Consider the following 90620-nt stretch of genomic DNA (forward strand, 5'->3'; position numbering starts at 1 on the left):
TCCCCCTCACCCCCCCACCTCTAACCTTCCTTCCCCCCCCGCGGTACTTACCCTCCGCTCTGCCTCACGCGCGGGGGGCGCGGGGGCGCGGGGGCCCGGCGCGCACCGACGGACCGGGCCGCGTGAGCCCGGAAAACGGCCGCGTAGAACCCGTCGGCGGACAACCGACAGATCAAACGGTCGCCAGGCCGGTACAGACGGGGCCGCGGTTCACCCGATTGCGCGAGTCTCCGCACAAGTCACTGGTAAGCCGCCCACACGCCCCGTTCCGCCCGGCGCTACGCGGTCAGGAGGCCAGAACCTCGTCGAGGATCGCCTCGGCCTTGTCTTCGTTGGTGTTCTCCGCGAGTGCCAGCTCGCTCACCAGGATCTGCCGCGCCTTCGCGAGCATCCGCTTCTCACCGGCCGACAGGCCGCGGTCACGCTCACGGCGCCAAAGGTCGCGCACGACCTCGGCAACCTTGATAACGTCACCGGAAGCGAGCTTCTCCAGGTTCGCCTTGTAGCGTCGCGACCAGTTCGTCGGCTCCTCGGTGTGCGGAGCCCGCAGCACCTCGAAGACGCGATCGAGGCCGTCCTGGCCCACCACGTCGCGCACACCGACGAACTCCGCGTTGTCAGCGGGGACTCGTACCGTGAGGTCGCCCTGGGCTACCTTCAGCACCAGGTAGATCTTGTCCTCGCCCTTGATGGTGCGAGTCTCGATCGCCTCGATGAGCGCGGCCCCGTGATGGGGGTAGACCACCGTGTCGCCAACCTTGAACGTCATGTGACAGGTACCCCTTCCGTGGCTTTCTAGGGTAACACGGGTCACGCCCCGCCTGAATGGCGTTTCCGCAGGTCAGGGCCTTAGTCAGGGCTTGACAACGGCCACACGGACATGCTTGTCCCACCCCGCGGCAGCCTCCGGGGTGATCCATAAACCGGACAAAGCAGTCAACTTGTCTCTGCCTCCAGTCGAACACGGAATCGACTATCGGTGTGGGTGGACACACTGGCCCGACCCATCTGTTTTTGGACACCAAGCAGTAGCTCTTCCTGATGACCCTTCAGAGCCGCGTACAAGTCGCCGAGCGGGCCTGGATAGGCTGTCGCCGGTCCCGGAGACCGGGATCAGCGAGCCTGTCAAGGACCCAAGGAGAAACGCCCGCCGTGAGCCGCAGCATTCGACGGGGTGCCGTCGCCGCAACCCTCGCCCTCGCGCTGGCCCCTCTGGCGGCCGCGTGCTCCAGTGGTACGGACGCCGCTACCACGCAGCTGAAGCCGGACAGCGCGTACACCCAGGTCGGCACCATCAAGGTGCAGAACCTGTCGCTGGTCCCCGGAGACAAGGACTCGGGCCTCGTGGCGCTCGGCGGCGCGCTCATCAACGAGAGCGACCAGCCCGAGACGCTCAAGCAGGTCACGCTGGCCGGCTCGACCGCGCCTGGCGCGATGAAGGACAAGGACGGCGCCGCGTCCATCACCATCCCGGCCCGCGGCGCGGTGTACCTGACCGGCGAGAAGGGCGGCCCGTCGGTGACCTTCTCGGGCATCCGCGAGGACATCACCGGCAAGTACGTCGACGTCGCGTTCAGCTTCGGCACGGTCGGCCAGACCAAGCTGGGCGTCGCGGTGCACCCGGCCGAGGGCTACTACGCGCCCCTGAAGCCGTCGTCGCCGCCGAGCACCCCGGTCACCGTACCGACCGTCACCGCGCCGCCGACGAGCACGCCGCCCTCCGCCCCGCCCGTGTCGCCCCCGGCCTCCGGCGCCCCGGCCACCGGCCAGGCGTCCGGTGCCCCCGAGGCGGGCGGTCCGACCGCCACCGGCACGGCGACCGCGCAGGCCACCAACTCCTCGTCGCGGCCCCCGGCTTCGAACGAGCCCGCGAGCAGCTGACGCCGACAGGCACACAAAAGGCCGAGGGCCCGCCCGGAAGTCGGGCGGGCCCTCGGCCTTTGCACGGTGCGGTGTACGCCGCCCCAGCGGGCCCACAGGTCCGTGCACGAGCGGCTTCGTGCACGAGCTTGCGAACGGGCCTGTCAGGGCTCGAACTTGTAGCCCAGCCCGCGTACCGTCACCAGGTAGCGCGGGGCTCCCGGGTCCGGCTCGATCTTGGCGCGCAGCCGCTTGACGTGGACGTCGAGCGTCTTGGTGTCGCCGACGTAGCCGGCCCCCCACACGCGGTCGATCAGCTGCATGCGGGTGAGCACGCGGCCCGCGTTGCGCAGCAGCAGCTCCAGCAAGTCGAACTCCTTGAGCGGCAGTTCGACCTTGACGCCGTCGACGGTCACCCGGTGCCGGTCGACGTCCATGCGCACCGGCCCGGCCTCCAGGGCGGTCGGCTCGACCTCGGTCGGCTCCCCCTGGCGGCGGAGCACCGCACGGATACGGGCGACGAGTTCACGCGACGAGAAGGGCTTGGTTACGTAGTCGTCCGCGCCGATCTCCAGGCCGACGACCTTGTCGACCTCGCTGTCCTTGGCGGTGACCATGATGACGGGCACGTTGGACTTGGCGCGCAGCCGTCGGCACACCTCGGTGCCGGGGAGACCCGGCAGCATCAGGTCGAGCAGCACGAGGTCGGCGCCCCCCTGGTCGAACTGTTCCAGCGCATCGGGGCCGGTGACTGCGACCGCGACTTCGAACCCTTCCTTGCGCAGCAGGAACGCCAGCGGGTCGCTGAAGGACTCCTCGTCCTCGACGACGAGCACTCGGGTCATCCCGAACCCTCCCGGGAGTTGTACGACGGGGCCAGGTCGCTCGGTCCGCCGGACGCGGGCGATGCGCCGGGCCTCGTCATTGTGGACGCCGCGTCGGGGAACTTGCCCCGTTCGTCGGCGGGCAGAAGGGGCAGCACCAGGGTAAACGTGGTTCCCACGCCCTCCAGGCTGCGTACCGTGACCTCGCCCCCGTGTCCGGCCACGATGTGTTTCACGATGGACAGCCCGAGTCCGGTCCCGCCGGTGGCCCGCGACCGTGCGGGGTCCACGCGGTAGAAGCGCTCGAAGATGCGGTCCAGGTCGCGATGCGGGATGCCGATGCCCTGGTCCGAGACGGCGATGACGGCCTTGCGGCCGGTCACCCGGACGTCGATGTCGACGCGGGTGCGCTCGGGGCTGTAGTTGACGGCGTTCTCCACCAGGTTGCCGAGCGCCATCACCAACTGGTTGTGGTCGCCCGGGATGACCAGGCCGGGATCGCCGCCGACCGCGAGGGTGATCTGCTTGTTCTGCGCGACCTGCCGACAGCGGTCGACCGCCTCCGCGACCAGTTCGTCGACCGGTACGGGGGCGATGTCCTGCAGCGGGTGGTCGTTCTGCACGCGCGACAGGTCGATGAGCTCCTGCACCAGGCTGGTCAGGCGCGCGGACTCGACCTGCATGCGGCCGGAGAAGCGGCGTACCGCCTCGGGGTCGTCGCTCGCGTCCAGGACCGCTTCGGCGAGCAGCGACAGCGCGCCGACCGGGGTCTTGAGTTCATGGCTGACGTTGGCGACGAAGTCTCGGCGCACGGCGTCGACGCGCCGGGCCTCGGTGCGGTCCTCGACCAGCAGCAGCACCAGGCGCGAGCCGAGCGGCGCGACCCGCGCCGAGACCTCCAGCTCCTGGCCGTCGCGCCGGGCCAGCAGCAGGTCGCGCTGCCTTATCTCGCCGTCGCGCCGCGTCTCGCGGGCCATGCGCAGGAGTTCCTCGGGAACCAGTTGGTCGCCGCGGACCAGGCCGAAGGTGTACGCGGCCGAGCTGGCCTTGACCACCGCGTCCCGCTCGTCCAGCACGACGGCGGACGAGCGCAGCACGGACAGGACGATGGCCACGCCGGGCGGCAGCACCGGGCCCGCGGGGGCCGTCTGACCTCCGGGGTTGCCGAGGGCGCGCTCGCTCCAGCGGAAGGCCAGCGTTCCGGCCACACCGACGGCCAACCCTGAGAGGGCGGCGACTGTTGCCGCGGCCACGTTCACGTCCACAGAACCCAGGGTAAAGCTGCCCCGAACGGGTGAACCCTCTCCGGGCGGCAGAGACCGGATGACTTCATCGACTGTTCATCGCTCGGCCGTATCGGGTTCAGTTCGGACGGATGTCGCCGGAAGTGCCGTTTGCCGGGTTCTGCCCGTTGACGGGCGGATGCGTTGTGGGTTGACTCGGATACGGACGGTGCGCGGAACGTCGCGGCAAAGCAACAGGCAACGCATTGGTCCACCCAGGTGAACGGAGGTCGTTCATGCCCGATCGGCTCACCAGCGCCATGACCGGTACCCCTGCCGACTCCCTGACCGCATCGATGACCCCGTCGACGTCCACGTCGGCATCCGCATCGACCCCCTGGCCGACGCCCGCACCGCCGGGCCCGCGCACGTACATAGAGGTCACCCCGGTACGCGCCGCCGGGACCCGCAGGCCCGGGTCCGCACCGACACCCGGCTGCAGCTGTCCGTCGACATGCGGCTGCGGGTGCAAATCCGGTTCGGCCTGCAACTGCGGAGGCAGCTGCAACGGCTGAACGGGGGCATGGCCAGGGGCGCCCACCCCTTCCGTGACGGGCGCCCCTGGTCGTGCCGACCCGCTATTTGCGGCCCTGGTTCTTGACCGCCTCGATCGCGGCCGCCGCGGCCTCGGGGTCGAGGTAGCGGCCGCCCGGGGTCAGCGGGCGCAGGTTCGCGTCCAGCTCGTAGAGCAGCGGGATGCCGGTCGGGATGTTGAGGCCGGCGATGTCGTCGTCGGAGATGCCGTCGAGGTGCTTGACCAGCGCGCGCAGCGAGTTGCCGTGCGCGGCGACCAGCGTGGTGCGGCCAGCCTCCAGGTCGGGCACGATCGCGTCGTACCAGTACGGGAGCATGCGCTCGACGACGTCCTTGAGGCACTCGGTGCGCGGCCGGATCTCGTCCGGGAGCCCGGCGTAGCGCGGGTCGTTCACCTGCGAGAACTCGTCGTTGTCGGCGAGCGGCGGGGGCGGCGTGTCGTACGACCGGCGCCACAGCATGAACTGCTCCTCGCCGAACTCGGCCAGCGTCGCGGCCTTGTCCTTGCCCTGGAGCGCGCCGTAGTGGCGCTCGTTGAGGCGCCACGAGCGGCGGACCGGGATCCAGTGCCGCTCGGCGGAGTCGAGCGCGAGTTGGGCGGTGCGGATCGCCCGGCGCTGGAGCGAGGTGTGCAGGACGTCGGGCAGCACGCCGGCATCGGTCAGCAGCCGGCCGCCGCGCGCGGCCTCCGCCTCGCCGGTTTCGGTCAGGTCGACGTCGACCCACCCGGTGAAGAGTCCCTTGCGGTTCCAGTCGCTCTCACCGTGGCGGAGGAGCACGAGCTTGTATGCGGTGTCGGCCATGCGCCCGAGCGTAATGGAGGCGCCGGGCCCCTTCGGAAAGGGCCCGGCACCGTGCCCGGGCTGTCCGGGTGCGGGCCGCCGCCCGGTGGATGTGCGGCCGAGGTCCGTCGGGTGTCCGGCGGCTATTCGGCGGGCTTCTCGTCCCGCTTGGCGCGTTCTATCAGGTGCGTGAAGGCGTCCAGGTTGCGTGTCGACTCGCCGCGCTCGGTACGCCACTCCCACTCGCGGCGGATCGACGTCGCGAAGCCCAGTTCGAGCAGCGTGTTGAAGCTCTCGTCGGCGGTCTCCAGGACCACCCCGAGCAGCCGGTCCACCTCGTCCTCGGTGACGGCGTGGACCGGCAGGCGGCCGGTCAGGTAGACGTCGCCGAGCTTGTCCAGCGAGAAGGCCACGCCGTACAGCCGCACGTTGCGGGTAAGCAGCCAGCGGTAGAAGGCCTCGTGGTTCTCGTCCGGGCGGCGTACGACGAACGCCGTGACGGTCAGCGTGTGCCGTCCCACCTTCAGCGCGCACGTTGTCTTGAGCTTGCGCGTGCCGGGGAGCGTGACGACGAACGTGTCCTCGTCCGGCCGCTCCCACGTGACCTCGGCGTCGTCCAGGGTCCGCCGGATGGTCTCGGCGGCCTCCGCCCGGGTCTGTTCCACTGTGCACCTCGGGGATCGGCGTTCAGGCATTTCGTCCGGCGGTTTCCAGGACGGTCCCACGCTAGCGCCCATGCCGCTACCGGGCGGCGAGGGACCGCACCACGGCGGCGTCGGCGACGGTCTGGCGGTAGACGTCGGCCATCGACGCCGCGGCGGCGGCCCAGCCGAAGTGGGCCGCGTGGCGCACCGCGCCGTCCGAATACCGCTCGCGCAGGCGCGGTGAGCGGACCAGGCGGCCGATGGCCTCCGCGTAGTCGGCGGGTTCGTGGCCGTCGACGAGGATGCCCGAGACGCCGTCGCGTACCGCGGTCGGCAGGCCGCCCACCGCGGCCGCCACGACGGGAGTGCCGCACGCCTGCGCCTCGATCGCGACGAGGCCGAAGGACTCGTTGTACGACGGCACCACCGCGACGGTCGCCGCCCGGTACCACTCGGCGAGCACGTCCTGCGGCACCGGACGCCGGAAGCGGACGACGTCCTGCACGCCGAGGGAGGCGGCCAGCTTCTGCAGGTGCTCGGGCTCGGCGAGGCCCGTGCCGCTGGGGCCGCCGACCACCGCGACGACCAGGTTCTCGCGCAGCGAGGGCTGCGCGCGCAGCAGGTGCGCGGTGGCGTGCAGCAGGACGTCGGGGGCCTTGAGCGGCTGGATGCGCCCGGCGAACAGGATCACCGCGGCGTCCTCGGGCAGCCCCAGGCGGCGGCGCGCCTCGGCGGCGGCGCCCGGCCGGAAGACGTCCAGGTCGACGCCGGGGTTGACGACGGCCACCTGGTCGCGCGGTGCGGCGTACAGGCCGATGAGCTGGTCCGCCTCCTCGGCGGTGTTCGCGACGAGGCGGTCGGCCGCCTCGACGACCTGGCTCTCGCCGATCACGCGCGCCGAGGGCTCGGGGCAGTCGGTCGCGGCCAGCGAGGCGTTCTTGACCTTCGCCATCGTGTGCATGGAGTGCACGAGAGGTACGCCCCAGCGCTCCTTGGCCAGCCAGCCCACCTGCCCGGACAGCCAGTAGTGCGAGTGCACGAGGTCGTAGTAGCCCGGCTCGCGCATGGCCTCGGTCCGCAGCACGCCGGAGGTGAAGGCGCACAGTTGAGCGGGCAGGTCTTCCTTGGACAGCCCCTCGAAGGGGCCGGCGGTCACGTGCCGGACGAGGACGCCGGGTGCCATCTCGACGACGGGCGGCAGGTCGCGTCCGGTGGCGCGGGTGAATATCTCCACCTCGACGCCCAGCGCGGCGAGGCGCTTGGACATCTCGACGATGTAGACGTTCATGCCCCCGGCGTCGCCTGTGCCGGGCTGGTGCAAGGGCGACGTGTGGACGCTGAGAGTCGCGATCCTGCGCGGCGCCCCCCGACGGCCGGCCAGGGTGTTGCGCGCCCCGGATCCGCCCGCTCGCGGCACGTGATGACTCACGCGATGACCTCCTACCAGGCCGACATGGCCTGCCTCTGCCGTAGTACTGCCGTACGCGCGAGCACGCGTACGGCAGGCACGACGTTCGGCACCCGACCACCCTTCGTGGCGGGCGCGTGCTGGGTTTGCTCAGCCCTCCCCGGACGCTGTCGTTTAATTGGGACGACAACACCCCCGGTCAAGTGATAACCGATCCGTCGGCGCGGGGGATTCCCGACCGGGATGTGAGATCGCCCGGTCACCCCCCGCGTTCAGATTGCCACGGAGGGTGGCACGTGATCGCCCCGGTCATCCGAAAGGGGCGCCGCCCTACACTCGGAGGCATGGTCAGGCACGGGGCTCCGGGGGCGGTCGGGCCACGCGGGAGCGGTGCCAGGCCCGGCCGTCCGGCGGGCGTGATCACCCGCGGCACCACCAATCCGAACCGGCTGAGGCGGGTCGACCGCTGGATCGCCGCGGAGCACGGGCGCCTGCTGAGCGCGTCGGCGGATCCGCTGGTCGTCGACCTCGGGTACGGCGCCTCGCCCGTCACCACCGTGGAGTTCTGGCGCCGGCTGCGCACGGTTCGCGGCGACGTCGAGATGCTGGGCATCGAGATCGACCCGGCGCGCGTCGAGGCGGCGCTGCCCTACGCGGGCGGCGGACTCTCGTTCGTGCGCGGCGGGTTCGAGGTGCCGGTGCCCGACGGTCGGCGGCCGGTGCTGATCCGGGCGTTCAACGTGCTGCGGCAGTATGGCGAGGACGAGGTCGCCGGCGCGTGGTCGGTCATGTGCGGACGCCTGGCGCCCGACGGACTGCTGGTCGAGGGCACGTGCGACGAACCGGGGCGGCTGGCAACGTGGGTGGCGGTCGGTGCGGACGCGCGGCCGCGCACGCTGACTCTCGCGGCGCGGCTCGCGACACTCGACCGTCCGTCCGATCTCGCGGAGCGGCTGCCGAAGGCGCTCATCCACCGCAACGTGCCGGGCGAGCGCGTACACGCGTTCCTGACGGCGTTCGACCGGGCGTGGGATCTGCACGCCCCGCTGGCACCGCTCGGCGCTCGGCAGCGATGGGCGGCGGCGGTGGGCACGCTCGCCGCGGACTGGCCGGTGCGTACGCCGCGTTCGCGCGTCAGGGGCGGCGAGGTGACGGTCTCGTGGGATGCTGTGGGCCCTGGTGACACGTGACGAGCCTGTCGGTGACACGTGCCGAACGGGACGGCCAGATCTGACTGTTCGTCACATCAATGTGCCACCCAATGCGGCGGCGGCGCCCTTTTGGGGCCCGAATGCCATCGAACGCTGCAACAGTTCATCCGGATTTCATAGGCTTCACCCAATTACGTCCCCTGACGATCGGCAAATCTCCTCTGCCCTTCGCCGCCGGAACGTGCGAGGATCCGACGCTGGAACCGGTTCTCAAGAGCCACCTCCGTCCTCTTGAGAGCCGGTTCCCACCGCATTCACGAAGCCGCGAAGGCGACGTGGGGGAAGCGCAGCCGACTGATCGGAAGGGTCAGCGCATGGCGATTTTGGGGGGCGGGACCGCACGCTGGGCCCGCGCTGCGACCTCATGCGGAGCGGCGCTCCTGTGCACCGCGCTGTTCGTCGGCCAGGCCGGCGCCGCACCCGATCCCGCGCCGCCCCAGGCCCCGTTCAGCCTGACGGCCGTGCAGACGCAACTCCAGGACCTGTACCGGCAGGCCGAGCAGGCCACCGAGCGCTACAACGCCACCAACGAGCGGCGTGCCACCCAGCAGGTCAAGGTCAACGACGTACGCGCGGGCATCGCCTGGACGCAGCAGCAGATCGCGTCGCAGAAGGACGAGATCGGCCGCATCGCGCGCCTGCAGTACACGACACGGGGCGTCGACCCACTGCTGAACCTCATCCTGACCGCGAACCCCGAGGAATTCCTCGCGCAGGCACCGACGTTCGCGCGCATCAGCCAGACGCAGGCGGAGACCATCGCCCGCCAGAAGCAGGCCGAGCAGCAGCTCAAGAACATGCAGAAGGCGGAGGACGCGCAACTCGCGGAGAACCGCCGGCTGGAGAACGAGTCGCAAAGGGCCCAGGACGACATCAAGGCCAAGGTCTTCGAGGCCGAGACGCTGCTGTCCACCCTGACGCCCGAACAGCTCGTCCAGCTGGAGGAGTTGGAGGCACAGGTCGCCGAGGCCGGCCAGGTGCAGCTGCACCAGTACGGCATACTGACGCGCCCGGACCAGCTCACCACCACGGCCGCGCAGCAGGCGATCACCTTCGCGCTCAGCAAGATCGGACTGCCGTACATCTGGGGCGGCGTCGGCCCCGAGGGCTACGACTGCTCCGGCCTCACGTCGAAGGCGTGGCAGTTCGCGGGCGTCAGGATCCCGCGCACCTCGCAGGAGCAGTGGGCGCGCCTGCCGCGCGTCCCCACCGGCGACATGCGGCCGGGCGACCTCATCGTCTACTACAGCGACGCCAGCCACATCGCGATGTACCTGGGCAACGGCATGATGGTGCACGCCCCGCGGCCGGGCCGGACGGTCACCGTCGCCCCGGCGGGCTCGATGCCGATACTCGGCGTCGTACGCCCCGACGGCGGCGCCGGCGTCGTCCAGGCCCCCGCGGTCCCGAACGTACCCAAGCCGCCGAAGCCGACGCCGCCGCCTGGTACTCCTCCGCCGCCCGGCACCACACCGCCGGGCACGACGCCGCCGCCGGGCACGACCCCTCCGGGCACCACCCCGCCGCCGGTCACGACGCCCCCGCCCACCACACCGGGCACCGGGACACCCACGAACCCCGGCACGGGTACGCCCACCGACAAGCCGACCACGGGCACCCCGGGCAACACCGGTTCCCCGAACCCGACCCCGACCGGGACACCGGCGACCACGCCGCCCGCGACGCAGCCCAGCACGACGGAACCGGAGAACTCGTCGCCGCAGTCGGCGACATCGTCCGGCGGGACCTGACCCGGACTGACCTGCACCTGGCCGGACTTGCCGGGGCGCGACCGGGCTGCCGCACCGGCACCCACACCGACGCACGAAGGCCGGGACACCCTGAGGTGTCCCGGCCTTCGGCGTGGTCTTCGGATGCGTCGGGGGCCGTCGGTTCGTCGGGCGCTACCGCACCCGCGTCGCGGCGCCGCCGTCACCAGGGGCCGTACGGTCCCTGCTGCCCGCCGCGGCGGCCGCCGACCTCCTTGAGCGCGGGGCGTACGTCGACCATGTAGACGATCGCGGCGATCAGTCCGGCGATCGACAGGATGCCGTCGAGGCGGGCGAAGAAGAAGTCCCAGACCACCGCGATGGCCAGCACGGCCACCCAGAAGACCTTCTTCAGCTTGTTCGCCGCGCGGTACGCGTCCTCGCGCCGCGTCAGCGCGTCCACCAGGCAGAACGCCTTGAAGACCATCAGCGCCATCGCCACCAGGTACGTCACGCTGCCGAAGGTGGCCAGCAACGCACCGGCGGCCAGCGTCTGATCCGGCATCGCTCCTCCTCCTGTGCGCCCAGTCGCGCCCCTCCGGACTGCCGCCGTGACGGAAACGGTTCACCGGCCACGGCACTAGCAGTCTCGCATGCGCGATCGCCGAGCGGGACTCATGACATCCAGGTCGTCCGCACCCCGGCGTCGGGCGCCCGGGTCCGTGCGCAACGGGCCCGTGACGCGACGGACCCCGGGCACCCGCTCTCGGCGGGCACCCGGGGTCCGTGCACGACCCGCGGGACTACTCGGCGGGCGAGACGGCCTTCTTCGCCGCGGGGCGCGGCTTGGCCGGGGCCGGCTTCGGCTTGGCGGCGACCGGCTTGGGCTCCGGCTTCGCCTCGGCCTTGGCGGCCGCGGCCTTCTCCTCGACCTTGCCCGCGACCGCGGCCTTGGCACCCCGGGCCTCGGCCTTGACCTCGGTCTCGACCTCGGACTCCTTCTTGGCGATCTTGTCGACGACCTTGTGGCCGCGCGCGGCCAGGTCCTCGTAGAACTCCTTGAGCTTGTCCGCGTATTCGCCGGCCTTGCCGACCTGGGTCTCGACCTCGGTCCTGGCCTTGCCGTACTGCGACTTCGCGAAGTCCTGGGCCTTGCCCGGCAGGGTGCCGGCGTCCTTGATCGTCGCGCTGACCTTCTCCTGCACGTCCGCGGCGGTCGTCGAGACGCGGGTGCGGATCACCTTCGGGTCGGTCGGCACCTCGAACTTGGGCACCTCGAACTTCGGCGGCTCGAACGTGATGCCGGAGAACTTCTCCGGTACCTCGCGGATCTTCTCCACCGCGAGGTCACCGGCACCCACGAACGCGTAGAACGGCGTGGCGTCGGTGAGGCTCTTCCTGATGTCCGTGGCGTTCGCCATGATTTTTCCTCACTCCCCGGAATCGAGGGTGTCGTGAAGCGCCCGGACCGTCGTGGACGGTGCGTCGGACGCGGCGTCGGATGATGCGGCAGATCGTGCGGCGGATGCGGCGGCGGCTCGGGTCTCCGAGTCCGGGTCGGATATGGAAGACCCCTTGGGCGCCCGGCCGTTCGCGGAGGGCACCGGCACGTCCGCGGCGGCCACCGCCTCGGCGGCGGCCTCGGCGCCGGCGTTCTCCTTACGGAACGCCTCGTAGATCTCCAGCAGCACGCGCTTCTGCCGCTCGTTGATCGTCGTGTCGGAGAGGATCGCGGTCTGCACCTCGCGAGCCCCCTCGGGGCGTTCCTCGAGGATCCCGGCCTGGACGTACAGCGTCTCCGCGGAAATCCGCAACGCCTTGGCGATCTGCTGCAGGATCTCGGCACTCGGCCGGCGCAGCCCGCGCTCGATCTGACTCAAGTACGGGTTCGACACGCCGGCGGCATCCGCCAACTGCCGCAACGAGTACTGCGCGTTGCGGCGCTGCTCCCGGATGTACTCGCCGAGAGACCCCACATTGAGACTGGCCATGCCCTCAACCATGCCGCCTCATGCTAACTATTGCAAGCAAAGCGCTTGCGAAAGTTACTTCACGCCCCCGTCACACAACCGCGGGGCGGGGGGGGCGTTGGGCGAGAGGGTTACCTGGTGAGGTGGGCTGTGGCGGCTAGGCGGGTCAGTTTGTGGGGGTTGCGGACCACGTAGATGTGGGTGACGAGGCCGTCTTCGACCACGAGGCTCACCGCGGACGGTTCGCCGTCGATGTCGATGCGGCCGGCGGGGGCGCCGTTGAGCCACAGGGCCGTCGTCTCGATCAGGGCCAGCCGGCTGGCGCGCGCGAGGATCGTCGCGACGGTTTCGAGGCCGCGGATCGGGGTGAGGGCCGCGTTCACGGCGCCGCCGCCGTCGGTGATCATGACCACGTCAGGCGCCATGACCTCCATGAGTTCCTGCAGCCGGCCGGTCTGCAGTGCGTGGAGGAAGCGGTCCACGACCTTGCGCTGCTCGGTGCGGCTCACCTGGACGCGGGGCTGCCGGGCCGCCACGTGACCGCGGGCGCGGCGGGCGATCTGGCGTACCGCGGCAGAGGACTTGCCAACGGACTCGGCGATCTCGTCGTACGGCAGGTCGAAGACCTCGCGCAGCACGAACACCGCTCGCTCGGTGGGCCCGAGCGTCTCCAGCACGGTGAGCATCGCGATCGAGACGCTCTCCGCGAGCTCGACGTCCTCCGCGACGTCCGGGCTGGTCAGCAGCGGCTCGGGCAGCCACTCGCCGACGTAGTCCTCGCGGCTGCGGGACAGCGTCCGCAGGCGGTTGAGCGACTGGCGGGTGACGATCCGGACGAGGTACGCGCGGGGGTCGCGTACCTCGTCGCGGTCCGCGTCGGCCCACCGCAGCCACGACTCCTGGAGGACGTCCTCGGCGTCGGCGGCCGAGCCGAGCATCTCGTAGGCGACCGTGAAGAGCAGGCTGCGGTGGGTGACGAACGGGTCGTCGGTCATGCGGTCGACGCTACGCCGGGCGTCTCGGCTCGGGTTGCCAGGGGTATCCCGCAGGCGTCGGAGAAGCCCTGCGACCTGATCCCGTGCGCCGTGTTGTTCCTGGTCGCCATGTTGACGAAGGCGATGTACGCGGTGAGTTCCACCATCGCCGCCGCGCCGAGCCGGTCGAGCAGGCTCGCGTGCAGTTCGTCGGTGACGGTCGGCGGCGTGTTGGTCATGGCCTCGGCGTACTCCAGCACGTCCCGCTCCAGGACCGTGAAGTCCGCCGACTCTCGCCAGCGCGGCACCTGGCTCGCCTTCGCCGGGTCCAGGTTCTGGTTCAGCGCCTGGAAGTAGCCGACGTCGAGGCACCAGGCGCAGCCGACCTGGGCGGCGACCGCCATGTGGGCGTACGACTTGAGGCTCTCGTCGGCCGCGTCCCACGCCGCCAACTTGGCCGAGAACTCCAGGTTGGACGTGGCCACGGCCGGGTTGTGCCACACCACTTCGACGGGTTCCGCGACCTGGCCCAGCTGGCCGACCATGTTCTCGCGAAGCTCGGTGGGAAGCTCCGCCTTCGGGACTCGCAGCACCATGGTGTCCTCCTCGGGACTGTCTCTTCGGACCGGGTCTTTCGTCGGCGTCTGCCGATCTGACATGAAGACACCGGCCGGCCCGCGCGTGTGACACCCGTGGAGGAACCTCGCTCATGCGTCGACCGCGCCCGGGGGTCCGGGCGCGGTCGAGAGCGGTGCTTGCGTCGGTCGTGTGCGGGTCAGCGGCGGGCGCTGCGGAGGCCGCCGAAGGTGGTGAGCAGGGCGAGGAAGGCCGCGACGACGGAGACGACGAAGGCGGCCTTGTAGCCGGCGAGGAGATCGGAGGGGGACTCGGACTGGGTGACGGCGACGTTGACGGCCGTGGCGACGGCCAGGCCGAGCGCCGAGCCGAACTGGAAGGACGTGTTGAACAGGCCGCCCGCGAGGCCCTGTTCGGCCTCGTCGATGCCGTCGGTCGCGGCGATGGTGAGCGGACCGTACGCGAGGGCGAAGGCCATGCCGAGCAGCAGCATCGCGGGGAGCATGACGGCGTACGCGGTGTCCGTGCCCACCGTCAGGAAGAACGCGTAGGCGCCGAGGGCCGCGGTGAACCCGGTGGCGATCACCTTCGTGTTGCCGAACCGCGCCACCAGGCGCGGCGTCAGGACCGGCGCCACGATGGCGTCGATGCCGATCGCGATCATCGCGAGACCGGTCTCCAGGGCGCTCCAGCCGCGCAGGTGCTGGAGGTACTGCACCAGCATGAACTGGAATCCGACGAACGAGCCGGAGAACGCGATGGCGCCGATGTTGGCGCGGATGAGCGGTGCCGAGCGCAGGATGCCGAGGCGGACCAGCGGCGACGAGGAGCGGCGCTCGACGGCGACGAAGACGGAGAGGGCGAGGAGTCCGGCGACGCCGGTCAGGACGGTCCACTTGACGTCGACGTCGGGGGCGCGGACCACGGTGGTGACGAGCAGCAGCATGGCACCGGTGATGGTGACGGCGCCGGTGACGTCGAACCCGCTTGTGCGGGCCGGGCGTTCCTCGCGCGGGAGGAGACGGGCGGCGGTGACCAGGATCAGCGCGGCGAGGATGACCGGCGCGAAGAAGACCCAGCGCCAGTGGATCGCGGTCAGGAGTCCGCCGACCACCAGGCCGAGGGAGAAGCCGGCCGCGGCGATGCCGGCGTACACGAGCAGCGCCTTGTTGCGCTGCGGCCCCTCGGCGAAGGAGGTAGTGATGATCGAGAGCCCGGCGGGGGTCATGAAGGCGGCGGCAAGGCCGGTGACGAAGCGCGACAGGATCAGCATCCAGCCGCTGTCCGCGAAACCGCCGAGGCCGGAGAAGAGCAGGAAGACGGTCAGCCAGAAGAGGAACATGCGGCGGCGGCCGAGCAGGTCGGCGGCGCGTCCGCCGAGCAGCATGAAGCCGCCGTAGCCGAGGACGTACGCACTGACCACCCACTGCAGGGACGCGGTGGACATGCCGAGGTCGGACTGGATCGCGGGCAGGGCGACGCCCATCATCGCGACGTCGATGCCCTCCAGGAAGATCGCGCCGGACAGGACGAGGAGGATGCCCCAGGCCCGTGGACTCAGGCCGACGTCGGGTTTTGCGGCCGGCGTGGCGGTGGCGTGGTCCGGAGAGGGCGGTGCGGTGGAGAGCGCGGACATGGCATGGCTCCTCGGGTGCGCGGACGGCAGGGGACGGGCACGCGGCGCCCGGTCCCGGGCGAGCCCGGGTCGGTTACCTCTTGTGCCTGAAGGAATCTTCGGGAACCATGGGCTGACATGGAAGAAGGCACTTACAAGTCACCCGGTCACTGCGAAGGAACCGACCGCGACTACGACGCCCTTCAGTGGGACACGCGGGAGGACTGCGAGGTGCGCCAGATCCTCGACCGCGTCGCCGACAAGTGGTCGCTGCTCGTCATCGCGCTGCTGGACCGGCACACGCTGCGCTTCACGGAGTTGCGCCGCAAGATCGACGGCATCAGCCAGCGCATGCTGACGGTGACGCTGCGGCAGTTGGAGCGCGACGGGCTCGTCGAGCGCACGGTGTACCCGGTCGTGCCGCCGCGCGTCGAGTACGCGCTGACACCGCTGGGCGCGACGCTGCACGACACCATCCAGGCGCTGGTGACGTGGACCGAGGGGCACCAGAACGAGATCGCGGCGGCGCGGGCGGCGTACGACGCGCGCGAGGCGGCGGAGGCGCAGGCCCGGCCTCCGGAACATACGCGGGTCTGAGGAGCGGTCCGACCGACGGTCTCGAGAACGGGGCCGACGTGCGCGGGCCCTGCCATACCCACGCCGCCCTTGCGCGCCCTCAGAACGCCGCGCGGACAGCCCCCACCGGCCGACCGCCACCGGTCAGTTCGACCTCGGCGATCTCGTCGAGCACGGCGGCGTCGACACCCATGCGACGCAGCGCCCGGGCCACGATCGGCCCGAGCGTACGCACCGAGCCGTCCTCGACCTTGAACGCCAGCGCGCGCCCGTCCGCGAGCGCGATGCCCTGCACAGCTTCCGCACCCATCTTCGCGACCAGCCCCGGAACGCCGCGCATGAGCAGCGTGTCCACTCGGCCGGTGCCCGCGACGTACTCGGGGTGCGCCCGCATCGCCGACGCGACGCGCTGCTGAGGCGTCCCGGTGCACGCGACCACCATCGAGCGGAACAGCCGGGCGAGTCCGGTCAGGCTCACCGCCGGCACCGGCGCACCGCAGCCGTCGACGCCCAGGTGCGCGATGCGCTCGTCGGCCAGTTCCTCGATGGTCCGCAGCACGAGCTGTTGCAGCGGGTGCACGGGGTCGAGGTACGTCTCGGTGTCCCAGCCGTTGGCGACGCATGCGGCCAGCCACGCGGCGTGCTTGCCGGAGCAGTTCATCACCAGCGGGTCGGGACGGCCGCCGGAGCGCAGGTAGTCCTCGTACGCCCGTTCGCCCAGCGGCGGTTGCGGCGGCGTGTGCAGCGCGGACGGGTCGAGGCCCGCCCCGGCCAGGATCTTGCGTACCCCGTCCAGGTGGAAAGGTTCACCCGAATGGCTCGCGGCGGCCAGCGCCAGCAGCTCGCCGTCGAGGTCCAGCCCCGCCCGCAGCGCGGCGGCGGCCTGCGCGGGCTTGGTCGACGAGCGCGGGAACACCGGGCGCGTGACGTCCCCCAGGGCGAAGGCGACCGAGCCGTCCGCCTCCAAGGCAACCAGAGCGCCCCGGTGCCGCCCCTCGACGAAGCCCGAGCGGACGACCTCGGCCAGGACCGGCGGGGCCTCCGGCGTCGCCGGCGCTGAGCCCGGTATTGCCCCGGAGGACGACCCGGACACTGCCCCGGGTATCGCGGGCGACGAAGGGTCCTGCGGCTGGACGGACATAGGCGTGTTCCTCGGCATACGACTGGTGAAGGCGCGCACGCAAGGCGGCCGCCCGGGATTCCGGCCGGGGTCGCCGCCACCCGCTCCGCACCGCCCATCAGCGCCCGGAGAGCAGGTCGTCGACCCTGGCCTCCCCTTCACGGTACCTGCGGGCGATCTCCGCGCCGCAATGGTCCATCTCGCGCTGGAGTTCCAGGCGCCGCGCGGAGACCTCCTGCTCGTAGCCCGACAGGTCCTCCAGCGCGGTGCGGAGTTCGGCATCGCTGCGTGCCGCGAGGTCCGACAGTTCGACGTCGGCGAGCATGCGCTCGATCCGGACCCGGTACCGCTCGGTGCGCGGCGGATGGACCGTGACGTGACGTGCCCCGCGGGCGGGGCCGGTGTGCCTGGACAGGATCTCCGACAACTTCTCCATCACCGGCGCCGGACCGGGGCCACCTGCCGGGGCCGCCGCCGGGTCCTGCCGCCGCAGCAATTCGGCACGCACGATGTCGATCCGGCCTTGCAGCAGGCGACGCAGGTACGACAGGTCGCTCTCCTCCCGCTGGGCCTCGCGGCGCCGACCGCGCACGGCGTCGAGACCGAGGGCGCGTACCGGGTCGGGCGCCGAGCCCGGGACGGCGGCAGGGGCGTCGCCGGAGTGTGCCGCCGGCGCTCCGGGATCCGAAGCGGGGTTCGGCGCCGGGTCCGGCGCGGGGGCCGGGGCGGTGGCGTGTTCGGGCGCGAGGGCCGTGGCCGGAGCCGCGGAGGGGGCGGGCGAAACGGCCTTTCGGGCTGCCTCGTCCCGCGCGGACGGCTTCAGCGGATCTGCCATGGCACGCATCGTGCCACGGCAGCCGGGATGGCGCGTGCCGTACAGGGACGAATCGCCCCGGACGGGTCGCACCCGCACCGCGTCCGGGGGAACCGCCCTCAATCGCCCGACGCTCGGGAGAAGAACGGCCCGCGTGCCCGCTGTCTGAGCTGGATGTCGATGACGAGCTAGATGTCGATGACGAGTGTGATCGGCCCGTCGTTGACGAGTGCGACGCGCATGTCCGCACCGAAGACGCCGGTCTCCACGTGTGCGCCCAGCGCCCGGAGTTCGGCGACGACCGCGTTCACCATGGGCTCGGCGACCTCGCCGGGCGCCGCCGCGTTCCAGGTGGGGCGCCGTCCCTTGCGGGCGTCGCCGTACAGCGTGAACTGGCTGATCACCAGCAGCGGGGCGGACAGGTCGGAGCACGACTTCTCGCCGTCCAGGATCCGCAGGCTCCACAGCTTCGCGGCCAGGCGTTTGGCGTGCTCGGCGGTGTCTTCGTGCGTGACGCCGACGAGTACGCACAGGCCGGGGCCGAGGATCGACCCGACGGTCTCCCCGCCCACGGTCACGGACGCTTCCGACACACGCTGGACGACTGCTCGCATGCGGCCATTGTGACGCCCCGGACGCCCGGCCCGGCAAACGCCCCCGGCGGCCGCGGTCAGGGGCCGTCAGGTGGTCAGGGGGCCGTCAGGGCAGCCTGCGGCGGTTGATGTTGCGGATCCGGCGGCGCTGCGAGCGGTCGAGCGTGAGGTACGCGACGACCGGGATCCCGAGGATCGCCGCGAAGACGACCCACGCCAGCCAGCCCGGAATGACCCACAGGGCGATGATCGCGACGACGATTCCGGCGGCGATGTACGGGCCGCGGTTGGACATGTCGTACCCCCTCGAAATGGCCTCGTACCGCCATTGTCCGCCCGCGGCGGCGCAACCGACATGGGGATATCCCCCGGTCGCGCGGGAACCCGGTCAGGCCGGGACGACGACCTCCTGCGAGGCGGGCACGCCGTCGGCGGTCAGCACCGCGTCCACCGCCGTGTTCCGCTTCACCAGGGCCAGCGCGATCGTGCCGAGCTCGTGGTGCCGGGCGGAGCTGGTCACGAAACCGATCTGCCGACCGTCGAGTTCCACCGGGGCGCCGTGGGCCGGGAGCTTCTCCTCGGTGCCGTCCAGGTGCAGGAACACCAGGCGGCGCGGGGGCCGTCCGAGGTTGTGCACGCGCGCGACCGTCTCCTGGCCGCGGTAGCAGCCCTTGTTGAGGTGCACAGCAGTGCCGATCCAGCCCAGCTCGTGGACGATCGTGCGGTGGTCGGTCTCGTTGCCCACCCGCGGGCGGTACGCCGCGACGCGCAGCGCCTCGTACGCCCACATACCCGCCGGATCGGCGTGCGCGGCACCGTACTCGGCGAGGCGCTCACGCGGCAGGAACAGCTCGCGGCCCTCCTCCGTCGCGCGCACGACGACGCCCTCGCCCGCGGACGTGTCGCCGTCCGGTTCGGTGCGCGGCTCGAAGACCACCGCGTACGTCTCGGTCAGGTCCTCGACCTCGACGCGCAGCAGGAAGCGCATGCGGTCGAGGAAGGTGACGAGCGCGGGGGCGGTGCCGGGCTCGACGTGCGCCCAGAGAGCCTCGCCGTCGTCGACGACGTACATCGCGTGCTCGATGTGGCCGTTCGGGCTCAGGACGAGGGTGACGGTCGCGTCGCCCGGCTTGAGGTCGGTGAGGTGCTGCGTGGTCAGCGAGTGCAGCCACGACAGGCGGTCCGGGCCGGAGACGCGGACGACGCCGCGGTTCGACAAGTCGACGAACCCCCGGCCCTCCGCAAGCCTGCGTTGTTCGCGCAGGGGGTCGCCGTAGTGCGCGGCGACGCCTTCGTCCGGCGCCTCGGCGGCGACGGCACCGGGCAGGGACAGCAGAGGGCTGGTGACGGTCATGCCGTCCAGCTTAGGTACCTCGCGCGGAAGTCGACGGGGAGGTGGTCCCGTTGCCGACGCCGTTGCCGGCCCTGCTGCCCGCCCCGGCGCCCGTCCGGTCGCCGTCCGTCGGGCCCGGCTCCTCACCATGACCACGGGCCTCGGGGCCGTCCTCCGCGGCGCTCTCGGCGGCACGGGCCCGCACGCAGTCCCCGCAGCGGCCGAAAATCGCGAAGTGCTGGAGGTCGATGTCGAAGCCGTGGCGCGACTCCACGGTGGCCGCGAGCGGCGCGGCGAGGCCCGGCTCGACCTCGGTGACGCCCCCGCAGTCCCGGCACACCAGGTGCAGGTGATTGCTGTGCCCGGCGGGGTGGTACGTCGGGGCGCCGTGCCCGAGATGCGTGTGCTTCACCAGCTCGAGGTGCTCGAGGAGTTCGAGCGTGCGGTACACGGTCGAGATGTTGATGCCGCTGGCGGTCTTGTGGATCTCCGTCAGGATCTCGTCCGGCGTCGCGTGCCCGAGGTTCGTCACCGCCTCCAGCACGAGCTGGCGCTGTGGCGTCAGCCGGTAGCCCTTGTCCCGTAGCTCGCGCTTCCAGTCGGTGGTCACCGGCCAATTCTAGGTCGCCTCACGACTTGGCGGATTCCCACGTGGCAGTGTCCTCGCCGGGACACAATGCCCCACGTGGACGACGAACAGTCCCGGGTGGGGGCACCATCGGACGGCACGTCCGGCGACGGACGTGCGCAGCCGCACGCCGAGTCGCCGGGCGCGGCGCAGGGCGAAGCTTGGCGCGGGTCGGAGCGCGGTTCGGGGAGCGAGTCGGAGGGCGCGTCGCAGGAGGGGTCGACGCGGGCCGAACGTCGCGCCCAGGCACGTGCCGAACGCGAGCGACAACAGATAGCCGACGGCATCAGCAACGTGCACGGCCTCGGGCTGCGCATCCTGGACGACGGCAGCATCGACGAGCGTACGGCCACCCGCCGCGGTGGCGGCGTCGACGACGGGGTGGACGGCGACGCGGGCTCGGGAGCGGGCTCCGGCGGAGGCAACGGGGACGGGGACGGGGACGACGGAAGCGACGGGAGCGACGTCCCGGCCGTGCCGCCCGATCGGCGCAAGTTCCGGCGGCGCCGACGTACCCGGGCCGTCCTGATCTCGATGCTCGTGATGATGCTGTCGCTGGTCCTGGTGGCGGCGGTCGGCGTGTGGTGGTTCATCGACCACTACGCCGGCAAGGTGGACCGCATCGAGAACGCCTTCCCGAACGTCCCGATCGCCGAGCAACCGCCGCGCGGCAAGGGCCTGAACTTCGTCCTCGTCGGACTCGACTCGCGCTCCGACATGCCGACCACCGGGCGCGACGCCAAGGCCCCACTGTGGCAGGAGGGCGCGCAGCGCAGCGACGCGACGATGCTGCTGCACCTGTCGGCGGACCGGACCCAGGCGTACATCGTCTCGATCCCCCGCGACTCGTGGGTGACGGTCCCGGGGCGCGGCGACGCCAAGATCAACGCGGCCTTCTCGTGGGGCGGTCCGCCGCTGCTCATCGACACCGTGCAGCGACTGACGGATGTGCGCGTCGACCACTTCGCGGCCATCGACTGGGAGGGCTTCAAGAAGCTCACCGACGCACTCGGCGGCGTGGACATCGTGGTGGACGAGGAGATCCCGCCGGGCGAGGACGGCCGCGCCTGGACGGTCGGCAAGCACCACATGAACGGTGCCGAGGCGCTGGCGTACGTACGCGAGCGCAAGGGCCTGCCGCGCGGCGACCTCGACCGGGTCGAGCGGCAGCAGGAGTTCATGCGGGCGGTCATGCAGAAGCTGTTGTCCGGCGGCCTGCTGGACGACCCGCTCGACCTGCCGGACCTGCTCGACGCGCTGACCGGCTCGATCAGCGTCGACGACCGGATGTCCAACAGCGACCTGCGCGACCTGGTGTGGGGAATGCGCAAACTGCGCGGCGACGACGTCAGGTTCATGACCGCGCCGGTCTCGGAGCTGACGAACATCGCCGGACAGGACGCGGTGGTGCTCGCCCCCGAGCAGTCGCGGTTCCTCTGGGAGAACCTGCGCGCCGACACGATGGACGTCTACCTGCGGCGCTATCCGAACGCGGAGACGCCGAAGACGGTCGGGTAGCGCGGTGAGCGCCGTAGGCCGCGATCAGTGGTCGGCGACGCGAGCCTGCCGGCCGCGCACATGCGGTCGGCAGGCCCCGGTACGGCCCGGCTCGGTCGGACTGCCGGGCGTACCCGGTCTGTTCGTCCTACTCGGCGGCGATCTCCGTGTCGACGCGCTTGAGTTGCGCGGACACGTGGGCCTGGAGAGGTTGCCCCATCGCAGCCATGTCGTACGCGTACATCAGCTCGCCCTTGACCAGGCCGTAGAGCCGGTGGCCCGCGGTGTACTCCTTGGCGTCGACCGTGCGCGCCACGACATCCGTGCGGATCTCGACGCGGCCGTTGTCGGTCTCGCCCAACCAGATCTCGACGATGCCGGTCGGATGCGCGAGGGTCACCTCGACGCTGCCGTCGAGCTTCGACTTCCAGTACCCGGTCTCGGTGGCGAGCGGGCGCACCCGGTTGCCGTCGTCGTCCAGCAGCCACGTCCGCGACGTGTAGGCCAGGAACGGCCTGCCGTCCTGCGTGAAGGTCACCTGCTGGCCGTAGCGGAACGCCTCGATCGTCGGGTAGTCGCCGACGCCGGCGCCTTCCCAGGTGCCGAGCAGAAAGGCGAGCGGGACGACGTCGGGGTGCATGTCGTCCGGAATTTCGATCATGTCATCCGGCCTGGTACGGGAACAGTGTCGGCGCCCGAGCCTACCGGGTGGATCAGCTCTGGCCCTTGTAGAGCTTGGAGACGGTGAGCGCCGCGAACCAGGCGACCATGATGCCGACGACGACCAGCATCACGATGAAGAACGTGTGCACCTTGCTGCTCCTTGGGCGAGTGCCGCGCGTCGTGCCGCGAACCAGGCTGAATCCGCGATCAGTGTACGGGCGCGGGGGGTGCCGGAACCGCCCAGGGTGGCGTACGACACGGCCGTGGGACGGGCGCCGGCCGCCGGGCGCACTACCGTGAGCCGGATGAAGCGGAGTCTTGTGGTGAAGGTGACGGCAGGCCTGGACGCGCCCGAGCGGTGCTCGCAGGCGTTCACCGTCGCGGCCGTGGCGGTGGCCGGCGGCGTCGAGGTGTCCCTGTGGCTGACCGGCGAGTCGGCGTGGTTCGCGCTGCCCGGCCGTGCCGCGGAGTTCACCCTCCCGGAGGCCGCGCCGCTGACCGACCTGCTGGAGGCGGTCCTCGCGGGCGGCCGCGTGACGGTGTGCACTCAGTGCGCGGCGCGGCGGGAGATCACCGGCGACGACGTGATCCCGGGCGTGCGGATCGCGGGCGCGCAGGTGTTCGTGCAGGAGGCGATGGCCGACGACGCGCAGGCGCTCGTGTACTGACGTCCACACGTGCTGGCGTGCGCGCGTACTGGCGTGCACGTGTGTACCGACGTCCGCGCGTACCGACGTCCACGCGGACCTACTCGTCGAACCACTTCTCCCCCGGGTCGCGGCGATTGGCGACGATCGCCGCGAACGGCGGGATCACCATGGCCACGACGCTCATCGCCACGGCTGCCGGCACCGAGACAAAACGGATCACCGCCCATGCGAGCACGAACAATGTCAGGCAGGTGCCCATGAGCGCGAAGTAGAGCCTGCGGCGCCGACGCACCCTTCCACCGTACGTCCGGGCCGGCGAAAAGCCCCGTCCCGCCGCGACGGCCGGCGGCCTGCCGTCAGTGGCTGATGCCCGACAGGTTGAGGCCCACGACGCCCGCCAGGATCAGCGCGATCGAGACGAGCTTGAGGACCGACGAGGATTCGCCGTACAGGAAGATGCCCATGATCGCGGTGCCCGCGGCGCCGATGCCGGTCCACACGGCGTACGCCGGCCCGACGTCGAGTGTCTTGAGCGAAAGCGTCAGCAGGCCGAAGCTGCTGATGGCGCACAGCGCGAACCCGATCGTGGGCCACAGCTTGGTGAACCCGTCGCTGGCTTTGAGCAGCAGCGCGAACCCGGTCTCCAGAACCCCCGCGACGATGACGAGCAGCCAAGCCATCAGCGCCTCCCCTCCCCCTCGCGGACGCGGCCGTCCGTCGGTCGGTTGCGTGCGCGATCATGAATCGTTTCTGCGGACGATGGGTTAGTCACAACGGCGATCTTGCCCGAGACCCGGCGTGCTCACACGGACGGGTATGCGCAAGGGCGGTGCCCCTCGCCCTTTCGGGGGAGGGGCACCGCCCTTGCGCGAACGCCCGGATGGGACAGGCACCGTGGGTGTACGTCCGAAGGAGACCCGTGCCACCGTCGTCCGCGCCGCCTTGCGACGGGCGTCGACCGCCGAGCGCCGAGCGTCCGGGACGTCGAAGCGTCCGAACCTCGGAGCGTCGTCGGAGCGTCAGACCGCGATCTCGACCTCGGCGACGCCGCCCTTCTCGGCGACGACCGCACGGTCCACGGTCGCGCCGGGGACCAGCGCACGCACGGTCCAGGTGCCCGGGGCCGCGAAGAACCGGAACTGGCCGCTCGCGGAGGTGGGGACCTCCGCGGTGAAGTCGCCGCCCGCGTCCAGGAGACGCACGTAGCCGTTGATCGGCTGTCCGCCCTTGGTCACGGAACCCTGGATGATCGTCTCGTTCGCCACGTCTACTCCTGCCAGATCCGGCCCGCCGGCCTTAGCGCCGCACATGTCGTAACTCCTTGCCTTATATGCGCTGAGCGCTTACTTGCCGGAACCGAGCTCGATCGGCACGCCGACGAGCGCGCCGTACTCGGTCCAGGAACCGTCGTAGTTGCGGACGTTGGCCTGGTCGAGCAGCTCGTGCAGCACGAACCAGGTGTGCGCCGAGCGCTCGCCGATGCGGCAGTACGCGATGGTGTCCTTGGACAGGTCGACACCCTCGCCCTCGTAGAGGGCCTTGAGCTCCTCGTCGGACTTGAAGGTGCCGTCGTCGTTGGCGGCCTTCGACCACGGGATGTTCTTCGCGGTCGGGACGTGGCCGGCCTTCTGCGACTGCTCCTGCGGCAGGTGCGCGGGGGCGAGCAGCTTGCCGGAGAACTCGTCGGGCGAGCGCACGTCGACCAGGTTGGTGGTGCCGATCGCCGCGAGGACGTCGTCGCGCCAGGCGCGGATCGACTTGTCCTGCTCCTGGGCGACGTAGGTGGTCGCCGGGCGCTCGACGACCTCGACGACCAGCTCGCGGGAGTCGAGCTCCCACTTCTTGCGGCCGCCGTCGAGGAGCTTGACGTCGCCGTGGCCGTAGAGCTTGAAGTACCAGTAGGCGTAGGACGCGAACCAGTTGTTGTTGCCGCCGTAGAGGACCACGGTGTCGTCGTTGGCGATGCCCTTGGCGGACAGGAGCGCGCCGAACGCCTCCTGGTCCACGAAGTCGCGCTTGACCGGGTCCTGGAGGTCCTTGCGCCAGTCGATGCGGACCGCGCCGCGGATGTGGTTCTTCTCGTACGCGGCGGTGTCCTCGTCGACCTCGACCAGGACGACCTTCGGGTTGTCGAGGTTGGCCTCGACCCAGGCGGCGTCTACCAGGACGTCGGAACGGCTCATGGGGTGTCTACCTCCGGTGTGTGGGCACGCCGCACGGAGGCGGCAGGCCACGAGACTGGGCACTGCACGGGCAGAAAAAGTCGGGGGATGCGCTTCGTCGACGCGCGGCGGCGGCCTTCACCGTCCGGCTCCGGGACCCGCCACCCGCGCGGGTCGGGGGTCCTGGTCCGGTGGCGCGGTCGGCCGCTCCGGTGCTCTCCGGGGCTTGCCGCGGCTCCGCGGGTGCGCCGCCGTCTCCTCGGTCGGGCATGCGGATGCATGGCTCGCGAGTCGCGGGCGGGCTTTGCGGGCCGCCGGTCACATGGTCGCGGTCGTACGCGGAAACTCGTCGAGTCCGCCGGTCGCCGACCTGTGTGCCCGGGTGCGCGTCAGCGCAGGCAACACAGGCAGGTTGCGGTGCGGCACAGGTCCACTGCGCGCCGCTTGGTGAGGTCTGCCTGTCGCTTCACGTTCCCGATCGTAGGGACGTATGACCGGCAATGTCATGCCCGTGTCATATATCGAGACGCAAATGCCCGGATGGTGAGATGCGACGTCGGGCCACGGGGGTCTTTGTCATGGTTTCCTGCGGTCTGACGCTCAACAAAGTCTCGTCCTTGCCGACGACCGTGATCCGGAAGCTCACGATCTCGTCGGGCGGGATGCTCGTCGCGCCGGGCACGGTCAGCGTGCCTCCCGGGCCGCCGTAGCCACCCTCCGGCACCACCCACGACGACGCGGTCTCCTGGCGCCCACGGGTGCCGTAGACGTCGAGCTGGCACCGGGTTCCCGCGGGGACGCCGGACAACATGAGGTCGATGCCGGTGCCGTACGTCGCCGGGCGGTAGTCCAGCGTCATCGCGGCCCCCGACGCCGCATCGGAGGCCTTGACCGTGCGCTGGTCGGCCGGCGGCCGGGAAGGCCCGGGCGGTGTCGTCGGGACGGGCGAGGGCGGTATGGCACTGGCCGTTCCGGCGGCGGTCGGCGAGCCGCCGTCCTCGGCCCCGAGCGCCCAGCCGAGCGTGCCGGTCAGGATCGCCAGCGCGGCCGCGGCGGCGAGCAGGACGTGGCGCGTGCGCTTCTCCCGGTGCACGCGTTCCGCGGCCGTGGTGAAGACGCGCGCGGGCGGCAGCTCGTCGGCGGCCCCGCTCGCCTCCGCCTCGGCCGGGGTGAGACGGGCCAGGAAGCCTGGCAGTACGGCGAGTTCCTCGTACACGGCGCGGCACTCGGGACAGACGGCGACATGCGCGCGGACCCACTGCGCCTCGCTGTCGCTGAGCGCGCCGAGGACGTACGCGCCGAGGTCGAGGCGCAGGGCGGCGCAGATCTGCTTCGCGGGGTCGTCGGTGTCCGCGCTGTCGGTGTCCGCGCGGTCGGCATCCATGCTGTCGGCGTCGGTACGTCCAGGGCGCGAACTGCCGGAGTGCGAGCTGCCGGAGTGCGAGCTGCCGGAGTCCGCACTGTGGGACGCGAGTTCGTCTGCCGAGACGGCGGAGGCCTTGGCGAGCACGGGGGCAACCGCGGGCGCCGCGGGTGGCTTGGGGCGTAGCCACGGGTTGTCGGGGCGCTCGGCCTCGCCGGGCTTCTCGGTCGCTTCGGTCGCTTCGGTCGGCGGCGCCGCCTTGGCCGGTTCACGCGTGCCTGGCTCTCCGTCGTCCGTGGCTGCGGGCACCGGGGGCGCGTGGGCGGGGCGGGGTGGGACCGGCGGGGTGGTCGGACGCGGCGGCACGGCAGGGCGTTCGGGGACGGCGCCGGACGTACGGTCGGCGTCGGCCTCGGCGCGACCGGCGGCGCCGGCACCTTCGGACGCCCCCTCGTCCGGAGCCTCAGGCAGCAACGGGGCGGGGAACGCGGGCGGTTCGGCGTCCGCGTCCGACAAGGCGGGCGCGGGCCTGCGCCGGTCGGGCCTGGCCGTTGCCGGGCGAGGTACGTCGGGCACGCCGCGCTCGTCGGGCCCGCCGCGCTCCTCGGGCATACCGGGCTCGTCGACACCCCTCACGGCACCAACCCCCGTTCCTCCAAGGCGACGCGCAGTGCGCGCAGTGCGTAGTACGTCCGCGATTTGACGGTGCCTTCCGGCACCCCGAGCACTTTGGCGGCCTCGGCGACCGACCTGCCTCGGTAGTACGTCTCCAGTAACACCGCCCTGTGCTCCGGAGTGAGCGCCCCCAGTGCCTCGGCCACTTCCCACGACAGCAAGGCCCTGTCGAACTCGTCCTCGGCGCGCTCGTCGGCAACCGACAGCAGCGGAGCGTCGCCGGTTTCCGGCGGCCGCGCGCGTCGCGCCCGGCTGCCGTCTATGACGAGGTTGCGGGCGACCGTGCACAGCCATCCGCGGATGGGCCCGCGCGCGGGATCCAGCGCCTCCGGATGCCGCCAGGCACGCAGCAACGTCTCCTGCACGACGTCTTCGGCCCACAGGCGGTCGCCGTCGGTGAGCCGAAGCGTGTAACCGAGCAGCGGCCCGGCGTGTTCCAGGTAGAGCGCGCGGATGACCGCTTCGTCCGCCGTGGGCAGGGGAGCTGACGTCGTGTCAGGGGTTCGCTCCGGGACGGAAGGGGCCACTATCGGAGCAAGCCCGCGCGCGGCGGCCGACACCCCGTCACCGGCGGAAGACACGTCCGCCGGCCGGGCGACGACATCGCTTTTGCCGGTCACATCCCCTTCACGCGCGGGGGAATGCGCCGGTTCATCGCTTCCCCCCGCCCCGCCCCGGCGGCGTTTCCACGGCATGCGACGAATCCTGCCGTGATCTTTGCCGCACCACCAGAGGGAAGCCCCGCAGAGCGGCCGCCGATCTGATCAAGGCGGAGTGCTGCGGGGAGCCTTGCGTATGCCGCGCATCAGCCCGGCTTCGCGCCACAGGCCCCACAGACCAGAGCCACAGCCGGCACCACGCCTCAGCCCAGCGCCGCGCGTCAGCCCAGCGCCGCCCGGCCTAGGAGGTAGACGGCGGGCGCGGCCAGCGCAAGCGGCAGGGCGACTCCCGCGGTGAAGTGCACGAACTTCGACGGGTGGTCGTACCCCGCGGTGCGGCGGCCCAGCAGGCCCATCACACCCGCTCCCACCCCAAGGGCCACGGCGGTGCCCCCGACGTTCAGGACCGACCCGGCGACCAGGCCGGCGACCGCCGCGGCGGCGAGGCCGAGGGCGGCGCCCAGCGGGCCGGGGAGCGGCATCGCGGCGGGAAGCACGGCTACGGCGACGGCGGCGGCGCCGACCACGACGAGCGCGCCGTCCCGTACGTCCGGGCTCTCCACCCGGGCGGCCAGCACGAACAGCACGTCCAGGACCGTCAGAAGCGCGGCGGACGCGGTGACCGTGAGAGCGGGCAGCAACTCCGGGCGGCCGTCCCGGCGCGCGAGTTGCTGGAGCAGTACGACGCCGAGCACGGCGGCCAGAATGCCCGGCAGTATGCCGAGCGCGTCGTCGCCGGCCTTCAACACAGCCACGTCCGCCGCGAAGCCGGCGAGGATTGCGAGCGCGATGCCCTGACGCGCCGGCCACATGCCGTGCAGTCGGAACCAACCTGCGGCCGTGACGACTTGCAGGACGGCGACACTTACGACAATGGCGGGTCCGCCGACGAGCGCGCCGACGACGAGAGCGCCCGCCAAGCCCGAGGTGAGTAGCGCGGGGAGCAGTCCAGGGGGATGCCAGATCGGCACGCGGCGGGCCGCGCGCTCGGCCGCCTGCCGCCCGGGGGCGGGTACCTCCGCGTAGTCGTCCCGCTTGCCCCGCCTGCCCCGCCCGCCCGTCTCACTCCGCTCGTCCCGAGCGTCGAACGGCGCAGGGGCGTCCAGGACATCCGAATCACCGAAGCCCGCACGCGCGTCGAACTCGGCACCGACTTCGACCATGACGCCGCCGTCGTATCCGTCCGCGCCGTCGAACTCGGCGTCCCTGTCGAACTCGGCGGCCTCGTCGAACGTGTCAAACCCTTCAAGCCGCCGGTTGCCCCCGGCCTGCTCCTCGTAGGGCGCATAGTCGACGGGCGCGGGGTGGCCGTACGCCGACTCCTCCCCGCCACCGGGCGCGTAGGGCACGTACAACTCCGCGGCGAACGCCTCGCCGGCGTACGGCTCCCCCGCATACGGCTCCGCTGCCGCCTCGTACTGCTGCTGCTCATAGGCCGGGGCATATTGCTGCGGGAAACCGCCGCTGTCGTACTGCCGCGTGTCGTATTGCTGCGTGTCGTATTGCTGCGAGTCGGGGCGGGCGTCCGGCAGCGTCGGCACCTGCTGCGGATGTCCCTCGTAGCCATAGCCCGCCGCCGCGTAGCCGTCGCCGGATCCACCGCCCGAATAGCCGTCGAGGTAAGCGTCGGCCGCATATCCGCCCTCGGCAGCGCCGCCGACGTAGCCCTCCGCATAGCCGTCCGCCGCCACGTAGCCGTCGACCGCCGCGTGGCCGTCCGCGTACTGCCCGGGATGCGCCCCGTCCGCCCAGCCGTCGAATTCCTGCCGTGCGTGCTGCCCGTGCTGCCCCTGGGGCGTCCCGCTCATCCGCCGGCGAAGGGCGGCAGGACCTCGACGGTTCCGCCCTCGGTCAGGAGCACCGAGCCGTGGTCGCGCTTGCCGACCGGGTTGCCGTCCACGACGAACGAGCAGTTCCCGACCACCGGGACGAAGCGCGGCGAACCCGCGTGGCGCTCGCGTGCCGCGCGCAGCGCGTCGGCGAGCGTGTCCGCGTCGTACACCTCCTCGGCTGTGCCCGCGGCCTCCTTGGCCGCGGCCCAGTACCGCATCGTGCCGACCGCCATCGCGCCCACTTCCGTTCACAACTCTCCCGCGCCGCGTAGGCCGCGGCGGACACCAGAGTGCCCCATCATCGCGCCCGCGCACGCCTCGTCCGCACGCCGCCGCCTATCCGGGGATCCGCCCGTTCACCCACGCGCCGATGCGTTTGACCAGTTCGGGGCCCACGGCGTTCTCCGCATGGCCGAGTCCGGGCTCGATCCACAATTCCCTCGGTTCACGCGCCGCGGCGTACAGCTGTTCGGCGTGGTCCACCGGAAAGTACGCGTCGCGGTCGCCGTGCACGATCAGGAGCGGCACCGGCGACAGGCGCCCGGCCAGGTCTTTGGGAGCCTGCGGGATCGGATTCCAGCGTCGCGGCGAGACGCGCGTCTTGAGGACCGTTCGGGTGACGAGTCGTCCGACCGGGTGATTGATGGCCAAATGAATCCGGCGCATTGGCGGCGTACCCCGGTAGTACCAGCGCGAGGGGGCGCTCACCGCGACGACCGCGTCCACTCCCCCGTGCAGCGCGGCGTGCCGCACCACGACCGAGCCGCCCATCGAGAAGCCGACCGTGGCCACCCTCCGATAGCCCATTTGGCGGGCCCAGGCGACCGCCGCGTCCAAGTCGAGAACCTCGCGGTCCCCCATGGTCGCGTGACCGCCGGAGGCCCCGTGGCCGCGGAAGTCGAAGCCGATGACGCCGCCGTACGCCCGCAGCACGTCCATCACCGCCGCGACGCGCGGCCTGCGCCACGATCCGGTGAATCCGTGCGCCACCACAAAGGCCAGGTCCCGGGCGCTGTCCGGATGGTGGACGGCGCTGATGCGTACGCCATCGGCGCTGATCAGCACATCGTGACGAACCGAGTGCGCATGCGTGGCGGTATTCGTCCGCGATACGGGACGATCGCCGTCTCCATCGGAAAGCGGTGCCATGTCGGCTATCCTGACTCGCGAGTCCACTGGGGTGGAAACGGCCGGGTTGATTTCCGGCCGGGCTGGAAGGTGACGACCTGATGTCTCCGGACCGGCTGACACCACCCCCGACGACTCGTGAAGAGGATCCGGGCGACGACGCCCCGGGTCCTTTCGTGTTTTCGTGGAGGTGAGAATGCGGCGCACGCCAGGACCCACAACGTCCTTGCCGCGCCCGCACACCCGCCACCGAACAGGTGCGGACCCGATCGTCCGCACCGGGCGAGGGGAGCCCAGTTGAGTGCCCTGCTGCTGCTCACGAACGCGCTCCAGCCGTCGGCCGAAGTGCTTCCCGCGCTCGGCCTTCTGCTGCACCAGGTCCGCGTGGCCCCGGCGGAGGCGTCCGCGCTCGTCGACGCGCCACCCGCGGACGTCATCCTGGTCGACGGCCGCCGGGACCTCCCACAGGTGCGGAGCCTGTGCCGGGTCCTGCGCACGACCGGGGTCGGCTGTCCGCTGATCCTGGTCACCACCGAAGGTGGCCTGGCCGCGCTGACCGCCGACTGGGGCGTGGACGACGTGCTGCTGGACACCGCGGGTCCCGCCGAGGTCGAGGCGCGCCTCAGGCTCGCCATAGGGCGCCTGCAGGCCGCCCAGGGCGCGGAGGACGAGCCGACCGAGATCCGCAACGGCGACCTGACCATCGACGAGGCGACGTACAGCGCGAAGCTGCGCGGCCGGGTGCTCGACCTCACCTTCAAGGAGTTCGAGCTCCTGAAGTACCTCGCCCAGCACCCGGGCCGCGTCTTCACGCGCGCCCAACTGCTGCAGGAGGTGTGGGGGTACGACTACTTCGGCGGCACCCGCACCGTCGACGTCCACGTACGCCGCCTGCGCGCCAAACTCGGGCCCGAGCACGAGTCGCTGATCGGCACGGTGCGCAACGTCGGCTACCGCTTCGTGGTGCCCGACCGGGGCGCCGAGGCGGAGGCGCGCAGCCAAAGTGCGTCGGCAGGGGCCGTTTCGGTGGCAGACGTGGTCCCGGAGCAGGCATCCTGAAGGCCGTTCCGACCGGATTCGAGCGGATCCGGTCACGCATTCCACTACGAGCGGGGACACTGCGGATATGAGTGACGGGCGTCGTCCCTACAATGGTGGCGTGCCCAAGGTGACCCGCGACGACGTTGCCCGCCTCGCGGGGACGTCGACCGCCGTGGTCAGCTACGTGGTCAACAACGGACCGCGACCGGTCGCTCCGGCGACCCGTGAGCGCGTCCTCGCCGCGATAGAACAGCTCGGATACCGGCCCGACAGCGTCGCGCAGGCGATGGCGAGCCGGCGTACGAACCTGATCGGCCTCGTGCTGCCCGACGCTCGGCAGCCGTTCTTCGCCGAGCTCGCGCACACCGTCGAGAAGGCCGCCTTCGACAAGGGCCGCCTGGTGCTGATCGGCAACTCCGACTACGAGGACGACCGCGAGCTGCACTACGTGCGGGCGTTCCTGGGCATGCAGGTGTCCGGTCTGGTGCTGGTCAGCCAGGGCCCGTCGGAGCGCGCGGCGCAGGAGATCGCGGCGCGCGACGTACGCGTGGTCCTGATGCACCGGCAGCCCAACGCGCTCAGCGGCGACGCGGTGGTCCTGGACGACGTCGAGGGCGCCTACCTGGCCACCCGGCACCTCATCGAGGCGCACGGCCTCACCCGCATCCACTGCCTCGGCGGCCCGCCGTCCACGCCCGACCTCGGCGACCCGGTGACGGACCACGTGACGGGCTGGCGGCGCGCGATGCAGGAGTCGGGGCTGCCGACGGACGGGCTGGTGCGGGGCGCGCCGTTCAACCGCTTCGGGGCGTACGGCGTGGCCCGCGAGATGCTGGCCGAGCAGGACCGCCCGGGCGCGCTGTTCTGCTCGACCGACGACCAGGCCATAGGCGTGCTGCGGGCGGCCCGCGAGCTGGGGCTCCGCGTACCGGACGACCTCGTCGTGGTCGGCTTCGACGACATCGCCGAGGCGGCCTTCGCGGACGTACCGCTGACCACGGTGGCCGCCGACCGCGCGGCGATGGCCGAGGCAGCCGTGGACCTCGCCCTGGAGCGCGAGCCGGCGGCCCCCGGCGAGGAGCGCGTACGCAGCTTCCCGGCCCGCCTGGTGGTCCGCCGCAGCTGCGGCTGCTGACCCGGCCTCCCGGCTCGGCGCCAACCATTTGCTCGACCTGACACCTCGTCAGATCACTGTCATCCACCCCGCCGGTCCCGCACGGCAGACAGTGAGGATTGCTACTCTCCCTCCCTGTTCCACTTGTTGGTATTCGGGGAGGGGCTTCACCGATGGCGTACACGCCGTCTCACGCACAGGGCATGCCGCCCGCATACGCCCAGCAGCCACCCCCGGAGCCGCCCCGAAACGCCCGCGGCGAAACCCCAGTAGAAACAGAACGCCGCTGGCTGAGCAACATTTCCTCGGTCCTGTTCCCGGTCCTGCTCGCGGCGAAGCTGCTCAAGCCGAAGTACCTCACGGGACGCCCGGACGCCATGATGGACCGGATCAACCGGATCCGCGCGTGGCTCGGACTCGCGATCGTCTTCGGGCTGTTCCTCCGCGTCTTCTACAGCAAGAAGCGTGCGGTGCCCAATATGCCGGTCTCGACGACGCCCAACGCGGAAGGCCTCCCCGCACCGGCTACCACCCCGGGCGCCAGCTCGCTCGGCGACGCGCTCGCCGCCGGGCCGCCGCCGACGATGCCCAAGGCGACGAGCATCCCGACCGACCTGAGCTCGCTGTTCCCGTCCGGATTCCCGACCAACTTCCCGACGCGAGCCCCGAGCGGCGGAGTGCCCACGGGCGTCGATCCCGGGATCCAGGACCTGCAACAGCAGGCCGACGACATGATGGAGACGGCGGACAAGGCGGTCCAACTTTTCTCCGTCGGCCAAGAGTTCGTCTCCGCAGTCGTCCACCGCATCATCCTCGCCCCGCTGTTCTGCGCACTGGGCCTGGTCGTGGTGGGCCTCTTCCTGGTCCTGCTGGCGCATCCGTCGGTGCGGAGCCTCACCCTGCACCAACTCACCCATCCACTTCGGGCCATGGTGGTCTTCACGGCCGTTCTGGCGGTGGGCATCACCGCGTATGTCCTGCTCCGAAACGCGGCCGGCCTGAAGAACAAGACGTACGTCCTCAACAAGGACGGCACACAGACTCAACTCGTCTTGTCATGGGTGTCAGCCTTCTTGGTCATCTGGTGTGTGCTGTTCGCGGTCGGAGCGCTCTGGCAGATCACCAAGCACCTGTTCGCGGCGGCCGATGGGCACCCGCTGCTGCTCCCGCTCCTGACGATGTGGCTCGCGTGGTCGCTCACCCTCAACGACATCACCCTCGAGCTCGGCAGCGGCATGCTGAACGGCCTGGCCGCCGGCTCCGACACGGTGCCTGACAACGTGAAGGCGGCAGTGGCCATCGCGGGTTCGACTGTCATCTCCTTCTTGTCGTTCTGGGAGATGTCGCGGCTGCAAAAGTGGAACGGCATCACCTTCCGCAGCGGGCCTTTCGCACCGCGCTGAGCAACAGCGGGACCTCGCGGCAGTGAGCAATGAGCAGTGAGGGGTGCCACCGTGGCGGTGGCACCCCTCACTGCTGCTCACAAGGCACACGCATTACTTGAGCATGATGACCCGGTAGTACGACATGTCCGTGTCGACGGCCCGTCCGAGAATGTCGCGGGTGCGGAGATCCCCGGTCTTCTCCGCCCCCTGGGCGACGAACATGACGCGTCCGTCCTTCTCGAAGACCACCGGCGCCATCATGAAGCCCTTGGCGTACGCGGCCCTGCCGGGCAGTTCCTTGAGGTTCGTGATGCTCCCGTCCGCAGCCGAAAACCTCAGCAAGTGCATCGGCTTCGCGGCGCTGGCCTCGAGGACGAGGAGATCCCCGGACTCCTCGACACGGATCGGGTACAGCTGCCCCTGCGACTTGAAGCCCACCGACTTCGTCCCCGCTATCGTCTGCGTCCACAGCCGCTCGCCGGTCGCACGGTCAATCGCATAGATCTGGTTGGGCATAAACGCCCCGACATTGAGCGTCGCGGAACCGTCGCTGCCCGGGACGTAGAGGATCTTGTCGGTCGCCAGTACGGGCGAGGCCCCCATTATCGCGTCGTTGCTGCCGAGCGCATTGATGACCGGGTGGCCGTCCTTGAGCTGGTATGACTCCTCACCCTTGTCGTCCAGCACGACGACCTTGGGCGCTTCCCGGCCGAGCGGACTGCCTTCCTTGATCATCACCGGGTCCACCGCGGCGATCGACACCTCGTTCATGAGCGAGCTGGCGGTCGTCTCGTACGTCCACTTGGGCCGACCGGTGGCGGCGTCCAGTTCACCGAACGAGGTCGGGCCGCGGAAGCCGCAGGTCCACTTGGCGACGAGGCGCGCGCCGCCCACGACCTCTTCGATGGAACATCCTTCAGGCAGGGCATCCGCGGCGCTCCACAGGGGCTTGCCGTCGGTGACCTTGTACGCCTGTCCGTCGAAGACCGCCGTGTCACCCGACACCGCAATACCGGTGCTCAGCCCCATTCCGGCGAGGCTGGGAGGGAGCTGGAGGTCAGGGTCGTCCTGTGCTGCGACCGCGCTCTTCGCCCAGACCTGCTTGCCCGTCTTGAGGTCCACCGCCTCCAGGGAGGAGCAGTTTTGCCCGGTGCCGAAGGCGGCGAGGGCGTACTTCGACGTGCTCTGCGGTGTCACGTCGCAGACGAACTCGCCCTTGGGGGACTTGTACTCCCAGACCGTCTTGCCCGACTCCAAGTCGTAGGACACCAGCCGCTGGGCCTCGGCCACCACGACGGTCGAGTCCGTGAGCCACGCCCCGGTGCGGGCCAGCGGAGCGTCCTTCGGCGTTGCCGGGCCATCCCGGTTCTCGCGGATCGACCACTGGATGTCGCCGGTCGTCAGCGGGTCCGCGAGACCGCCCGACAGATCCTTGTCCGCCTGCTGGAGAACGCCCGGGACGGCCGCGGCGGCAACCAGCAGCGCGACCACCGCAGACGGGAGCAGCACCGACCGGGTGCGCTTGGGCGGGCGAGGCGGGCGCGGGGGCCCAAGATGCAGGTGACGATCGGCACGGGGAGCGTACGCGGCCGCCATCCCCGGCCGCGAGTCGGCTGGGGCGTAATGGCCCGAGCCGGGGCCGGAGCCGGAACCGTAGGGCACTGGACCCGGCGGCGGCGTCCGCCCAGGACCGCTGTCTCCGGATCCGAACGGTGGACCCGGCTGGGGAGGAGCCGACGGAGGGCCCCAGGCAGGTGACGGAGCCCAGGCCGCCGCCCCCGCGGCCGCGGGGGTGTCGACGAAGCCGCCGCCCCCTGACCACTGTGGCTGGCCGCCCTGCGGCGGGACGTGCGGCGCCTGCGGCCCAGCAGGCGGACCGGACGGTGGGGGTCCCCATTGCTGACCTGAGTGCCCCTGCGGGGGCGCGTACTGCTGACCCTGCGGCAGTCCCTGTGGGGGGCCGTACTGCTGTCCTGGCCCGGGCTGAGGAACGTTCCACTGCTGTCCCTGCGGCGGGCCGGGTGGCTGCGCTGGGGACGGCTGCCATTGCTGATGCCCGCCCCCGCCCTGCGGCGCCGGGGGCTGCCACTGCTGCTGTCCCTGTTGCGCCTGGTCGTTCGAGCTCTCGTTGTCGTCGGGCACCTGGAAAGGCGGTGGGTTGCTCACGACCGCCCTCCAACGGCACCAAGCGCCGGCACGACATCGGCGCCGAGCCCTCGCGGGCCCGGCAGTTCGTCCTTGATGAGCGTGGTGTCGGTGTACCCCGACTCCTTGGCGGTGTTGTCCCACCAGAGAACCGTGAGGGCTATCGCCGACGCGGACGCGATGGTCACCAAGAGGCCCACGAGCGCGACCAGGAGCTTCCTCGGGCGCGCGGGTCCCCGGTACGGCTGTGGGGGTGGCGGCTGCGCGGCGCCCCACTGCTGTTGGTGGGGGATACCGCCGTGCGGGCCTGGGGGAGGCGCGTACGACATCGTCGAATCCTGTTCATGGGGGGGAACGCCGGTCAGTCTCGACACGCTATCGGCAGCAACCCCCCTGCCGCCCAAGTCGGACGCCCCAACCAGTAGTTCTCGCCCGAATCGTCGGCTTTGCCACCAAGAAGACCCGCACGGTGCGTCTTCGCGCGTCGGCACAGGTCCGCCCCGCTTCACGGCAGGCGCCGTACGGTTGGGGCATGGTCGACGGTGAGGGTTATGTAGCGGGCACGAACCGGGTGGACGCGGCGGATGTCGCGGTGGTCCTGGGGCTTGCGGAGGAGGCCGCGCGGGTGGACGGGGCCGCGCCGCTGTCCGAGCAGACGCGGCTGGAGCTGCGGCACGGGGCGCCCGGTGCGCGCGAGTTGCTGTTGCGGGTGCGGGACGAGGTCGCCGGGTACGCGCACTTGGACGTGTCGGACCCGCACGACGGGCCTTCCGGCGAGTTGTTCGTGGCACCGGGCGCGCGGGGCAAGGGGTACGGCAGGCTGCTCGTGCAAGCGCTGCTGGACGAGGCCCGGCAGCGCGAGGGGAGCGGGCGGCTGCGGGTGTGGGCGCACGGGAAGCAGGCCGCCGCGGAGCGCTTGGCGGCGGAGCTCGGCTTCAGCGCGTTCCGCGAGCTGTGGCAGATGCGCCGCGCGGTCGACCTGCCGGTGCCGGAGACGCAGCCGCCGCCCGGGGTGACGGTACGCACGTTCGTCCCCGGCCAGGACGACGACGCCTGGCTCGCGCTCAACGCGAAGGCGTTCGCGCATCACCCCGAGCAGGGCTCCTGGACGCATGACGACCTGCGCCGCCGCATCGCGGAGCCGTGGTTCGACCCGACGGGGTTCTTCCTGGCCGAGGACGCCGACGGCCGGCTGGTCGGGTTCCACTGGACAAAAGTGCACCCGGCCACCGCCGCCGAGGGCCCGCTCGGCGAGGTGTACGTGGTGGGTGTGGACCCGTCCGCGCAGGGCAGTGGACTCGGCAAGGCACTCACCGCAGTCGGCCTCACCCATCTGGCCCAGACCGAAGCCGACGGCGCGCCGCTCGCCGAGGTCCTCCTGTACGTCGACGCGGACAACGAGGCGGCGGTCGCCGTCTACACCCGTCTGGGCTTCCGTGTGCATACCGTGGATGTGATGTACCGGCACCAGGACTGAACCCGGGCGCTTTGCGGCGGCACTCCGGTTTCCGGGGCGTCGTTTCGTATTTACCGTGGAGACACCGATCCCCGGGAGGATGATCAGATGACCGCCGATCTGCCCGCATCCGCCCGCACCCGCCACCTCGCGGTGGCCCCCGTACCCGAAGACGGCGACGGCTCGGCGAACCTCGTGGGTCCGGCGGTCGCCGTCGTCGGCGCGCGCGCCGACGAGACCGACCTGCCCGCCGACCGCTTCCTCGACCGCGAGGGCAGTTGGCTGGCGTTCAACGAACGTGTGCTCGAGCTGGCCGAGGACCCCACGACACCGCTGCTGGAGCGCGCCCGGTTCCTGGCGATCTTCGCGTCCAACCTGGACGAGTTCTTCATGGTGCGCGTCGCGGGTCTCAAGCGCCGCATCGCGACCGGCATGGCGGTACGCGCCGCGAGCGGCCTGCAGCCGCGCGAGGTGCTGGAGAGCATCTGGTCGCGCAGCCGCGGCCTGATGGCCCGGCACGCCACGTGCTTCCACCACGACGTCCTGCCCGCGCTCGCGGACGCCGAGATCGAGCTGCTGCGCTGGGACGACCTGACCGAGGGCGAGCACCAGTCCCTCTACACGCTCTTCCGCGAGCGCATCTTCCCGGTGCTGACGCCGCTGGCCGTCGACCCCGCGCATCCGTTCCCGTACATCTCGGGGCTGTCGCTCAACCTCGCGGTCGTCGTCCGCAATCCGCGCTCGGGCAACCAGCACTTCGCCCGCGTCAAGGTGCCCCCGCTGCTGCCCCGGTTCGTCGAGGTCTCCCCCGCGCGCTTCGTGCCGCTGGAGGACGTCATCGCGGCACATCTCGGCGACCTCTTCCCCGGCATGGAGATCCTGGGCCGCCACACCTTCCGGGTCACCCGCAACGAGGACCTGGAGGTCGAGGAGGACGACGCCGAGAACCTCCTCCAGGCCCTCGAACGCGAGCTGATGCGCCGCCGGTTCGGGCCGCCGGTACGCCTGGAGGTCGCCGAGACGATCGACCCGCACGTCCTCGACCTGCTGGTACGCGAGCTCGGCGTGGGCGAGAAGGAGGTCTATCCGCTGCCCGGCCCGCTCGACCTGACCGGGTTGCACGCGATCGCAGACCTGGACCGCCCGGAGCTGAAGTACCGCAAGTTCATCGCCGGGACCCACCGCGACCTCGCCGAGGTGGAGACCGCGCACTCCGCCGACGTGTTCGCCGCGATGCGCAGGCGCGACGTGCTGGTGCACCACCCGTACGACTCGTTCGCCACCTCGGTGCAGGCGTTCCTGGAGCAGGCCGCCGCCGACCCGCACGTGCTGGCCATCAAGCAGACTCTGTACCGCACGTCCGGCGACTCCCCGATAGTCGACGCGCTCATCGACGCCGCCGAGTCGGGTAAGCAGGTCCTGGTCCTGGTCGAGCTGAAGGCCCGGTTCGACGAGAGCAACAACATCGAGTGGGCGCGCAAGCTCGAGCAGGCCGGCTGCCACGTCGTGCACGGCGTCGTCGGCCTCAAGACGCACTGCAAGCTGTCGCTCGTGGTCCGCCAGGAAGGCGACACGCTGCGTCGCTACTGCCACATCGGCACCGGCAACTACAACCCGAAGACCGCGCGGCTGTACGAGGACATGGGCCTGCTGACCGTCGACCCCCAGGTCGGCGAGGACATGTCGAACCTGTTCAACCGGCTGTCCGGCTACTCGCGCGCGCAGACCTTCCGCCGCCTGCTGGTGGCCCCCCACTCGCTGCGCAACGGGCTCGTCGAGCGCATCCAGCGCGAGGTGGCCCACCACGAGCAGGGTCTGCCGGCGTACATCCGCCTCAAGTCCAATTCGATCGTCGACGAGACAGTTGTGGACGCGCTGTACCGCGCGTCGCAAGCAGGCGTACCGGTCGACCTGTGGATCCGCGGCATCTGCGCGCTGCGCCCGGGTGTACGCGGTCTCTCGGAGAACATCCGGGTGCGCAGCGTCCTCGGCCGCTTCCTCGAACACTCGCGCGTATGGGTCTTCGCGAACGGCGGCGAGCCGGAAGTGTGGATCGGCAGCGCGGATCTCATGCACCGAAACCTTGACCGCCGAGTGGAGGCCGCGGTACGTCTGAGCGGCCGACACCGGGACCAGATCGCCGAATTCGTCGACCTCGGCATGTCCGACGAGACCGCTTCATGGCATCTGGGCCCCGATGGGACGTGGACGCGGCACGCCACGGCCCCCGACGGCACCGTGCTGCGCGACGTGCAGGACCACCTCATAGAACTGAGGAGGCGACGGCGTGGGCCGGAGTGAACGGCAGGTCAAGGACGGCACCGACAGCGCGGAGACGACCGGGGGCGCAGGCACCGGAGACACCCGGAGCCCCCGGAAGAGCGACCGGACCGGCAGGTCCGGCGGAACCGACGGGAACGGCAAGACCGACAAGGCCGCCACGGGCGGCAAGGACTCCAAGGGCCCCAAGGGTCCCAAAGGCGCCAAGCCCGGGAAGGCCGACGGGGCGGGCGGCACCGAGAAGCGTCGGCGCACGGCCAAGAGGGCGGCCGAAGCGCTGAGCGTGAGTCCGGATGCGGCGGAGGCACCCGCCGCGCTGCCGAGTCCGGGTACCCCGGAGGCACTGCACACACCGAAGACGCCGGATGATTCGGCCGCGCCGAGCGCTCCGAATCCCGAGGTTGCCGCCCGGCTCCCCCGGCCCAGGTCCGATCCGGACGCCCCACCGCGCGCGGACACAGAGCCCGCGATTGCGGAGCCTGCGGTTACCGAGCCCGTAGTCGCGGGGCCCGCGGTTACCGAGCCCGCAGTCGCGGACCCCGCAGCCCTGGAACCGCCTTTCGCCCCCGTGTCCTTCCCGCCACGCACCGCGGGCGACGTACTCCTCGACCACCTGCGCGCGGAGGCGGCCGAGTTCCTGGCCCAGGCGCCGCGCGTACGCGAAGGCGGCGAGGACGCGGCGCACCGCATGCGGGTCGCCGCGCGCCGCATGCGCAGCGCGCTGCGTACCTGCAAGTCGCTGGTCGAACCGGGGCCCGCGCAGGCGCTGTCACTCGAACTGCGCTGGGCCGCCGACTCACTGGCCGGCGAACGCGACAACGAAGTTCTGCTGGAACGCCTGCTCGCGGCCTTCGAGACGCTGCCGGCGCGTTCCGGTACGCCTCGTGCCCGCGCCGCGGTCGAGCGCCGCCTGCGCGGCGGACTCTCGTCCGGCCACACCACGGCACTGCGCGCCATCGACTCGCCGGACTTCCGCACACTCGGCGAGCAGCTCTCCGAGCCGGGACTCGGTCTGGAGTTCACCCGCCAGGCCGCCCGGCCCGCCGCCAAGACCGTGCCACGGCTTGCGGCCAAGGCGTTCCGCATCCTGGCGACCGGCGCGGAGGCACTGCCTCTCGCGCACGCCGCCGTCGCGTACAACACCCCCGTCCCATTGTCGGGCGAGGACGACGAGGCGTGGCACCGCGTGCGCATCCTGGGCAAACGGGCCAGGTACGCCGCCGACCTGTGCGCACCCGAGTTCGGCGCCTCGGCGAAGAGCCTGGCCAAGCGCATGAAGGCGGTCACCGAGTCGCTCGGAACGCACCAGGACGCCGCACTCGCGGCAGAGGTGGTCCGCGAACTGGCGTTGTCACCGCGTCTCGGCGGGGCGGCGGCGTTCGTCCTGGGCGAGTTGTACACGGTGCAGCGTTTCGCCGTCGCCGAGGCGCGCTTCACCTTCGCCTCGGTGTGGCCGCCCTTGCGCGATCGGCTCGACGAGGTGGAGCTGTGGGGCTCCTGAGCGGACTGGGGCGGTCGGCCGACCCACCCTCGCCCGAGCGGCTGCGCACCCCGGTGCACGCCGCCGGGGCCGTGCTGTGGCGACCCGCGGAACGCGGCGGGCGTGCCGGTGCCGGTGCCGGCATCGAAGTCGCGCTGGTCCACCGCCCCAAGTACGACGACTGGTCCCTTCCCAAGGGCAAGGTCGAGTCCGGCGAACACGCCGCGGCCGCGGCGGTGCGCGAAGTCGGCGAGGAGACCGGCTTCGCGTGCGCGCTCGGCCGCGAGCTGGGAGTGCAGTCCTATGCGGTCGGGGAGCGCCTGAAGCTGGTGCGCTACTGGGCCGCCGAGGCACGCGGCGGGCGGTTCACCGCCAATCGGGAGGTGGACCGCATCGCGTGGCTGTCGCCGGACGACGCGGGCACGCTGATGTCGTACGGCCGCGACGTCCAACTGCTGGTGTCGCTGACCTCCCGGCCGCACGCCACCGCGCCGGTGATCGTGCTGCGGCACTGCGGCGCCGTGGCCCGTACGAGCCACCGCGACGGCGACGCCGACCGGCCGCTGACCGCCGCCGGCCGCCTGCAGGCGGCCGCACTCGGCGACATCCTGGCGGCGTACGGGCCGGCCGCCGTGCTGAGTTCGCCGTCGCTGCGCTGCCTGGAGTCGGTGGACCCGTACTGCCGCCGCGCGGGCGTCGCGGTCGAGGTGGTGCCGGCGCTGTCCGAGGAGGGCCACGCGGACCGGCCGGACGCGGCCGGCGAACTCCTCAAGGTGCTCGTCGCGCAGAGCGCTCCGGTGATCATCTGCACGCACCGCCCGGTGCTGCCGTCGCTGCTGCGCTCGGTGGGGCGGGCGGGGCAGCCCGGGAGGGACCCCAACGAGCTGCTCCTGCCCGGCGAATTCCTGGCCTTGCACACCGCGGCCGGAGTCGTGGTCGCGGCGGATCGTCACGCCCCGTATCCGACGGAGCGGTGAGTGTCGGAATGACCGCCCGGCGGTCAAGAAACGGACACAGCGGGCGGAACGGTGGGCCCGACAACTTTGAACTCCCCGTTAACGCCTTCTGACATTTCCGATAAACCCGCAGGTCAGAGCACTGCCATCAAGTCAGTTGGGGATGAAACGCGCCCGCGGGCTGATCGTCTGATGGCCCGCCTGTGTTCATGCCGGGTTCACTTTCCCCCGCCGTTCGCTTCACACGTGCGACCTAACGTCGGCATCGACGGTGACCGACGTGGTCATCGCAGAGGCTCTTTGAAGCAACCGGAAGGAACAGCCGTGACCACTCGGCCCCGACTCGCCCGGCGCGGCACCGCGTTCGCCGCGATAGCCGTCGCCGGCGCGCTCACGCTCACCGCCTGCGGCTCTGACGACAACGACACGGCGGACAAGCCGAGCGCGAACGGCACGACGGGCGCCGGGTCGTCCTCCGCGCCCGCCGCGAACCTCACCTGCGGCTCGGGCACGCTCGCCGGCGCCGGCTCGAGCGCGCAGAAGAACGCCATCGACGAGTGGGTCAAGCGGTACCAGCAGAAGTGCTCGGGCACCACGGTCGACTACCAGTCGAGCGGTTCGGGCGCCGGCCGCCAGTCGTTCTTCGACAAGCAGATCGCCTTCGCGGGCTCCGACTCGGCGCTCAAGGAGGAGGAGGTCGCCAAGGGCGCGGCCGCGTGCGGCGGCACCCCGGCGATCAACCTGCCGATGGTCACCGGCCCGATCGCCGTCGCGTACAACCTCCCCGGCGTGAAGGACCTGGTCCTCGACGCCAAGACCATCGCCGGCATCTTCTCCGGCAAGATCACCAAGTGGGACGCGGCGGAGATCAAGGCGCTCAACCCGAGCGCGCAGCTGCCGTCCTCGGCGATCCAGACGGTGCACCGCTCCGACAAGTCGGGCACCACCGAGAACTTCACCAAGTACCTCAAGGCCGCTGCGCCCGCCGACTGGACGGCCGAGCCGTCGCAGGACTGGCCCACGCAGGACGGCCAGTCCGCCAAGGGCTCCGAGGGTGTCGCGACCGTCGTCAAGGGCGCCAGCGGCGCCATCGGCTACATGGAGGTCTCGTTCGCCGAGAACAACGGCCTCGGCATCGCGGCCATCAACACCGGCGCCTCCGCCCCGGTGAAGCTGACCCCCGAGGCGGCGGGCAAGGCCGTCTCGGCCGCGAAGGTCGAGGGCCAGGGCAACGACCTGAAGCTCAAGCTGGACTACGCCACCAAGGCCGAGGGCGCGTACCCGATCATCCTGGTGACGTACGAGATCGTCTGCGAGAAGGGCAACGCGGCGGACAAGCTCCCGCTCGTCAAGTCCTTCCTGACCTACACCGCGAGCGAAGAGGGCCAGGCGATCCTCGCCGACAACGGCTACGCGCCGCTCCCGGCGGAGATCGCCACCAAGGTCCGCACCGCGGTCGCAAGCCTGTCCTGATCCGGCACCGCCCTGATCGACAGTCACGGAGAAGAGATGTCCACCTCCACTACGCCGGAGCCGCGCGACACCGACGTGCGCGGCTCCGGTCGGCGCCGGGGCCCGTCCGACAAGGACGCGCACGGCACCGACGTGAAGTCCGCCAAGCCCCGGGTACGCCTGGGCGACCGGGTGTTCAGCGGCTCGTCCCGCGGCGCCGGGATCCTGCTCCTGGTGATCATGGCCGCGATCGCGGTCTTCCTGGTCACCGAGGCGCTGGACGCGCTGGGTGACAACCAAGGCAACTTCCTCACCGACTCCTCGTGGGTCACCGACGGCAGCAAGCCCGCGTTCGGCGTCGCCGGGCTGGTGACGGGCACCGTCATCAGCGCCGCGATCGCGATGCTGCTGGCGGTGCCGGTCGCGGTGGGGGTGGCTCTTTTCATCACGCACTACGCCCCGCGGCGGGTCGCGCAGACGCTCGGCTACATCGTCGACCTGCTCGCCGCGGTGCCCAGTGTGGTCTTCGGCCTCTGGGGGCTGGTGTTCCTGTCGCCGAAGCTGCTCGGCCTGCACACCTGGCTGAGCGACTACCTGGGCTTCATCCCGATCTTCGACAAGGACGGCGCCGGGGCCACCGCCCGCACGCTGTTCACCTGCGGCATCATCCTGGCGATCATGATCCTCCCGATCATCGCCGCGGTCACCCGCGAGGTCTTCCTCCAGGTGCCGCGCGCGCACGAGGAGGCGGCGCTCGCGCTCGGCGCGACGCGCTGGGAGATGATCCGCACCGCGGTCCTCCCGTTCGGCAAGCCGGGCATCATCTCGGCGTCGATGCTGGGCCTCGGCCGGGCGCTCGGCGAGACCATCGCGGTCGCCATGGTGCTGTCCAGCAGCCAGGAACTCGTCTACAAGATCCTGGACCCGGGCGGCAACACCATCGCCGCGAACATCGCCAACCAGTTCGGCGAGTCCAACGAACTCGGCCGCGGCGCGCTCATCGCGTCCGGCCTCGTGCTGTTCCTCCTAACGCTGCTGGTCAACGGTGCGGCGCGGGTCGTCATCAACCGGCACAAGGAGTTCTCGGGGGCCAACGCATGACCATCACCAAGACGGACGTCACCGCGCCCCCCGCGGAATCGGGCCCGCTCAACCTGACGCGGCGCAGCATGCCGAACTGGATCCCGTGGGCCCTCGGCGCCGCGGCGGTCGCGGTCGGCCTGCTCACCAAGGCCGTGCAGGGCAACTGGGCCCTCGCCGGCGGGTACGCCGGGCTGTTCTTCATCGTCGGCGTGACCGTCGCGTCCTGGCGCATGGAGGACCGCCGCCGCGCCAAGGACCGGCTCGCCACGAGCCTCGTCTACGGCGCGTTCGTGGTCGCGATCGTCCCGCTGATCTCGATTCTCGGGTACACGATCCAGGAGGGCTTCCAGGAGCTCTCGCCGTACTTCCTGTCGCACTCGATGCGCGGCGTCGGCCCGCGCGACGACACCGGCGGCATCTACCACGCGATCATCGGCACCCTCGAACAGGTCGGCCTGGCCACCCTGATCGCCGTACCTATCGGCCTCATGACGGCGATCTACCTGGTCGAGTACGGCACCGGCCGGCTCGCCCGGGCGATCACCTTCTTCGTCGACGTCATGACGGGCATCCCGTCGATCGTCGCGGGCCTGTTCGTCTACTCCTTCTGGATCATGGTCCTGGGCTTCAAGGCCTCCGGCTTCGCGGGCTCGCTGGCCCTCATGATTTTGATGCTCCCGACGGTCGTCCGCGCCGCCGAGGAGATGCTCAAACTGGTGCCGAACGAACTGCGCGAGGCCAGCCTCGCGCTGGGAATCCCGAAGTGGCGCACGATCCTCAAGGTCGTCCTGCCCACCGCGCTCGGCGGCATCATCACCGGCATCATGCTGGCGATCGCCCGCGTCATCGGTGAGACGGCCCCGCTGCTGCTCCTGGTGGGCACGGCGCAGTCGATCAACACGAACCCGTTCGACGGCTGGCAGAGCTCGATCCCGCTCTACGTGTTCGAGCAGAACCACGCCGGCAACCAGTTCTCGCCCGCCCGCGCGTGGGCCGGCGCGCTCACGCTCATCATCATCGTCATGGTGCTGAACCTGGTGGCGCGTCTGATCGCCCGCTGGAAGGCCCCGAAGGCAGGACGATGACCGTGGCGAAATCCCCGATACCTTCCCAGGCAGTCCCCGCCCGGAAGACAGCAGCAGTTCCGACCCCGGGCAGCGGCGCCCGTGACGAGGCAGGCATGACCAAGCGCATCGAAATCTCCGGACTCAGCGCCTACTACGGCACCAACAAGGCCGTCGAGGACATCTCGATGACCATCGAGCCCCGGACGGTCACGGCGTTCATCGGCCCCTCCGGCTGCGGCAAGTCGACGTTCATCCGCACGCTCAACCGCATGCACGAGCTGATCCCCGGCGCGCGGGTCGAGGGCTCCGTGCAGTTGGACGGACAGAACCTGTACGGCCCGGACGTCGACCCGGTCGCGGTGCGCCGCACGGTCGGCATGGTCTTCCAGCGGCCGAACCCCTTCCCGACCATGTCCATCTACGACAACGTCGCGGCGGGCCTCCGGCTCAACGGCACCAAGAAGAAGGCCGACCTCGACGTGGTCGTGGAGCGCTCGCTGCGCGGCGCGAACCTGTGGAACGAGGTCAAGGACCGGCTGGGCAAGCCCGGTTCGGGCCTGTCCGGCGGCCAGCAGCAGCGCCTGTGCATCGCGCGCGCGATCGCGGTGGAGCCGCAGGTGCTCCTCATGGACGAGCCCTGCTCGGCGCTCGACCCGATCTCGACGCTGGCGATCGAGGACCTGATCGCGCTCCTGAAGGAGCGGTACACGATCGTCATCGTCACGCACAACATGCAGCAGGCCGCGCGCGTGAGCGACCGTACGGCGTTCTTCAACCTCGCCGGCCCGGGCCAGCCCGGCCGCCTGGTGGAGATCGGCGACACGGAGAAGATCTTCTCGTCGCCCGAGGTCGAGGCGACGGCCGACTATATTGCCGGCCGTTTCGGCTGAGCACGCACCTGGTGACGCTGTCGCCGGCAGTGTGCGGGCGCGGCCGTTTCGGCCGAGCCCGGTATCGAGAAGGACCACGAGGCGAGCGAGTACCGGGCATGACATGCGCGAGGGGCGGTTCCCGTACGGGGACCGCCCCTGTGTGGTGCGTGGTGGTTTTGCGATGCTTCGCGGCTTTGCGTGGCCCGGCGGCTTCGCGGGGTGCCGCGGCGGGCCTACAGGAAGATCACGTCGAGCAGCGCGTACGCACCCGCCGAGACCAAGGCCGCGGCGGGGATGGTGAGCACCCACGCCGTCACGATGTTGCCCGCGACACCCCAGCGCACCGCGGACAGGCGCTTGGTGGCGCCGACGCCGAGGATCGACGAGGTGATCGTGTGCGTCGTCGAGACCGGCGCGTGGAACACGAACGCCGTGCTGTAGAGCACGCTCGCGGCCGTCGCCTCCGCTGCGAAACCACGCGGCGGGTCGAGTTCGATGATGCGGCGGCCGAGGGTGCGCATGATGCGCCAGCCGCCGGCGTACGTACCCGCGCTGATCGCGAGCGCGGCCGAGACCGTGACCCAGAACGGCACGTCGTAGTCGGTCTGGTAGCCGCCGACGACGAGGGCCATGACGATCAGGCCCATGGTCTTCTGCGCGTCCTGGAGCCCGTGGCCGAACGCCATGGCGGCCGCGGAGATGGTCTGCGCGACGCGGAACCCGCGCGTCACCTTGTGCGGGTTGCGGCGCCGGAAGATCCACAGGATCGCCACCATGAGCAGGTACGCGAGGGTGAAGCCGATGAGCGGCGACACGATCATCGGGATGACGACCTTGTCGACGACGCCGTCCCACTTGACGGTCTGCGACGCCGCGAGCGCGGCGCCGACCAGGCCGCCGATGAGCGCGTGCGTGGACGACGACGGCAGGCCGAAGTACCAGGTGACCATGTTCCAGGTGATCGCGCCGACGAGTGCGGCGGCCACGATCACCAGGCCTTGGTTGCCGTCGGGGGCGTCGATGATGCCTTTGCCGACGGTTTTCGCCACTTGCTCGCCGGCGAACGCGCCGGCCAGGTTCATCACGGCCGCCATCGCCAGCGCCGCCCGGGGCGTGAGCGCCCGGGTCGACACCGAGGTGGCGATGGCGTTCGCCGCGTCGTGGAACCCGTTGGTGTAGTCGAACGCCAGAGCGATCACGACGATCGCAATGGTCGCCAGCAGAACGAGGTCCACCGGTCAGGACTCCTTGACCGTGATGGTCTCGATCGTGTTCGCGACGTGCTCGAATCCGTCCGCCGCCTCTTCGAGGGCATCCACGATGCCCTTGAGCTTGAGCACCGTCAGCGCGTCGTACTTGCCGCTGAACAGGTGCGCGAGCAGCTTGCGGTGGATCTGGTCGGCCTGGTTCTCGAGTCGGTTGATCTCGATCCAGTACTCGGTCAGGTCCTTCATGGTGCGCAGCCGCGGCATCGCCTCGGCGGTCAGCTCGGCGGCGCGTACGAGCACCTCGATCTGGTCCGCGATCTGCGGCGGCAGCTCGTCGAGCTGGTAGAGGACGACGAGGTCGACGGCCTCGTCCATGTAGTCCATGACGTCGTCGATCTGGGACGCGAGAGTGTAGATGTCCTCGCGGTCGAACGGCGTGATGAACGACGAGTTCAGCTGGCGCAGGATCGCGTGGGTCGCGTCGTCGCCCGCGTGTTCGGCCGCACGCATCCGCTCGGCAATCTCCGGACGAGCGGAGATCTCGGCGCCGAGCAACTCGGTGAGGAGCTTGGATGCGGTGACCAGGTTGTTCGCCGCTGTGGCGAACATGTCGTAGAAGCTCGTCTCCCTGGGGGTCAGACGCAATCGCACAGAGATCTCCGGAATGAGGAATGCGGTCCCGACGATGCTAGGCGCTTGCCACTACCGGTAGACAATCCGGGTGAGTCGCGCTCGGCATGCCGGTACCCGGGCGTAACAAGCCGCACGCGCACCGCGACGAGCCCGCTCCGCATCGGAGGACCGGGAAAACCGGAAGAAGCCCCTCCGGGGCGGAACACGCCCGTCGCATGAGAAGAGTAGGCCGGATACGACCGTCCGGGTCACGTGGTTCCCCTCGGGGAGATCATGTAGTCCATGTCACATCGGCCGCGCGCCCGGCGGGTGCAGGGTGTGGGATGGGTATCGCGCGCTTGAGGCACGCGTGGCCGCAGTCCGATGGTCAGGGCGAATAGTGCGGTATTGGCACGGGATGCTTGCCGAAAATACCCCCCGGGGGTAAATTTGGCGCATGGACACCACGGTCGAAACCCACGCCACGGGCCCCGGCACCGGTCCCAGCCCTCAGGAGGGAGCGGACCACGGCAAGGGCCACAAGCACGCCGGACACGGCTACAGCCCGCGCAAGGACGAGCACCTCAAGCGCCTGCGCCGCGTCGAGGGCCAAGTGCGCGGTCTCCAGCGCATGGTCTCCGAGGACGAGTACTGCATCGACGTGCTCACCCAGGTCTCCGCGGCCACCAAGGCCCTGCAGGCGTTCGCACTCAGCATGCTCGAGGAGCACCTCGCCCATTGTGTCGCGCACGCCGTCGAGCAGGGCGGGCCGGAGGCGGACGCCAAGGTCAAGGAAGCGTCGCAGGCGATCGCGCGCCTGGTCCGGTCGTAGTCCCGCGGGTAGTGCCGGGGTAGTCCTTGCGTAGTCCCGGGTTGGTCCCGGGCGAGGGCCTTGGCCCGGGCGTGGCGCCGTGCGGTGCGGTGCGGTCGGTGCCGGGGCCGACCGTCAGCCGCGCGTACGACCGCCGCGGGTCTCCCCGCCGGCCGGGCGCTCCTCCACGGGCAGTGCCCACGGCACCGCGCGGGTGGTCGGGTGTGCCGTGCCGCCGATGCCCAGGACCGCGTCGATCTCCGCCTGGGTCAGCGGGCCTTCGCTCTGCGACGCCGCGATGATCAGTTCTCCGTAGAGTTCGATCTCGTCGAACACCACGAGGTCGTGCACGCGCACATCAGAGAACGGTGTCACCCACACCACCTCCTCGTTCGCTCCGGCGGGCGGGAACGTCCGCCCGTCCGGGCGCACCCAGCCTAGGCACCGCCGGGCGGGAGCGCATGACACGCATGGGCCATTTGCGCACCGCCCACGCCCGGGGGCGCGCTGGCTCGCCGGGCGGCGCGCCACCGGCGCGCGCGGGTGGTCCAGGCCTGTGGTCCGGGCGTCGCGTCGGCACCGCGGCATGCCGGACAGGAACCGTGCGCGGCAAGGGTGTTCGCGGCGGAGTGCGGCGAATGACGGCGCGGGCGGACGACGGCAAGGCAGCGACAAGACCGAGCTGACGCGACGTCAGGGCTTGCGTGTCGGGGGGACGACGGGGGCGGCGGGCGTGGCGGGGGCGACGTACAAGTCCTCGGGCCGGGGTGGCTGCACGTCGACGGAGACGCCGAAGTCGAACAGTTCCGCGGCCGAGATCACCTTCGCGGTCTGGCTCTTGTCCTTGCCTTTGCCGCCCTCGGAGGCGAGGTTGAACTCCTCCTGGACCTTGCGCAGCCGGCCCTGGTCGTCGAGGTACACCTCGAAGGGGATCGTCGGGCTCGCGAAGCTCTTGAGCGCGGCGGCAAGCGGCGCACGGAGATTCGGCGGGGTCTCGTCGTGCGCCTTCTTGAGGTCGAGCGTCCCCTTGTAGTGCCGCACTTGGTCGTTGCCGAACTTCTCGGTGCCGACCAGCACCACGTCGTCGTTGACGCCGCGCAGTATCTCGAACGACGTCGTCGGGTCGGCGCTGCCGCCGCTCAGCAGGTTGCCGTCGGCCAGACCCGCCACATCGATCCGCACCCACTTGTCGGGCGGTACGCCGGGGGCGGCGTTCTTCATGTAGAGCGCCTCGGGCGTGAGGATCTCCTGCAGCGGGCCGGTGATCCCGGAGTCCTCGGGGACCTGGAGGCTCACCGTGCCGATGCGGCGGCGGTAGTCGAACAGCCCCTCGCCGGTCAGCACCACGGTGCGGTCGCCGGACTGCATGGTCATGGTGGTCCGCGTACGCGAACTGCCCGCGTTGACGGTCGTCGCGGCGGCGGCGCGCACCGCGGCGACCGCCTCGGCCGAGCCGGCGGCGCCGGCGGGCCGGGCGTTGTCGCCCGTGTCCCCGCCGCACCCGGTCAGCCCCACGGCGCCCACACACGCACCGGTCAGCACGATCCGGAACTTCATCCCACGACTCCCAAAGCGGACGCTTGCACCCGACGTCGGCGCGGGTGCGCGCACGAGAGGCGCGGCACCGCTCAAGGGACGCAACGAGCGGCGGGGCGCGGGGACACGGGTGCGCGACGGGAAATTCCTCCGGACGGACCGATGTCGGCGGATCTCCGAATGCGCGCGTCGACGCCGTGGGGCGGTCGGGCGTCGGGGTGGTCGGGCGTCGGGGTGGTCGGCGCTGGGGCCGGATCGGGCGCTGGAGTGGTCAGGCGCGCGGCATTTGGACGTTGGGCTGCCGGTCAGGAGGCGCCGGGGCTGACGGCCGCGTGCGACTCGGGCAGCCCGGCCAGTTCCTCGGGCTCCATGCGGCGGGTCCAGATGAGGTGACGCTCCATCAACTGCGTGACAGCGTCCGGGTCGCGGGCCTCGATCAGGTCCAGCAACTCGTGGTGTTCGTCCGCGGCCTGGCCGACCTCGCCCCGCTCCAGCAGCGTGCGCAGGCGGTAAAGGCGCGCCTGGGACCGCAGTTCGACCACGATGCGGACCAGGCGCATGTTGCCGGACAGCTGCAACAGGCAGGTGTGGAACCGCTGGTCGGCGGCGACGTACTCGAGCGCGTCCCCGCGCTTCGCGGCGGCGACTATGTCGTCGGCGAGCGCGCGGAGGGTCGGCAGCGCGTCGGGGCAACCGGCGCGGGCGATCTCGGCGACCGTCGGCACCTCGAGGAGGCGGCGCAGGCGGTGGATCTCCTCGGCGTCCTGCGCGGACAGCGCCCGGACCCGGAACCCCTTGTTGCGCACGGGTTCCACGAGGCCGTCCTTGGCGAGGTCGAGCAGGGCCTCGCGTACCGGCGTCGCCGAGACACCAAAGCGGGTGGCGAGGCCGGGCGCCGAGTAGACGACGCCGGGGCGCATGTCGCCGGCGATCAGCGCCGCGCGGATCGCGCGGGCCACCTGCTCGCGCAGGCTCAGGCGTTCGCCCAGGCGTGCGGCGTCTGCTCCCGGATCGGCGCCTGGTTCGGCCCCGGGGTCGACCCTGTCCCCCGTGCCCGCCTCGTCCATGCCGCTTCAAGTCCCTCCGTGACACGGCGTGCGGTTCCCGCCGTGGAGGCGCCGCGCGGCCGGGGCCGGAGCGCCTCCACCAGACCGTACCCAACTGCGTGCGTACGGCGCAGCTTCGCGGGTGGCGGGTCAGCCGGCTCGGCGGCGGCGCGCGGCGACGACGGCGGTCGTACCGCCCGCGGCGAGCAGTCCCGCACCCGAGACGAGGAACGGCCACGTCGGCGATCCGCCGCCGGTACGGGCGAGTTCGGGCTGCGCGGAAGGCTGCGGGCTCGTACTGGGCACGGACGCGGCAGGACGGGTCGCGGGCGGCGCGGAGGTGGGCGCGACGGGCGTCGCGGTCGCCGTCGAAGGCGGTTCCGGGGTGCGCGGCCCGGGAGTTCCGGGGCGCGACGGGCACGCCTTCTCGCCGACCGTCAGATTCACCGGTACGGGTCCGGCGGGGAGCAGGTGGAGTTCGAGGGCGACGGCGCGTCCGGGGTATTGCGAGCCGATGCCGATCCAGCCGAGCGGCCCGAGGTCGATCTTGGGCAGTCCGGTGGACTTGACCTCGACGCCGATCGTGCGCAGCGCCTGGAGGGCGGCGACGGTGAGCGCGCCGCGTTCGCCGCAGGTGGGCTGGAGGAGTTGGAGGTCGACGACCTCGCGGAGCGCGGCTTCCACACGCTCCGCCTGCTCCTGGCCGTCGGCCCGGCCCGTCGGCCCTGCGTCTGCGGCGGCGGCAGGGGGCGGTGTGGTCGGCGCCGGGGTTGTGGTGGCCTGCGCGGGGGCCGCGCCCGCGAGGAGGGCGGCCAGCGCGGCGGCCGGGACGATTGCGGCGGCGGAGATGCGGGTGGCGGCGCGGGTACGGCTACGGGTGGTGGTGGTGGTGGTGCGGGTGCCGGCACGTCCGGCGGCGGGGGTGGGCTTGGCGGTTGCCCGGTGCGTACGGCGGCGTGCGGATGTCGGTGCGGACACGGCTGTGGACCCCTCGTCGTGGAGTGCGCGCGCCACGGGACGGTGGCCGCGCAGGAGCGACTGTCCGGGGAAACGGCGCGGAGGGGTGACGCCTCGGATGATGATCCGATGACCGGACGCGGGTGAGTCTGGCACCGAGGGCGCGCGGTTGGGCCCGGTTTCGGGAATCTTGACCCTTGCGGGCGGTGGCTCGTCGAGGGCGGGGTACGCCACGTCGGGCGCGATGTGCTGCGGGCGGCGGGGCGGCGTGCAGGCGCGCGGAGTGCGGTGCGCGGAGTGCGGTGCGCGGAGTGCGGTGCGCGGCGGGACGGTGCGAGCGGTGGGTCAGCCGGTCGGCTCCGCGACGACCAGCGGGCGCAGCGGTGTGGTCTCGACCCGGCGTACGACCGGCAGCAGGGCACGCAGGGCCAGCGGCGACAGCGCGAGCGCGACGAGGGCGCCGAGCGCGAAGCCACCCAGGATGTCCGTGGGGTAGTGGACCCCTACATAGAGGCGGGCGAACCCCTGAAGGACGGCGACGAGGACGGCAATAGCGCCGAGCCGCCGGTCGACCAGCAGCAGGGCGATCGCCAGGGACATCGTCAGCAGGGCGTGGTCGGAGGCGAAGGACGGGTCGTCCTTGCCCTGCACGAGGACCGTGACGTCGGGGTGGGTCAGGAAGGGGCGGGGCCGGTCGACCCATTCGCGCAGCGGCATGTTGGCCACCTCTGCGAGCAGGGCGGCGATCGGCGCCCAGATGAGCCCGGCGACGGCGACGTCGTGGTCGGGACGTCGGCGGGCCCGGAACCACGCGATGCCGAGGAGTCCGGCGAGGATCGCGAGGAGGCCGTACTCCCCCATGAACTCCATGAAGCCGTGCGCCCATGTGGTGTCCTCGGCGAGGCCGTTGACGCCTTGGAGGACATCGACGTCGATGTTGTCTCCGGCGGCGAGGGGCACCGCGGGCTCGGCCGCGGCGGGCAAGGCGTACACGGACACGGCAGGACCTCCCGAGAAATTCGTCCTTCAAGATCACGCTTGGGAGGTCTGCGCGGTTCCCGAACCGCGGGGATTCCCCTGATTGGGGCCCTGAGAGGGAGCTCGGCCGAGCGGATAATCCGGACGAATGATGGTAGAGCGCCTGTCAGGTCATCCGATCGAAGGAGATGCGCGCCGATGACCTGCCGAACAAAGCCCCATGTCGGACATTTCGGATCTTGCCTTCGGAATGTCGGCCAGGTCACACCAATTTGACGTTCGATCACCGTCCGTGCGCGAAGCGTGGTGGTTTTTTACAAACGGTCAGTGGAGCGGTACCGAAGGTAGGAATTCGGACACCTTCGGCCGTCCAAAAGTGACAAGGAGTGACGTCTTGCCCACCACAAAACGGACGTAAACCTGTTCTTACGATGAGTCGCTTGTGATCTCAGGATCTGTCTGCCTAACGTGCTCCGCGTCGGTCCCCACACCGACCCCTCTCACCGGAACGCCTAGTTCTGCCGCCGGTCGGGACGGGACAGCTGAGAAGCAGCCACGGCAGAAGCGGGGGAACCAGGTGTAACGCGCCGGACTGGTGACAAACCAGGACGGCTAGGGGTGAAGCCGTACCAGTGACCCTTTGACCGGGGTCGCCGCGGGCGGCCGGGCAACTCCAGCCCGAATCCGACAGCTCACCTCGCAGGCGTAGGAGAGGAAACGCTTCATGCTGTCCGGAACCGGGCGTCATCGCCGTACCCGTCTGTCCACGACCTCGCGCATCGCCGTCGCCGCCGGTGTCACCGGTGCCGCGATCGCCGCCCCGATCATCGGGGCGACCACCGCCTCCGCCGCGTCGGTGAGCACCTGGGACAAGGTCGCCCAGTGCGAGAGCACCGGCAACTGGTCCATCAACACCGGCAACGGCTTCTACGGTGGGCTGCAGTTCACCAACTCCACCTGGCGCGAGTTCGGCGGCACGCAGTACGCCGCGCGCGCCGACCTGGCCACCAAGGACCAGCAGATCGCGATCGCCGAGAAGGTGCTCGCGGGCCAGGGCCCCGGCGCCTGGCCGGTCTGCTCCGTCAAGGCGGGCCTGACCAAGAACAGCGGCACCCCCTCGATCGACACCGGCTCCACCGGCAGCTCGACCACCAAGTCCCAGAACGCCGCCCCGAAGAGCCAGTCCGGCTCGCAGCTCTCCGAGGACACCAAGTCCGAGGCGAAGACCGAGAGCAAGGCTCCCGCGTCCGCGTCGACCGGCAGCACCTCGTACACCGTCGTCGTCGGCGACACCCTCTCGAAGATCGCCGACGCCCAGCACGTCGACGGCGGCTGGGAGAAGCTGTACCAGGACAACCGCGGCGTCGTCGGCGGCAACCCGAACATGATCTACGCGGGCCAGAAGCTGGCCCTGGCCGGCGGCCAGGCCGCAGCCCCGCAGACCGGTGCCAAGCTCACCGAGGACACCAAGTCCTCCGCCAACACCGGCAGCACGAAGAACCAGGCCAAGAACCAGTCCGGCGCCAAGCTGAGCACCGACTCCGGCAGCTCGACCGCGAAGTCCGGCAGCACGGCCAAGAACTCGACCGACAACGCCACCGCGTCGTCGTCCTCCGCGTCGGGCTACACCCGTCCGGTCCCGGGCGCGCCGCACGGCTCGTACGGCAACTCGGGCTCGCTGTGGTCGAACGGCCACACCGGTGAGGACTTCTCCGCCGCGTCGGGCACCTCCGTCAAGGCGGTCACCTCCGGCACGGTCGTCAAGTCCGGCTGGGGCGGCGCGTACGGCAACGAGGTCGTCATCAAGCACGCCGACGGCAAGTACAGCCAGTACGGCCACCTGTCGTCCTCGTCCGTGTCGGTCGGCCAGCAGGTCTCGACCGGCCAGCAGATCGGTCTGTCCGGCTCGACCGGCAACTCGACCGGCCCGCACCTGCACTTCGAGATCCGCACCACCCCGAACTACGGCTCGGACATCAACCCGCTGGCTTACCTGCGCGCCCACGGCGTCAGCATCTGAGCCACACCAGACGCCCCGCGCAGTTGTGGGGCTGACGCGGGACAGCAGTAAAACCGACGCCCGGCCGGACTCCTCCGGCCGGGCGTCGCCGCGTCCGCACACCCGGGTCGCTGCGACCGGGTCCGCACATGGCTTGACCGGTCTGCCGAACGGCCTGACCGGTCCGGCAGTTCAGCGTGCATTCAGCTTGCGAGTGCCGCGCCGAAGCGCAGGAATCCGGCGACCTGCGGGGCGAAGGTGACGGCACCCTCGCCGACTCCCTCGCGTATACCGGCCGTCACTTCCGCGTCCGGCTCGCCGTACACCTCGAAGCTCTCGATGCGGCAGTGCTCCATCACCCCTTGAATGTACGGATCCGCGAGCCGCCAGTGCGTGCGGACCGCGTCCGAATCCCGGAACAACTGGAAACTGTGCGCGGTCATCGCCGGTTCGTCGACGAAGACTTCGACCATGAGCTGGGGTCCGTGGCGTTCGGCGAACCCGACGGCGTCGGCGACGGCTTTGCGGAAGCCCTCCAGGTGCCCGACGGTGATCCGCATCGTGTTGTGGAAGAGCAGGATGGCGTCGTTGTCGCTGTTCATGCGGACCATCCTTGAACTTGAAGCGAACTTGAGGTCAAGCCCTTCGGGTGCCGCAATCCACGGCCCTTCACGTCGCCCGCCCTACGATGAGCGCATGAGCTCGGGCCAGGACACCGCAGATGCGCACCGGTCGCACGAGCACGCCGACGGCGCTCGCCTCGATGCCGCGGTCTCCGTGCTCGCGCTGCTCGCGGACCGCACACGGCTCGCGCTGATGCGCGAACTCGCCGCGGGAGAAGCCGATGTGAGCACCTTGACCGAGGCGACCGGAGCGCCCCGTACCTCGGTCAGCCAGCACCTGGCCAAACTGCGCCTCGCCGGGCTCGTGACCGCCCGCAAGGACGGGCGCCGCGTCGTGTACGCGGTACGCCACGGGCATCTGCGCCGCCTCGTCGACGAGGTGCTGAGCGCCGCGGACCACCAGATCCGCGCCCTGCCGCCGCACGACTGAGCAGCGGTCCCGGCTGCGGGCACCGGTCTCCGAGGGTGCGCCCAGCGCTTGGCCCAGCGCCCCGTTGCCCCCGTGCGTTCGCCGCGGGCCCACCTATGACATGTGCACACGTATGCACATGTTGCCTTATGCTGAACGGGCCACCTCGCTCCCACCGGAATGAGGCCCCCGCCCCATGCCGACGCCGCTGCGCAACCGCACCTACCGCCGCCTGTTCACCGCACAGGTGATCGCGCTGGCGGGCACCGGGTTGGCGACGGTCGCACTCAGCCTGCTGGCGTACGACATCGCCGGGTCGGACGCCGCGGCGGTCCTCGGCACCGCGCTGGCGATCAAGATGGCCGCGTACGTGACCATCGCCCCGGTGGTCGGCGCAGTCGCCGGCCGGCTCCCGCGCCGCGCGCTGCTCGCGGCCATGGACGTCGTGCGTGCCGGAATCGCGGCCGCGCTGCCGTTCGTCACTCAGGTGTGGCAGATCTACCTGCTGATCTTCCTGCTCCAGGCGGCGTCCGCGGCCTTCACCCCGACGTTCCAGGCGACGATCCCCGAAGTCCTGCGCGAGGAACGGCAGTACACGCGGGCTCTGTCGATGTCGCGGCTCGCGTACGACCTGGAGAGCCTGCTCAGCCCGGCGCTCGCGGCCGGGTTGCTCGCGGTCGCGTCGTACGACTGGCTCTTCGCCGGGACAGTCGCCGGCTTCGCGGCGTCGGCGGCGCTCGTCGTCTCGGCGGCCCTCCCCAAACCCACGCCCGCCGCCCCGGTCGCTCACGCCGGCGGCGTCCGCGCGAAGGCGACGGCCGGAGCGCGGCTGCTGTGGGCCGTCCCGCGCCTGCGCGCGTTGCTCGCCCTCGACTTGGCGGTGGCCGCGGCAGGTGCGCTCGTCTTCGTCGACACGGTTGTCGTGGTCCGCGACCACTTCGGGCGGTCGGCGGGATCGGTGTCGCTGGCGCTCGGGGCGTACGGCGCAGGCTCGATGGCCGTCGCGCTGCTGCTCCCCCGTCTACTCGAACGCCTCGGCGACCGCCGGGTCATGCTGTCCGCCGCGTACGCGTTCCCGGTCCTCCTCGCCGCGTCGGCGGCGCTGACCGCCACCGCGTGGGCCGGCCGCGGCGCGTGGCTCGCCCTGCTCGGCACCTGGGCGGCGATCGGCGCCGCGAGTTCGGCGGTGCTGACGCCCGTCGGGCGGCTCGTCCGGCGGTCGGCGCGCGATGCGGACCTGCCCGCCGCGTACGCCGCGCAGTTCTCGCTCTCGCACGCGTGCTGGCTGCTCACGTACCCGCTCGCGGGGTGGCTGGCCTCCGAGGCCGGACTCGCGGCGACAGCAGCTGGATTGGGGGCCATCGCGCTCGTCGGCGCCGTCGCGGCCGCTCGCGTCTGGCCGGCCTCCGACGACCGGCACGGCGGCCGGGATCTCGCGGTCGCCGGCGAACGCCGGGAGTTGCCGCAATCGCGCATTGCCGCGTGACGAGGGGTTGCGGCGCGCACGCGAGGTAAAAGACGTACGTTGCGCCGTACCGCCTCGCCCGAATTCGCCGCGGATAGTGCCGGCCCGTGAAATACCCCGGTCCGGCAGTCCTCCGGCAGCCCCATCCGGCAGCCAGAAGCGAACGGTCGCAAAACGGGGGCGCCGTGCGGGCCAAACCGCCGCAAAACGAAAGGCAAGGAGGAATGTTCTCTCCTTGCCACTCTCAACTTATAGCGCATGGGGGGCCTTGCGGCAAGGCCCCCTTCGTACCGCAGAATCGCAGGCCGAAGCCGGAACCTGGGGAAATGGGAGATTCACGACGTGCGTGCGTTGTCGTCGGATTGCCGCTCGTGCAGCGATGCCGAAGCGGAGGCGGGACCCACACCGCCGCCGCGGCACAGCGATGCCGAGGCGCTCACCAGCGCCCCGGCGGACCACCAGGAGCGACCTCAGAACGGAGCCGATGACATGACCCCGACCACCACCAGCGCCTTCGCCCTGCCCGAGCAGCTCACCGCGAAGGCCGACCGGAAACTGATCAGCGCGGACGAACGGCACTTCGCGGCCGTCGCCGCGAGCCTTGACCAGGCCATCGCCGAACTGTCCGACCAACTCGACGCGGCACGCAAAGCGCCCGGCGGCGTCGGCCGTGACGCCATGGACCGGGACATCGAGGTCCACCGCCTCTCCTCCCGCCTGCGCGCGCTGCGGCGCTTCGGCCTGGACCTCTGCCTGGGCCACATCGTCCACGACGACAGCCCCGAACCGGTCTACATCGGACGCCTCGGGCTCACCGACGACTCGGGCCGCCGCCTGCTGCTCGACTGGCGCTCCCCCGCCGCGGAGCCGTTCTTCGCCGCGACCCACGCCAACCCGATGGGGTTGGCCAGCCGCCGCAGGTACCGCTGGACCCGCGGCCGGATCACCGACTACTGGGACGAGGTGTTCACCACCGAGGGCCTGGAAGGGCACGCCGCGCTGGACGACCAGTCGGCGTTCATCGCCAGCCTCGGCGGCAACCGGTCCTCCCGGATGCGCGACGTCCTCGGCACGATCCAGGCCGACCAGGACGCGGTCATCCGGGCGGGCTCGCGCGGCGCCCTGGTCGTCGACGGCGGTCCCGGCACCGGAAAGACCGTGGTCGCGCTGCACCGCTCCGCGTACCTGCTGTACTCCGACCCACGGCTGGGCCACCGTCGCGGCGGCGTGCTGTTCGTCGGGCCGCACGAGCCGTACCTCGCGTATGTCGCCGACGTGCTGCCGAGCCTCGGCGAGGAGGGCGTGCGGACCTGCACCCTGCGGGATCTGCTCCCCGAAGGGGCCGCGGCGTCGCCCGAGCCCGACCCGCACGTGGCGCGCCTGAAGTCGTCCGCGGACATGGTCAAGGCGATCGAGAAGGCCGTCCGGTTCTACGAGGAGCCGCCGACCGAGGGCATGGAGGTGTCGACCGACTGGGGCGACGTCTGGCTGAGCGCGGAGGACTGGGCCGAGGCGTTCGCGGCGCCTTCGGCGGCCACGCCGCACAACGAGGCCCGCGACCTGGTCCTGGAGGAAGTGCTCAACATCCTGACGGACAAGTACGACGGCGACGTGTCGCCCGACGTGTTCCGCAGGTCGCTGCGGCACGACACGGAGCTGCTGGACACCCTCAACCGGGCGTGGCCGCTGCTGGAGGCGGCGGACGTGGTCGGCGACCTGTGGTCGGTGCCGGCGTACCTGCGCATGTGCGCGCCGTGGCTCACCTCCGACGAGGTGCGCGCCCTCCAGCGCAAGCACGCGCCCCAGGCCTGGACCGTGTCGGACCTGCCGCTCCTGGACGCGGCACGGCTGCGGCTCGGCGACCCGGAGGCGTCACTGCGCCGGCGTCGCCAGGAGGCCGGCGTCGCGGCCGAACGGGCGCGCATGGCCGACGTCATCGGCAACATCATCGAGGCCGACGCCGACGGAGAGGGCGCGGTGACGATGCTGCTCGGCAAGGACCTCCAGGACAGCCTGGTCGACGAGAGCGCGCTGCCGAGCGGCAACGCGGATCCGCTGGCCGGACCGTTCGCGCACATCGTCGTCGACGAGGCGCAGGAACTGACCGACGCCGAATGGCAGATGCTGCTGCTGCGCTGCCCCTCCCGGAGCTTCACGATCGTCGGCGACCGGGCCCAGGCGCGGCACGGGTTCACCGAGTCGTGGGAGGAACGGCTCGAACGGATCGGCCTGGACCGGATCACGGTGACGTCGCTGAGCATCAACTACCGGACGCCGGAAGAGGTCATGGCGGAGGCCGAGCCGGCGATCCGGGCGGCGCTCCCGGACGCGAACGTACCGACTTCCGTGCGCAGCAGCGGAATTCCGGTGACGCACGGGTCTGCGGACGACCTGGAGGAGATCCTCGCGAAGTGGATCGCCGAGAACGCCGAAGGAGTGGCGTGCGTCATCGGCGACCCCGGCTTCGAGCCGACGTCACGCGTACGCTCGCTGACCCCGGAGCTGTCCAAGGGCCTGGAGTTCGACCTCGTGGTGCTGGTCGACCCGGAGGCGTTCGGGACGGGAATCGAGGGTGCGGTGGACCGCTATGTCGCCATGACCCGGGCCACCCGCCAACTCGTGGTCCTCACGAGCGGCTGACCGAAGCGGCTGACCGAAGCGGCTGACCGGCCCCCGGAGCCGGCGCCAAGCCGCGGTTGAGATGAAGAGTTGGCCGCGCTCGACGACCTAGCTGTCCTGAACTTTGACAGCAGGCTCGAGCGCGGCCACCTCGCGTATTCACCGTGATCCCTGCTGTACGACGACTTTCCGCCTCCGACCTGCACCTCGGACCTCGGATCAGCCATTGGACGGGGTGACGCACAATCTTGTACCTTGCACGTGCCCGTGACACCGCCCGAGGAGGTGAGACCCATGAACGCTGTAGCCATGTGGGTGCTCCCCCTTGCCGTCGCGGTCGGGCGACTGACGTAGTTGTCGCCGGGAGTGCCACGCCAACAAGGCACTCCCGAAAGGCAACACCTATGTACTCTCCGCAGTTCACCACCGCCCCGTCGCCGGACAACACGGCCGCTTTCGATGTGATCATCGCCGGGTGCGGGCCGACCGGCGCGATGCTGGCTGCCGAACTTCGGCTGCACGGCGTACGGGTACTCGTTCTGGAGAAGGAATCCGAACCCGTCTCGTACGTCCGCATCGTCGGTCTGCACATTCGCAGCATCGAACTGCTGGCCATGCGCGGCCTGCTGGAGCGCATCAGCGCACACGGACGGCAGCGCCCGGCCGGCGGGTTCTTCGCCGCCATCAACAAGCCCGCGCCCCAGGGCCTGGATTCCGCGCACGCCTACTTGCTGGGCATCCCGCAGCCGGTCATCGTCCGCCTGCTCGAAGAACACGCGGTCGAGCTGGGCGCACGGGTGCGGCACGGCTGTGCGCTGGCCGGTTTCGCGCAGGACGACGAGGGGGTGACCGTCGAGCTGGCCGACGGCGAACAGCTCCGTACGTGCTACCTCGTCGGCTGCGACGGCGCGCGCAGCGCGGTACGGAAGTTGCTCGGCGTCGCCTTCCCCGGCGAGCCCTCGCGGACCGAGACGCTGATGGGCGAGATGGAAGTCGGCGTACCGCAGGGGGAGATCGCCGCGAAGGTGGCCGAAGTCGGGGAAACCGAGAAGCGGTTCTGGCTCAGGCCCGTTGGCGAAAGGGCGTACAGCGTTGTGGTGCCCGCCGCGGGAATCAGCGATCGCACGGTGCCACCCACCCTCGAGGAGTTCAGGCGACAACTGCGCGCCATCGCCGGAACCGACTTCAGCGTGCACTCACCGCGATGGTTGTCCCGCTTCGGGGATGCCACCCGGCTGGCCGAGCGGTACCGGGTCGGGCGGGTGCTGCTGGCCGGCGACGCGGCCCACATCCATCCGCCCACTGGCGGACAGGGCCTCAACCTGGGCGTCCAGGACGCGTTCAACCTGGGCTGGAAGCTCGCCGGGCAGGTCCGCGGCTGGGCACCGGAAACCCTGCTGGACACCTACCACGCGGAGCGCCATCCGGTCGCCGCGGAAGTGCTGGACAACACCCGCGCCCAGATGGAGCTGCACTCCCCCGAGCCCGGCCCTCAGGCGTTGCGCAGGCTCCTCACCGAACTGATGGACTTCGACGAGGTGAACCGCCATCTCATCGAGAAGATCACCGCAATCGGCATCCGCTACGACTTCGGCGAAGGCCCCGACCTGCTCGGCCGCCGCCTGCCCGACATGGATGTGAAGCACGGCCGCCTCTACAACCTGATGCACCACGGCCGCGGCCTGCTCCTCGACCGTACCGAACGCCTGACCGTCGGCGGCTGGTCCGACCGTGTCGACCACCTGGCGGACCCCACCACGGCACTGGATGTTCCGTCCGTCCTCCTGCGTCCCGACGGCCACGTCGCCTGGACCGGCGACGACCAACGAGACCTGAACGCCCACCTGACCCGCTGGTTCGGCAACCCCGCCAACTGACCCCGCCCCAACCGCCGATGAGCAGGTAGCCAACGACCGTCCAGAGACCCGTGGCACCCGCCACACCGCGTCCCCGAACTGAGCAAGGAACACCGTCCACACCAAGTTCAGTTCGGGGACCACTCGACGTCGGCATGTCCAGGAGTTCAGACGGCCCGAACTCGACGCCATCGACGAGCGGTATCGCCGGGCCCGCCGGATTCTGTGGAGGTCGTGGCCCGGGTCGAGCCGGCCGCCGCGTGTCGGCCGGGGTAAGTCACCCCCCCCCGGGGGGCTGCCTGGCACGGGTTTCGGCGGGGACGGGATGGCGGGGAGTAGGGCGAAAAGCGCGGGTGTTTGCGGTTGTTGGGGGCGTACCGAGGTCGCGCACGGCTGCTCGGGTTGGTGCGGGCCGGAGTGCGACTACGCCATTTGGGTGTACTTGGTGGTGTACCCGTCCGCCCGCATGTCGGGCAACGCTACGGTTGCCGGAGACGTCTGATCCGGTCGCGATCCCGCCGAGCCCCCGAGGCTCGGCATCGAAGCATGGCTCCGCCAACTCCCTCACTCCGGCTAGGAGTCGGTCATGGACGACCTCTTCCGCTTTCTGCTCCTCCGCCCGGCCAATCTGCCGGCTCCTTCCGAACTCGATGTGTTGTACCCGGACTTCCTCGGCTCGGGGGAGCAGCAACTCGACCAGACCGCGTCCACGACCGACCCGCGCGAGGCCGCCGCGGAATACCTGGAGTCCGGCGGCCCGTTGCGGGGTGTCGACGAGTTGTCCGTCGCGGCGACCGCGCTTGCGGTGCACGCCGCGCTCGCCGCGGGCCCGATCCCGCTCGCGGACTTGCGGGCCGTGGTGGCCAAGACGACCACCGCCACAATCGAACAGATCGTCGCCAACGCGGGGTTCGACGTGGACCGCAGCCGACTGGCGAACACCCTGGTGGCGGTGAAGCTGGTGTCGGGCGCGCCCGGCATCGACGCGCGCGGGCTCGGTGCCGCGGCGCAGGCGTACGACGCCCTCAGTCGCGCCGCCGATGGTGCCGATCCGGTCCCTCTCCGGCCGCTCGTCCTACCGGAAGGACTGGAGGGTGGTGGCGCGGGCGGAAGTTCGGGAAATGGTGGGGGGCTTGCCGCACGTGGCAAGGCGGCGGTCGCGGGCACCGACGCCGCGGCACAGGCGCGCGACGCCGCGGCGGCGGAAGCGGAAGCCGCGGTAGGCCGGATCGACACCGCGCTCGCCGTGCTCGGCCGCATCCCCGCGGCGAGCTTCGCACCCGTGACAGCGCGTCGTGTGGAACACGAGGCGGCCGAGCGCGCCGATGCCGAAGCGCCTGGCGACGAACTCGTCGCCGAGTCGCGCGCCACGCCGTTGGCGACGTCGGCCGTCTTCGCCGAGCAGCCCTGGCTCCTCTCCCCCGAGGCCGTCGACGGGCTCGACGCCTCGGTACGCGAGACCGTGGAGGGTATCGGCGTCGACCTCCGCGTGACCGGTCTCCCGGTCGCCGTCAACGCGCTGCACGACGCACGCATCAAAGCGATGACCGTGCTCGACGGACGCGAACTCCGCGCCCCGTCGGCCGTCGCCAGGATCGGCAACCAGATGCTGGCCGGCGGCGAGGATCCGGGGCACGTCGGCGAGCCCAGCTCCCCGATGCCGGCCGGCCACGGCAGCATCAGGCCCGTCGGGATCGGCGACCTGCTGCTCGTCAAGCAGCACGTGCTGCGCTACGAGGGCGGCGAGTTGGCGCACGTCGAGAACGTGCTCAAGTCCGAGCGCATGAGCCGCGACACCCGCCGCCTGGAGCGGACCGAGACCTCGATCCTGACGGAGCAGGAGACCACGAAGGAGGAGGAGCGCGACACACAGACCACCGACCGCTTCTCCCTCAAGCGCGAGACGTCCGAAACGCTCAAGCGCGAGACGGAGTTCAAGGCGGGTGTCTCGGTCGAGGCCAAGTACGGCCCGTTCATCGAGGTGAAGGCGAACGCCGACTTCGGCACGAAGGCGTCCAGCGAGGAAACCGCCCGACAGGCCTCCGAGTTCAGCAAGGACGTCGTGAGCAGGTCGGTCAGCAAGGTGGTCGAGCGCGTCCTCGAACGGCGCACGGTCACCACGCTCAGCGAGTTCGAGGAGAAGTACTCGCACGGGTTCGACAACACCGCCGGCGCCGGCAACATCAGCGGCGTGTACCAGTGGGTCGACAAGGTCCTCCAGGCGCAGGTCTACAACTACGGCAAGCGCATGTTGTTCGACGTCACGTTGCCCGAGCCGTCCACCGCGTTCGTCGTCGCGCAGCTACGCGGTCACGCGGAGGGCCAGACCTTGGTCAAGCCGCTGCCGTTCACCGAGACCGCGGACGGGATCACGGAGACCAACTACGCGAGGCTCGCCCACCGCTACAACGTCACCGGCCTCGAAGCGCCGCCGCCGCCGGTCAAGACGATCAGCAAGGGCGTGGACGTCCTGTCGCCGCAGGACCCGTACGAGAGCTCGAAGTCCCAGGACTTCGTGATCGAGGACGGGTACGAGGCGCAGTACGCCCTCCTCCAGCGGAGCGCCGAAACGTACGACAACGCGATCTGGATCCTGGTCATCGGGCGCCACTATCTCGACGGGCTGGGCGTCGACGGCTACCGGGACATGACGGGCGAGGTGGGGTCGACCGCCTTCTCGTCGCTGACGTACCACGTCCGCGGCTTCGCCATGACCATCGAGATCTTCTGCCGACGCACCGAACGGGCCTACCGGACCTGGCAGCTCAAGACCCACGCGGCGATCACGGCCGGCTACCTGGCCAAGGTCCAGGCGTACGAGAGCGCGCTCGCCGAGGCCGCCGCCCAGGCGGGGGTGGTGATCGCCGGCCGCAACCCGCTGTGGAACCAGCGGCTCGTCAGCACCGAACTGCGCAAGCAGTGCCTCACGTTGCTCACCGCCCAGCAGTTCGACGCGTTCGGCGCGCTGGAGACCTCGGCCGAGGGCCATCCGCAGCCGAACCTGGAGCGCAGCGGCGAACAGATGCCGTACGTCCGGTTCTTCGAGCAGGCCTTCGAGTGGGAGCACCTGGCGTACTTCTTCTATCCCTACTTCTGGGGTTGGAAGCCCGGCTGGCGCAACCGCATGCTGCTGGACGACGTGGACCCGCAGTTCTCCGACTTCCTGCGGGCCGGCGCCGCGCGGGCCGTCTTCCCGGTCCGTCCCGGCTTCGAGGCCGCGGTCGTGCACTACCTGGAGACGGGTGAGATCTGGAACGGCGGGCCGCCGCCGGACATCACGGGTTCGACGTACGTCCCGATCGTCAAGGAGATCCAGGAGGCCCAGGGCGCGCCTGGCAACGAAGTCCCGCAGGGTGAACCGTGGTTGGTGCGACTGCCGACGACGCTCGCGAAGCTGCGGCCGGACGACAAGCTACCCAAGTGGAAAAAGGTCGGCCAGGACTGGCAGCCGGACGAATGAGACGGGTGGACCGGGCCAACCGAGTGAACCGGGTGAGCCGGACGGAGCGGGCGAGCCGGATGGAGCGGGTGAGCCCGGCCGGTCGGGGGCGGTTCGACGGCGACAAGGACACGCCATGAAGCAGTTCGTACTCGTCGCGGGCTTCGACTACGAGTTCACCGGGGTGGACTTCCGGCAGCTCTGCGAAAACCGCCGCAAGCGCATCATCACCGCCAACAAGGCCCGCGAGGAACTGCGTTTCACCATTCTCGACTTCCGCGCCGGGGAAACGGTCGAGATCGCGGTGACCTATCCGGGCGGCGTGAAGCAGGAGGCGAAGAAGCAGACCGCGACGTTCCGGCCGGTCGGCAGATCCAGCTACCACACCGTTACGGCGCCGGACGGCACCACGCATGTGCGTTTCAAGCCGGGCCAGTTCGACACGCTGTCGATCCTGGACATGTACGGCGCGGTCGTCGCCATCGGGACCAACGCGCCCGGCACACTCGCCGAGCTCAGCGTGTTCAGCCACGCCTGGGCGGGCGGTCCGATCCTGGTGAACAGCGACAACGACCGCTCGGTGGTCGTCCCGGCGCCGCCGAGTATCGGCGGCGGCGGGGGTACCGTCACGGTGGCGCTGGGCTCCACGACGTTGCGCGATCCCGACGACCGGGACCCGCGGGTGGAGCTGGACTTCGTGCCACCGACGATGGATGCGGGCGACCGGGCCTTGTTCGCCAAGGCGTTCGCCAAGGACGCGTTGGTCTGGCTGTGGGGCTGCCAGGCGACCGAGGCGGTCCACAACGTCCTGAACCGGCTGGAACGCAGCAAGGAGTACCGGATCACCGGCCTCGGCGACGAGGACGAGGTCACCCTCACCAACCTCGCGCCCAAGAGCGTCGACTTCCTGGAGGCGGTCCTGCTGCCGCTGCTGAAGGCCACGTTCCCGAAGCCGCGCTCGACGGTCACCCTCAAGTTCAAGTTCGTGAAGTTCTTCGCGTGCGCCGCGAACCGCATGTCCTACGCGGCGCACATCGCCGACGTCGCGAAGGTCGAAACGCGCGCCGCTCCAATGGGCACGGGCGCGAACTACGACGGCGGTGCCCTGCCACTGATGCACGTCGATCCGGTGTACGCGGCGCACTTCACGTTCTACCGCAACTACCTGAACCGGAAGTTCGATCCCGATGGCCGCAACTACATGATCTTCGTGCCCGGGGAAGGATGTGCGAAGCCGAAGAAGACCACCCCCTGAGGGCGAGAAGTGCGGGGGGCGGGCGCGGCGCCTCGGTCGCGCGTCCTGGTCGGAGTGCGAACGCAGGTGCGAACACGGTTGGCAGCGCGTCGAGTTGCCCGCTCTCCGGAGTCTGTCGCGCGGCACAATCTGATCATGGGCAAACGGCGAATCCTGGCTCGTGCCTCTCGGATTCCCAGTCGTCGGCGGCGCCGGGCAGGGTCACGATGACCCGCAGTCCGCCGCTCGTGCGGGGTTCGGCGCGGGCGTCACCGCCGTGCGCCCGGGCGACCGCGCGCACGATCGACAGGCCGAGTCCCGCACCGGTCGTGCCGGCGAGGCGGTCGGCGCCGAGGCGCCGAAAGGGTTCGAACAGTGCCGGGACGTCGTACCGGGCCACCACCGGGCCGGAGTTGCTGACTTCGAGGCGCACGGTTCCGTCCTCGCCCGCACCGCATTCGACCCGGACCCAGCCGTCCTCGGGCACGTTGTGGCGTACTCCGTTCTCCACGAGGTTCTGCACCAGACGTTCGAGCAGCACCGGGTTTCCGGTGGTGGGCGCCTCCTCGGGCATCGCGACGACCTTGGCCGTGCCCGGGTCGAACTGCGCGACGACGTGCTCCACGACGTCGGCGAGGTCGACGTACGCGTGTTCCGCCACCTCCGCCTCCGACCGGGCCAGGAGCAGCAGGCCGTCGATCAGGCGCTCGTGCCGTGCGTTGATGTCCAGCAGCGTCGAGCCGAGTTGGCGGACGTCGGGCGAGCCGCCGGCGTCGCGTACCGGTCCGCGACGTCCTGGCGGCGACCGCGAACCCGGAGGCGCTCGGTCGCCGGCCTCTACCCGGCCATCCGGGCGTCCCGCCTGCCGCCGACGGAGGCACTCACCGCGCCCTGAGCGCACGCACTCAGGGCATCCTCCCCGGGAGATCGCCGACGCGACGCCGCTGGACATGTGCGACACGATCCGCGACACAACTGCCCAAGCACTGCGCAAGCACTGCGGGGCTGCGGGGCTGCGGGACGGCCGCGGAAAAGTCTGCACAAAGTCCCCGACGGTTGCCCGTTCTGCCCTTGCAGGCAAGGGAGTTGCGGGTCCAGCATGTCCCGTCGGCGATCTCCCGAGAATCGAGGCAACATGACCGACGGCCTGATCCTCCCGCCCGGCGCCGGACGCCCCATCGGCAACTCCGGCATGACGCTCAAGCTGGGCGAGGAGACCTCGGGCCTCTGGTCGGTCTTCGAGACCGTGGTGCAGCCGGGCTTCGACGTGGGTGCGCACTTCCACCACGAGGCCGAAGAACTGTTCTACATCCTCGATGGCGAACTCGACCTGCTGGCCTTCAATCCGAGCGTGCGCACCGAAGGCGACTGGCAGGCCTGGGAGTCGGCGTCCGGCGACAAGGTGGCGCGGGGCACGACCGGCAGCCTGATGTACGTTCCGGCAGGCTGCGCCCACGCGTTCGCCAACCCCGGAACGACTCCGGCGCGCATGCTCTTCCTGGTCGCCCCCGCGGGCCACGAGAACTACCTCCGGGAACTGGCCGACCTGCCGGCGGCCGGCGGCCCGCCCGACCCGTCCGCGATATCCGAACTGCGGGCCCGCCACGACATCCACCAGCTCACGCCCCTGCGCGGGGGCGGCGGCCCTCGCCCGTGACGGCGGCCACCACCCGGCTCAGCCCACGGGTTCCGGGGCGCGGAAGGACCGCCGGTACGCCTGCGGGCTGACGCCGACGGTGCGCTTGAAGCGGTCGCGGAAGGCGGTCGGCGAACCGAACCCGGCCTGCACGGCGATGCGTTCGACGGAGTGCGTGGTGGACTCCAAGAGGTACTGCGCGCGGCGGACGCGCATGCGCTGGAGCCATTGCAGCGGGGTGGTACCGGTCTGCTCGCGGAAGCGCCGGTTGAGGGTACGCGTGCTCATACCCGCTTTGGCGGCGATGTCGTCGAGGCTGAGGTCCCGCCCGCAGTTGTCCTCCATCCAGCGCAGCAGCGGCTCCATCGTGGATCCGGCCGGCGCCGGCGGCTTCTCGTGCACGATGAACTGCGCCTGGCCGCCTTCGCGTTCCAGCGGTACGACGGCGAGTCGTGCGGTGTCGGCGGCGACCGCCGAGCCGTAGTCGCGACGCACCATGTGCAGGCACAGGTCGAGCCCGGCCGCGGCGCCTGCCGAGGTGAGGATCTGCCCGTTGTCGACGTACAGGACATTGGGGTCGACGTCGATGTCGGGGTGCAGCTCGGCGAGGCGGTCGGCCGCCAGCCAGTGGGTCGTGGCGCGCAGCCCGTCGAGCAGGCCGGTCTCGGCCAGGACCAGCGCGCCGGCGCAGATCGACGCGATGCGGGTGCCGTTGGCGGCGGCCTTGCGGAGGGCGTCGACGATCTCGTCGGGCACGGGCGCGGTGAACTCGAGGGTGCCGGGCACAATGACGGTGTCGGCCTGTTCCAGCGCGTCCAGGCCGTACGGCGCGCGGATCCCGAACAGGGCCGACTCCACCTCGGGGGTCGCCGCGCAGACGATGACGCGGTAGCCGGGCCGGCCGTCGGGCAGGCGCGTCAGGCTGAAGACCTCCATCGGCGTCACGAAGTCGAACGCGATGACCTGGTCGAGCGCGAGGACGGCGACGGTGTGCATGGCGCAAGACTAGGTGTCCACCCGAATCCCGCCAAGCCCGTCTGACCTGGCCATCCGTCCGCTCATCCGCGACTTCGCACCCGGTCGTGGCCATGGCGAGAACCCGTTGGAACCTGTCACTTTCGCCACTTCTGGGTGAGTCGGAACGCCGCTTAGCGTCGGTGCCGTCGCTTTGCCGCCTTCCGGGAGAACCGCCGCCGTGACCAAGTTCCTGCTGATCCTGCACGTCCTGGTGGCGATCGTCGCCATCGGTCCGGTGACCGTCGCGGCCAGCCGCTTCCCGGCCGAGGCGCGGCGCGCGCTCGCCGATCCGGGCGATCCCGGCGCGGTGTCGTCGGTGCGGCAGTTGCACCGCATCTGTGTGACGTACGCGTTCGTCGGCGCGGCGGTGCCGGTGTTCGGCTTCGGCACCGCGAGCAGCATGGGCGCCCTGGGGAGCGCGTGGCTGATCGCGTCGATCGTGCTCACCGCCCTGGCGGCCGTCGCCCTCGGCGGCCTGATCCTGCCGCGCCAGGCCGCCATCGTGACCGCGCTGTACGCTCCCCCGGCCGAACGCGACCCGCTCCCCGGCCGCGAGGCGACCGTACGCCTGGCCATGTTCACCGGGATCTTCAACATCCTCTGGGCCGTGGTGACGATCCTGATGATCGTCCGCCCAGGCTCCACGACCGGCGCCTAGTGTGCACCCGACGGTCGGCGCGGTCGTCGTGCGCGCCTCCCTGCACGGACACCCTGCGGCGGAGACCTGCGCGGGCACTCTGCGCCGATACCGGCACGGGCGGAGCGGCCAGGCCGGAGTCAGCGTCGGGTATTTTCCGCCGCATGGGACGCAAACCGAACCCTGAGCGCCGGCCGGAGATCTTGCGCGCGGTCGTGGACGAATTGGCGCGCACCGGGCTGGGCGACCTGTCGCTGAGGCCGCTCGCGGGGGCGCTGGGCGTGAGCACGTACACACTGACCTACCAGTTCGGCAGCAAGGAGGAACTGCTGCGCGCGGTACTGGAGTTCGTGGAGGCGGAACAGGTCGGCACCGCGCGCGCCGCGGTGCGCGACGCCGCGGGGGACGTGGGCACGGTGGTGGCCGCGTACTGGGAGTGGGTCACGGTTCCCGAGCATCTGGCGCGCGTCCGGCTGGTGTTCGAGGCGCTGACCATTCCCCGGGTCGCGGACCTGCTCGCCGACGACTTCCGGGCGCGGCTGATGTCGGCGTGGGTCGAGTTCCTGACGGGCGATCTGGTCGGCGCGGGGATGGCCCGCGACGACGCGGAGGCCGAGGCCACGATCGCGGCGTCGGCGCTGGCGGGGATGCTGCTCGACCTCCTGGCGACGGGCGACCGGGAACGGCTGGGACGGGCCGCGCGGCGCCTCGCCGGACACCTCCGCGACCTCCAACTCGCCTGCCGGGCACGGTGATCGACGGAGAACCGAGCCTCGGGCAAGGCGTTGTCTTTTGGCATGACGCTCGTTATGTTTATTGCCATGACGACTCCGTGCGCCGCCTCATCCCGCTCCGCACACTCCGACGCCCAAGCCGACGCCAGAGCCGAAGCCCGATCGGTCGCCGGGGCGGCCGCGGCCTCCACCGAACACCCTCGTCCCGACGGCGCCGTGCCGCGCCGTGCCCACGCCTCGCGGACCGAGACGCTGCGCTGGGAGGGAACCGCCTGGGCGGTCGTCGGCGCCGCCTGGGTCGCCTCGGCATGGCCGGGCCTCCTCGTCGAATGGGGCGGCCCCGCGTCGGCCGTCGCCGCCGGACTCGCCCTGGCCGCGTTCTTCGTCCTGTGGCAGGCGCTCACGCACGGCACTCCCCTCGGCCGCGTCGGCGAGCGCGTGCTGCGCGCCCGGCCGGGACGACGCCGTAAGTCCCGAGCCCTCGTACGGGCCACCGTCATCGCCGACGCCGTCGTGATCGGCGGGTCGGGGGTGCTGTGGTGCGTGGCCGCCCGCGAGTTCGCCTGGTCCGAGGCCGTCACCGGCGGCTTCGCACAGGTCGCCGCGGGCACCGCCTTCCTGTCGTGGGGGGCGCTGCACATCCCGGCGGTCCGCCGCCTGCGCGGCACCCCCTCGACGCGGACGTGGTCAGCCGCCGGGTACTGGGTGCGGGCGCGATGACCGTCGCCCCCGCCACCACGGCACGCACCACCGAAAACGCCACTGGAAACGCCACCGAATCCGCCGCCGGGCACGGCGCCGAGCGCGCCGCGGAGCAGGCCGCCGCCCTGGACGCCGCCGAAGCGCGGCACCGCAAGGTCCAGACCCGCCGGCTCCAGCGCCGGCTACTCAACCCGCCGATGCGGATGCTCGCGTGCTCGGGCGTACTCCCCCACCACGCCGTCATCGAGACCACCGGGCGCGCGACAGGACGTCGGCGCCGCACGGTCGTCGGGGTGGTCCGCGACCAGGACTCCGTGGTGTGGCTGGTCGCCGAGCACGGACCACGCGCGGGGTACGTGCGCAACCTCGTGGCCGACCCGAACGTACGCGTGCACCTGCGCGGCCGCTGGCTCCCCGGCGTCGCCGCGCTCCTGCCGGACGACGACGTGGCCGCCCGCCTCGCCGCCTTCCCCGCGCATCACGCGCGTACGCTCGGCAAGTTCGCCACCACGCCGGCGACCGTCCGGGTCCGTCTCGCCCCGGCGGCCTGACCGCTCGCGCCCCGCGAGTGCCGGTCAGTGGCCGGGTGGCTTCGGGGGTCGGGCGCCGACGCTGCGCAGGGGGCGTACCGCGCGGGCCGACACGGCGACGCACGGCGTGTCCTGCTCGCGGGCGACGAGCATCACGAACTCGGCCCCGGCGTAAGGCGGTCCGAACAGGACCGCCTCGCAGGCACGCGGCTGCCACGGCGTCGGGTGCCACATGGGCGTGTAGGCGTAGTGCGGGCCGGCGGACGCGGTCTCGGCCTTCTTGGCGAGATCGACGCCGTCCGGCCCGGGCGACGGCGGATAGGCACCGAAGGGCGTCGCCCAGTACTCGACCTTCGTCCGGAACAGCGGCCACCCGCGCGACTCGTCGTCGGCCGCGAACACCTGCACCGTCCGGCTGTCGACGAACAGCACCTGCACACGCAGGGCCGCCACGGCCGCGCCGCCGGGGCGCAGACGCCGCGCGCGCCTGCGGATGCGCAGCGCCCCCGTGGTCAGCATCAAGCCGGGCACGGCGCACACCAGGATGCCGAGCCACCAGGTGATTCCGTCGAAGCGCTCGTCGGCGATCCGGGTCCAGTCGCCGTCGACCAGCACGCCGACCCGTTCGCCCGCCTCGCGGTCGTAGTCGTCACTCTCGGATATGCGGTGCCCGCGCTCGCCGTCGACCTGCAGCGTGGCGGTCGTGTCGTCGACGTCGACGATCGTCGCCCACACCGTGTCCGCGCGCCGGGCGTGTGCGCGGTCGTCCGCGAAGGCGTCGAGCAGGCCCCATACGCAGAGTCCGCTGAGGGCCAGCGCGCCGAGGCCGAACACGAGGCGTGCGACGGCGCGTTGCACGGTTCGCCCGAGGACGGCGGCGGGCACCGTGTGGGACACCGCCCCGGCGGCCTCCTCGGCGGCGTAGCGCTGGTCTCGTACGCGCGTGACGCGTAGCGCGGAGGTCACGACCGCCCATGCCAGCCCGGCGAGCAGCAGCCACCACGGCCACGTGGCGCCGATGTCCTCGGGGCGCGGCGGATACAGGACGAGCGCGAGGCCGAGTCCGACGAAAGCGCCGACGACGGCCAGGACGGGCTGGGCGAACAGCGCCGCGACGGCCAGCACGAGACCGCCGAGCAGGACGTACAGCACCCATTCGGGGCCGCACTCCCCGGTGTTCGAGTCGCATGCGGTGTCGACCGGGAGCGAGCCGAGCCCCACGACGCCGACGACGATGGCCGCCACCGGCGGGTACGGCGAGGTCCACCACGGCGCCCTGATCGCCGCCCACACCTGGGCCGCGGCGGTCGTCCACGCGCGCGTGTCCGGCGGCACGGCCTCGGGCGGCAGCGGGATGGGTGCGCGCGTGTCCGGCTGCGTCGTGCCGCCGAGCGGGATGCCGAAGGGGTATTGCGGTGGCATCGCCTGTTGCTGCCAGGCCTGGTGCTGTTCCCATGGCTGCTGTTGCCACGGTGGGTGCTGCCCGGGCTGCTGCGGCGGGAACGGCGAGTTCACCTGGGCAGTATGGCGAAACGGCGTCGGTCCCGCTTGATGTCCGAGCAGGTTCGGGATAGGACACAAGGAAATTGACGACTCGTCATATGTCCGGCCGGGTGCGGCCGGGGATCGGATGCCGCGATGACCCAGTCTGCTGCCGTGCCGGCACACGACGCCGTTCCCGTCGGCGACGGCACGATCCGTCCGTTCCGGATCGAGGTGCCGGACGCCGTGCTGGCCGACCTGCGCGACCGCCTCGCGCGCACGCGGTGGCCGGAGCCGGTGCCGGGCACGGGCTGGGACGCGGGCACGGACACCGCGTACCTGCGCGAGCTGTGCGCGTACTGGCAGGACGGGTACGACTGGCGGCGGCACGAGGCGCGGCTCAACGCCCACCCGAACTTCCTGACCGAGATCGACAACCAGCCGCTGCACTTCTTGCACGTACGCTCGGCCGACCCCGACGCGCTGCCGCTCGTCGTCAGCCATGGCTGGCCCGGCTCGGTCGCGGAGTTCCTCGACGTCATCGGCCCGCTGACCGAACCCGGCCCGGACGCGTTCCACGTCGTGTGCCCGTCGCTGCCCGGCTACGGCTGGTCGAGCCCGGTGCGCGAGGCCGGCTGGGGGCCGGCGCGCATGGCCTCCGCCCTCGCCGAGCTGATGGACCGGCTCGGGTACGCGCGGTACGGCGCACAGGGCGGCGACTGGGGCTCCATCGTCTCCACCGAACTGGCCCGCGCCCACCCGTCGCGCGTCGCGGGCCTGCACGTGAACCTGCTCATCGCCGGCCCCGGACCGGACGACGACCCCGCCGACTTCACCGACGCGGAACGCGCGTCGCTCGCGCGCATGCGGGAGTTGGGCCGCGACGAGGCCGGCTACCTGCGCCAGCAGGCCACCAAGCCGTACACGCTGGGCCACGGGCTCGTGGACTCCCCTGCCGGGCTCGCGTCGTGGATCGTGGAGAAGTTCCGCGGCTGGAGCGACTGCGGCGGCGACGTGGAGAGCCGCTTCACCCGCGACGAGCTGCTCACGAACATCACGCTGTACTGGGTCACGGGGACGGCGCACTCGGCGGCCCGGCTGTACTACGAGAACGCGCACACGGTGTCGCCGACCGCCGGGCAGCGCGTGGAGGTGCCGACCGGGTGCGCGTACTTCCCGGCCGAGAAACTCGGAACGCCGTCGCGGCGGTGGGCCGAGCGGCAGTACAACATCACGCACTGGACCGACATGCCCGCGGGCGGCCACTTCGCCGCGATGGAGGAACCGGAGGCGCTGGTCGACGACATCCGGACCTTCTTCCGCCCCTTGCGCGGCAAGTGACCGGATTCAGCCGGTGGCGCGCGCCGGGGAGGCGCACAACGTGACTGGCTGGTAACCACTCGTAGGGGTGGGCGGCTCATCATGGGAGGACCTCGAATGGGTAGGGTGACCCCTGCCCTAAACCCGACCGGGGGAAGCCGTGCTGATCTACCACTTCATGCATCGCGTCGTCGCACCGACCTCGCGGGCGATTTGGCGTCCCCATGTCGAGGGGACCGAGAACGTGCCGAAGACCGGTGGTGTGATCATCGCCAGCAACCACCTGTCGTTCTGCGACAGCCTGGTCATCCCGATTGTCGCGCCGCGCCAGGTGACATTCCTGGCCAAGGCCGAGTACTTCGACGGCAAGGGCGTCAAGGGCGCGGCGAGCCGGGCGTTCTTCGAGGGCCTCGGGGCGGTCCCGGTGCCCCGCGAGCAGAAGCGCGGCGCGATGGCGGCGCTGGAGGCCGGCAAGGGCGTGCTCGACCGCGGCATGGCCTTCGGCATCTACCCGGAGGGCACCCGGTCGCTGGACGGCCGGCTCTACCGGGGCAAGACCGGCGTCGCGTGGCTCGCGCTGACCGCCCGGGTCCCGGTCGTCCCGGTGGGCGTCATCGACACCGACAAGGTCCAGCCGGTCGGCACGCGCATCCCCAAGTTCAAGCCGAAGGCGCTCGTGCGCTTCGGCGAGCCGCTGGACTTCTCGGCGCACTACGACCGCAAGGACGTGGCCAAGGCCCGCCGCGAGGTCACCGACGAGATCATGGACGCGATCCAGAAGCTCTCGGGCCAGGAGCCCGCGGGCGTCTACAACGAGCGGCCGACCGAGGTCTGACCGCAGCACCGGTGGCCGGCGGTCGGGTCACCGGGCGAGCCGGGTACGCCGACCGCCGCGGGCCGGTGCCGTCAGGCGCGCAGTGCGAGGCGGTCGAACAGCACCGTGCCGTCGTTGAACAGCGTGACGTCCGTCAGGGTGTTCTTGTGCGCCAGCGCCGCGACGGCGTTCTGGAACACCCAGACGGGCAGGTCGGCGTCCAGTCGGCGCTGCACTTCCGCGTACGCCGCGGCGCGCACCGCCGGGTCGGTGCTGCGCCGCCCGGTGTCCAGCGCCCGGTCGACGTCCGCGTCGCGGTAGCCGGTCCACGCGGTCGCGCCGCCGCTGTGCAGGAAGGTGTACAGCGCGGGCTCGGGGTCGTCGATCCACAGGGTGAAGACCGATGCCTGGAAGTCCCGGGAGATCTGGGTCTTGAGGGTCATGGCCCCTGGTTCCAGGGTCTCGATGCGCATCGAGGCGTTCCGCAGTGTATGCAGCCGCGACTGGATGTACTCGGCGGTCTTCACGCTCGGCGGTGACGCGTACGTCGTGAAGGTGAAGTCGAGCGGCCGCCCCTCGGCGGCGAGGGCGTCCAGCAGGCGCTGCGCCTCGGCGGTGTCGTCGTCCGGGGTGCGGGACGCCGGGTCGTGGAAGGCCGTCCCGGGCGCGAACATCCCGCGGGCCGCGGGCGCCTTGCCTTGGTACACCACGGAGTTGAACCCTTCGGCGCTGAGCGCGAGGACGACGGCACGCCGCGCCCGCGGGTCGTCGAACGGCGGGCGGGCGGAGTTGAAGACCACCATCTTGCCGCCGGACAGGTCGAGTTGCTCGACGGTGACGCCGTCCTTGCGGCCCTTGTCGATGAGCTGGTAGTCGACCGTGACCATGGCGGTGGCGCTTCCGGTGGCCACCGACGCCATCGCCTGCTGGATGTCGGGGACGACCTTGAAGGTGACCCGGTCGAGTGCGGGTTTGCCCGGCTGCCAGTACGCGGGGTTGCGCTCCAGCACCATCTGCGCGTCGCGCTGCCACTGCCTGAGCACGAACGGCCCCGCCCCCACCGGCTTGGCGCCGAACCCCTTCGGGTCCTTGCGGTAGGCCTCCGGCGATCCGATGTACGTCAGGTTCTTCGCCACCACCCGGTCGAAGTGCGCGTTGGGCGCCGGGAGTTCGATGCGCAGGACGAGCGGCTCGACGACCTGGAGGCGCAGGCCCGCCGCGCTCGACAACTGCGGCGACCGGTTGGCCGGGTCGGCGTGGCGCTCGTAGGTGAAGCGCACGGCCTCGGCGTCGAAGGGCGTGCCGTCCGAGAACCGCACGCCGGGCCTGATCCGCAGGGTCCACACGCGCCCGTCGTCGGCGGCGGTGATGCTCTCGCCGATTCCCGGGCCGACCCGGCCGGTCTTGGGGTCCATCCAGAACAACACGTCGTAGACGGCGGCGAGGCGGTTGCCGTCGCCGACGCCGTTGACGGCGGCCGCGGTCGGGTCCAGGCCGCGGGCCGCCTCGGTGGGCAGCAGGATCGTGGCGGAACCGCCTTGCCGGGGCGGGCCGGACGCGCCGGCCGGGCCGGAGCCGGAGCCGCCGCTGTCTCCGCCGCATGCGGAGACCAGGGCGAGCACGGTGGCGGCGGCTGTCGCGGCGAGGGCACGCCGAAGTGTTCGAGACGTACGCATGGGGGACTCCCGTCGGTCCGGAGGGCACACCCGGCGGGCCGCCCGCCCCGGACGGTGGGGCCGGGGGCGGCCGGGCGGGCGGCGACGTGCGGAGTTTGATCGAGGCGCGGGTCGGGGCGTACTCGGGGCGTACGGGGAGCCGGTCAGGCCCAGGGGCCGACGGTGCGGAAGGCGAACGGGCTGGCGCCGGCCGGGACGGTGTCCAGCGGCGTGTCGATCTCGTCCCATGTCATCGCGCCGATCGCGCGTGCCGTGCCGGCGAGTGCGGCCGGGTCGAGGCCGTACACCTTGGCGGCCGTACCGCCGAGCATCGCGCGCACGGCATCCCTGTCGAGCCCCGCGAACGTCCGGCGGATCGACAGCTTGCCCATGGCGACGCGCTCGGCGTCGGGGGTCTCGGGGCGCTGGTACTGGTACGTGCCCTCCATGTGCGGATAGTCCGAGCCCCACATGATGCGGTCGGCGTACCCGTCCCGGATCGCGCCGACGGCCTCGGTGCGGGAGAGGAAGCTGCCCCCGATGTAGACGTTGCGGTGCAGGTAGTGGCTGGGGAGTTCGGGGACCTGTGCGGCGAGCCCGGGGTTGCCGCGGGTCGCGGACATGTGCACGGTGTCCAGTTCGGTCGCCAGATACGGCCACCACTCGCCCGGCTGCTCGGTCAGGACCAGGACGAGGCCGGGGTGCCGTTCGAACACGCCGGAGAAGATCATGTGGTGTGCCGCGCGGCGGCTGAACCAGCCGCCGGACTCGATCTGTTGGAGGGCGCCGAGTTCGGGGCCCGCGTACAACGTCGGGTCGCCGGCCCCGGAGTGGGTGGTCAGCGGCATCGACAGTTCCTCGGCGGCGGCCCAGAACGGCTCCCAGGCGCGGTCGTTGTAGTGCCGCAGCCACGGGCGCGGCGCGGGGAAGTTCACGCCGCGCAGGCCCGCGTCCGCCGCCCGGCGCAGCTCGGCCACCGCGGCGTCGACGTCCCACATCGGCAGGTGCGCGAGGCCGACGTGGCGGTGCGGCGCCGCCCGGCACACGTCGGCGAGCCAGCGGTTGTAGATCCGGATGCCGGCCGCCGCGAGCTCCGGGTCGTCGTTGGGGCCGAGCATCGAGGTCTGGAAGGGCACCGGCTGGTCGTTCTGGCTGCCGTGGAAGACGACTTCCGCGGCGATGCCCTCGTGGTCCAGGTCGCGGCGGCGGGCGGCGGGGTCGTGATGGCCGTCGGTGAGCCGGTTCCGCCACGGGGAGTCGGGGTCGACGGCGTCCTCGCGCTCCAGGTAGCGGCCGCGCGAGCGGCCGGGGTCGGCGACGTACGCGTCGTACGCGTCGAGCAGGTCGGCCGGGCAGTACGGACGCAGGTCCTCGACGAGGCGCGGGCCTATGTGGCAGTCGGCGGACACGACGACGACCGGCTCGGTCGAGGAGTCGCGGTCATTCACGGGCACGGGAATCTCCCTTGCTGGAACCGGTGTTCATGTCTCCCGCCGCACCGGCGAGGACCGCCAGGGCGGCCAGCGCCCGCTCCTGGAGGCCGTCCGCGGCGCCCTCGGCGGCCCAGCGCTCGGTGACGTCGTCCAGGACCGCCACGACCGCGGTGGCCAGGACGTGGGCGGACTCGCGTGACAGGCCCTCGCGTTCGGCCACCGCCTCGGCGATGCCGTCGCGCCACTGCCCGAGCAGGCCGAGCGCGCGGCCGCGCAGGACCGCCGAACTGCCGATGGCGCGTCGTTGCAGGGCGAGTCGCCGCAGCGACTCGGCTTCCATGGGCGGCTGTTGGGCCACCGCGCCGAGGACGGCGCGCAGCGGCGGCTCGTCGGCCGGGCGGGCGAGGACCGCGGCGCGCAGCGCGGGCACGCGTACACCGCGCTCCGGGAACAGCAGGGCGTCCTTGGCCGGGAAGTACCGGGCCACGGTGGCCGGCGAGACGCCGGCGCGGGCCGCGATCTCGGGCACGGTGGTCGTGTCGTAGCCGCGCTCGGCGAACAGGTCGAGCGCGGCGTCGACGATGGCTGCCCGCACCAGCAGCTTCTTGCGGGCGCGCAGGCCGCCGCCGGAGGCCGGGCCCGGGTCGGAGCCGGGGTCGGGGCCGGCCGCCGCGGCGTCGCGGAGGCCGGTTTGCGGGGAGAAGTCGGAAACGGGGATGGGGATCGGCAGCACGCCGTGATGATTGCCGACTCTCATTTGAGAGTCAACACTCATTATTTCCGCTTCGGGCGGTCCGCCCGCCGGCCTTGGGCTATTGGGCGCGGCGCACGGTGCCCTGGGCAGTCGCGCAGATGCGCTCGGCACCGCTCTCGTCGACGGCCGCGATCTCGCAGGAACACACCGCCTGGGACCGCGTCGACGTCAGCACGGTCGCACGGGCCCGCAGGAGCACACCCGAAGCGGGACGCACGTACGTCACCGCGAAGCCGGCCGTCAGGATCGCCGGGCCGAGGACCGTGCCCGCCGCGAAGGTGACGGCGTTGTCCGCGAGGTAGGCGAGCACTCCCCCGTGCACGAACCCGTTCTGCTGCCGCAGTTCCTCGCGTACGTCGACCTCGATCGTCGCGCCGCCGTCGCCGAAGGCCGTCAGGCGGGCGCCGAGCAGCACGCTGAACGGCTGGGCCTCCAGCGTCTTCGATGCCGTCCGGAGGTCGAGCGGGGGCCCGCCGTCCGCCAAAGGTCCTGCTCCCATGCCGCCTCCCGAGATCACTGCCCAGTCGCTGCCCAGTCGCTGCCCGGTCACCGCCCGGCCGCTGCCGGGGTGCCACCGGGGTCGTCGCCGACGATCACTACCCACCGGTAACCCCATCATGCCGCGGCCTCCGCGCGCGAGGGCAGGCCGCGACACATGGATTCGTCGGCGCCGCCTCCTTCTCCCGGGGCAGGTCACGGAGTTACAGTCGTCGCTTCCCTTTGCGGGGGATTTGCCTAGCGATGAGGGGGTTCGTTATGCCGCAGATCGTGCGCGCCGCGCTCGTACAGGCCAAGTGGACGGGCGACGGTGCGTCGATGGTGGACGTCCACGAGGCATACGCCCGGCAGGCCGCTGCGCAGGGGGCCCAGATCATGGGCTTCCAGGAGGTGTTCAACGCTCCCTACTTCTGCCAGGTCCAGGAACCGGAGCACTACGGCTGGGCCGAACCGGTGCCCGAGGGCCCGACGACCGCCCGTATGAGCACCCTCGCGCGGGAACTGGGCATGGTGCTCGTCGTGCCGGTCTACGAGGTCGAGCAGTCCGGCTTCTACTACAACACCGCGGCCGTCATCGACGCCGACGGGACCGTGCTCGGCAAGTACCGCAAGCACCACATCCCGCAGGTCAAGGGCTTCTGGGAGAAGTACTACTTCCGGCCCGGCAACCTCGGCTGGCCGGTGTTCGACACCGCGGTCGGCCGGATCGGCGTCTACATCTGCTACGACCGCCACTTCCCGGAAGGCTGGCGCGCGCTGGGCCTCGCGGGCGCGCAGCTCGTGTACAACCCGTCGGCGACCAGCCGCGGACTGTCCGCGTACCTGTGGCAACTCGAACAGCCCGCGGCCGCGGTCGCCAACGAGTACTTCATCGCGGCGATCAACCGCGTCGGGGTCGAGGAGTACGGCGACAACGACTTCTACGGCACCAGCTACTTCGTCGACCCGCGCGGGCAGTTCGTGGGCGAGCCCGCGTCCGACCGAGACGAGGAACTCGTGGTCCGCGACCTCGACTTCGGCCTGATCGACGAGGTCCGCAACCAGTGGGCCTTCTACCGCGACCGGCGCCCCGACGCGTACGGCCCGCTGACGGAGGCATGACGACGTGGCCCGCACCCTGATCCGCGGCGGCCTTGTGGTGACCGCCGCCGAGGAGACGTACGCCGACGTGCTGGTCGACGGCGAGCGCGTCGCGGCCCTCGCCGCACCCGAGGTCGCCGAGGCCTGGGCGCCCGGCGCGGACCGCGTCGTCGACGCGACCGGGATGTACGTGATCCCGGGCGGCGTGGACGCGCACACCCACATGGAGATGCCCTTCGGCGGCACGGTCGCGTCCGACACGTTCGAGACCGGCACCCGCGCGGCCGCGTTCGGCGGCACGACGACGATCGTCGACTTCGCCATCCAGCAGGTCGGCGGGACCCTGCGCGCGGGGCTCGACGCGTGGCACGCCAAGGCCGACGGCAACTGCGCGATCGACTACGCGTTCCACATGATCCTCGCGGACGTGAACGACGCGGTGCTCAAGGAGATGGACCAGCTCGTCAGCGAGGGCGTCACCAGCTTCAAGATGTTCATGGCCTACCCGGGCGTCCTCTACAGCGACGACGGACGCATCCTGCGTGCGATGCAGCAGGCCGCGAACAACGGGGCGCTGCCGATGATGCACGCGGAGAACGGCATCGCCATCGACGTGCTGATCGAGCAGGCGCTCGCCAACGGGCGGACCGATCCGCGCGTGCACGGCGAGGTCCGCAAGGCCCTGCTGGAGGCCGAGGCGACCCACCGGGCGATCCAGCTCGCGCGCGTCGCCGGCAGCCCGCTGTACGTGGTGCACGTGTCGGCCGCGGAGGCCGTCGCCGAACTGACCGCTGCCCGGGACCTCGGCCTGAACGTGTTCGGCGAGACGTGCCCGCAGTACCTGTTCCTGTCGACGGACGACCTGGCCCGCCCCGGCTTCGAGGGCGCGAAGTACGTCTGCTCCACGCCTCTTCGGCCGGTCGAGCACCAGGCCGCCCTGTGGCGCGGCCTGCGGTCCGACGACCTGTCCGTGGTGTCCACCGACCACTGCCCGTTCTGCTTCGTGGGCCAGAAGGACCTCGGGCGCGACGACTTCTCGAAGATCCCCAACGGCCTCCCCGGCGTCGAGAACCGCATGGACCTGCTGCACCAGGCGGTGCTCGACGGGCACATCACGCGGCGCCGCTGGATCGAGCTGGCGTGCGCGACCCCGGCGCGGATGTTCGGGCTCTACCCCCGCAAGGGCACGATCGCGCCCGGCGCGGACGCCGACCTGGTGGTGTACGACCCGGCCGCCGAGCAGACGGTGTCCGCCGCGACGCACCACATGAACGTCGACTACTCGGCGTACGAGGGCCGGCGACTCACCGGCCGGGCCCGCACCGTGCTCTCGCGCGGCACGGTCGTGGTGGACGACGGGAAGTACACGGGGCACGCCGGACACGGCTCGTACCTCAAGCGCGACACCTGCCAGTACCTGGTGTGAACGGTGTGAACGGTGTGAACGGCATCGACGGTGTGATCGCCGTGATCGGCCCCCGGCGTGGCCCTGGTAGGGCCCGGTAAGGAGAGAAACGCGCATGGACTTCGGTCTGGTGCTCCAGGCGGACCCGCCCGCGTCCGAGGTCGTCGAGCTGCTGAAGACCGCCGAGCGCGCCGGGTTCACGCACGGCTGGACGTTCGACTCCGTCGTCTTGTGGCAGGAGCCGTTCGTCATCTACAGTCGCGTGCTCGCCGAGACGTCGACGATCACCGTCGGACCGATGGTCACCAATCCGCTCACGCGCGACTGGACCGTCACCGCCTCGCTGTTCGCGACCCTCAACGAGATGTACGGCGACCGCACCATCTGCGGCATCGGGCGCGGCGACTCGGCGGTCCGGGTCCCCGGCGGCAAGCCGGCCACGCTGGAACGCCTCGGCGAGGCCATGCGCGTCGTCAAGGAATTGGCCGAGGGCCGCGAGGTCGACATGCACGGCACGCGCGTGCGGATCCCGTGGGTGCGGGAGGGGTCGAGCCTGCCGATGTGGATGGCGGCGTACGGTCCGCGGGCGCTGGAGCTGGTGGGGCGTCAGGCGGACGGCTTCATCCTGCAGTTGGCCGATCCGTACCTGACCGAGTACATGGTCAAGGCGGTGCGTGCCGCCGCGGTGCGCGCGGGCCGGGACCCCGCGGCGATCAAGGTGTGCGTCGCGGCCCCCGCCTACGTCTGCGAGGACACGGCCGCCGCGGTCGCCCACGCGCGCGAGCAGTGCCGGTGGTTCGGGGGCATGGTCGGCAACCACGTCGCCGACCTGGTGGCGCGGTACGGCGAGCACTCGTCGGCGGTCCCGGAGGAGCTGACCGAGTACATCAAGGGCCGGCAGGGCTACGACTACTCGCACCACGGCCGGGCCGACAACCCGTCGACGCAGTTCGTCCCGGACGAAATCGTCGAGCGGTTCTGCCTCATCGGGCCGGTCGAGACGCAGTTGGAGCGCCTGATGGAGTTGCGGGACCTGGGCGTGGACCAGTTCGCCGTGTACGCGATGCACGACGCGCGCGAGTCCACCATCGCGGCGTACGGCGAACGGATCATCCCCGCGCTGTCGTGACCTCGCGTGCGCGACCGGCCGCGGGCCCGGCCGCCCGGCCGACCCGAGGGCCGGCCGGGCGGAGGCGCCACGCGGCCGGTCAGTCGTCCCGGCCGCTGGGCGGCGTGTGGTCGCGCAGCATCATCGTGTAGAGCGGGGCGAGCGGGTACGGCCGCGAGAAGCCGACCGAGCGGTACCCCTGGCTGTCCCAGAACCCGACCGCGGCCGGGGAACTTGCGCGCAGCGTCAGCGTGGTGCGCGTGCCGGTCCACGGGCCGACCAGGGCGTTGTGCATCGCGGTGCCGAGGCCCTGGCGCCGGTAAGCCTTTCGTACCGCGAACTCGTAGACCGCGAAGGTCTGCCGGCCGTCCTCGACCGTCATCGGCTCGGGCAGCGGGTCGACCATGCCGGACCACCAGCGGTTGTCCGCGGGCAGCGGGACGCCCAGGCCGAACCCCATGGGTATCGAGTCCTCGGCGGTCCGGGCGAAGACGAGCGCGAAGCCGGGCGCGTCCAGGTGCCGGGGCAGCACGTTCTCGTCCCAGTCCCGGGCGTCGGACTCGGACCGAAGATACGGTTCTTCGGCATACACCTCGGTATATATCGTTCTGATCGTCTGCCGCATCGCCGGAACGGCGACCTCCTGGCCGGTGAGGTGGTCGAGCGTCCAGGGCACGGGCGCGGCGGTCACGGGAACTCCTTCGCGGGGACAGGGCGGAGCGCGTTGGGACGGGCGGTGCGGGGAACAGCCGGAGGACATCGTGGAGGACGGCGGCCCGACGCGACAACTGCGAATCCGCGCCCGGGACGACGGCGGGTCCGGGCGACCGGCAGGTGCGTGCGGAACGCCATCCCCCATGGGGGATGCCGGTGACGCCTCTTCGGTTCCCGGCGCAGGACAGTCCACGCGCGAGCGCGTGCGGACGCAAGGGCGACGGGCCCGTGCGATGCGCCACCCGCAATGCCGTGGCCCGCCATCCAAACCACCCGGTACCGTGCCGCACATGATCAGAACCGCCACGCGCGACGACGTTCCCACGATCCTGCGCTTCGTACGCGAGCTCGCCGAGTACGAGCGGGCCGCGCACGAGGTGCACGCCACCGAAGCGGATCTCGAACGCGATCTGTTCGGTCCGACCCCGGCCGCGAACGCGCTCATCGCCGAGGACGCGGACGGCACCCCGCAGGGCTTCGCCCTGTGGTTCACGTCGTACTCCACCTGGCTCGGCAAGCCCGGCGTCTATCTCGAAGACCTGTACGTCACGCCCGACTCGCGCGGCGGCGGCCACGGCCGCGCCCTGCTGGCCGAACTCGCCCGCATCGCCGTCGAGCGCGGGTACGGCCGCGTCGAATGGTCGGTCCTGGACTGGAACGACCCGGCGATCGGCTTCTACAAGTCGCTGGGCGCGACCCCGCAGGACGAGTGGACCGTCTACCGCCTGACCGGCAAGGCCCTCGACGACCTCGGCCGCCGCTGATCATTCGGTCTCCGGAGCGCGGAACAGGCCGGGTACGGCGGCCGGTTCCCGTCCGCGCTCCCGGTGAGGCGGCGCGGGTGCCGACTCCGGTCAACCGGCCGCGAACGGCTTGACCCACCGCGTCCAGTGCGGCTCGGGCTGATACCCCGACGCCGCCCAGGCCGCGCGGCCCGAGGTGTTGCGGTCCAGGACCATGGCATCGCCGCGTCGCCCGCCGAGTGCGACGAAGCGCTGTTCCGCGGCGTCCAGGAGCAGGCGCCCGATGCCGCGCCGCCGCAGGGCCGGGTCCACGGCGAGCCGGTACAGGTGGCACCGCCATCCGTCCCAGCCGGCGACCACCGTACCGACGATGGCGGAGTCACCGGCGGCAGACGTCGCGATCAGCATCGCATCGGGGTCACGGGCGACCAGCCCGGCCACACCGTCCCGGTCGTCGCTGATGCTCGTGCCTTCGGCGGCCACGGCCCAGAAGGCCAGTACATCGTCGATGTCGTCGCGGGTCGCGGCACGGATGCGGTAGTCGCTCATGCCATCTGTCTACAGCGCCTCCCGCGCGAGCCCAACCGGTTTTGCGCACCCGGTCGGCGGCGTCGGGGTCAGCCCAAGGTGAGGGGCTCGCCGGGCGTCGCGGTGACGACGTCCCGCTCCGGCCCCTCCGTCAGGCCGGTCAGCAGACGCGTGTGCACCTCGCGGCCCGCGTCGCTCAGCACCGCGTCGTGGATGAGGATCGCGCGGCGCGGCGCCACCTCGCGCACGTAGTCCGCCGCCTCGGCGACCTTCAGCCAGGGCGCGGCGGCAGGGGTCAGCAGCGTCGGCACCGGCGCGTCGGGGACGGTCAGCGCGTCTCCGGGGTGGAACACCTCTCCGCCGACCAGGAACCCGACGTTGTCGACGAGCGGGATGTCGCGGTGGATGGTGGCGTGCTTCTCGCCGTACACGTGGACCGGGACGCCCCCGGTGCCGCCGATCTCGAACGTGTCGCCGTGCGTCACGGCCAGCACCCGGCCGCCGAGGTCGGCGAACTGTGCGGCGAGAGCCGGGTTCGTCCATACCTGGAGCTCGGGGTTGTCGGCCAGCGCGGCCCGCAGTTGGTCGGGCACGACATGGTCGAAGTGCTCGTGCGTCACCAGGACCGCGTCGGCGCCGTCGAGGACGTCGGCGGGGTTGAACGCGCCCGGGTCGATGACGATGGTGATGCCCTTGGCATGGAGGCGCACGCACGAGTGGCCGATCTTGGTGAGCTGCATGTCCGTACGGTACGCCTCGCCCCGTGCGATCCGACGGCGGCACGCTCGGGCCGGGTCCGGCGACAGCCCGGGCGGCCGGGGGCACGGCCCGGGCGGGCCGGACCGTGGCCGGGCGCGGGCGTGCCGAGGCGCGCCGGACGGGGCGCGAGGCGGCGGTCAGGCTCCCCCGATCCGCTCGGCGGCGGCCTGCAACTCGCGGATGTACCGCGCGCGTTCGTCCTTGCCGACCGCCGCCCGCAGCGGACCGATCTGCAACTCGTGCCGCGCGCGCCCGGCCCCGTCGAACACCGGAGCGGACAGATAGCTGAGGGGCAGCGGGCGGTCGTCGTCGAGGTCCGCCTTGGTGTACGGCTGTCCGCCGATCACGACCAACTGGTCCAGCACGCGCGACCGCAGGTCCGCCCGCCCCGGATGCGCGTCCAGCAGGTCCACGACGTCGCGCAGCACGGCCAGAAGCTGCCCGTGCTCGGCGGTGGGCCGCCACAGCGCGACGCCTGTCGCCTGGGCCAGCACCAGCAGTTCCGCCAGCTCTTCGCGGCTGCCCTCCGGTCCGCGCGCGAGCCAGGCCGCGCGGTCGGCGGGCGGGCGCCACGGCATCACGGCCGCGCCCCCGGGTGGTCGCAAGGGCAGGCGCGTCCCGACGGCGATGCCGGACGGCAGCGCCTCGGGGCCACCCGCGACGGCGACAAAGGTGATCTGCGCCGGGCCGATCTCGGACAGCGCCACCCCGCAGCCGACGCGCTCGGCCAGGGCGTCGAGTTCGCGCGCGAGCGATTCGGGGACGCCCGCGCGGGTCCGGACCGCGTCCGCGACGCCCAGGAGGCCGGGGCCGAGGGTATAGGTGCGGGCCGCCGGGTCACGGCGTACCCACCCGGTGGCCTCCAGCGCGGACAGGACGGCCGTGGCTGTCGACCGGTTGAGGTCGAGGCGCGCGGTCACGTCGGCCACCGTGAGCGGCGCCGGATCGGCGGCCAGGAGTTCGACGACGGCCACAACGCGGTGGGTGGGAGGCGAAGGGGATTCCGCGGTCTCGCTCATGCGCCGTCCGTTCCGGCGCCCTGGATGCTCCCGCGCCCTTGAATCGGCCGCACCCGCGGCCTAGAGTCCGCAACGGCACCGAATATACATCACCGAGATGGCGAATATTCGCCATCCCGCCAATGTCGAGGAGCTGTCGATGAGTTCCGCCTCCGATCAGCCCGATCTCATGGACGCGCCCGACATCGAAGGGATCGACTTCGCCTTCGACGACATCGAGGACGTACACGCGGTCCTGGCCGGCCTGCGCGCGAAGAAGCCGTACGCCGTCGTGCCGTACGCCGGATTCCGCGCCCTCCTGCTGCTCTCCCACGAGTTGGTCACGGCCGCGTTCAAGGACGAGGCGTCGTTCCCGTCCGCCGCCATCTACTCGGCGACCACCGAAGCCGTTCTGGGCCACACGATCCAGTGCATGAGCGGCGAGGAACACCGCATCAACCGCGCGTTGGTGGCACCCGCGTTCCGGCGCAAGCTGATGGACGGGCACGTCGCCGGCATCCTCGAACCACTCGCGCACGAGATCGTGGACCGCTTCGCCGACCGCGGATCCGCGGACCTGGTCGCGGAGTTCACGCACCAGTACCCCATCCAGGTGATCACCCGCCTGCTGGGCCTGCCGGTGGACGACGAGGAGCAGTTCCGGCGCTGGGCGTACGAGCTGTTCCACTACCCCTTCGCGCCCGAGGCGGCGGAGCGGGCGTCGGCGGAGTTCACCGCATATGTGACGCCGATCGTGGCCGCGCGCCGCGCGCAGCCCGGTGGCGACCTGCTGTCCACGCTCGCCACGATCCGCGACGACGAAGGCCGCATGCTGTCGGACGAGGAGATCCTGTCGTTCCTGCGCCTGCTGTTCCCGGCCGGCGCGGACACGACGTACCTCGGACTCGGGAACGCGCTGCTGGCCCTGCTCACTCATCCCGACCAGCTCGAACTGCTGCTCTCCGCACCCGAGGAGCACCTGCCCTGGGCCGTCGAGGAGGCGCTGCGCTGGGAACCGCCGGTGGGCCTGCTGCCGCGCATGTGCCCCGTCCGGGTGCGGGACTGGCACGGCATCGACATACCCGACGAGACACCGCTGATCTTCGGCATCACCGCCGCCAACCGCGACCCGCAGGTGTACCCCGACCCGGACCGCTTCGACATCACCCGACGCGCGATGGCCACCCTGGCGTTCGGCGACGGCCCGCACGTCTGCCTCGGCACGTTCCTCGCCATCGCGGAGATGCGCGTGGCCCTGAAGGTGGTGCTGGAGCGGCTGCCCGGCCTGCGCCTCGAAGAGGGCGCCGAAGTACGCGTGAAGGGCATGCTGACCACCGCGCTGCGCGGACCTGACCGGCTGCCGGTGACCTTCGGGGGCTGAACCTTCCCTACAGTGCTGTCCCGGCGACGACACGACTCGGCTCGGCAACGGCCCGCGATGCGTGAGGGCTCGAGTCAATCGAAGGGGCGGACGGCGGATGGCACAGCGCATGACACGGCCCACGGCATGGAGACGCAGGCTCACGGCGGTTGTGGCCCTGATCGCCGCATGGGCGCTGCTGGCGGCACCCGGAACGGTCGTGCACGCGGCGGTGAACGACCGCGACGACCAGGTCGCGGGCGCGGGAGGCGTCCCGTGGTCGGTCGCGTCGGCAATGGCCGCAGTCGGAGCGTACGTCTTCTGGCGCTACGTGGTGGTGCCGCGCGGCGGCCGTGACTTCCGCGGCCTGGCAGTCGGCTCGATCGCCCTCGTGGCCGGCGCCTTCGTCGTGGGCTTCGCGGTCGCCGCGATCGACCCCGCCAACGCGTACGCGGGCGGCCTGATCGCCTCGGCAATCTGCCTGGCGGCAGGTGCGCTCAGCCGCGC

89 protein-coding genes and 1 riboswitch are annotated in these 90620 nt (G+C 71.3%); of the genes, 38 read left to right on the forward strand and 51 right to left on the reverse strand.

All coding sequences use genetic code 11. The annotated features are described in order from the left end of the window. Positions 1 to 286: 286 nt before the first annotated feature. A complete protein-coding gene (locus tag AB0C36_RS09990) occupies positions 287 to 769 on the reverse strand; it encodes a CarD family transcriptional regulator (protein WP_231779029.1) in 483 nt (160 codons plus the stop codon). 383 nt (positions 770 to 1152) lie between these two features. On the opposite strand from AB0C36_RS09990, the gene AB0C36_RS09995 reads away from it, so the two are divergent. Continuing rightward, the gene (locus AB0C36_RS09995; RefSeq protein WP_358351957.1) at positions 1153 to 1881 is read left to right on the forward strand and encodes a DUF461 domain-containing protein; all 729 of its coding nucleotides are present in this window, start codon (positions 1153 to 1155) and stop codon (positions 1879 to 1881) included. Between the two features lie 143 nt (positions 1882 to 2024). On the opposite strand, the gene AB0C36_RS10000 is transcribed toward AB0C36_RS09995, so the two are convergent. From AB0C36_RS10000 to mshA, 6 genes are all read right to left on the reverse strand, one after another. Next, positions 2025 to 2705 (reverse strand): response regulator, encoded by a 681-nt coding sequence (locus AB0C36_RS10000; RefSeq protein WP_358351960.1) that lies wholly within the window; start codon positions 2703 to 2705, stop codon positions 2025 to 2027. Further along, positions 2702 to 3949, reverse strand: a complete 1248-nt coding sequence (locus tag AB0C36_RS10005) for a sensor histidine kinase (RefSeq protein ID WP_358351963.1) — start codon at positions 3947 to 3949, stop codon at positions 2702 to 2704. Before AB0C36_RS10005 ends, AB0C36_RS10000 begins: the two co-directional genes overlap by 4 nt. 97 nt (positions 3950 to 4046) lie before the next feature. Beyond that, positions 4047 to 4475, reverse strand: coding sequence for a hypothetical protein (locus tag AB0C36_RS10010; protein ID WP_358351965.1), 429 nt, complete (start codon positions 4473 to 4475; stop codon positions 4047 to 4049). Between the two features lie 70 nt (positions 4476 to 4545). Further along, on the reverse strand, positions 4546 to 5304 hold the full coding sequence (locus AB0C36_RS10015; protein WP_358351968.1) for a phosphoglyceromutase: 759 nt from the start codon (positions 5302 to 5304) through the stop codon (positions 4546 to 4548). 122 nt (positions 5305 to 5426) lie between these two features. Beyond that, positions 5427 to 5978 (reverse strand): type III secretion system chaperone family protein, encoded by a 552-nt coding sequence (locus tag AB0C36_RS10020; RefSeq protein WP_435839015.1) that lies wholly within the window; start codon positions 5976 to 5978, stop codon positions 5427 to 5429. Between the two features lie 46 nt (positions 5979 to 6024). Beyond that, entirely contained in the window at positions 6025 to 7356 is a 1332-nt protein-coding gene (gene mshA, locus AB0C36_RS10025; protein WP_435839016.1) for a D-inositol-3-phosphate glycosyltransferase, read from the reverse strand. Positions 7357 to 7679: 323 nt separating this feature from the next. Between mshA and AB0C36_RS10030 the strand changes: the two genes are divergently transcribed. Continuing rightward, positions 7680 to 8525: a class I SAM-dependent methyltransferase gene (locus AB0C36_RS10030; protein ID WP_358351974.1), complete on the forward strand. Its 846-nt coding sequence runs from the start codon at positions 7680 to 7682 to the stop codon at positions 8523 to 8525. A gap of 335 nt (positions 8526 to 8860) precedes the next feature. After that, the gene (locus AB0C36_RS10035; RefSeq protein ID WP_358351977.1) at positions 8861 to 10297 is read left to right on the forward strand and encodes a C40 family peptidase; all 1437 of its coding nucleotides are present in this window, start codon (positions 8861 to 8863) and stop codon (positions 10295 to 10297) included. A gap of 181 nt (positions 10298 to 10478) precedes the next feature. Here AB0C36_RS10035 and AB0C36_RS10040 read toward each other — a convergent pair whose 3' ends face one another. From AB0C36_RS10040 to AB0C36_RS10065, 6 genes are all read right to left on the reverse strand, one after another. Then, on the reverse strand, positions 10479 to 10820 hold the full coding sequence (locus tag AB0C36_RS10040) for a DUF2516 family protein (protein ID WP_358351980.1): 342 nt from the start codon (positions 10818 to 10820) through the stop codon (positions 10479 to 10481). A 238-nt stretch (positions 10821 to 11058) separates the two neighbouring features. Then, a complete protein-coding gene (locus tag AB0C36_RS10045) occupies positions 11059 to 11676 on the reverse strand; it encodes a hypothetical protein (protein WP_358351982.1) in 618 nt (205 codons plus the stop codon). Between the two features lie 9 nt (positions 11677 to 11685). Continuing rightward, entirely contained in the window at positions 11686 to 12246 is a 561-nt protein-coding gene (locus AB0C36_RS10050; RefSeq protein ID WP_358351984.1) for a helix-turn-helix domain-containing protein, read from the reverse strand. 110 nt (positions 12247 to 12356) lie between these two features. Then, positions 12357 to 13220, reverse strand: a complete 864-nt coding sequence (locus AB0C36_RS10055) for an RNA polymerase sigma-70 factor (RefSeq protein WP_358351987.1) — start codon at positions 13218 to 13220, stop codon at positions 12357 to 12359. Next, positions 13217 to 13795: a carboxymuconolactone decarboxylase family protein gene (locus tag AB0C36_RS10060; protein ID WP_358351990.1), complete on the reverse strand. Its 579-nt coding sequence runs from the start codon at positions 13793 to 13795 to the stop codon at positions 13217 to 13219. The genes AB0C36_RS10055 and AB0C36_RS10060 overlap by 4 nt, the downstream gene beginning before the upstream one ends. A 179-nt stretch (positions 13796 to 13974) precedes the next feature. Beyond that, positions 13975 to 15336 (reverse strand): MFS transporter, encoded by a 1362-nt coding sequence (locus tag AB0C36_RS10065; RefSeq protein WP_358352150.1) that lies wholly within the window; start codon positions 15334 to 15336, stop codon positions 13975 to 13977. Positions 15337 to 15528: 192 nt separating this feature from the next. Here AB0C36_RS10065 and AB0C36_RS10070 point away from each other — a divergent pair, with 192 nt between their 5' ends. After that, a complete protein-coding gene (locus tag AB0C36_RS10070) occupies positions 15529 to 15987 on the forward strand; it encodes a winged helix-turn-helix transcriptional regulator (protein ID WP_358351993.1) in 459 nt (152 codons plus the stop codon). A 79-nt stretch (positions 15988 to 16066) separates the two neighbouring features. On the opposite strand, the gene AB0C36_RS10075 is transcribed toward AB0C36_RS10070, so the two are convergent. The 6 genes from AB0C36_RS10075 to AB0C36_RS10100 all read right to left on the reverse strand — a co-directional run bounded on the left by AB0C36_RS10075 (position 16067) and on the right by AB0C36_RS10100 (position 20436). Further along, on the reverse strand, positions 16067 to 17107 hold the full coding sequence (locus AB0C36_RS10075) for an asparaginase (protein ID WP_435839017.1): 1041 nt from the start codon (positions 17105 to 17107) through the stop codon (positions 16067 to 16069). A gap of 97 nt (positions 17108 to 17204) precedes the next feature. After that, on the reverse strand, positions 17205 to 17921 hold the full coding sequence (locus AB0C36_RS10080; protein WP_358351996.1) for an RsiG family protein: 717 nt from the start codon (positions 17919 to 17921) through the stop codon (positions 17205 to 17207). A 167-nt stretch (positions 17922 to 18088) separates the two neighbouring features. Beyond that, positions 18089 to 18514 (reverse strand): D-aminoacyl-tRNA deacylase, encoded by a 426-nt coding sequence (dtd, locus tag AB0C36_RS10085; protein WP_358351999.1) that lies wholly within the window; start codon positions 18512 to 18514, stop codon positions 18089 to 18091. A gap of 85 nt (positions 18515 to 18599) precedes the next feature. Beyond that, on the reverse strand, positions 18600 to 18788 hold the full coding sequence (locus AB0C36_RS10090) for a tail-anchor membrane protein (protein WP_358352002.1): 189 nt from the start codon (positions 18786 to 18788) through the stop codon (positions 18600 to 18602). A 93-nt stretch (positions 18789 to 18881) separates the two neighbouring features. Next, positions 18882 to 19847, reverse strand: coding sequence for a CAF17-like 4Fe-4S cluster assembly/insertion protein YgfZ (ygfZ, locus tag AB0C36_RS10095; protein WP_358352004.1), 966 nt, complete (start codon positions 19845 to 19847; stop codon positions 18882 to 18884). Between the two features lie 10 nt (positions 19848 to 19857). Next, the gene (locus AB0C36_RS10100) at positions 19858 to 20436 is read right to left on the reverse strand and encodes a Fur family transcriptional regulator (protein ID WP_358352007.1); all 579 of its coding nucleotides are present in this window, start codon (positions 20434 to 20436) and stop codon (positions 19858 to 19860) included. Positions 20437 to 20511: 75 nt separating this feature from the next. Between AB0C36_RS10100 and AB0C36_RS10105 the strand changes: the two genes are divergently transcribed. Next, positions 20512 to 21972: an LCP family protein gene (locus tag AB0C36_RS10105; RefSeq protein WP_358352009.1), complete on the forward strand. Its 1461-nt coding sequence runs from the start codon at positions 20512 to 20514 to the stop codon at positions 21970 to 21972. A gap of 127 nt (positions 21973 to 22099) precedes the next feature. On the opposite strand, the gene AB0C36_RS10110 is transcribed toward AB0C36_RS10105, so the two are convergent. Then, on the reverse strand, positions 22100 to 22612 hold the full coding sequence (locus AB0C36_RS10110) for a heme-binding beta-barrel domain-containing protein (RefSeq protein ID WP_358352012.1): 513 nt from the start codon (positions 22610 to 22612) through the stop codon (positions 22100 to 22102). A 307-nt stretch (positions 22613 to 22919) separates the two neighbouring features. Here AB0C36_RS10110 and AB0C36_RS10115 point away from each other — a divergent pair, with 307 nt between their 5' ends. Next, positions 22920 to 23282, forward strand: a complete 363-nt coding sequence (locus AB0C36_RS10115; RefSeq protein WP_358352014.1) for a DsrE family protein — start codon at positions 22920 to 22922, stop codon at positions 23280 to 23282. A gap of 79 nt (positions 23283 to 23361) precedes the next feature. On the opposite strand, the gene AB0C36_RS10120 is transcribed toward AB0C36_RS10115, so the two are convergent. From AB0C36_RS10120 to AB0C36_RS10165, 10 genes are all read right to left on the reverse strand, one after another. Then, positions 23362 to 23556: a DUF3099 domain-containing protein gene (locus tag AB0C36_RS10120; protein WP_358352015.1), complete on the reverse strand. Its 195-nt coding sequence runs from the start codon at positions 23554 to 23556 to the stop codon at positions 23362 to 23364. 64 nt (positions 23557 to 23620) lie between these two features. Further along, on the reverse strand, positions 23621 to 23944 hold the full coding sequence (locus AB0C36_RS10125; protein ID WP_358352018.1) for a DMT family transporter: 324 nt from the start codon (positions 23942 to 23944) through the stop codon (positions 23621 to 23623). Between the two features lie 339 nt (positions 23945 to 24283). Further along, positions 24284 to 24574 carry a DUF1416 domain-containing protein gene (locus AB0C36_RS10130; RefSeq protein ID WP_358352021.1) on the reverse strand — a complete coding sequence of 97 codons (291 nt, stop codon included), beginning with the start codon at positions 24572 to 24574 and terminating at the stop codon, positions 24284 to 24286. A gap of 33 nt (positions 24575 to 24607) precedes the next feature. Then, the gene (locus AB0C36_RS10135) at positions 24608 to 25447 is read right to left on the reverse strand and encodes a sulfurtransferase (protein WP_358352023.1); all 840 of its coding nucleotides are present in this window, start codon (positions 25445 to 25447) and stop codon (positions 24608 to 24610) included. 368 nt (positions 25448 to 25815) lie between these two features. Next, on the reverse strand, positions 25816 to 25896 hold the full coding sequence (locus AB0C36_RS10140; protein WP_358352153.1) for a putative leader peptide: 81 nt from the start codon (positions 25894 to 25896) through the stop codon (positions 25816 to 25818). Between the two features lie 44 nt (positions 25897 to 25940). Continuing rightward, entirely contained in the window at positions 25941 to 27425 is a 1485-nt protein-coding gene (locus AB0C36_RS10145; protein ID WP_358352025.1) for an anti-sigma factor family protein, read from the reverse strand. Further along, complete coding sequence (locus AB0C36_RS10150; RefSeq protein ID WP_435839019.1) at positions 27422 to 27991, reverse strand: sigma-70 family RNA polymerase sigma factor; 570 nt, start codon at positions 27989 to 27991, stop codon at positions 27422 to 27424. The genes AB0C36_RS10145 and AB0C36_RS10150 overlap by 4 nt, the downstream gene beginning before the upstream one ends. Positions 27992 to 28344: 353 nt before the next feature. Beyond that, positions 28345 to 29931: a hypothetical protein gene (locus AB0C36_RS10155; protein ID WP_358352028.1), complete on the reverse strand. Its 1587-nt coding sequence runs from the start codon at positions 29929 to 29931 to the stop codon at positions 28345 to 28347. Then, a complete protein-coding gene (locus AB0C36_RS10160; protein ID WP_358352031.1) occupies positions 29928 to 30188 on the reverse strand; it encodes a MoaD/ThiS family protein in 261 nt (86 codons plus the stop codon). Before AB0C36_RS10160 ends, AB0C36_RS10155 begins: the two co-directional genes overlap by 4 nt. Before the next feature lie 103 nt (positions 30189 to 30291). Further along, positions 30292 to 31020, reverse strand: a complete 729-nt coding sequence (locus tag AB0C36_RS10165; protein WP_358352034.1) for an alpha/beta hydrolase — start codon at positions 31018 to 31020, stop codon at positions 30292 to 30294. A gap of 360 nt (positions 31021 to 31380) precedes the next feature. On the opposite strand from AB0C36_RS10165, the gene AB0C36_RS10170 reads away from it, so the two are divergent. The 3 genes from AB0C36_RS10170 to AB0C36_RS10180 all read left to right on the forward strand — a co-directional run bounded on the left by AB0C36_RS10170 (position 31381) and on the right by AB0C36_RS10180 (position 34641). Next, positions 31381 to 32142, forward strand: coding sequence for a response regulator transcription factor (locus AB0C36_RS10170; RefSeq protein ID WP_358352035.1), 762 nt, complete (start codon positions 31381 to 31383; stop codon positions 32140 to 32142). A gap of 100 nt (positions 32143 to 32242) precedes the next feature. Beyond that, positions 32243 to 33259, forward strand: coding sequence for a LacI family DNA-binding transcriptional regulator (locus AB0C36_RS10175; protein ID WP_358352038.1), 1017 nt, complete (start codon positions 32243 to 32245; stop codon positions 33257 to 33259). Positions 33260 to 33441: 182 nt separating this feature from the next. Beyond that, positions 33442 to 34641: a hypothetical protein gene (locus AB0C36_RS10180; RefSeq protein WP_358352040.1), complete on the forward strand. Its 1200-nt coding sequence runs from the start codon at positions 33442 to 33444 to the stop codon at positions 34639 to 34641. A 93-nt stretch (positions 34642 to 34734) separates the two neighbouring features. Here AB0C36_RS10180 and AB0C36_RS10185 read toward each other — a convergent pair whose 3' ends face one another. Both AB0C36_RS10185 and AB0C36_RS10190 read right to left on the reverse strand, forming a co-directional pair. After that, on the reverse strand, positions 34735 to 36132 hold the full coding sequence (locus AB0C36_RS10185; protein ID WP_358352042.1) for an outer membrane protein assembly factor BamB family protein: 1398 nt from the start codon (positions 36130 to 36132) through the stop codon (positions 34735 to 34737). Positions 36133 to 36785: 653 nt separating this feature from the next. Beyond that, on the reverse strand, positions 36786 to 37097 hold the full coding sequence (locus tag AB0C36_RS10190; RefSeq protein ID WP_358352045.1) for a hypothetical protein: 312 nt from the start codon (positions 37095 to 37097) through the stop codon (positions 36786 to 36788). Positions 37098 to 37300: 203 nt separating this feature from the next. On the opposite strand from AB0C36_RS10190, the gene mshD reads away from it, so the two are divergent. The 8 genes from mshD to pstB all read left to right on the forward strand — a co-directional run bounded on the left by mshD (position 37301) and on the right by pstB (position 47432). After that, positions 37301 to 38245, forward strand: coding sequence for a mycothiol synthase (gene mshD, locus AB0C36_RS10195; protein WP_358352048.1), 945 nt, complete (start codon positions 37301 to 37303; stop codon positions 38243 to 38245). A gap of 87 nt (positions 38246 to 38332) precedes the next feature. Next, a complete protein-coding gene (locus AB0C36_RS10200) occupies positions 38333 to 40525 on the forward strand; it encodes an RNA degradosome polyphosphate kinase (protein WP_358352051.1) in 2193 nt (730 codons plus the stop codon). Further along, entirely contained in the window at positions 40512 to 42005 is a 1494-nt protein-coding gene (locus AB0C36_RS10205) for a CHAD domain-containing protein (protein WP_358352053.1), read from the forward strand. Before AB0C36_RS10200 ends, AB0C36_RS10205 begins: the two co-directional genes overlap by 14 nt. Further along, positions 41993 to 42961 (forward strand): NUDIX hydrolase, encoded by a 969-nt coding sequence (locus tag AB0C36_RS10210; RefSeq protein WP_358352056.1) that lies wholly within the window; start codon positions 41993 to 41995, stop codon positions 42959 to 42961. The genes AB0C36_RS10205 and AB0C36_RS10210 overlap by 13 nt, the downstream gene beginning before the upstream one ends. A 303-nt stretch (positions 42962 to 43264) precedes the next feature. Further along, the gene (gene pstS, locus AB0C36_RS10215) at positions 43265 to 44413 is read left to right on the forward strand and encodes a phosphate ABC transporter substrate-binding protein PstS (RefSeq protein WP_358352059.1); all 1149 of its coding nucleotides are present in this window, start codon (positions 43265 to 43267) and stop codon (positions 44411 to 44413) included. 36 nt (positions 44414 to 44449) lie between these two features. After that, complete coding sequence (gene pstC, locus AB0C36_RS10220; RefSeq protein WP_358352062.1) at positions 44450 to 45493, forward strand: phosphate ABC transporter permease subunit PstC; 1044 nt, start codon at positions 44450 to 44452, stop codon at positions 45491 to 45493. Next, positions 45490 to 46560, forward strand: coding sequence for a phosphate ABC transporter permease PstA (pstA, locus tag AB0C36_RS10225; protein ID WP_435839018.1), 1071 nt, complete (start codon positions 45490 to 45492; stop codon positions 46558 to 46560). The genes pstC and pstA overlap by 4 nt, the downstream gene beginning before the upstream one ends. A gap of 95 nt (positions 46561 to 46655) precedes the next feature. Continuing rightward, positions 46656 to 47432, forward strand: coding sequence for a phosphate ABC transporter ATP-binding protein PstB (pstB, locus tag AB0C36_RS10230; protein ID WP_358352065.1), 777 nt, complete (start codon positions 46656 to 46658; stop codon positions 47430 to 47432). A gap of 215 nt (positions 47433 to 47647) precedes the next feature. Here the strand turns inward: pstB and AB0C36_RS10235 are convergent, their stop codons facing one another. Then, positions 47648 to 48649, reverse strand: a complete 1002-nt coding sequence (locus AB0C36_RS10235; RefSeq protein WP_358352068.1) for an inorganic phosphate transporter — start codon at positions 48647 to 48649, stop codon at positions 47648 to 47650. A gap of 3 nt (positions 48650 to 48652) precedes the next feature. After that, complete coding sequence (locus AB0C36_RS10240) at positions 48653 to 49273, reverse strand: DUF47 domain-containing protein (RefSeq protein ID WP_358352071.1); 621 nt, start codon at positions 49271 to 49273, stop codon at positions 48653 to 48655. A 418-nt stretch (positions 49274 to 49691) separates the two neighbouring features. Here AB0C36_RS10240 and AB0C36_RS10245 point away from each other — a divergent pair, with 418 nt between their 5' ends. After that, the gene (locus AB0C36_RS10245; RefSeq protein ID WP_358352074.1) at positions 49692 to 50066 is read left to right on the forward strand and encodes a metal-sensitive transcriptional regulator; all 375 of its coding nucleotides are present in this window, start codon (positions 49692 to 49694) and stop codon (positions 50064 to 50066) included. A 114-nt stretch (positions 50067 to 50180) separates the two neighbouring features. On the opposite strand, the gene AB0C36_RS10250 is transcribed toward AB0C36_RS10245, so the two are convergent. The 5 genes from AB0C36_RS10250 to AB0C36_RS10270 form a co-directional block, all read right to left on the reverse strand. Beyond that, positions 50181 to 50420, reverse strand: coding sequence for a hypothetical protein (locus AB0C36_RS10250; protein WP_358352076.1), 240 nt, complete (start codon positions 50418 to 50420; stop codon positions 50181 to 50183). 318 nt (positions 50421 to 50738) lie between these two features. Continuing rightward, positions 50739 to 51602 (reverse strand): SCO4651 family lipoprotein, encoded by an 864-nt coding sequence (locus tag AB0C36_RS10255; RefSeq protein WP_358352079.1) that lies wholly within the window; start codon positions 51600 to 51602, stop codon positions 50739 to 50741. Positions 51603 to 51886: 284 nt separating this feature from the next. Beyond that, positions 51887 to 52648, reverse strand: coding sequence for a GntR family transcriptional regulator (locus AB0C36_RS10260; RefSeq protein WP_358352082.1), 762 nt, complete (start codon positions 52646 to 52648; stop codon positions 51887 to 51889). A gap of 129 nt (positions 52649 to 52777) precedes the next feature. Then, complete coding sequence (locus AB0C36_RS10265; RefSeq protein WP_358352085.1) at positions 52778 to 53605, reverse strand: hypothetical protein; 828 nt, start codon at positions 53603 to 53605, stop codon at positions 52778 to 52780. Between the two features lie 324 nt (positions 53606 to 53929). Continuing rightward, positions 53930 to 54583, reverse strand: a complete 654-nt coding sequence (locus AB0C36_RS10270; protein WP_358352087.1) for a phosphatase PAP2 family protein — start codon at positions 54581 to 54583, stop codon at positions 53930 to 53932. Between the two features lie 520 nt (positions 54584 to 55103). Further along, a riboswitch (cyclic di-AMP (ydaO/yuaA leader) is annotated at positions 55104 to 55283 on the forward strand. A gap of 6 nt (positions 55284 to 55289) precedes the next feature. On the opposite strand from AB0C36_RS10270, the gene AB0C36_RS10275 reads away from it, so the two are divergent. Further along, positions 55290 to 56582 carry a transglycosylase family protein gene (locus AB0C36_RS10275; protein ID WP_435839020.1) on the forward strand — a complete coding sequence of 431 codons (1293 nt, stop codon included), beginning with the start codon at positions 55290 to 55292 and terminating at the stop codon, positions 56580 to 56582. Between the two features lie 182 nt (positions 56583 to 56764). Here the strand turns inward: AB0C36_RS10275 and AB0C36_RS10280 are convergent, their stop codons facing one another. Beyond that, entirely contained in the window at positions 56765 to 57163 is a 399-nt protein-coding gene (locus tag AB0C36_RS10280) for a hypothetical protein (RefSeq protein ID WP_358352092.1), read from the reverse strand. A 94-nt stretch (positions 57164 to 57257) separates the two neighbouring features. Here AB0C36_RS10280 and AB0C36_RS10285 point away from each other — a divergent pair, with 94 nt between their 5' ends. From AB0C36_RS10285 to AB0C36_RS10310, 6 genes are all read left to right on the forward strand, one after another. Then, positions 57258 to 57614 (forward strand): ArsR/SmtB family transcription factor, encoded by a 357-nt coding sequence (locus tag AB0C36_RS10285; RefSeq protein WP_358352095.1) that lies wholly within the window; start codon positions 57258 to 57260, stop codon positions 57612 to 57614. A 175-nt stretch (positions 57615 to 57789) separates the two neighbouring features. After that, positions 57790 to 59079 (forward strand): MFS transporter, encoded by a 1290-nt coding sequence (locus AB0C36_RS10290; RefSeq protein ID WP_358352097.1) that lies wholly within the window; start codon positions 57790 to 57792, stop codon positions 59077 to 59079. Positions 59080 to 59547: 468 nt separating this feature from the next. Next, on the forward strand, positions 59548 to 61698 hold the full coding sequence (gene helR / locus AB0C36_RS10295) for an RNA polymerase recycling motor ATPase HelR (protein WP_358352100.1): 2151 nt from the start codon (positions 59548 to 59550) through the stop codon (positions 61696 to 61698). A gap of 383 nt (positions 61699 to 62081) precedes the next feature. Continuing rightward, positions 62082 to 63554, forward strand: coding sequence for a rifampin monooxygenase (gene rox, locus AB0C36_RS10300; protein WP_358352102.1), 1473 nt, complete (start codon positions 62082 to 62084; stop codon positions 63552 to 63554). A 565-nt stretch (positions 63555 to 64119) separates the two neighbouring features. Next, on the forward strand, positions 64120 to 66993 hold the full coding sequence (locus tag AB0C36_RS10305) for a hypothetical protein (RefSeq protein ID WP_358352104.1): 2874 nt from the start codon (positions 64120 to 64122) through the stop codon (positions 66991 to 66993). A gap of 115 nt (positions 66994 to 67108) precedes the next feature. Then, positions 67109 to 68227 (forward strand): hypothetical protein, encoded by a 1119-nt coding sequence (locus tag AB0C36_RS10310; RefSeq protein WP_358352105.1) that lies wholly within the window; start codon positions 67109 to 67111, stop codon positions 68225 to 68227. 133 nt (positions 68228 to 68360) lie between these two features. Here AB0C36_RS10310 and AB0C36_RS10315 read toward each other — a convergent pair whose 3' ends face one another. Next, positions 68361 to 69107, reverse strand: coding sequence for a sensor histidine kinase (locus AB0C36_RS10315; protein ID WP_358352106.1), 747 nt, complete (start codon positions 69105 to 69107; stop codon positions 68361 to 68363). A 234-nt stretch (positions 69108 to 69341) separates the two neighbouring features. On the opposite strand from AB0C36_RS10315, the gene AB0C36_RS10320 reads away from it, so the two are divergent. After that, positions 69342 to 69863 (forward strand): cupin domain-containing protein, encoded by a 522-nt coding sequence (locus tag AB0C36_RS10320; protein WP_358352108.1) that lies wholly within the window; start codon positions 69342 to 69344, stop codon positions 69861 to 69863. Between the two features lie 18 nt (positions 69864 to 69881). Here the strand turns inward: AB0C36_RS10320 and AB0C36_RS10325 are convergent, their stop codons facing one another. Further along, positions 69882 to 70838, reverse strand: a complete 957-nt coding sequence (locus AB0C36_RS10325) for a GlxA family transcriptional regulator (protein ID WP_358352110.1) — start codon at positions 70836 to 70838, stop codon at positions 69882 to 69884. A gap of 199 nt (positions 70839 to 71037) precedes the next feature. Here AB0C36_RS10325 and AB0C36_RS10330 point away from each other — a divergent pair, with 199 nt between their 5' ends. The 4 genes from AB0C36_RS10330 to AB0C36_RS10345 all read left to right on the forward strand — a co-directional run bounded on the left by AB0C36_RS10330 (position 71038) and on the right by AB0C36_RS10345 (position 73483). Further along, positions 71038 to 71517, forward strand: coding sequence for a hypothetical protein (locus AB0C36_RS10330; RefSeq protein ID WP_358352112.1), 480 nt, complete (start codon positions 71038 to 71040; stop codon positions 71515 to 71517). A 143-nt stretch (positions 71518 to 71660) separates the two neighbouring features. Then, the gene (locus AB0C36_RS10335) at positions 71661 to 72251 is read left to right on the forward strand and encodes a TetR/AcrR family transcriptional regulator (protein ID WP_358352113.1); all 591 of its coding nucleotides are present in this window, start codon (positions 71661 to 71663) and stop codon (positions 72249 to 72251) included. A gap of 66 nt (positions 72252 to 72317) precedes the next feature. Then, positions 72318 to 72950, forward strand: coding sequence for a hypothetical protein (locus tag AB0C36_RS10340; protein WP_358352115.1), 633 nt, complete (start codon positions 72318 to 72320; stop codon positions 72948 to 72950). Beyond that, positions 72947 to 73483, forward strand: coding sequence for a nitroreductase/quinone reductase family protein (locus AB0C36_RS10345; RefSeq protein ID WP_358352117.1), 537 nt, complete (start codon positions 72947 to 72949; stop codon positions 73481 to 73483). The genes AB0C36_RS10340 and AB0C36_RS10345 overlap by 4 nt, the downstream gene beginning before the upstream one ends. Positions 73484 to 73507: 24 nt before the next feature. Here AB0C36_RS10345 and AB0C36_RS10350 read toward each other — a convergent pair whose 3' ends face one another. Then, positions 73508 to 74977: a hypothetical protein gene (locus AB0C36_RS10350; protein WP_358352119.1), complete on the reverse strand. Its 1470-nt coding sequence runs from the start codon at positions 74975 to 74977 to the stop codon at positions 73508 to 73510. 123 nt (positions 74978 to 75100) lie between these two features. Here AB0C36_RS10350 and AB0C36_RS10355 point away from each other — a divergent pair, with 123 nt between their 5' ends. Together AB0C36_RS10355 and AB0C36_RS10360 are read left to right on the forward strand one after the other, a co-directional pair. Continuing rightward, positions 75101 to 76285 (forward strand): epoxide hydrolase family protein, encoded by a 1185-nt coding sequence (locus AB0C36_RS10355; protein ID WP_358352121.1) that lies wholly within the window; start codon positions 75101 to 75103, stop codon positions 76283 to 76285. 139 nt (positions 76286 to 76424) lie between these two features. Further along, positions 76425 to 77099 (forward strand): lysophospholipid acyltransferase family protein, encoded by a 675-nt coding sequence (locus AB0C36_RS10360; RefSeq protein WP_358352123.1) that lies wholly within the window; start codon positions 76425 to 76427, stop codon positions 77097 to 77099. Between the two features lie 71 nt (positions 77100 to 77170). Here AB0C36_RS10360 and AB0C36_RS10365 read toward each other — a convergent pair whose 3' ends face one another. From AB0C36_RS10365 to AB0C36_RS10380, 4 genes are all read right to left on the reverse strand, one after another. Then, positions 77171 to 78754 (reverse strand): ABC transporter substrate-binding protein, encoded by a 1584-nt coding sequence (locus tag AB0C36_RS10365; RefSeq protein ID WP_358352125.1) that lies wholly within the window; start codon positions 78752 to 78754, stop codon positions 77171 to 77173. Positions 78755 to 78897: 143 nt separating this feature from the next. Further along, entirely contained in the window at positions 78898 to 80187 is a 1290-nt protein-coding gene (locus AB0C36_RS10370) for an amidohydrolase family protein (protein ID WP_358352127.1), read from the reverse strand. Then, complete coding sequence (locus AB0C36_RS10375; RefSeq protein WP_358352129.1) at positions 80174 to 80899, reverse strand: TetR/AcrR family transcriptional regulator; 726 nt, start codon at positions 80897 to 80899, stop codon at positions 80174 to 80176. Before AB0C36_RS10375 ends, AB0C36_RS10370 begins: the two co-directional genes overlap by 14 nt. 79 nt (positions 80900 to 80978) lie before the next feature. Then, complete coding sequence (locus tag AB0C36_RS10380; RefSeq protein ID WP_358352131.1) at positions 80979 to 81419, reverse strand: PaaI family thioesterase; 441 nt, start codon at positions 81417 to 81419, stop codon at positions 80979 to 80981. 257 nt (positions 81420 to 81676) lie between these two features. Between AB0C36_RS10380 and AB0C36_RS10385 the strand changes: the two genes are divergently transcribed. From AB0C36_RS10385 to AB0C36_RS10395, 3 genes are all read left to right on the forward strand, one after another. Beyond that, positions 81677 to 82519: a nitrilase-related carbon-nitrogen hydrolase gene (locus tag AB0C36_RS10385; protein ID WP_358352159.1), complete on the forward strand. Its 843-nt coding sequence runs from the start codon at positions 81677 to 81679 to the stop codon at positions 82517 to 82519. Positions 82520 to 82523: 4 nt separating this feature from the next. After that, the gene (gene hydA / locus AB0C36_RS10390) at positions 82524 to 83924 is read left to right on the forward strand and encodes a dihydropyrimidinase (protein ID WP_358352133.1); all 1401 of its coding nucleotides are present in this window, start codon (positions 82524 to 82526) and stop codon (positions 83922 to 83924) included. A 94-nt stretch (positions 83925 to 84018) separates the two neighbouring features. Next, positions 84019 to 85032, forward strand: a complete 1014-nt coding sequence (locus AB0C36_RS10395; RefSeq protein WP_358352134.1) for a TIGR03842 family LLM class F420-dependent oxidoreductase — start codon at positions 84019 to 84021, stop codon at positions 85030 to 85032. Between the two features lie 79 nt (positions 85033 to 85111). On the opposite strand, the gene AB0C36_RS10400 is transcribed toward AB0C36_RS10395, so the two are convergent. Beyond that, the gene (locus AB0C36_RS10400) at positions 85112 to 85702 is read right to left on the reverse strand and encodes a GNAT family N-acetyltransferase (RefSeq protein WP_358352136.1); all 591 of its coding nucleotides are present in this window, start codon (positions 85700 to 85702) and stop codon (positions 85112 to 85114) included. 313 nt (positions 85703 to 86015) lie between these two features. Between AB0C36_RS10400 and AB0C36_RS10405 the strand changes: the two genes are divergently transcribed. Next, positions 86016 to 86489, forward strand: a complete 474-nt coding sequence (locus AB0C36_RS10405) for a GNAT family N-acetyltransferase (RefSeq protein WP_358352137.1) — start codon at positions 86016 to 86018, stop codon at positions 86487 to 86489. A 90-nt stretch (positions 86490 to 86579) separates the two neighbouring features. Here AB0C36_RS10405 and AB0C36_RS10410 read toward each other — a convergent pair whose 3' ends face one another. The 3 genes from AB0C36_RS10410 to AB0C36_RS10420 all read right to left on the reverse strand — a co-directional run bounded on the left by AB0C36_RS10410 (position 86580) and on the right by AB0C36_RS10420 (position 88774). Further along, complete coding sequence (locus tag AB0C36_RS10410; protein WP_358352139.1) at positions 86580 to 87017, reverse strand: GNAT family N-acetyltransferase; 438 nt, start codon at positions 87015 to 87017, stop codon at positions 86580 to 86582. Positions 87018 to 87085: 68 nt separating this feature from the next. After that, positions 87086 to 87736 carry an MBL fold metallo-hydrolase gene (locus tag AB0C36_RS10415; protein WP_358352141.1) on the reverse strand — a complete coding sequence of 217 codons (651 nt, stop codon included), beginning with the start codon at positions 87734 to 87736 and terminating at the stop codon, positions 87086 to 87088. 156 nt (positions 87737 to 87892) lie between these two features. Beyond that, positions 87893 to 88774 (reverse strand): IclR family transcriptional regulator, encoded by an 882-nt coding sequence (locus tag AB0C36_RS10420; protein ID WP_358352143.1) that lies wholly within the window; start codon positions 88772 to 88774, stop codon positions 87893 to 87895. Between the two features lie 139 nt (positions 88775 to 88913). On the opposite strand from AB0C36_RS10420, the gene AB0C36_RS10425 reads away from it, so the two are divergent. Both AB0C36_RS10425 and AB0C36_RS10430 read left to right on the forward strand, forming a co-directional pair. Further along, on the forward strand, positions 88914 to 90134 hold the full coding sequence (locus AB0C36_RS10425) for a cytochrome P450 (protein WP_358352144.1): 1221 nt from the start codon (positions 88914 to 88916) through the stop codon (positions 90132 to 90134). 109 nt (positions 90135 to 90243) lie between these two features. Then, positions 90244 to 90620 (forward strand): hypothetical protein (locus AB0C36_RS10430; protein WP_358352146.1); only part of this gene is annotated, 377 nt, incomplete at its 3' end.

The organism is Streptodolium elevatio (assembly GCF_040649515.1).
In the GTDB taxonomy this organism is placed as follows: Bacteria; Actinomycetota; Actinomycetes; order Streptomycetales; family Streptomycetaceae; genus Yinghuangia; species Yinghuangia elevatio.

Excerpts from the sequence above, each read along its gene's own strand:
- pstB (WP_358352065.1), top strand. The coding sequence starts at position 46,656 with ATGACCAAGCGCATCGAAATCTCCGGACTCAGCGCCTACTACGGCACC.
- AB0C36_RS10280 (WP_358352092.1), bottom strand. The coding sequence starts at position 57,163 with ATGAACAGCGACAACGACGCCATCCTGCTCTTCCACAACACGATGCGG.
- AB0C36_RS10110 (WP_358352012.1), bottom strand. The coding sequence starts at position 22,612 with ATGATCGAAATTCCGGACGACATGCACCCCGACGTCGTCCCGCTCGCC.
- AB0C36_RS10290 (WP_358352097.1), top strand. The coding sequence starts at position 57,790 with ATGCCGACGCCGCTGCGCAACCGCACCTACCGCCGCCTGTTCACCGCA.
- AB0C36_RS10075 (WP_435839017.1), bottom strand. The coding sequence starts at position 17,107 with ATGTCCGTCCAGCCGCAGGACCCTTCGTCGCCCGCGATACCCGGGGCA.
- rox (WP_358352102.1), top strand. The coding sequence starts at position 62,082 with ATGTACTCTCCGCAGTTCACCACCGCCCCGTCGCCGGACAACACGGCC.
- AB0C36_RS10335 (WP_358352113.1), top strand. The coding sequence starts at position 71,661 with ATGGGACGCAAACCGAACCCTGAGCGCCGGCCGGAGATCTTGCGCGCG.
- AB0C36_RS10415 (WP_358352141.1), bottom strand. The coding sequence starts at position 87,736 with ATGCAGCTCACCAAGATCGGCCACTCGTGCGTGCGCCTCCATGCCAAG.
- AB0C36_RS10325 (WP_358352110.1), bottom strand. The coding sequence starts at position 70,838 with ATGCACACCGTCGCCGTCCTCGCGCTCGACCAGGTCATCGCGTTCGAC.
- AB0C36_RS10070 (WP_358351993.1), top strand. The coding sequence starts at position 15,529 with ATGGAAGAAGGCACTTACAAGTCACCCGGTCACTGCGAAGGAACCGAC.
- AB0C36_RS10410 (WP_358352139.1), bottom strand. The coding sequence starts at position 87,017 with ATGAGCGACTACCGCATCCGTGCCGCGACCCGCGACGACATCGACGAT.
- AB0C36_RS10020 (WP_435839015.1), bottom strand. The coding sequence starts at position 5,978 with ATGCCTGAACGCCGATCCCCGAGGTGCACAGTGGAACAGACCCGGGCG.
- mshD (WP_358352048.1), top strand. The coding sequence starts at position 37,301 with ATGGTCGACGGTGAGGGTTATGTAGCGGGCACGAACCGGGTGGACGCG.
- AB0C36_RS10245 (WP_358352074.1), top strand. The coding sequence starts at position 49,692 with ATGGACACCACGGTCGAAACCCACGCCACGGGCCCCGGCACCGGTCCC.
- AB0C36_RS10285 (WP_358352095.1), top strand. The coding sequence starts at position 57,258 with ATGAGCTCGGGCCAGGACACCGCAGATGCGCACCGGTCGCACGAGCAC.
- AB0C36_RS10345 (WP_358352117.1), top strand. The coding sequence starts at position 72,947 with ATGACCGTCGCCCCCGCCACCACGGCACGCACCACCGAAAACGCCACT.
- AB0C36_RS10030 (WP_358351974.1), top strand. The coding sequence starts at position 7,680 with ATGGTCAGGCACGGGGCTCCGGGGGCGGTCGGGCCACGCGGGAGCGGT.
- AB0C36_RS10255 (WP_358352079.1), bottom strand. The coding sequence starts at position 51,602 with ATGAAGTTCCGGATCGTGCTGACCGGTGCGTGTGTGGGCGCCGTGGGG.
- AB0C36_RS10320 (WP_358352108.1), top strand. The coding sequence starts at position 69,342 with ATGACCGACGGCCTGATCCTCCCGCCCGGCGCCGGACGCCCCATCGGC.
- AB0C36_RS10310 (WP_358352105.1), top strand. The coding sequence starts at position 67,109 with ATGAAGCAGTTCGTACTCGTCGCGGGCTTCGACTACGAGTTCACCGGG.
- AB0C36_RS10355 (WP_358352121.1), top strand. The coding sequence starts at position 75,101 with ATGACCCAGTCTGCTGCCGTGCCGGCACACGACGCCGTTCCCGTCGGC.
- AB0C36_RS10340 (WP_358352115.1), top strand. The coding sequence starts at position 72,318 with ATGACGACTCCGTGCGCCGCCTCATCCCGCTCCGCACACTCCGACGCC.
- AB0C36_RS10200 (WP_358352051.1), top strand. The coding sequence starts at position 38,333 with ATGACCGCCGATCTGCCCGCATCCGCCCGCACCCGCCACCTCGCGGTG.
- AB0C36_RS10055 (WP_358351987.1), bottom strand. The coding sequence starts at position 13,220 with ATGACCGACGACCCGTTCGTCACCCACCGCAGCCTGCTCTTCACGGTC.
- AB0C36_RS10405 (WP_358352137.1), top strand. The coding sequence starts at position 86,016 with ATGATCAGAACCGCCACGCGCGACGACGTTCCCACGATCCTGCGCTTC.
- AB0C36_RS10125 (WP_358352018.1), bottom strand. The coding sequence starts at position 23,944 with ATGGCTTGGCTGCTCGTCATCGTCGCGGGGGTTCTGGAGACCGGGTTC.
- AB0C36_RS10395 (WP_358352134.1), top strand. The coding sequence starts at position 84,019 with ATGGACTTCGGTCTGGTGCTCCAGGCGGACCCGCCCGCGTCCGAGGTC.
- AB0C36_RS10130 (WP_358352021.1), bottom strand. The coding sequence starts at position 24,574 with ATGTGCGGCGCTAAGGCCGGCGGGCCGGATCTGGCAGGAGTAGACGTG.
- ygfZ (WP_358352004.1), bottom strand. The coding sequence starts at position 19,847 with ATGACCGTCACCAGCCCTCTGCTGTCCCTGCCCGGTGCCGTCGCCGCC.
- AB0C36_RS10035 (WP_358351977.1), top strand. The coding sequence starts at position 8,861 with ATGGCGATTTTGGGGGGCGGGACCGCACGCTGGGCCCGCGCTGCGACC.
- AB0C36_RS10045 (WP_358351982.1), bottom strand. The coding sequence starts at position 11,676 with ATGGCGAACGCCACGGACATCAGGAAGAGCCTCACCGACGCCACGCCG.
- AB0C36_RS10365 (WP_358352125.1), bottom strand. The coding sequence starts at position 78,754 with ATGCGTACGTCTCGAACACTTCGGCGTGCCCTCGCCGCGACAGCCGCC.
- AB0C36_RS10180 (WP_358352040.1), top strand. The coding sequence starts at position 33,442 with ATGCCGCCCGCATACGCCCAGCAGCCACCCCCGGAGCCGCCCCGAAAC.
- AB0C36_RS10135 (WP_358352023.1), bottom strand. The coding sequence starts at position 25,447 with ATGAGCCGTTCCGACGTCCTGGTAGACGCCGCCTGGGTCGAGGCCAAC.
- pstA (WP_435839018.1), top strand. The coding sequence starts at position 45,490 with ATGACCATCACCAAGACGGACGTCACCGCGCCCCCCGCGGAATCGGGC.
- AB0C36_RS10305 (WP_358352104.1), top strand. The coding sequence starts at position 64,120 with ATGGACGACCTCTTCCGCTTTCTGCTCCTCCGCCCGGCCAATCTGCCG.
- pstC (WP_358352062.1), top strand. The coding sequence starts at position 44,450 with ATGTCCACCTCCACTACGCCGGAGCCGCGCGACACCGACGTGCGCGGC.
- AB0C36_RS10155 (WP_358352028.1), bottom strand. The coding sequence starts at position 29,931 with ATGAGCGGGACGCCCCAGGGGCAGCACGGGCAGCACGCACGGCAGGAA.
- AB0C36_RS10060 (WP_358351990.1), bottom strand. The coding sequence starts at position 13,795 with ATGGTGCTGCGAGTCCCGAAGGCGGAGCTTCCCACCGAGCTTCGCGAG.
- AB0C36_RS10380 (WP_358352131.1), bottom strand. The coding sequence starts at position 81,419 with ATGGGAGCAGGACCTTTGGCGGACGGCGGGCCCCCGCTCGACCTCCGG.
- AB0C36_RS10090 (WP_358352002.1), bottom strand. The coding sequence starts at position 18,788 with ATGTCCAACCGCGGCCCGTACATCGCCGCCGGAATCGTCGTCGCGATC.
- AB0C36_RS10385 (WP_358352159.1), top strand. The coding sequence starts at position 81,677 with ATGCCGCAGATCGTGCGCGCCGCGCTCGTACAGGCCAAGTGGACGGGC.
- AB0C36_RS10160 (WP_358352031.1), bottom strand. The coding sequence starts at position 30,188 with ATGGCGGTCGGCACGATGCGGTACTGGGCCGCGGCCAAGGAGGCCGCG.
- AB0C36_RS10115 (WP_358352014.1), top strand. The coding sequence starts at position 22,920 with ATGAAGCGGAGTCTTGTGGTGAAGGTGACGGCAGGCCTGGACGCGCCC.
- AB0C36_RS09990 (WP_231779029.1), bottom strand. The coding sequence starts at position 769 with ATGACGTTCAAGGTTGGCGACACGGTGGTCTACCCCCATCACGGGGCC.
- AB0C36_RS10425 (WP_358352144.1), top strand. The coding sequence starts at position 88,914 with ATGAGTTCCGCCTCCGATCAGCCCGATCTCATGGACGCGCCCGACATC.
- dtd (WP_358351999.1), bottom strand. The coding sequence starts at position 18,514 with ATGCGAGCAGTCGTCCAGCGTGTGTCGGAAGCGTCCGTGACCGTGGGC.
- AB0C36_RS10050 (WP_358351984.1), bottom strand. The coding sequence starts at position 12,246 with ATGGCCAGTCTCAATGTGGGGTCTCTCGGCGAGTACATCCGGGAGCAG.
- AB0C36_RS10040 (WP_358351980.1), bottom strand. The coding sequence starts at position 10,820 with ATGCCGGATCAGACGCTGGCCGCCGGTGCGTTGCTGGCCACCTTCGGC.
- AB0C36_RS10000 (WP_358351960.1), bottom strand. The coding sequence starts at position 2,705 with ATGACCCGAGTGCTCGTCGTCGAGGACGAGGAGTCCTTCAGCGACCCG.
- AB0C36_RS10015 (WP_358351968.1), bottom strand. The coding sequence starts at position 5,304 with ATGGCCGACACCGCATACAAGCTCGTGCTCCTCCGCCACGGTGAGAGC.
- AB0C36_RS10260 (WP_358352082.1), bottom strand. The coding sequence starts at position 52,648 with ATGGACGAGGCGGGCACGGGGGACAGGGTCGACCCCGGGGCCGAACCA.
- AB0C36_RS10190 (WP_358352045.1), bottom strand. The coding sequence starts at position 37,097 with ATGTCGTACGCGCCTCCCCCAGGCCCGCACGGCGGTATCCCCCACCAA.
- helR (WP_358352100.1), top strand. The coding sequence starts at position 59,548 with ATGACCCCGACCACCACCAGCGCCTTCGCCCTGCCCGAGCAGCTCACC.
- AB0C36_RS10080 (WP_358351996.1), bottom strand. The coding sequence starts at position 17,921 with ATGGCAGATCCGCTGAAGCCGTCCGCGCGGGACGAGGCAGCCCGAAAG.
- AB0C36_RS10420 (WP_358352143.1), bottom strand. The coding sequence starts at position 88,774 with ATGAGCGAGACCGCGGAATCCCCTTCGCCTCCCACCCACCGCGTTGTG.